98 protein-coding genes and 1 tRNA gene (2 of these 99 only partly in view) are annotated in these 115343 nt (G+C 56.5%); 52 read left to right on the forward strand and 47 right to left on the reverse strand.

Annotated features, from left to right (window positions below; genetic code table 11):
- Nucleotides 1-167, forward strand: the final stretch of a protein-coding gene (locus INF77_RS09865; RefSeq protein WP_028013913.1) for a YfaZ family outer membrane protein. The gene continues 373 nt to the left of window position 1, outside the view; only the last 167 of its 540 coding nucleotides appear in the window; its start codon lies beyond the left edge, outside the window; it ends in the stop codon at nucleotides 165-167.
- Nucleotides 168-260: 93 nt separating this feature from the next.
- Entirely contained in the window at nucleotides 261-1460 is a 1200-nt protein-coding gene (locus tag INF77_RS09870) for a nicotinamide mononucleotide deamidase-related protein YfaY (RefSeq protein WP_063943421.1), read from the forward strand.
- A gap of 33 nt (nucleotides 1461-1493) precedes the next feature.
- Here the strand turns inward: INF77_RS09870 and glpC are convergent, their stop codons facing one another.
- The 3 genes from glpC to glpA are packed head-to-tail and all read right to left on the reverse strand — an operon-like array spanning nucleotide 1494 to nucleotide 5516.
- A complete protein-coding gene (glpC, locus tag INF77_RS09875) occupies nucleotides 1494-2684 on the reverse strand; it encodes an anaerobic glycerol-3-phosphate dehydrogenase subunit GlpC (RefSeq protein ID WP_193532335.1) in 1191 nt (396 codons plus the stop codon).
- The gene (gene glpB, locus INF77_RS09880; protein ID WP_088204778.1) at nucleotides 2681-3898 is read right to left on the reverse strand and encodes a glycerol-3-phosphate dehydrogenase subunit GlpB; all 1218 of its coding nucleotides are present in this window, start codon (nucleotides 3896-3898) and stop codon (nucleotides 2681-2683) included. The genes glpC and glpB overlap by 4 nt, the downstream gene beginning before the upstream one ends.
- A complete protein-coding gene (gene glpA, locus INF77_RS09885) occupies nucleotides 3888-5516 on the reverse strand; it encodes an anaerobic glycerol-3-phosphate dehydrogenase subunit A (protein ID WP_028013909.1) in 1629 nt (542 codons plus the stop codon). Before glpA ends, glpB begins: the two co-directional genes overlap by 11 nt.
- A 250-nt stretch (nucleotides 5517-5766) precedes the next feature.
- Between glpA and glpT the strand changes: the two genes are divergently transcribed.
- Together glpT and glpQ are read left to right on the forward strand one after the other, a co-directional pair.
- Nucleotides 5767-7119: a glycerol-3-phosphate transporter gene (glpT, locus tag INF77_RS09890; protein WP_028013908.1), complete on the forward strand. Its 1353-nt coding sequence runs from the start codon at nucleotides 5767-5769 to the stop codon at nucleotides 7117-7119.
- Between the two features lie 11 nt (nucleotides 7120-7130).
- Nucleotides 7131-8183 (forward strand): glycerophosphodiester phosphodiesterase, encoded by a 1053-nt coding sequence (gene glpQ / locus INF77_RS09895; protein ID WP_041908960.1) that lies wholly within the window; start codon nucleotides 7131-7133, stop codon nucleotides 8181-8183.
- A 23-nt stretch (nucleotides 8184-8206) separates the two neighbouring features.
- Here the strand turns inward: glpQ and yfaE are convergent, their stop codons facing one another.
- The 4 genes from yfaE to ubiG all read right to left on the reverse strand — a co-directional run bounded on the left by yfaE (nucleotide 8207) and on the right by ubiG (nucleotide 13002).
- A complete protein-coding gene (gene yfaE, locus INF77_RS09900; RefSeq protein WP_010433414.1) occupies nucleotides 8207-8461 on the reverse strand; it encodes a class I ribonucleotide reductase maintenance protein YfaE in 255 nt (84 codons plus the stop codon).
- On the reverse strand, nucleotides 8461-9591 hold the full coding sequence (gene nrdB, locus INF77_RS09905) for a class Ia ribonucleoside-diphosphate reductase subunit beta (protein ID WP_041908962.1): 1131 nt from the start codon (nucleotides 9589-9591) through the stop codon (nucleotides 8461-8463). The genes yfaE and nrdB overlap by 1 nt, the downstream gene beginning before the upstream one ends.
- A 49-nt stretch (nucleotides 9592-9640) precedes the next feature.
- On the reverse strand, nucleotides 9641-11926 hold the full coding sequence (gene nrdA / locus INF77_RS09910) for a class 1a ribonucleoside-diphosphate reductase subunit alpha (RefSeq protein ID WP_028013905.1): 2286 nt from the start codon (nucleotides 11924-11926) through the stop codon (nucleotides 9641-9643).
- A gap of 347 nt (nucleotides 11927-12273) precedes the next feature.
- The gene (ubiG, locus tag INF77_RS09915; protein WP_193532336.1) at nucleotides 12274-13002 is read right to left on the reverse strand and encodes a bifunctional 2-polyprenyl-6-hydroxyphenol methylase/3-demethylubiquinol 3-O-methyltransferase UbiG; all 729 of its coding nucleotides are present in this window, start codon (nucleotides 13000-13002) and stop codon (nucleotides 12274-12276) included.
- A gap of 146 nt (nucleotides 13003-13148) precedes the next feature.
- On the opposite strand from ubiG, the gene gyrA reads away from it, so the two are divergent.
- Both gyrA and rcsC read left to right on the forward strand, forming a co-directional pair.
- Nucleotides 13149-15785, forward strand: a complete 2637-nt coding sequence (gene gyrA / locus INF77_RS09920) for a DNA topoisomerase (ATP-hydrolyzing) subunit A (RefSeq protein ID WP_028013903.1) — start codon at nucleotides 13149-13151, stop codon at nucleotides 15783-15785.
- Nucleotides 15786-15919: 134 nt separating this feature from the next.
- Complete coding sequence (gene rcsC, locus INF77_RS09925) at nucleotides 15920-18766, forward strand: two-component system sensor histidine kinase RcsC (protein ID WP_193532337.1); 2847 nt, start codon at nucleotides 15920-15922, stop codon at nucleotides 18764-18766.
- Between the two features lie 112 nt (nucleotides 18767-18878).
- Here rcsC and rcsB read toward each other — a convergent pair whose 3' ends face one another.
- Nucleotides 18879-19529 (reverse strand): response regulator transcription factor RcsB, encoded by a 651-nt coding sequence (gene rcsB / locus INF77_RS09930; RefSeq protein ID WP_006176468.1) that lies wholly within the window; start codon nucleotides 19527-19529, stop codon nucleotides 18879-18881.
- A gap of 16 nt (nucleotides 19530-19545) precedes the next feature.
- Nucleotides 19546-22218: a phosphotransferase RcsD gene (rcsD, locus tag INF77_RS09935; protein WP_028013900.1), complete on the reverse strand. Its 2673-nt coding sequence runs from the start codon at nucleotides 22216-22218 to the stop codon at nucleotides 19546-19548.
- A 743-nt stretch (nucleotides 22219-22961) separates the two neighbouring features.
- On the opposite strand from rcsD, the gene INF77_RS09940 reads away from it, so the two are divergent.
- The 6 genes from INF77_RS09940 to mgtE all read left to right on the forward strand — a co-directional run bounded on the left by INF77_RS09940 (nucleotide 22962) and on the right by mgtE (nucleotide 30328).
- Nucleotides 22962-24074: a porin OmpC gene (locus tag INF77_RS09940; protein ID WP_028013899.1), complete on the forward strand. Its 1113-nt coding sequence runs from the start codon at nucleotides 22962-22964 to the stop codon at nucleotides 24072-24074.
- 114 nt (nucleotides 24075-24188) lie between these two features.
- Complete coding sequence (gene apbE, locus INF77_RS09945) at nucleotides 24189-25244, forward strand: FAD:protein FMN transferase ApbE (RefSeq protein WP_045629880.1); 1056 nt, start codon at nucleotides 24189-24191, stop codon at nucleotides 25242-25244.
- A gap of 72 nt (nucleotides 25245-25316) precedes the next feature.
- The gene (gene ada, locus INF77_RS09950; protein ID WP_193532374.1) at nucleotides 25317-26375 is read left to right on the forward strand and encodes a bifunctional DNA-binding transcriptional regulator/O6-methylguanine-DNA methyltransferase Ada; all 1059 of its coding nucleotides are present in this window, start codon (nucleotides 25317-25319) and stop codon (nucleotides 26373-26375) included.
- Nucleotides 26375-27031, forward strand: a complete 657-nt coding sequence (gene alkB, locus INF77_RS09955) for a DNA oxidative demethylase AlkB (protein WP_193532339.1) — start codon at nucleotides 26375-26377, stop codon at nucleotides 27029-27031. The genes ada and alkB overlap by 1 nt, the downstream gene beginning before the upstream one ends.
- A 69-nt stretch (nucleotides 27032-27100) precedes the next feature.
- Complete coding sequence (locus tag INF77_RS09960; RefSeq protein ID WP_041911987.1) at nucleotides 27101-28744, forward strand: multidrug ABC transporter permease/ATP-binding protein; 1644 nt, start codon at nucleotides 27101-27103, stop codon at nucleotides 28742-28744.
- Between the two features lie 147 nt (nucleotides 28745-28891).
- A complete protein-coding gene (mgtE, locus tag INF77_RS09965) occupies nucleotides 28892-30328 on the forward strand; it encodes a magnesium transporter (RefSeq protein ID WP_028013894.1) in 1437 nt (478 codons plus the stop codon).
- Here the strand turns inward: mgtE and INF77_RS09970 are convergent.
- Nucleotides 30291-31580 carry a SulP family inorganic anion transporter gene (locus INF77_RS09970; protein WP_045259768.1) on the reverse strand — a complete coding sequence of 430 codons (1290 nt, stop codon included), beginning with the start codon at nucleotides 31578-31580 and terminating at the stop codon, nucleotides 30291-30293. The genes mgtE and INF77_RS09970 overlap by 38 nt on opposite strands.
- Nucleotides 31581-31768: 188 nt before the next feature.
- On the opposite strand from INF77_RS09970, the gene mqo reads away from it, so the two are divergent.
- The gene (gene mqo, locus INF77_RS09975) at nucleotides 31769-33418 is read left to right on the forward strand and encodes a malate dehydrogenase (quinone) (protein ID WP_028013892.1); all 1650 of its coding nucleotides are present in this window, start codon (nucleotides 31769-31771) and stop codon (nucleotides 33416-33418) included.
- A gap of 80 nt (nucleotides 33419-33498) precedes the next feature.
- Here mqo and eco read toward each other — a convergent pair whose 3' ends face one another.
- The gene (eco, locus tag INF77_RS09980) at nucleotides 33499-34002 is read right to left on the reverse strand and encodes a serine protease inhibitor ecotin (protein ID WP_028013891.1); all 504 of its coding nucleotides are present in this window, start codon (nucleotides 34000-34002) and stop codon (nucleotides 33499-33501) included.
- A 209-nt stretch (nucleotides 34003-34211) separates the two neighbouring features.
- Here eco and INF77_RS09985 point away from each other — a divergent pair, with 209 nt between their 5' ends.
- Complete coding sequence (locus tag INF77_RS09985; protein ID WP_008500962.1) at nucleotides 34212-34472, forward strand: DUF2534 family protein; 261 nt, start codon at nucleotides 34212-34214, stop codon at nucleotides 34470-34472.
- A gap of 123 nt (nucleotides 34473-34595) precedes the next feature.
- Nucleotides 34596-35783, forward strand: coding sequence for an MFS transporter (locus INF77_RS09990; RefSeq protein ID WP_028013889.1), 1188 nt, complete (start codon nucleotides 34596-34598; stop codon nucleotides 35781-35783).
- 37 nt (nucleotides 35784-35820) lie between these two features.
- Here INF77_RS09990 and INF77_RS09995 read toward each other — a convergent pair.
- The 3 genes from INF77_RS09995 to INF77_RS10005 form a co-directional block, all read right to left on the reverse strand.
- Nucleotides 35821-35897, reverse strand: a tRNA-Pro gene (locus INF77_RS09995).
- A 72-nt stretch (nucleotides 35898-35969) separates the two neighbouring features.
- Nucleotides 35970-37730 (reverse strand): LPS biosynthesis-modulating metalloenzyme YejM, encoded by a 1761-nt coding sequence (gene yejM / locus INF77_RS10000; RefSeq protein ID WP_028013888.1) that lies wholly within the window; start codon nucleotides 37728-37730, stop codon nucleotides 35970-35972.
- Between the two features lie 19 nt (nucleotides 37731-37749).
- Complete coding sequence (locus INF77_RS10005; protein ID WP_014884596.1) at nucleotides 37750-37977, reverse strand: YejL family protein; 228 nt, start codon at nucleotides 37975-37977, stop codon at nucleotides 37750-37752.
- Nucleotides 37978-38111: 134 nt separating this feature from the next.
- On the opposite strand from INF77_RS10005, the gene yejK reads away from it, so the two are divergent.
- Nucleotides 38112-39119 (forward strand): nucleoid-associated protein YejK, encoded by a 1008-nt coding sequence (gene yejK / locus INF77_RS10010; RefSeq protein WP_008500957.1) that lies wholly within the window; start codon nucleotides 38112-38114, stop codon nucleotides 39117-39119.
- A gap of 50 nt (nucleotides 39120-39169) precedes the next feature.
- On the opposite strand, the gene rplY is transcribed toward yejK, so the two are convergent.
- Nucleotides 39170-39454 carry a 50S ribosomal protein L25 gene (gene rplY, locus INF77_RS10015; RefSeq protein WP_028013887.1) on the reverse strand — a complete coding sequence of 95 codons (285 nt, stop codon included), beginning with the start codon at nucleotides 39452-39454 and terminating at the stop codon, nucleotides 39170-39172.
- Between the two features lie 125 nt (nucleotides 39455-39579).
- On the reverse strand, nucleotides 39580-41340 hold the full coding sequence (locus tag INF77_RS10020; protein WP_193532340.1) for a DEAD/DEAH box helicase: 1761 nt from the start codon (nucleotides 41338-41340) through the stop codon (nucleotides 39580-39582).
- Between the two features lie 152 nt (nucleotides 41341-41492).
- On the opposite strand from INF77_RS10020, the gene rsuA reads away from it, so the two are divergent.
- From rsuA to INF77_RS10035, 3 genes are all read left to right on the forward strand, one after another.
- On the forward strand, nucleotides 41493-42200 hold the full coding sequence (gene rsuA, locus INF77_RS10025) for a 16S rRNA pseudouridine(516) synthase RsuA (protein WP_028013885.1): 708 nt from the start codon (nucleotides 41493-41495) through the stop codon (nucleotides 42198-42200).
- A 15-nt stretch (nucleotides 42201-42215) separates the two neighbouring features.
- A complete protein-coding gene (locus tag INF77_RS10030; protein WP_041908984.1) occupies nucleotides 42216-43412 on the forward strand; it encodes a Bcr/CflA family multidrug efflux MFS transporter in 1197 nt (398 codons plus the stop codon).
- Between the two features lie 279 nt (nucleotides 43413-43691).
- Complete coding sequence (locus tag INF77_RS10035; RefSeq protein WP_028013883.1) at nucleotides 43692-44036, forward strand: YejG family protein; 345 nt, start codon at nucleotides 43692-43694, stop codon at nucleotides 44034-44036.
- A 3-nt stretch (nucleotides 44037-44039) separates the two neighbouring features.
- Here INF77_RS10035 and yejF read toward each other — a convergent pair whose 3' ends face one another.
- The 9 genes from yejF to INF77_RS10080 all read right to left on the reverse strand — a co-directional run bounded on the left by yejF (nucleotide 44040) and on the right by INF77_RS10080 (nucleotide 55632).
- Nucleotides 44040-45629 (reverse strand): microcin C ABC transporter ATP-binding protein YejF, encoded by a 1590-nt coding sequence (yejF, locus tag INF77_RS10040; RefSeq protein WP_193532341.1) that lies wholly within the window; start codon nucleotides 45627-45629, stop codon nucleotides 44040-44042.
- A gap of 1 nt (nucleotide 45630) precedes the next feature.
- Nucleotides 45631-46656, reverse strand: coding sequence for an ABC transporter permease (locus tag INF77_RS10045; RefSeq protein WP_028013881.1), 1026 nt, complete (start codon nucleotides 46654-46656; stop codon nucleotides 45631-45633).
- Nucleotides 46656-47750, reverse strand: coding sequence for a microcin C ABC transporter permease YejB (locus INF77_RS10050; RefSeq protein WP_028013880.1), 1095 nt, complete (start codon nucleotides 47748-47750; stop codon nucleotides 46656-46658). Before INF77_RS10050 ends, INF77_RS10045 begins: the two co-directional genes overlap by 1 nt.
- A gap of 9 nt (nucleotides 47751-47759) precedes the next feature.
- A complete protein-coding gene (locus INF77_RS10055) occupies nucleotides 47760-49565 on the reverse strand; it encodes an extracellular solute-binding protein (protein ID WP_028013879.1) in 1806 nt (601 codons plus the stop codon).
- 74 nt (nucleotides 49566-49639) lie between these two features.
- Nucleotides 49640-51196: a cyclic di-GMP phosphodiesterase gene (locus INF77_RS10060; protein WP_193532342.1), complete on the reverse strand. Its 1557-nt coding sequence runs from the start codon at nucleotides 51194-51196 to the stop codon at nucleotides 49640-49642.
- A 127-nt stretch (nucleotides 51197-51323) separates the two neighbouring features.
- Nucleotides 51324-51893 (reverse strand): bifunctional murein DD-endopeptidase/murein LD-carboxypeptidase, encoded by a 570-nt coding sequence (gene mepS, locus INF77_RS10065; RefSeq protein WP_028013877.1) that lies wholly within the window; start codon nucleotides 51891-51893, stop codon nucleotides 51324-51326.
- 415 nt (nucleotides 51894-52308) lie between these two features.
- Nucleotides 52309-53022: a phosphatase PAP2 family protein gene (locus tag INF77_RS10070; RefSeq protein ID WP_028013876.1), complete on the reverse strand. Its 714-nt coding sequence runs from the start codon at nucleotides 53020-53022 to the stop codon at nucleotides 52309-52311.
- Between the two features lie 33 nt (nucleotides 53023-53055).
- A complete protein-coding gene (locus tag INF77_RS10075) occupies nucleotides 53056-54042 on the reverse strand; it encodes a GTP-binding protein (protein WP_193532343.1) in 987 nt (328 codons plus the stop codon).
- 123 nt (nucleotides 54043-54165) lie between these two features.
- Nucleotides 54166-55632, reverse strand: a complete 1467-nt coding sequence (locus tag INF77_RS10080) for a mannitol dehydrogenase family protein (RefSeq protein ID WP_193532344.1) — start codon at nucleotides 55630-55632, stop codon at nucleotides 54166-54168.
- Between the two features lie 205 nt (nucleotides 55633-55837).
- On the opposite strand from INF77_RS10080, the gene uxuA reads away from it, so the two are divergent.
- Nucleotides 55838-57028 (forward strand): mannonate dehydratase, encoded by a 1191-nt coding sequence (gene uxuA / locus INF77_RS10085; protein WP_049000377.1) that lies wholly within the window; start codon nucleotides 55838-55840, stop codon nucleotides 57026-57028.
- 45 nt (nucleotides 57029-57073) lie between these two features.
- On the opposite strand, the gene yeiP is transcribed toward uxuA, so the two are convergent.
- Complete coding sequence (gene yeiP / locus INF77_RS10090; protein ID WP_008500940.1) at nucleotides 57074-57646, reverse strand: elongation factor P-like protein YeiP; 573 nt, start codon at nucleotides 57644-57646, stop codon at nucleotides 57074-57076.
- A 162-nt stretch (nucleotides 57647-57808) separates the two neighbouring features.
- Between yeiP and INF77_RS10095 the strand changes: the two genes are divergently transcribed.
- On the forward strand, nucleotides 57809-58063 hold the full coding sequence (locus INF77_RS10095) for a YkgJ family cysteine cluster protein (protein ID WP_028013872.1): 255 nt from the start codon (nucleotides 57809-57811) through the stop codon (nucleotides 58061-58063).
- Here the strand turns inward: INF77_RS10095 and setB are convergent.
- The gene (gene setB / locus INF77_RS10100) at nucleotides 58060-59241 is read right to left on the reverse strand and encodes a sugar efflux transporter SetB (RefSeq protein WP_193030466.1); all 1182 of its coding nucleotides are present in this window, start codon (nucleotides 59239-59241) and stop codon (nucleotides 58060-58062) included. The genes INF77_RS10095 and setB overlap by 4 nt on opposite strands.
- Nucleotides 59242-59602: 361 nt before the next feature.
- Between setB and fruB the strand changes: the two genes are divergently transcribed.
- From fruB to fruA, 3 genes are read left to right on the forward strand one after another with little or no spacing between them, the layout of a single operon-like run.
- A complete protein-coding gene (fruB, locus tag INF77_RS10105) occupies nucleotides 59603-60733 on the forward strand; it encodes a fused PTS fructose transporter subunit IIA/HPr protein (protein WP_028013870.1) in 1131 nt (376 codons plus the stop codon).
- Nucleotides 60733-61671: a 1-phosphofructokinase gene (gene fruK, locus INF77_RS10110; protein WP_010433510.1), complete on the forward strand. Its 939-nt coding sequence runs from the start codon at nucleotides 60733-60735 to the stop codon at nucleotides 61669-61671. Before fruB ends, fruK begins: the two co-directional genes overlap by 1 nt.
- A gap of 16 nt (nucleotides 61672-61687) precedes the next feature.
- Nucleotides 61688-63373, forward strand: coding sequence for a PTS fructose transporter subunit IIBC (gene fruA / locus INF77_RS10115; protein ID WP_028013869.1), 1686 nt, complete (start codon nucleotides 61688-61690; stop codon nucleotides 63371-63373).
- A 46-nt stretch (nucleotides 63374-63419) separates the two neighbouring features.
- On the opposite strand, the gene nfo is transcribed toward fruA, so the two are convergent.
- Nucleotides 63420-64277, reverse strand: a complete 858-nt coding sequence (nfo, locus tag INF77_RS10120; RefSeq protein ID WP_041909003.1) for a deoxyribonuclease IV — start codon at nucleotides 64275-64277, stop codon at nucleotides 63420-63422.
- A 64-nt stretch (nucleotides 64278-64341) separates the two neighbouring features.
- Nucleotides 64342-65388, reverse strand: coding sequence for a YeiH family protein (locus INF77_RS10125; RefSeq protein WP_193532345.1), 1047 nt, complete (start codon nucleotides 65386-65388; stop codon nucleotides 64342-64344).
- Nucleotides 65389-65485: 97 nt separating this feature from the next.
- Here INF77_RS10125 and yieE point away from each other — a divergent pair, with 97 nt between their 5' ends.
- Together yieE and INF77_RS10135 are read left to right on the forward strand one after the other, a co-directional pair.
- On the forward strand, nucleotides 65486-66352 hold the full coding sequence (gene yieE, locus INF77_RS10130) for a DNA-binding transcriptional regulator YeiE (protein ID WP_028013866.1): 867 nt from the start codon (nucleotides 65486-65488) through the stop codon (nucleotides 66350-66352).
- A gap of 158 nt (nucleotides 66353-66510) precedes the next feature.
- On the forward strand, nucleotides 66511-67980 hold the full coding sequence (locus INF77_RS10135) for an amino acid permease (protein ID WP_193532346.1): 1470 nt from the start codon (nucleotides 66511-66513) through the stop codon (nucleotides 67978-67980).
- A gap of 54 nt (nucleotides 67981-68034) precedes the next feature.
- Here INF77_RS10135 and INF77_RS10140 read toward each other — a convergent pair whose 3' ends face one another.
- Together INF77_RS10140 and fghA are read right to left on the reverse strand one after the other, a co-directional pair.
- Entirely contained in the window at nucleotides 68035-70020 is a 1986-nt protein-coding gene (locus INF77_RS10140; RefSeq protein ID WP_047367964.1) for a ligand-gated channel protein, read from the reverse strand.
- Between the two features lie 268 nt (nucleotides 70021-70288).
- The gene (fghA, locus tag INF77_RS10145) at nucleotides 70289-71116 is read right to left on the reverse strand and encodes an S-formylglutathione hydrolase (RefSeq protein WP_193532347.1); all 828 of its coding nucleotides are present in this window, start codon (nucleotides 71114-71116) and stop codon (nucleotides 70289-70291) included.
- 138 nt (nucleotides 71117-71254) lie between these two features.
- Between fghA and INF77_RS10150 the strand changes: the two genes are divergently transcribed.
- The 7 genes from INF77_RS10150 to mglC all read left to right on the forward strand — a co-directional run bounded on the left by INF77_RS10150 (nucleotide 71255) and on the right by mglC (nucleotide 79447).
- Complete coding sequence (locus INF77_RS10150; protein ID WP_063943449.1) at nucleotides 71255-72403, forward strand: YbfB/YjiJ family MFS transporter; 1149 nt, start codon at nucleotides 71255-71257, stop codon at nucleotides 72401-72403.
- A 102-nt stretch (nucleotides 72404-72505) separates the two neighbouring features.
- Entirely contained in the window at nucleotides 72506-73174 is a 669-nt protein-coding gene (folE, locus tag INF77_RS10155) for a GTP cyclohydrolase I FolE (RefSeq protein ID WP_023330924.1), read from the forward strand.
- Between the two features lie 18 nt (nucleotides 73175-73192).
- Entirely contained in the window at nucleotides 73193-74350 is a 1158-nt protein-coding gene (gene yeiB, locus INF77_RS10160) for a DUF418 domain-containing protein YeiB (protein WP_193532348.1), read from the forward strand.
- Nucleotides 74351-74505: 155 nt separating this feature from the next.
- On the forward strand, nucleotides 74506-75528 hold the full coding sequence (gene galS, locus INF77_RS10165; protein WP_048960194.1) for an HTH-type transcriptional regulator GalS: 1023 nt from the start codon (nucleotides 74506-74508) through the stop codon (nucleotides 75526-75528).
- Between the two features lie 294 nt (nucleotides 75529-75822).
- On the forward strand, nucleotides 75823-76821 hold the full coding sequence (gene mglB, locus INF77_RS10170) for a galactose/glucose ABC transporter substrate-binding protein MglB (RefSeq protein WP_014884564.1): 999 nt from the start codon (nucleotides 75823-75825) through the stop codon (nucleotides 76819-76821).
- Between the two features lie 79 nt (nucleotides 76822-76900).
- Nucleotides 76901-78421 (forward strand): galactose/methyl galactoside ABC transporter ATP-binding protein MglA, encoded by a 1521-nt coding sequence (mglA, locus tag INF77_RS10175; protein ID WP_028013859.1) that lies wholly within the window; start codon nucleotides 76901-76903, stop codon nucleotides 78419-78421.
- Nucleotides 78422-78436: 15 nt separating this feature from the next.
- The gene (gene mglC, locus INF77_RS10180) at nucleotides 78437-79447 is read left to right on the forward strand and encodes a galactose/methyl galactoside ABC transporter permease MglC (RefSeq protein WP_013097952.1); all 1011 of its coding nucleotides are present in this window, start codon (nucleotides 78437-78439) and stop codon (nucleotides 79445-79447) included.
- Between the two features lie 49 nt (nucleotides 79448-79496).
- Here the strand turns inward: mglC and INF77_RS10185 are convergent, their stop codons facing one another.
- The 6 genes from INF77_RS10185 to INF77_RS10210 form a co-directional block, all read right to left on the reverse strand.
- Nucleotides 79497-80885 carry a glutamine synthetase family protein gene (locus INF77_RS10185; protein ID WP_193532375.1) on the reverse strand — a complete coding sequence of 463 codons (1389 nt, stop codon included), beginning with the start codon at nucleotides 80883-80885 and terminating at the stop codon, nucleotides 79497-79499.
- Nucleotides 80886-81006: 121 nt separating this feature from the next.
- Nucleotides 81007-81726, reverse strand: coding sequence for an outer membrane permeability protein SanA (sanA, locus tag INF77_RS10190; RefSeq protein ID WP_193532349.1), 720 nt, complete (start codon nucleotides 81724-81726; stop codon nucleotides 81007-81009).
- Nucleotides 81727-81852: 126 nt separating this feature from the next.
- Entirely contained in the window at nucleotides 81853-82737 is an 885-nt protein-coding gene (gene cdd, locus INF77_RS10195) for a cytidine deaminase (protein WP_193532350.1), read from the reverse strand.
- A gap of 129 nt (nucleotides 82738-82866) precedes the next feature.
- The gene (locus INF77_RS10200) at nucleotides 82867-83562 is read right to left on the reverse strand and encodes a CidB/LrgB family autolysis modulator (protein ID WP_193532351.1); all 696 of its coding nucleotides are present in this window, start codon (nucleotides 83560-83562) and stop codon (nucleotides 82867-82869) included.
- Nucleotides 83559-83954 carry a CidA/LrgA family protein gene (locus INF77_RS10205; protein ID WP_063437087.1) on the reverse strand — a complete coding sequence of 132 codons (396 nt, stop codon included), beginning with the start codon at nucleotides 83952-83954 and terminating at the stop codon, nucleotides 83559-83561. The genes INF77_RS10200 and INF77_RS10205 overlap by 4 nt, the downstream gene beginning before the upstream one ends.
- A gap of 190 nt (nucleotides 83955-84144) precedes the next feature.
- A complete protein-coding gene (locus tag INF77_RS10210; RefSeq protein ID WP_193532352.1) occupies nucleotides 84145-84849 on the reverse strand; it encodes a type 1 glutamine amidotransferase in 705 nt (234 codons plus the stop codon).
- A gap of 59 nt (nucleotides 84850-84908) precedes the next feature.
- On the opposite strand from INF77_RS10210, the gene INF77_RS10215 reads away from it, so the two are divergent.
- From INF77_RS10215 to INF77_RS10230, 4 genes are all read left to right on the forward strand, one after another.
- Entirely contained in the window at nucleotides 84909-85706 is a 798-nt protein-coding gene (locus tag INF77_RS10215; protein ID WP_045259735.1) for a helix-turn-helix domain-containing protein, read from the forward strand.
- Between the two features lie 41 nt (nucleotides 85707-85747).
- Entirely contained in the window at nucleotides 85748-86680 is a 933-nt protein-coding gene (gene dusC, locus INF77_RS10220) for a tRNA dihydrouridine(16) synthase DusC (protein ID WP_028013851.1), read from the forward strand.
- Between the two features lie 152 nt (nucleotides 86681-86832).
- Nucleotides 86833-88251: a multidrug resistance outer membrane protein MdtQ gene (mdtQ, locus tag INF77_RS10225; protein ID WP_028013850.1), complete on the forward strand. Its 1419-nt coding sequence runs from the start codon at nucleotides 86833-86835 to the stop codon at nucleotides 88249-88251.
- A gap of 50 nt (nucleotides 88252-88301) precedes the next feature.
- The gene (locus INF77_RS10230; protein WP_126818211.1) at nucleotides 88302-89066 is read left to right on the forward strand and encodes an SDR family oxidoreductase; all 765 of its coding nucleotides are present in this window, start codon (nucleotides 88302-88304) and stop codon (nucleotides 89064-89066) included.
- Between the two features lie 44 nt (nucleotides 89067-89110).
- On the opposite strand, the gene INF77_RS10235 is transcribed toward INF77_RS10230, so the two are convergent.
- Nucleotides 89111-89683 (reverse strand): DedA family protein, encoded by a 573-nt coding sequence (locus tag INF77_RS10235; RefSeq protein WP_028013848.1) that lies wholly within the window; start codon nucleotides 89681-89683, stop codon nucleotides 89111-89113.
- A gap of 157 nt (nucleotides 89684-89840) precedes the next feature.
- Here INF77_RS10235 and INF77_RS10240 point away from each other — a divergent pair, with 157 nt between their 5' ends.
- Nucleotides 89841-90428 carry a Yip1 family protein gene (locus INF77_RS10240; RefSeq protein ID WP_028013847.1) on the forward strand — a complete coding sequence of 196 codons (588 nt, stop codon included), beginning with the start codon at nucleotides 89841-89843 and terminating at the stop codon, nucleotides 90426-90428.
- Nucleotides 90429-90595: 167 nt separating this feature from the next.
- Complete coding sequence (gene pbpG, locus INF77_RS10245) at nucleotides 90596-91519, forward strand: D-alanyl-D-alanine endopeptidase (protein ID WP_028013846.1); 924 nt, start codon at nucleotides 90596-90598, stop codon at nucleotides 91517-91519.
- 93 nt (nucleotides 91520-91612) lie between these two features.
- Here pbpG and INF77_RS10250 read toward each other — a convergent pair whose 3' ends face one another.
- Nucleotides 91613-92167 carry a GNAT family N-acetyltransferase gene (locus INF77_RS10250; protein WP_028013845.1) on the reverse strand — a complete coding sequence of 185 codons (555 nt, stop codon included), beginning with the start codon at nucleotides 92165-92167 and terminating at the stop codon, nucleotides 91613-91615.
- 112 nt (nucleotides 92168-92279) lie between these two features.
- Nucleotides 92280-94028, reverse strand: coding sequence for a D-lactate dehydrogenase (gene dld / locus INF77_RS10255; RefSeq protein ID WP_193532353.1), 1749 nt, complete (start codon nucleotides 94026-94028; stop codon nucleotides 92280-92282).
- Nucleotides 94029-94217: 189 nt separating this feature from the next.
- Between dld and bglX the strand changes: the two genes are divergently transcribed.
- From bglX to INF77_RS10280, 5 genes are all read left to right on the forward strand, one after another.
- Entirely contained in the window at nucleotides 94218-96515 is a 2298-nt protein-coding gene (gene bglX / locus INF77_RS10260) for a beta-glucosidase BglX (RefSeq protein ID WP_041909044.1), read from the forward strand.
- Nucleotides 96516-96661: 146 nt separating this feature from the next.
- Complete coding sequence (locus INF77_RS10265; protein ID WP_041909045.1) at nucleotides 96662-97579, forward strand: ABC transporter substrate-binding protein; 918 nt, start codon at nucleotides 96662-96664, stop codon at nucleotides 97577-97579.
- Nucleotides 97580-97591: 12 nt separating this feature from the next.
- Entirely contained in the window at nucleotides 97592-98749 is a 1158-nt protein-coding gene (locus INF77_RS10270) for an ABC transporter permease (RefSeq protein ID WP_192986594.1), read from the forward strand.
- Nucleotides 98742-99692 carry an ABC transporter ATP-binding protein gene (locus INF77_RS10275; protein ID WP_045259742.1) on the forward strand — a complete coding sequence of 317 codons (951 nt, stop codon included), beginning with the start codon at nucleotides 98742-98744 and terminating at the stop codon, nucleotides 99690-99692. Before INF77_RS10270 ends, INF77_RS10275 begins: the two co-directional genes overlap by 8 nt.
- Entirely contained in the window at nucleotides 99676-100413 is a 738-nt protein-coding gene (locus INF77_RS10280) for an ABC transporter permease (protein WP_193532354.1), read from the forward strand. The genes INF77_RS10275 and INF77_RS10280 overlap by 17 nt, the downstream gene beginning before the upstream one ends.
- Here the strand turns inward: INF77_RS10280 and INF77_RS10285 are convergent.
- On the reverse strand, nucleotides 100388-100501 hold the full coding sequence (locus tag INF77_RS10285; protein ID WP_008500895.1) for a protein YohO: 114 nt from the start codon (nucleotides 100499-100501) through the stop codon (nucleotides 100388-100390). The genes INF77_RS10280 and INF77_RS10285 overlap by 26 nt on opposite strands.
- Nucleotides 100502-100570: 69 nt before the next feature.
- The gene (gene mlrA / locus INF77_RS10290; RefSeq protein ID WP_028013838.1) at nucleotides 100571-101311 is read right to left on the reverse strand and encodes an HTH-type transcriptional regulator MlrA; all 741 of its coding nucleotides are present in this window, start codon (nucleotides 101309-101311) and stop codon (nucleotides 100571-100573) included.
- 218 nt (nucleotides 101312-101529) lie between these two features.
- Between mlrA and INF77_RS10295 the strand changes: the two genes are divergently transcribed.
- From INF77_RS10295 to INF77_RS10305, 3 genes are read left to right on the forward strand one after another with little or no spacing between them, the layout of a single operon-like run.
- On the forward strand, nucleotides 101530-103215 hold the full coding sequence (locus INF77_RS10295; RefSeq protein WP_041909056.1) for a sensor histidine kinase: 1686 nt from the start codon (nucleotides 101530-101532) through the stop codon (nucleotides 103213-103215).
- On the forward strand, nucleotides 103209-103928 hold the full coding sequence (btsR, locus tag INF77_RS10300) for a two-component system response regulator BtsR (RefSeq protein ID WP_193532355.1): 720 nt from the start codon (nucleotides 103209-103211) through the stop codon (nucleotides 103926-103928). Before INF77_RS10295 ends, btsR begins: the two co-directional genes overlap by 7 nt.
- 46 nt (nucleotides 103929-103974) lie before the next feature.
- On the forward strand, nucleotides 103975-104445 hold the full coding sequence (locus INF77_RS10305; protein ID WP_045259745.1) for a DUF1456 family protein: 471 nt from the start codon (nucleotides 103975-103977) through the stop codon (nucleotides 104443-104445).
- A 31-nt stretch (nucleotides 104446-104476) separates the two neighbouring features.
- Here INF77_RS10305 and metG read toward each other — a convergent pair whose 3' ends face one another.
- Nucleotides 104477-106510, reverse strand: a complete 2034-nt coding sequence (gene metG, locus INF77_RS10310) for a methionine--tRNA ligase (RefSeq protein WP_047363114.1) — start codon at nucleotides 106508-106510, stop codon at nucleotides 104477-104479.
- A gap of 137 nt (nucleotides 106511-106647) precedes the next feature.
- On the opposite strand from metG, the gene apbC reads away from it, so the two are divergent.
- Nucleotides 106648-107757, forward strand: a complete 1110-nt coding sequence (gene apbC / locus INF77_RS10315) for an iron-sulfur cluster carrier protein ApbC (protein ID WP_028013834.1) — start codon at nucleotides 106648-106650, stop codon at nucleotides 107755-107757.
- Nucleotides 107758-107850: 93 nt separating this feature from the next.
- On the opposite strand, the gene INF77_RS10320 is transcribed toward apbC, so the two are convergent.
- Together INF77_RS10320 and INF77_RS10325 are read right to left on the reverse strand one after the other, a co-directional pair.
- Nucleotides 107851-108330 (reverse strand): GNAT family N-acetyltransferase, encoded by a 480-nt coding sequence (locus INF77_RS10320; protein ID WP_045259769.1) that lies wholly within the window; start codon nucleotides 108328-108330, stop codon nucleotides 107851-107853.
- Nucleotides 108281-108613, reverse strand: coding sequence for an RcnB family protein (locus INF77_RS10325; protein ID WP_008500887.1), 333 nt, complete (start codon nucleotides 108611-108613; stop codon nucleotides 108281-108283). Before INF77_RS10325 ends, INF77_RS10320 begins: the two co-directional genes overlap by 50 nt.
- Nucleotides 108614-109088: 475 nt before the next feature.
- Here INF77_RS10325 and INF77_RS10330 point away from each other — a divergent pair, with 475 nt between their 5' ends.
- The 4 genes from INF77_RS10330 to INF77_RS10345 all read left to right on the forward strand — a co-directional run bounded on the left by INF77_RS10330 (nucleotide 109089) and on the right by INF77_RS10345 (nucleotide 113442).
- The gene (locus INF77_RS10330; protein ID WP_192986600.1) at nucleotides 109089-110228 is read left to right on the forward strand and encodes a polysaccharide export protein; all 1140 of its coding nucleotides are present in this window, start codon (nucleotides 109089-109091) and stop codon (nucleotides 110226-110228) included.
- On the forward strand, nucleotides 110228-110677 hold the full coding sequence (locus tag INF77_RS10335) for a protein-tyrosine-phosphatase (RefSeq protein WP_047367952.1): 450 nt from the start codon (nucleotides 110228-110230) through the stop codon (nucleotides 110675-110677). Before INF77_RS10330 ends, INF77_RS10335 begins: the two co-directional genes overlap by 1 nt.
- A complete protein-coding gene (locus INF77_RS10340) occupies nucleotides 110677-112851 on the forward strand; it encodes a polysaccharide biosynthesis tyrosine autokinase (protein WP_193532356.1) in 2175 nt (724 codons plus the stop codon). Before INF77_RS10335 ends, INF77_RS10340 begins: the two co-directional genes overlap by 1 nt.
- Nucleotides 112852-112926: 75 nt before the next feature.
- Nucleotides 112927-113442 carry a protein disulfide oxidoreductase gene (locus INF77_RS10345; RefSeq protein WP_193532357.1) on the forward strand — a complete coding sequence of 172 codons (516 nt, stop codon included), beginning with the start codon at nucleotides 112927-112929 and terminating at the stop codon, nucleotides 113440-113442.
- 37 nt (nucleotides 113443-113479) lie between these two features.
- Here the strand turns inward: INF77_RS10345 and INF77_RS10350 are convergent, their stop codons facing one another.
- Together INF77_RS10350 and INF77_RS10355 are read right to left on the reverse strand one after the other, a co-directional pair.
- Complete coding sequence (locus tag INF77_RS10350) at nucleotides 113480-114946, reverse strand: aspartate aminotransferase family protein (RefSeq protein WP_193359621.1); 1467 nt, start codon at nucleotides 114944-114946, stop codon at nucleotides 113480-113482.
- Between the two features lie 18 nt (nucleotides 114947-114964).
- Nucleotides 114965-115343 carry the 3' portion of a diaminobutyrate--2-oxoglutarate transaminase gene (locus tag INF77_RS10355; protein ID WP_014884533.1) on the reverse strand. The gene runs 998 nt beyond the window's last position, so the window shows 379 of its 1377 coding nt (coding positions 999-1377); the start codon falls outside the window, past its right edge — the gene reads right to left on this strand; it ends in the stop codon at nucleotides 114965-114967.

The raw sequence follows: 115343 nt of genomic DNA on the forward strand, positions 1-115343 counted from the left end.
GCGGCATCGACAGCTATGAAGAAGCCAACGCCGGCGCGCGCTGGACCATCATGCGTCCGATTACCATCGAAGCGGGCTACCGTTATCTGAACCTGGCCGGTAAAGACGGCAACCGCGATAACGCGCTGGCTGACGGCCCGTACGTGGGCGTGAGCGCAGGCTTCTAATCGTCCCGGCGCGGCGTTCCGTCGCGCCAGTTTCTCTCATCTCCACCCCGCGTTTGCGCTATAGTGTTTTGACCAAATAAGCGGGAGAACACAATGATTAACGTGGAGATGTTATCCACCGGCGACGAAGTGCTGCACGGACAGATTATTGATACCAATGCTGCCTGGCTTGCCGATCTTTTCTTTGAGCAAGGATTACCGTTAACGCGCCGCAATACCGTGGGCGACAATCTGGAGTCACTGGTCGCTGTTCTGCGCGAGCGCAGTGAACAGTGCGACGTGCTGATTGTGAACGGCGGGCTCGGCCCCACCGGTGACGATCTCAGCGCGCTGGCCGCCGCGACCGCAAAAGGCGAAGGGCTGATGCTGCACGAGGCGTGGCTTTCGCAGATGGAGCGCTTTTTCACCGAACGTGGCCGCGTCATGGCCCCCAGCAACCGTAAACAGGCTGAAATTCCCGCCAGCGCCGAGCTGGTTGATAACCCGGTCGGTACCGCATGCGGGTTTGCCATGCAGCTGAACCGCTGCCTAATGTTCTTCACGCCGGGCGTGCCCTCCGAATTTAAGGTAATGGTCGAGCAGCAAATCCTGCCGCGCCTTCGCCAGCGTTTTACCCTGCCTGAACCTCCGCTGTGCCTGCGCCTGACCACCTTTGGCCGCTCGGAAAGCGATCTGGCCCAGAGCCTTGACCACCTTCCGCTGCCGCCGGGCGTCTCCATGGGCTATCGCTCCTCTATGCCGATCATTGAACTCAAATTAACAGGACCGGCCACGCAGAAAGAGGCGATGCTGGCCCTGTGGCCTGAGGTGCAGCGCGTGGCGGGCGAAAGCCTGATTTTTGAAGGGACGGAAGGGTTGCCTGAGCAGATTGCAAAACATCTGCAGACTCGCCAGCTCAGCGTGACCTTAAGCGAGCAGTTCACCGGTGGCCTGCTGGCGCTGCAATTGTCGCGCGTCAACGCGCCGCTGCTCGCCAGCGAAGTGGTGCCGTTTCAGCAGGAGACCCTGGCGCAAACCGCCCGCTGGGCTTCCGAAAGAAGGGTGAAGCATTTTGCCGGTCTGGCGCTGTTTGTCGGCGGGCTGGATGAGGATTACCTCAACTTCGCGCTGGCGACGCCGGAAGGCACCTGGGCGCTGCGGGTAAAAATGAGCATCACCCGCCACAGCCTGGCAGTGCGTCAGGAGGTGTGCGCCATGATGGCGCTGAATATGCTGCGCCGCTGGCTCAACGGCAAAGAGGTCGCCAGCGAGCACGGCTGGATTAACGTTGTCGAGTCGCTGTTCGTTGAGTAATGCCTGTGCCGGGGCCTTTCGCCCCGGCAACGTTCAGCCCAGCGCTTTCGCCAGCAGGGTAATCGGATGTTCGCAGCGCTTGCTGGTGGACATCTCAATCTGCCATTTACAGGTTTCGCAGTCCGTCACCACGATATCCGCGCCGCTCTCTTCAATCTGGCGGAACAGCGGGGCACCAATTGCCTGCGAGGTTTCGTAGTTTTCACGCTTAAAGCCGTAGGTGCCTGCGATGCCGCAGCAGCGCGAATCCAGCACCGTCAGCTCCAGCCCCGGAATTAACCGCAGCAGCTCCAGCGTATAGAGCGACCAGCCCATTTTCTCCATATGACACGGGGTGTGGTAGACCACCTTCAGCCGCAATGTTCCCAGCGGCAATGTCTTTCCGCTGTCCAGCTTGCGCCAGAGGAAGCGCGTCGCCAGCTCGATGTGCTCGCGCAGTCCGGCGTTATCCACGTCCAGCAGGTGCGGATACTCATCGCGCAGGGTGAAGGTGCAGGTGGACGACGTCGCCAGCACCGGCATGCCTTTATCGACAATCGCTTCGCGCAGGGAGGTGACGTTGCTTTTGGCCTGCCTGCGCGCTTTATCGGTAAACCCGTTGGCAATCAGCGGCACGCCGCAGCACTTCTCTTTGCTAAGCAGCTGTACGCCGGTTCCCATGGCGTTCAGCACCTTCAGCAGGTCTTTTCCCAGCTGCGGGTGGTTGTAGTTCACATAGCAGCCGTGGAAAAAGGCTACCCGATCGTCGTACTGCGCCTGCTGCTCCGCGACGGTTTTATACCAGCGACGGAAGGTGCCGTGAGAATATTTTGGCAGGCTGCGGTGATGGTCTATTTTAAGCGTGGCATCCAGCAGCTGACGCACCGGCTTGAGTGAGGTTGCGGCATTCACCAGCGGGGCAAACGGCGTGGAGACGCTGCCCATCAGATCGGTATGGCTCAGGATCGCATCGCGCAGTGTCGGCTTTTGCGTGCTGTAGCGCGCCCGGGCGCGCTGGATGATGTCGCCGATTTTTACGTCCGACGGGCAGGCGACCTCGCAGCGCTTGCAGTTGATGCAGTATTTCAGCGCCTCGTCGTACAGCCTGCCGTCCTTCAGGCGCAGGCGCTCGCCGTCCGGCCCGGCCTGCTTTGGCCCAGGGTAGCGCGGGTTTACGCCGCTGACCGGGCAGACGGTGGTACAGACCGTGCATTTAATGCAGCTTTCGAAACGGGTGTCGTTCATTGTTCAGCCTCCACGCGCTGGATAATCTGCTCGGCTACATACAGCGCCGTGACGGCGCAAACCCCGCCGCCGCATCCCTGGGGGATCGGATCGTATCCGCCCAGCAGCGAGCCGATGGCAAAAAGATTACCGACGGGCATACCGGAAAGCTGCGGATGTAGCCGGTTATCGACAATTACGCCAAACTGCTGCCAGGGCTGCGGCGTGAAGAAATCACACTGATACCAGTCCGCGCGGGAAGCGGTTTGCCGCACATCCAGCCCCATAATCGCTTCCCGGATGCCCTCCCGGCTGCTCAGCAGCCCGTTGCTGAAGAAGCTCCCGCTCGCCAGCACCGTATAGCGGGCGCGAAGCGGAATATCCTCGTGGTTGCGCGTCCAGATTTCGCTCACCGCGCCGTCGGTCAGGGTGATTTTTTTCACCTCGTCACCCGCCATCCATACGCCGCCCTGCGCAACAAACTGGCGCTGAAGCTGGGTGTGCAGACGAATGCCGGGTACGGAAGGGGGAAGCGTCGGCAGTAAACCGAGCGTGCAGGGCAGACGATCCGAGAGCCAGCGCCAGAGCCGGTTGTCGTTTAAACCAAAGCAGGCGGGCATTAACAGGGCTTCGCAGGTTTCACCGAGCGGCCTGAGCGCGTCATACAGCAGCGGCCATTTGTCCTCGTTATCCAGAAAACGGGCGATATTCACCGCGCGAAACTCGCTCGGGTTATCGCGCAGGACATCCAGCTCGGGCAGCTCTATTTCTGCCGTGTCGGCGTTGATGCCCTGGCGACAGAGCGAGGCCGCCGCGAGATGGGGTTGAAAATCCAGAAAGCCGCTAATACCCACCACCCGCACTCGTCCCGCGCTGACGGGGGCCACGGGGACTTCCTCCGGGCTGAGCCACGCGGAGCGCAGGGTGCCGAGCGGCGTGATGCGCTGGTGATTTTGCCTGGCGCTTCCCTTCAGACGCGCGCCGCAGCCCGCCAGCAGCGCTTCGGCTTCCAGCGCAAAGCGGTCAATATGCTGCGCGCCAACCAGGTGATAGGGGTGCTCCGGCGGCAGCCTGTCGCGGTACGCTTCGTCCACCAGATCCAGCGATCCCGACGAGAAGTGCAGGGCGCTCTGGCCGCGGGTGATAATGGCGCAGCGAAGCCCCTGCTTCGTGAGTTTGATGCCGCAGAGCAAGCCTGCCAGCCCGCCGCCGACGATTACGGTATCAAATTTCATCGTGTTGCTCCTTCTCCAGGCCGCAAAGCCCCTGATAGACCCAGCGGGTAAATTCGCTTTCGCGCAGGGCATCGCCCCAGGCGACAGGCTGAATGCCTTTCCAGCGCTCGTTCAGAAACGCGCTGAGCTGATCGAGCGACTGGGTGGCGGTGGTGGTATGAAAACGCTGTAGCAGCCCGGCGGCACGACAGGCGCACAGTTCGCCCTGACAGGTCCCCATTCCGACGCGGGTGCGGCGGCGGAGATCCAACAGGCTGTTGACCGTCAGGTTCTCTACCGCGTACTGCACTTCGCCTGCGGTAACGGCTTCGCACTCGCACACCAGGCTGCGGCTCAGTCGTCCTTCACCGAGCCACTGCGGCGTTCTGTCGCCGTGGCGGTAGATGGCCGAACCGCGCAGCGGCGCGGGCAGGGAGATGATTTTTTGCAGCGTTTTTTCGGTAGACTGGCGCGATCCCGGCAGCGGCTGTTCTGCGGTAACGCACGGTTCGGTATTTCCGAGCTTGCGGCAGACGGCATCGGTCGCCCACTCGGCCATCAGCCGGTAGGTCATCAGCTTGCCGCCGGTAATGGTGATAAACCCGTCCATGCCGTCGCGCTCGGCGTGATCGAGCAGCACGATGCCCCGGCTGACGTTACGTCCGCTAGGATCGTTATCGCTGGCGACAAGGGGACGCACGCCCGCGTAGGCGCGCAGAATACGCGTCTGCGCCATCACCGGCGCCAGCTTTTCCCCTTCGCGCAGCAGAATATCCACTTCTTCGGCGGTGACCCGGTTGACGTCAATGTCGCTGTAGTCAACGTGCGTTGACGTCGTACCGATGAGCGAAATGGTGTCGCCCGGCACCAGAATGTCGGCGTCAGACGGTTTGCGGCAGCGGTTGATGACGTGGTTATTGATGCGGTGGTCAAGGATCAGCAGCGAACCTTTGGCCGGGAACATGCGGATGGATAAATCGGCGTATTCCGCGATGCGCTGGCCCCAGATCCCCGCCGCGTTGACCACCACGGCGGCGTGCAGCTCGCTGTGCTCGTTGTACTGCGTATCAAACACCCGCACGCCGCAGATGCGATGACCCTCGCGGATAAGCCCGGTCACTTCATGTCCGGTCAGAATGCGCGCGCCATGCTCGCGGGCGTCCAGCATGTTGGCGGCGGTCAGGCGGAACGGATCGACGGTGCCGTCAGGCACCTTCACCGCGCCGATCAGCGTCGGGTTCACCGACGGCTCCAGCCGCCGGGCCAGCGCCGGATCCATAGCCTCAGCCTGAATGCCCGCTGCAGTACAGGCGGTTATAAAGGTTGACTGAAAGGCGAGGTCATCTTCGGGAAGGGTAATAAAGAGGCCGTCGGTTGGCTCTATGCAGTGTCGGGCGATACGCTTGAGGATCTGGTTTTCAGCGATACATTCGCGCGCGGATTCACCGTCGGTGACCGCATACCGCGCGCCGCTGTGCAGCAGGCCGTGGTTACGCCCCGTCGCGCCGGTGGCGATATCGTGGCGCTCCAGAAGCGTGACGCTTAAGCCGCGAAGGGCGCAGTCGCGTGCGATGCCGGCGCCGGTTGCGCCACCGCCAATGATAATCACATCGCTGTAGCGTGGATCGTGAATTGTCATTGCCTTTCCTCTATGTTCGTTTTTTAGCATTTAGCCACATAGATCGTGTGGTTTGTTTGATTTCGAACATAAACGCGCGAAATTCGAAACTGAAACGTGATTTCATGCGCCTTTTTGCGCATTCTGTCATATTTCTGTAACAATTTGTGCGTTGATTCACAGTAACAAACCGCATGTTTTTTTAACATCCCCGCCTCTGTAACCGGGCGCGAGATGCCTGGTCATTTTTTGAAAGGCCACGGAGGCTGTTATGCTCAGTATCTTCAAACCTGCGCCGCATCGGGCGCGACTGCCAGAGGCAGAGATCGATCCTCTCTACCGCCGTCTGCGTTGGCAAATCTTCCTCGGGATCTTCTTCGGGTATGCGGCGTACTATCTTGTACGTAAAAACTTTGCGCTCGCCATGCCGTATCTGGTGGAGCAGGGCTTCTCACGCGGCGACCTGGGCTTCGCGCTGTCGGGGATCTCCATCGCCTACGGTTTTTCTAAATTCATCATGGGTTCTGTGTCGGACCGCTCGAATCCGCGTGTGTTCCTGCCCGCCGGTCTGATCCTCGCGGCAGCGGTCATGCTGTTCATGGGCTTTGTGCCGTGGGCGACGTCCAGCATTGCCATCATGTTCGTGCTGCTGTTCCTCTGCGGCTGGTTCCAGGGGATGGGGTGGCCGCCGTGCGGACGTACCATGGTGCACTGGTGGTCGCAGAAGGAGCGTGGCGGCATTGTGTCGGTGTGGAACTGCGCGCATAACGTCGGGGGCGGGCTTCCACCTCTGCTGTTCCTGCTGGGGATGGCCTGGTTCAACGACTGGCACGCGGCGCTCTACATGCCTGCCTTTGGTGCTATTCTGGTGGCGATTATTGCCTTCGCCCTGATGCGCGACACACCGCAGTCCTGCGGGCTGCCGCCAATCGAAGAGTACAAAAACGACTATCCGGATGACTACAGCGAGAAGCACGAAGAAGAGCTGACCGCGAAACAGATCTTCATGAAGTACGTGCTGCCGAACAAGCTGCTGTGGTACATCGCGGTGGCGAACGTGTTCGTATACCTGCTGCGCTACGGCATTCTCGACTGGTCCCCGACCTACCTGAAAGAGGTGAAGCACTTCGCGCTGGATAAATCCTCCTGGGCGTACTTCCTGTATGAATACGCCGGGATCCCGGGCACGCTGATTTGCGGCTGGATGTCGGACAAAGTGTTTAAAGGCAACCGCGGCGCAACGGGCGTGTTCTTTATGACCCTGGTGACCATCGCGACTGTCGTTTACTGGCTTAACCCGCCGGGTAACCCATCAGTAGACATGGCCTGTATGATCGTTATCGGCTTCCTGATTTACGGCCCGGTGATGCTGATCGGTCTGCACGCGCTTGAGCTGGCGCCGAAAAAAGCGGCGGGCACGGCGGCAGGCTTTACCGGTCTGTTTGGCTACCTCGGCGGTTCCGTCGCGGCGAGCGCTATCGTGGGCTACACCGTTGACTTCTTCGGCTGGGACGGCGGCTTTATGGTGATGATCGGCGGCAGCGTGCTGGCGGTTCTGCTGCTGGTTGTTGTGATGATCGGCGAGAAACGTCACCACGCGGAAGTGCTGGCGCGTCGTCAATAAGGAGCATTGCGATGAAATTAACTCCATTAACCACCGGCCTGCTGCTGGCAGGCCTGATGACAGGCTCTGCCCTGGCGGCGGATAAAATCGTTATCGCCCACCGCGGTGCCAGCGGCTATCTGCCGGAGCATACGCTGCCGGCGAAAGCGATGGCCTATGCCCAGGGCGCGGATTACCTGGAGCAGGATCTGGTGATGACGAAGGACGACCAGCTGGTCGTCCTGCATGACCACTATCTTGACCGCGTCACGGACGTGGCGGAGCGTTTCCCGGACCGCGCGCGCAAAGACGGTCGTTACTACGCCATCGACTTTACCCTGGATGAAATTCGCTCTCTGAAGTTTACCGAAGGCTTTGAGATTGAAAACGGCAAGAAGGTGCAGGTCTACCCGGGACGCTTCCCGATGGGCAAATCTGACTTCCGGATCCATACCTTCCAGGAAGAGATTGAGTTTGTTCAGGGGCTGAATCACTCGACCGGTAAAAATATCGGTATCTACCCGGAAATCAAAGCGCCGTGGTTCCACCATCAGGAAGGGAAGGACATTGCCGCGAAGACGCTGGAGGTGCTGAAACAGTACGGCTACACCAGCAAGAAGGACAAAGTTTACCTGCAGTGTTTTGACGCCGCCGAACTGAAGCGCATCAAAACCGAGCTGGAGCCGAAGATGGGGATGGATCTCAATCTGGTGCAGCTGATTGCCTACACCGACTGGAACGAAACCCAGGAGAAACAGCCGGACGGGAAGTGGGTGAACTACAGCTACGACTGGATGTTCAAGCCGGGCGCGATGAAGCAGATTGCGCAGTATGCTGACGGCATCGGGCCGGATTATCACATGCTGGTGGCGGAAGGCTCAACGCCTGGCCACGTGAAGCTGACGGCGATGGTGAAAGAGGCGCACGCCAGCAAGATGCAGGTGCATCCGTACACGGTGCGTGCCGACCAGCTGCCGCCATATGCCACCGATGTGAATCAGCTTTACGAGGTGTTGTATAAGCAGGCGGACGTGGACGGGCTGTTTACGGATTTCCCGGATAAAGCGGTGACGTTCTTAAAATAGAAAAAGGGCCGTAAGGCCCTTTTTTACATCTCGATCTCAATATCGCCTTTTGCCCGGCAGCAGCAGGGCAAAATTTCCCCTTCACTGATAAAGGCCAGCGGTTCGGTTAGCCAGTCCACCTGGCCTGCGACCAGACGGCAGCGGCAGGAGCCGCAATAGCCTTCACGACACTGGTACTCTACCTCCACCTGATGCGCTTCAAGCGCCACCAGCAGGGAAGGGTGCTCTTCCTGGCACAGCACTTCGGTGCCAGAAAGGCTCAGCGTTACGCGCGTCATCAGAGCTGGAAGTCGCTCAGGTCGTCGGTGTTGACTTCAGAATCAATCTGACCGACCAGATAAGAGCTCACTTCCACTTCCTGCGGCGCAACCTGCACGTTATCGGATACCAGCCAGGTGTTGATCCACGGAATCGGGTTAGAGCGCGTCTGGAACGGCAGGTCCAGACCAACCGCCTGCATGCGGATGTTGGTGATGTACTCCACGTACTGGCACAGAATATCTTTGTTCAGGCCAATCATGGAGCCGTCGCGGAACAGGTAATCAGCCCACTCTTTCTCCTGCTGAGCGGCCAGCACGAACAGGTCGTAGCACTCCTGCTTGCACTCTTCAGCGATTTCCGCCATCTCCGGGTCGTCCGTACCGCTGCGCAGCAGGTTCAGCATGTGCTGGGTGCCGGTCAGGTGCAGGGCTTCGTCACGAGCGATCAGACGGATGATTTTGGCGTTGCCTTCCATCAGCTTGCGCTCGGCAAAGGCGAAGGAGCAGGCGAAGCTCACGTAGAAGCGGATCGCTTCCAGGGCGTTAACGCTCATCAGGCAGAGGTACAGCTGCTTTTTCAGCGCGCGCAGGTTCACGGTAACGGTTTTGCCGTTCACGCTGTGGGTGCCTTCGCCCAGCAGATGCCAGTAGCTGGTCATCTCGATCAGCTCGTCGTAGTAGTGCGCAATGCCTTCCGCGCGCTTCTGGATCTGCTCGTTAGTGACGATATCGTCAAACACCACCGCCGGATCGTTCACGATGTTGCGGATGATGTGGGTGTAAGAGCGGGAGTGGATCGTCTCAGAGAACGCCCAGGTTTCCACCCAGGTTTCCAGCTCAGGAATCGAGATCAGCGGCAACAGCGCCACGTTCGGGCTACGGCCCTGAATGGAGTCCAGCAGCGTCTGGTACTTCAGATTGCTGATGAAAATATGCTTTTCGTGATCCGGCAGCGACTGGTAATCAATACGGTCGCGGGAAACGTCAACTTCTTCCGGACGCCAGAAGAAGGAGAGTTGCTTTTCAATCAGCTTTTCGAAGATGTCATATTTTTGCTGATCGTAGCGTGCCACGTTGACCGGCTGGCCGAAGAACATTGGCTCTTTGAGCTGGTCGTTTTTCGTCTGTGAAAAGGTGGTATATGCCATGAGTGTGTCCTGTCTTACGAAATAAAGGCGGGGATATCCCCGCCCTTCATTAGATCTTACATGCGCCGCTTTCGCAGCCATCGTCCTGAATTGACGGTACCAGGTCGTCCTGCGCGTCTTCTGCACCGTCACGGGTGTTGTGATAGTACAGCGTTTTCACGCCAAATTTGTAGGCGGTCAGCAGGTCTTTCAACAGCTGCTGCATTGGTACCTTGCCGGACGGGAAGCGCGTCGGGTCGTAGTTAGTATTGGCAGAGATCGACTGGTCGATAAACTTCTGCATGATACCCACCAGCTGCAGGTAGCCGTCGTTGTTTGGCATCTCCCACAGCAGCTCATAGTTGTTGCCCAGCGTTTCGTAATCCGGCACCACCTGACGCAGCACGCCGTCTTTCGACGCTTTAATGCTGACGTGGCCGCGCGGTGGCTCAATACCGTTGGTGGCGTTGGAGATCTGCGAAGAGGTCTCGGACGGCATCAGGGCAGAGAGCGTGGAGTTACGCAGGCCGTGCGTTTTGATGGACTCGCGCAGGCCTTCCCAGTCCAGGTGCAGCGGCTCGCTGACGATCGCATCCAGGTCTTTCTTATAGGTGTCGATCGGCAGAATGCCTTTTGCATAGGTGGTTTCGTTGAACCACGGGCACGCGCCTTGCTCTTTCGCCAGCTCGTTAGAGGCTTTCATCAGGTAGTACTGAATCGCTTCGAACGTCTGGTGCGTCAGGTTGTTAGCGCTGCCGTCGGAGTAACGCTTGCCGTTTTTCGCCAGCCAGTAGGCGAAGTTGATCACGCCGATACCCAGGGTACGACGGCCCATTGCGCCGCGTTTAGCGGCCGGGATTGGGTAATCCTGGTAGTCCAGCAGGGCATCCAGCGCACGTACCGCCAGCACGGCCAGCTCTTCCAGCTCGTCCAGGCTCTTAATCGCACCCAGGTTGAACGCGGAGAGCGTACACAGGGCAATTTCGCCGTTTTCGTCGTTCACGTCTTCCAGCGGTTTGGTTGGCAGGGCGATCTCCAGGCACAGGTTAGACTGGCGCACTGGCGCAACCGCCGGATCAAACGGGCTATGGGTGTTGCAGTGGTCAACGTTCTGGATGTAGATACGGCCGGTAGAGGCGCGCTCCTGCATCATCAGGGAGAACAGGTCTACCGCCTTCAGGCGCTGTTTACGGATGCTGTCGTCTTTTTCATATTTGGTGTACAGACGCTCGAACTCGTCCTGATCGGCGAAGAACGCGTCATACAGGCCCGGGACGTCGGACGGGCTGAACAGGGTGATGTCTTCCCCTTTCAGCAGACGGGTGTACATCAGCTTGTTGATCTGTACGCCGTAGTCCATGTGACGCACGCGGTTGCCTTCCACGCCGCGGTTGTTTTTCAGTACCAGCAGGCTTTCCACTTCCAGGTGCCACATTGGGTAGAACAGGGTCGCTGCGCCGCCGCGCACGCCGCCCTGAGAGCAGGATTTTACCGCCGTCTGGAAGTGCTTATAGAACGGGATACAGCCGGTGTGGAACGCTTCACCGCCGCGAATCGGGCTGCCCAGCGCGCGGATGCGACCGGCGTTGATGCCGATACCGGCACGCTGGGAGACGTATTTCACGATGGCGCTGGAGGTGGCGTTGATGGAATCCAGGCTGTCACCACACTCGATCAGTACGCAGGAGCTGAACTGACGGGTAGGAGTGCGCACGCCAGACATGATCGGCGTTGGCAGAGAAATTTTGAACGTCGATACCGCATCGTAGAAACGCTTCACGTAGTCCAGACGGGTGTCGCGCGGGTAGTTTGAGAACAGGCAGGCAGCCACCAGAATATAGAGGAACTGGGCGCTTTCGTAGATCTCACCGGTCACACGGTTCTGAACCAGGTATTTGCCTTCGAGCTGCTTCACCGCCGCGTAGGAGAAGTTCATGTCGCGCCAGTGATCGATAAACCCGTTCATCTGCTCGAACTCTTCTTCCGTATAGTCTTCCAGCAGATGCGTGTCGTATTTGCCCAGCTCAACCATTTTCACCACGTGATCGTAAAGCTTCGGCGGCTCGAACTGGCCGTAGGCTTTCTTACGCAGGTGGAAAATCGCCAGACGCGCAGCGAGGTACTGATAATCCGGTGCGTCGCGGGAGATCAGATCCGCCGCTGCTTTGATAATGGTTTCGTGGATATCAGACGTTTTGATGCCGTCGTAGAACTGAATGTGAGAACGCAGTTCAACCTGGGATATAGATACGTTATTCAGTCCTTCTGCTGCCCAGTCGAGAACTCGATGGATTTTGTCCAGATTGATACGCTCGGTAGTACCGTCGCGCTTTGTCACCAGCAGACTCTGATTCATGTGGGTTTTACCTGTCCGTGAAATAAAAAATATCCCCCGCTTATCCACAGATCCGTCTTGTGACTAACTCTGTGGATAAATACTACATATAGGGGGTTTGCGATAAGAAAAACGCTATATGGTGAGTATTCTAGTATCGAATCTTTTCAGCACAAGGGTTGATTTTGAGGTTAAATTGAGGTTGTGAAAGGGTAAAAAAGCGTAAGTCCTCGTACCGTAAGGCCTGGAAGAGATGTCAATAATTTAGAAAAAAAATTCAAAATTTGATCGAGTGCTGATTTCTTCAACGGGAGGTCAGAATTGCGCAACATGATGTCGCGCAATCATTATAAGAATAACGGATGACGTTAGTCGTTTTTGGCGGTTGTATGCAACATATAGTTAACATCCACGCCCGGGGCAAGTTTGAATTTATCCGTTAGCGGGTAGTAGTGCAGGCCCGTGATGTGCTGCTCCTTAAGCCACGTCTGGTCAACCCAGCCCAGCAGTTCGGCAGGCTTGATAAACTTCTTCACGTCGTGCGTCCCTTTCGGCACCATGCGCAGCACATATTCTGCGCCGACCACGGCCATCAGCCAGGCTTTACCGTTGCGGTTAATTGTCGAGAAGAAGACCTGGCCGCCCGGCTTCACCAGTTTTGCACAGGCGTTTACCACGGACTGCGGATCCGGAACGTGCTCCAGCATCTCCATGCAGGTCACCACATCGTACTGGTGAGCATGTTTTGCCGCGTGCTCTTCCACGGTTTCCTGCACATATTCCACCTGTATACCGGACTCCAGCGCATGAAGACGGGCAACCTGTAGAGGCTCGAAGCCCATATCCAGGCCGGTGACGGTGGCCCCTTCGCGCGCCATGCTCTCCGCCAGGATGCCGCCGCCGCAGCCGACGTCGAGCACTTTCTTACCGAACAGACCGCCGGAACGCTCCGCGATATAGCCCAGACGCAGCGGGTTAATGCGATGCAGCGGTTTGAACTCACCTTCGAGATCCCACCAGCGGGACGCCACCGCTTCAAATTTGGCAATCTCTTCGTGGTCAACGTTGTGTGCCACCGGGGATTTTTCGGCATTCATGGGCGCTTTTACTCCTTATTTAGCAAGACAAATGAGTATATCAGGCAATCCCTGTGAATAAAGCGTATAGGTTTACCTGTATCACCGCGGCTGTGTTATAATTTGCGACCTTTGAATCCGGGATACAGTAGAGGGATAGCGGTTAGATGAGCGACCTTGCGAGAGAAATTACACCGGTTAACATCGAGGAAGAGCTGAAAAGCTCCTATCTGGACTATGCGATGTCGGTCATTGTTGGCCGTGCGCTGCCGGATGTCCGCGATGGCCTGAAGCCGGTACACCGTCGCGTACTATACGCCATGAACGTATTGGGCAATGACTGGAATAAAGCCTACAAAAAATCTGCCCGTGTCGTTGGTGACGTAATCGGTAAATACCATCCCCATGGTGATTCCGCGGTGTACGACACCATTGTCCGTATGGCGCAGCCGTTCTCGCTGCGTTACATGCTGGTAGATGGTCAGGGTAACTTTGGTTCTATCGACGGCGACTCCGCCGCGGCAATGCGTTATACGGAAATCCGTCTGGCGAAGATTGCCCATGAGCTGATGGCCGACCTGGAAAAAGAGACGGTTGATTTCGTTGATAACTACGACGGCACGGAAAAAATTCCTGACGTTATGCCAACGAAGATCCCTAACCTGCTGGTGAACGGCTCGTCCGGTATCGCCGTGGGTATGGCGACCAACATTCCGCCGCACAACATCACAGAAGTGATCAACGGCTGCCTGGCCTATATCGACGATGAAGACATCAGCATTGAAGGGCTGATGGAACACATCCCGGGCCCGGACTTCCCGACGGCGGCGATCATCAACGGTCGTCGCGGCATTGAAGAAGCGTACCGAACCGGTCGCGGCAAGATTTACATCCGTGCCCGCGCCGAAGTAGAAGCGGACGCCAAAACCGGCCGTGAAACTATCATTGTTCACGAGATCCCGTATCAGGTGAACAAAGCGCGTCTGATTGAAAAAATCGCCGAGCTGGTAAAAGAGAAACGCGTTGAAGGCATCAGCGCGCTGCGTGACGAGTCTGACAAAGACGGTATGCGCATCGTGATTGAAATCAAGCGCGACGCGGTGGGTGAGGTTGTGCTGAACAACCTGTACTCCCAGACTCAGCTTCAGGTCTCCTTCGGTATCAACATGGTTGCGCTGCACCATGGTCAGCCGAAGATCATGAACCTGAAAGAGATCCTGAGTGCGTTCGTGCGTCACCGCCGCGAAGTGGTGACCCGTCGTACCATCTTCGAACTGCGCAAAGCGCGCGATCGCGCTCATATCCTTGAAGCGCTGGCCGTTGCGCTGGCGAACATCGACCCGATCATCGAGCTGATCCGCCGTGCGCCGACGCCGGCAGAAGCGAAAGCCTCGCTTGTTGCGCGTCCGTGGGATCTGGGCAACGTGGCGGCGATGCTGGAACGTGCGGGCGATGACGCCGCGCGTCCTGAGTGGCTCGAGCCTGAATTCGGCGTGCGTGACGGTCAGTACTACCTGACTGAACAGCAGGCCCAGGCGATTCTGGATCTGCGCCTGCAGAAGCTGACCGGCCTTGAGCATGAAAAACTGCTCGACGAGTACAAAGAGCTGCTGGAGCAAATTGCTGAGCTGCTGCACATCCTGGGTAGCGCCGAGCGCCTGATGGAAGTGATCCGCGAAGAGCTTGAGCTGGTCCGCGATCAGTTCGGCGACGAGCGCCGCACCGAAATCACCGCGAACAGCTCTGATATCAACATTGAAGATCTGATCAACCGCGAAGACGTGGTAGTGACCCTGTCTCACCAGGGCTACGTGAAGTATCAGCCGTTGACCGACTACGAAGCACAGCGTCGTGGCGGTAAAGGTAAATCTGCGGCACGTATTAAAGAAGAAGACTTCATTGACCGTCTGCTGGTGGCTAACACCCACGATACGATCCTCTGCTTCTCCAGCCGTGGCCGTCTGTACTGGATGAAGGTCTATCAGCTGCCGGAAGCGAGCCGCGGTGCGCGCGGTCGTCCAATCGTCAACCTGCTGCCGCTGGAAGCGAACGAACGTATCACCGCCATCCTGCCGGTACGCGAGTACGAAGAGGGCGTGAACGTCTTTATGGCGACCGCCAGCGGTACCGTGAAGAAAACCGCGCTGACCGAGTTCAGCCGTCCGCGTTCTGCCGGTATTATTGCGGTAAACCTGAACGAAGGCGACGAGCTGATCGGTGTGGATCTGACCTCTGGTTCTGATGAAGTGATGCTGTTCTCTGCGGCCGGTAAAGTGGTGCGCTTCAAAGAGAACGCCGTGCGCGCAATGGGTCGTACGGCGACCGGCGTGCGCGGTATCAAGCTGGCGGGTGAAGACTCCGTTGTTTCCCTGATCGTTCCACGTGGCGAAGGCGCAATCCTGACCGTCACCCAGAACGGCTACGGTAAACGTACGGCGGAAAGCGAATACCCGACCAAGTCACGCGGCACGCAGGGCGTTATCTCCATCAAGGTTACCGAGCGCAACGGGTCCGTTGTGGGCGCGGTGCAGGTGGACGATGCCGACCAGATCATGATGATCACCGATGCCGGTACGCTGGTGCGTACGCGCGTATCCGAGATCAGCGTGGTGGGCCGTAACACCCAGGGCGTTATCCTCATCCGTACGGCGGAAGATGAAAACGTGGTCGGTCTGCAGCGCGTTGCTGAGCCGGTGGACGACGAAGAGCTCGATTCCATCGACGGCAGCGTCGCGGAAGGTGATGATGAAATCGCACCGGAAGCAGAGAGCGACGACGACGCAGCGGATGACGCTGACGAGTAATCTCTTCTGACGCATAAAGGGCCGGATTCCGGCCCTTTTCTTTTGCAGATGCAGATACGTGAACGTTGCGACAAGCCGCGTTTACCGCTACCTTAACCACATTCTTTTGACCCCGACGGCGGAGCCTCGCCCCTTTGAAATACCTCGTCTCCTTTCGTACCACGCTGAAAGTTTCTCGCTATCTTTTCCGGGCGCTGGCGCTCCTGCTTTGGCTGCTGGTAGCCTTGCTATCGGTGTTTTACATCGTCAATGCGCTGAACCAGAAAGAAGCGGAGATCCGCCAGGAGTTTAATTTAAGCTCCGATCAGGCCCAGCGCTACATTCAGCGAACGTCTGACGTGATGAAGGAGCTGAAGTATATTGCCGAAAATCGGCTGACGGCAGAAAACGGTATCCTTGCCCTGCGCGGGCGCAATGACAAAACCGAAGTGCCGGACTTCCAGCCGCTGTTCCCGGACTCGGATTGCTCCACCATGAGCAGCACTTGGCGCGGGTCGCTGGAATCCCTCGCCTGGTTTATGCGCTACTGGCGCGACAACTTCTCCGCCGCCTACGACCTTAACCGCGTATTCCTGATTGGCAGTGAAAACCTCTGCATGGCTGACTTTGGCCTGCGCGATGTGCCCGTCGAGCGCGATGATGCGCTGAAAAGCCTGCACGAGCGTATTGTGAAATATCGCAATGCGCCGCAGGACGAGCGCGGGAACAACATTTTCTGGATTAGCCAGGGGCCGCGCATGGGCGTGGGCTATTTCTACGCGCTGACGCCGGTCTACCTGGGCAATCGTCTGCAGGCGCTGCTGGGGATTGAGCAGACCATCCGCATGGAAAACTTCTTCACGCCGGGCAGCCTGCCGATGGGCGTGACCATTCTGGATGAAAACGGGCATCAGCTGATCTCACTCGCCGGGCCGGATAAAAGTTTGAACGTCGATCCGCACTGGATGCAGGAACGCTCATGGTTTGGCTACACCTCCGGCTTCCGCGAGCTGGTGCTGAAAAAAAGCCTGCCGCCATCGTCGCTGAGCATTGTTTACTCGCTGCCGGTGGATATGGTCCTTGAGCGGATACGCATTCTTATTATGAATGCGATCCTGCTGAACCTGCTGGTGGGCGGGGCGCTGTTTACGCTGGCGCGCATGTATGAGCGGAGAATCTTTATTCCCGCCGAAAGTGACGCCCAGCGTCTGGAGGAGCACGAGCAGTTCAACCGCAAGATTGTCGCCTCGGCTCCGGTGGGGATCTGCATTCTTCGTACCCAGGACGGGACCAACATCCTGAGTAACGAGCTGGCGCACAACTACCTGAACATGCTGACGCACGAGGACCGGCAAAGGCTGACGCAAATCATCTGCGGCCAGCAGGTGAACTTTGTCGACGTACTCACCAGCACCCACACTAACCTGCAGATCAGCTTTGTTCATTCCCGCTATCGCAATGAAAACGTAGCGATTTGCGTGCTGGTGGATGTCTCCGCGCGCGTGAAGATGGAAGAGTCGCTGCAGGAGATGGCGCAGGCCGCGGAGCAGGCCAGCCAGTCGAAATCCATGTTCCTGGCTACCGTCAGTCACGAGCTACGTACGCCGCTGTACGGGATTATCGGTAACCTCGATCTGCTGCAGACGAAGGAATTGCCGAAAGGCGTCGACCGGCTGGTAACGGCGATGAACAACTCCTCCAGCCTGCTGCTGAAGATCATCAGCGATATTCTCGACTTCTCTAAAATTGAGTCTGAGCAGCTGAAAATCGAGCCGCGTGAGTTTTCGCCGCGTGAGGTCATGAACCACATCAGCGCCAACTATCTGCCGCTGGTGGTGCGTAAACAGCTGGGGCTCTACTGCTTCATCGAACCGGATGTGCCGCTGACGCTGCACGGCGACCCGATGCGCCTGCAGCAGGTCATCTCTAACCTGCTCAGCAATGCCATCAAATTCACCGATATCGGCTGCATTGTGCTACACGTCTGCCGGGCGGGAGATTACCTCAGCATCCGCGTGCGCGACACGGGGGTGGGCATACCGGCCAAAGAGGTGGTGCGTCTGTTCGATCCGTTCTTCCAGGTCGGCACCGGCGTGCAGCGTAACTTCCAGGGCACCGGTCTGGGGCTGGCGATTTGCGAGAAGCTCGTCAGCATGATGGACGGCGACATTTCCGTGGATACCGAGCCCGGCATGGGCAGCCAGTTCACCATCCGCATTCCGCTCTATTCCGCGCAGTATCCGGCAAAAGCCACGGTTGATGGGCTGAACGATAAGCGCTGCTGGCTGGCGGTCAATAATGCCTCGCTGAATGACTATCTGACGGCGCTGCTCGCCCATAGCGGCGTGAGGGTCTGCCGCTATGAAGGCCAAACGCCGGACGTGGACGATGTGCTCATCGCCGACGAGATGCCGGAACAGCCGTGGCAGGGGAGAGGAACGGCGCTCTTCTGCCGTCGCCACATTGGCATACCGGTTGAACGTGCGCCGGGGGAATGGGTGCACAGCGTCGCAACGCCGCATGAGCTGTTGAGCCTGCTGGCCCGTATCTATAAAGTCGAGCTGGAAGAGAACGACGGTGCAGTCGCGCTGCCGTCACCGGAAGGTCTGGCGTCAGTGAATGACGATATGATGATTCTGGTGGTGGATGACCATCCGATTAACCGCCGCCTGCTGGCTGACCAGCTTGGATCGCTGGGCTATCAGTGCAAAACCGCCAATGACGGCGTGGATGCGCTGAATGTGCTGAGTAAAAATCATATTGATATCGTGCTGAGCGACGTCAACATGCCTAACATGGACGGCTACCGGCTGACGCAGCGCATCCGACAGCTTGGCCTGACGCTGCCTGTCGTGGGCGTGACGGCGAACGCGCTGGCGGAAGAGAAACAGCGCTGTCTGGAGTCGGGCATGGACAGCTGCCTGTCGAAACCGGTGACGCTGGACGTGCTCAAACAAACGCTGTCTGTTTATGCGGATCGCGTGAGAAAAACCAGAATATAAAAAAGGCCCGTAAGGGCCTTTTTTATTTGCCCGGCGGCGCTGCGCTTGCGCGGGCCTACGGGTTCTGTAGGCCGGGTAAGCGTGAGCGCCATCCGGCATTTACAGTGGGGGATCAATCCTTATCCGATGCGCTCAGCGTAACGGAGGAGAGATAGTTCAGCAGGGCAATATCGTTGTCCACGCCCAGCTTCATCATTGCTGATTTTTTCTGGCTGCTGATGGTTTTAATGCTGCGGTTCAGCTTCTTGGCAATCTCGGTCACCAGGAAACCTTCGGCGAACAGGCGCAGAACTTCGCTCTCTTTCGGCGACAGGCGTTTGTCACCGTAGCCACCCGCGCTGATTTTTTCCAGCAGACGAGAGACGCTCTCAGGCGTGAACTTCTTGCCTTTCTGCAGCGCAGCCAGCGCTTTTGGCAGATCGGTCGGGGCGCCTTGCTTCAGCACAATCCCTTCGATATCCAGATCCAGCACGGCGCTCAGGATCGCCGGGTTGTTGTTCATGGTCAGAACAATAATCGAGATGTCAGGGAAGTGACGTTTAATATATTTGATGAGCGTGATCCCATCACCGTATTTGTCTCCAGGCATAGAGAGATCGGTAATGAGCACGTGCGCATCAAGCTTTGGGAGGTTATTGATCAGTGCTGTAGAGTCTTCAAATTCACCGACTACATTCACCCACTCGATCTGTTCAAGTGATTTGCGAATACCGAACAGTACAATCGGATGGTCATCGGCAATAATTACGTTCATATTGTTCATGTATAAGGCTACCTTGCTACAGCAAGCTTTTGACGTAGGCGTCAATGTCGCTGATGTATTTTTCAATGCCAGAGGCATCTTTCTCACGAATTAGATGTTCCAGCGTTTCACATAACTGCTTGCCGGGAACCAGATTAAGCATGGCAAACACCCCTTTAAGCCGGTGTGCTGTCTGTGCCAGCGCTGCAAAATCATTCGCAGCGGACTCAGTATACAACCGCTTCACATCATCTGGTACTGTATCAACAAAGAGGGAATAGTATCCGCTGGCGTGAAGCTCGGCATTTTCATTACCGCCTAACGGGGATTCCGTTATCTCTTCCTGCGCCAGCTGCTCTTCTATTAGTTGTAGTACAGCTTCCTGCATCGCATTGCTTATATTAAAGTTGACGCGCAGCTGGCCAGGGCCGATTTTCCGCACGCGTGACTCATCATCGCTTAAAAGCAAGCCCGAGGCAGTAAGATTAGACGGATTATCAGTTAAAAACAGATCAAATTCTTGACTTGCCAGCCTTTCATCCGGCGTGATGCAGGCCGCGCCCCAGTTTTCGAGCTGACGAACCACAATATTGCGGATCTCGTTTGAGGTCACATCCACCATCACCACGACGTCATCCAGCAGGCGTTCTTCATCTTCTTCCTGTGGATTGGCGGCCATTTTCACGTGCAGAGAGTAACGGGTGCCGAGCGATTCACGGGCCTTGATATTCAGATGGCCGCCGAGCTTACGCGCCAGCTGATCGCACAGCCAGAAGGTCAGGGCGTTAGCCTTGCCGTAATGATCGCTTTGCGTGTCATTCAGGAACGGGAAGTGCAGATTATCAATTTCACTCGCCGTCACGCCTTCCCCGGTGTCCAGAATGCGGAACGTCAGGCGATCTTCCGCCGACTCGTCGGTGCTCACTTCCAGGGTGATCTTGCCGATTTGCGTGGTGGTCACGGCGTACTGAATAATCATCAGCAGAATACGACGCAGCGCCTCGCGGTCGCCGTGACGTTCGTCATTGGCGGGTAAATGGTTGTTGATCAGCAGCTGCAGCCCTTTACGCTTAATTACGGGCAGGACTTCGGGAACCACTTCATCGATCAGATCCTGAATGGAGAAGAGAGAAGGGGTGCCTTTCCAGAAATCATTCTCCAGCATATTTGCCAGCTGGATCTCATCCACCATGCGGACCAGCGAGTCGGCCTGGCAGGCGAGCTGGTGGCTTTCAGACGTGTTTAACGCTGCCGCCTGGGTCGCCAGCGTTTTTAACGGCTGCTTGAAGGCATCGCCAATATTCTGCATGAATGCCGCGCGCCCCTGCTGGTTCTTCTCATACAGCCTTTGCGCCTGCTTGAGCTTTTTATTCACCAGCACTTCGCGATCCTGATCGCGAATGATGAAGATTTGCGTACGCGGTGCCACCTGGCTGCGGAACTGACGGATCTCGTACAGTTCATTGTTAATGGTGGCCTGAATAACCCCCTGGTGCTGATCCGCCATAGTGGTGATGTTCTGCAGGTTAAGGTGCGGCAGCAGATGGTCAGCAATTTTATTGCTCATCACCGTGCGATTCGATTCCTGATCGTGAACTAACACCCCTAGCGGCAGCACGGAGACAATCTCTTCATTGAGCGCGCGCAATACGCGCAGCTCGTTGGTGTTGCCTGCGGAGACCGCAGACGCGTCGCTCTGGCGTCCCGGCTGGAAGCGGAAGGTGCTGTAGCCAAACAGGGCCAGCGCCAGCAGACCAATATTCAGCAGCAGCGGCAGCAGAATATTTTGCAGGGTATCAAGCAGCAGCGTGCCGAACGGTACCTGCCACACCAGACGCATGCCGGTTGAGTTCAGCGACGAGGCAATTTCAATTTTCGAGCCGTTAAAGGAGATGGTGACGCTCTCTGCGGCCTCTTTGTCGGACGCCGCACGCATGTTCTGGGTGCTGCTGTCCGGCTCCAGACGGAAGCTGTCGAGCGGCATATCCGGCGGGATCAAATCATTAATGGGTAAATCGAAGGCCACGACCGTCGCCAGATGACCCGGCTGGTTAAAGGTGGTACGCAGGGTAAAATAGTGACCATTCTGCCAGGCCAGCCGGCGCAGCGATGAGAAGCTCTCACGTTCATCAAGGGCGTTGGCCTGCTGCAGCATTTCTGCCCGGCGGGAGTCGACAATGCTGCCGACCGTCGTCTCTTTAAATCCGGAAGAGAGATCTTTCAACGGCAGCGTCGAGATCAGGATCATGCTGTTGTCCTGACCGTTCAGATAGTACATCGACCACGGCACCGTTTCGGCGCCCCAGAGGGTATCCAGGTAGGTCGAAATACGCTGCGTCATCTCAAGGGTCGCGCTGTCGTGAGAGCCAAAGATAAGCGCTTCAGTCTTACGCTGCGGTTTTTCGAGATAGTAGACATCCTGTTTCAGCCGCGTCTCCTGAAGTCCATCTCCGGATGAGCTGGCAGGCGCTGCCGCAATGTTGTCATAAATCTGCCAGGTGGCGTAGCGCCAGGTATCAATGCGCTTGTGTACGGCGTGGGTAATATCCACCACCTGATAGCTCTTATCCTTCAGCCAGGCGTTAACCGCGCTCTGCACCATCACGCCCATTGTGACTAACAGCACCACGATCAAAAGAAGAAAGAAACGGGTGATGCTCCCGGGCAGAAGGGAGAATTTGCTTTGGGCGGTAGTTTCAGTCTGACTCATTGATATCTTTAACCCGTGATGGTCGTGCTCTGTGGCGATAGGGCAGTATAAAGGGTAATAACTGAATTTCCAGCGCCACTGTCCTTGAACAAGCGACTTTTTCGATGACCCGTGCGAGAGAGGAAGTACGTCTTAAATGTGTACAAGAGCATAATGCATGTACAAATAAAAAATGCATTTCGTCAGAAAATAGCACGAATTAACAAGAAATTAAGTTTTGAGCGAATTTTCCCGCTATGCACAGAGGCGAGCGTGAATTTAGTTAATAGTCGTTACAATTACGCGGCGGTAGCACAAAAAAGGAAAAGTTACGTAAAGAAGGGTAAAAAAAAACCGAATGCGACGCATCCGGTTGAATTAGGGATAAACAGACATTCAAAGCTGAATGACGGTAATAAATAAAGTTAATGATGATAGCGAGAGTTATTTTAGAGACTGGAGTCGATCTTGTTTTGTCATTCAGTGCGGTAACGTTTTTTATTTTAACTCTTTGATATGTATTGGGTCATTTTTCGTTTTGATTATAAGTGCTAAATTTCTAAGCTTTTTGTGCTTTGTAAAAGTTCCTTTTCATTTACATCTTGAAACATGTTGATGGATAAATGAAACATCTTCAAAGTTTTCGTATCATATTCGCATTGGATTATTCTGTAATTTTGCGGAGAATGAATTTGCCGACTGGTTAATGAGGGTTAACCAGTAAGCAGTGGCAATTATAAGGCATATAACAGAGGGTTAATAAAATGAAAGTTAAAGTACTGTCCCTCCTGGTACCAGCACTGCTGGTAGCAGGCGCAGCAAATGCGGCCGAAATTTATAATAAAGATGGCAACAAATTAGATCTGTACGGCAAAGTTGATGGTCTGCACTATTTCTCTGACGACAAGAGTGCTGACGGCGACCAGACCTACATGCGTCTTGGCTTCAAAGGCGAAACTCAGGTTAACGATCAGCTGACCGGTTACGGCCAGTGGGAATACCAGATCCAGGGCAACACGACTGAAAGCGATAACCAGTCCTGGACGCGTGTGGCGTTTGCTGGTCTGAAATTCGCTGAAGCGGGCTCTTTCGATTACGGTCGTAACTACGGCGTGATCTACGACGTAACTTCCTGGACTGACGTTCTGCCAGAATTTGGCGGCGATACCTACGGCTCAGACAACTTCCTGCAGTCTCGTGCTAACGGCGTGGCGACCTATCGTAACCAGGACTTCTTTGGTTTGGTGGATGGCCTGAACTTTGCGCTGCAGTATCAGGGTAAAAACGGTAGCGTAAGCGGCGAAAACGTCGGTGGACGCAGCCTGCTGAAACAGAACGGCGACGGCTACGGTGCATCCGTAACCTATAACCTGGGCGAAGGCTTCAGCGTGGGTGGTGCGATGTCCTCCTCCAAACGTACCGCTGACCAGAACGCACCGGGCGTTTACGGTAACGGCGATCACGCAGAAGTCTATTCTGGCGGCCTGAAATACGATGCCAACAACATCTACCTGGCTGCGCAGTACTCTCAGACCTACAACGCAACCCGCTTCGGTACCTCTAACGGCAGCAGCCCGACTACCGCTTACGGTTTTGCTAACAAAGCGCAGAACTTCGAAGTGGTTGCTCAATACCAGTTCGATTTCGGCCTGCGTCCATCCGTGGCTTACCTGCAGTCCAAAGGTAAAGACATCGAAGGTTACGGCGATCAGGATCTGCTGAAATATGTTGATGTGGGTGCGACTTACTACTTCAACAAAAACATGTCCACCTACGTGGATTACAAAATCAACCTGGTTGATGAAAATGAGTTCACCCGTCAGGCCGGTATCGGCACTGATGATATCGTCGCGCTGGGTCTGGTTTACCAGTTCTAATCGCGTCATCGTGTGACTAAGGGGCCTGAAGGCCCCTTTTTTGTGCTTTTTTTTGGCCTCACAACGCAACCGTTTTGGTGTACTCTTGCCGCCCTGGCATGAGGATAATAATGAATGGACATGACTTTTTTACGCGCCAGCTTTCTGGCTATGCTTTTTTTCCTGACCGCGTGTGACGATTCCGCGCCCGTGGCGAAAACCGATGCACCCGCCGCGACGGTGCTCGAAGGCAAAACGATGGGCACCTTCTGGCGCGTCAGCGTGATGGGCCTGGATAAAACGCGCGCTGATGAACTTCGCGGTAAAATCCAGTCTCAGCTGGACGCCGACGACCAGCTGCTCTCAACCTATAAAAATGACTCGGCGCTGATGCGCTTCAATCTTTCCACCAGTACCTCCCTGTGGCCGGTGAGCGAAGCGATGGCCGATATCGTCACCGAATCAATGCGCGTGGGATATAAAACCAACGGCGCGATGGATGTCACCGTCGGGCCTCTGGTCAATCTCTGGGGGTTTGGCCCGAACAAACAGCCGGATACCACACCCGATCAGGCGGCTATTGATGATGCCCGCGCCCGGACAGGGCTAAAGCATCTGACGGTGATCAACCAGTACGGCCAGCAGTATCTGCAGAAAGACATCCCCGATCTGTTTGTCGATCTGTCGACGGTAGGTGAAGGTTACGCGGCGGATCACCTTGCCGCGCTGATGACGCAGGAAGGGATATCGCGCTACCTGGTCTCCGTGGGCGGCGCGTTAGTCAGCCGGGGCATGAACGCCAGCGGTAAACCGTGGCGCGTGGCGATTCAAAAACCGACCGATCGGCAAAACGCCGTACAGGCCATTGTGGATATTAACGGGCACGGCATCAGCACTTCCGGGAGCTACCGTAACTATTACGAACTCGACGGGAAGCGAATTTCGCACGTGATCGATCCGCTGACCGGACGTCCCATCACGCATAACCTGGTCTCGGTGACCGTGATTGCGCCGACTGCGCTGGAAGCCGACGCCTGGGATACCGGATTAATGGTTCTCGGCCCGGAAAAAGCCAAAGAGGTGGTTCGTCAGGAAGGGCTGGCGGTTTATATGATCACTAAAGAGGGCGACGGGTTCAAAACCTGGAGCTCGCCGCAGTTCAACAGCTTCCTGGTGAGCGACAAAAATTAAAAAGCAAGGTTGCGGGTTTTTTATCACTGGCACTCGGGCACGCTAAAGGTATGCTTGTAAGAGGAGCTGATGATGAAAAATCCAACCTATATGAATGATGAGGATCGCTGGCAGGCCGTTCTGGCTCGCGATCCGCGCGCTGACGATCGGTTTGTCTTTGCCGTGAAGACGACGGGAATTTTCTGCCGCCCGTCATGCCGCGCCCGTCACGCGCTGCGTAAAAACGTCTGCTTTTATCCCGATGTCCAGCATGCCGTTCAGGCAGGGTTTCGCCCGTGCAAGCGCTGCATGCCGGACAAACGCGATCCGAATCAGCAAAAGCTGGCGAAAGTGGAGCACGCCTGTCGCCTTCTGGAGCAGGATCCCGCGCTGACGCTTGAAGGCCTGGCGCAGCAGGTCGCCATGAGTCCTTTCCATTTCCACCGGCTGTTTAAGTCCGTCACCGGGATGACGCCAAAAGCCTGGCAGCAGGCGGCGCGGGGGCAGCGTCTGCGCGCGGCGCTTGCGCAGGGAAATAAAATTACCGATGCCGTGCTGGCGGCAGGGTTTCCCGACAGCAGCAGCTATTACCGCAAAGCCAACGATGCGCTGGGCATGACGGCGAAGCAGTACCGCAAAGGCGAGGTGGCGGTGCATTACGCCATCGGCGACTGTTCGCTAGGACGCTGCCTGGTTGCGGAAAGCGAGCGGGGGATTTGCGCGATACTGCTGGGCGACAACGATACCAAACTGGCAGAAGAATTTGCGACGCTGTTTCCAAACGCGGAGCATGCCCCGCAGGAAGATGCCTTTGCCCAGCGTATCAGCCAGGTCATTGCCAGTATTGATAACCACACGGTGCCGCTGGCGCTGCCGCTGGATATACGCGGCACCGCGTTCCAGCAGCGGGTCTGGCAGGCCCTTCGTGACATCCCCTGCGGGGAAACGGCCAGCTATCAGCAGGTGGCGAAGGCGATTGGCCAGCCCAACGCGGTGCGTGCCGTCGCGGGTGCCTGTGCGGCAAACAGGCTGGCGATTGTGATCCCCTGTCACCGCGTGGTCCGCAACGACGGCGCGCTGTCGGGCTATCGCTGGGGGGCGGCGCGAAAAGCGCTATTACTGAAACGTGAGGCGAAACGCCGGGAGGGATAATGCTCGATCTTTTTGCGGATGCTGAACCGTGGCAGGAGCCGCTTGCGCCCGGGGCAGTGATCCTGCGCCGCTTTGCACTCTCCCGTGCGGCGGCATTGCTTGTCGGTATTGAAGAGGTCACGGCGGTTTCACCGTTTCGCCATATGGTGACGCCGGGCGGCTACACCATGTCGGTGGCCATGGCCAACTGCGGCGAACTGGGGTGGGCGACGAACGAACGTGGGTATGTGTATGCCCCGAACGATCCCACGACCGGCCGGCCGTGGCCTCCCATGCCTGCGGTGTTTCAGGCGCTTTGTCATGAGGCTGCCGTTGCAGCAGATTACCCTGACTTCCGGCCGGATGCCTGCCTGATTAACCGCTACGCCATCGGTGCGAAGCTCTCGCTGCATCAGGACAAAGATGAGCCCGATCTGCGCGCGCCTATCGTCTCGGTATCGTTGGGTCTGCCCGCCGTCTTCCAGTTTGGCGGATTGCGCCGCAACGATCCGCTCAGGCGCATTATGCTGGAGCACGGCGACGTGGTGGTGTGGGGCAGGGAGTCACGGTTGTACTATCACGGCATTCAGCCCCTGAAGCCCGGGGTTCATCCCCTTACTGGCGAATACCGATTTAACCTTACATTCCGTCAGGCGGGTTTGAGCAAACAAAAATAAGAATTATTCTTGATGTCCGCGCCGGGCAGTTTACACTGCTGGCTGATTTTTATTGTCCGGATTGCCTGCATGCAACTACTTCTTCTTGTCTGGCGTCAGTACCGCTGGCCCTTCATTGCCGTAATGGCCTTAAGCCTTGCCAGCGCGGCGCTGGGTATTGGCCTGATAGCGTTTATAAACGTGCGGCTGATCGAAATGGTCGATACCTCACTCTCGGTTCTGCCGGAGTTTCTCGGCCTGCTGCTGCTGTTGATGGCGGTTACGCTCGGCTCTCAGCTGGCGCTGACCGCGCTCGGCCACCATTTCGTTTTCCGCCTGCGCAGCGAGTTCATCAAGCGGATCCTCGACACGCAGGTTGAGCGCGTGGAGCAGCTCGGCAGCGCCTCCCTGCTGGCGGGGCTGACCAGCGACGTGCGCGCGATTACCATCGCGTTTGTCCGCCTGCCGGAGCTGGTGCAGGGGATCATCCTGACCTTTGGCTCGGCGGCCTATCTCGCCTGGCTTTCGACCAAAATGCTGGCGGTGACCGCGGTGTGGATTGCCATCACCATCTGGGGCGGTTTCGTGCTGGTGTCGCGCGTCTATAAACACATGGCGGTTCTGCGCGAAACGGAAGATAAGCTCTATAACGATTACCAGACGGTGCTGGAAGGGCGCAAAGAGCTGACCCTCAACCGCGAGCGTGCCGAGCATATCTTCAATAACCTCTATATCCCGGACGCGCGCGAATACCGGCACCACATTATTCGCGCCGATACCTTCCACCTGAGCGCGGTGAACTGGTCCAACATTATGATGCTGGGCGCCATTGGCCTGGTATTCTGGATGGCGAACAGCCTGGGCTGGGCGGATACCAACGTGGCGGCGACCTACTCGCTGACCCTGCTGTTTCTGCGTACGCCGCTGCTCTCGGCCGTCGGCGCATTGCCAACCTTGCTGAGCGCGCAGGTGGCGTTTAACAAGCTTAAGAAGTTCGACCTGGCGCCATTTAAGGCTGAATTCCCGCGCCCGCAGGCCTTCCCGAACTGGCAGACCCTGGAGCTGCGCGACGTGACGTTCCGCTATCAGGACAACGCCTTCTCCGTAGGACCGGTCAACCTGACGATTCACCGCGGCGAACTGCTGTTCCTCATCGGCGGCAACGGTAGCGGAAAATCCACGCTGGCGATGTTACTCACCGGACTTTACCAGCCGCAGTCGGGCGAGATCCTGCTGGACGGTAAGGCGCTGAGCGCGGAGAAACCCGAGGATTACCGCAAGCTTTTCTCAGCGGTATTCACCGATGTCTGGCTGTTTGACCAGCTGCTTGGGCCGGAAGGGCAGCAGGCCAATCCGGCGCTGGTTGAGAAATGGCTTGCGCAGCTGCAGATGTCGCACAAGCTGGAGCTCCAGGACGGCAAAATCCTGAACCTCAAGCTCTCTAAGGGTCAGAAGAAGCGCGTGGCGCTGCTGCTGGCGCTGGCGGAAGAGCGTGACATCATCCTGCTGGATGAATGGGCGGCGGATCAAGACCCGCACTTCCGCCGCGAGTTTTATCAGGTGCTGCTGCCGCTGATGCAGGAGATGGGCAAGACCATTTTCGCCATCAGCCACGACGATCATTACTTCATTCACGCCGACCGTCTGCTGGAGATGCGCGACGGCAGGCTGAGCGAGCTGACCGGCGACGAGCGCGATGCGGCGTCGCGTGATGCGGTGGCGCGCACGGCCTGATGCCCTCACTTTAACCCTCTCCCACGGGGAGAGGGGATAATCGTGGCCTTAATGCCGCTTTTTTCTCCATCCCGCCTCGCTGTTTATTCTTATTTACATATCCTCGCGCTATGCTTAGTCTCAACTCATTTAATGGATTTATGATTGATGTCGGTATTAAAGAAAAACAGCGCCAGGCAGCGTGACCAGGAACGTGCGCGACTCATCTGGCTTCTCACGACCGATAAAGCGGTCACGTCTACGCTATTAGGCAAACTGACCCTGGCTGAGCAATATGATGTCGGCACCTTAGCCGACGATATTGCTGAGGTAGGTGCGCTGGTTGCTCATTTACCGCCGCCGGATCTGGCGGATACCCTGGAAGCGCTTCCTTCGGAAGAGCGTCACGCCCTCTGGCGCCTGGTACAGGATCACGAGCGCGGCCAGGTTCTGCTTGAAGCCTCCGAAAACGTCTGGGATGACCTGATCGACGAGATGAGCGATCGGGATATCCTCGACGCCCTGCAAACCCTGGATATTGACGAGCAGATTTACCTTGTACAGCATCTGCCGCGTAACCTGACCGGCCGCCTGCTGGCCTCTCTGCCTGCCGATGAACGTGCGCGCGTGCGTCAGGTGATGCACTACGAGAAAAACAGCGTCGGCGCGATCATGGAGTTCGGCGTTATCACGGTACGTCCGGACGTCACGCTCGGTACCGTGCAGCGCTACCTGCGCCGCCTGGGCAAAATGCCGGACAACACCGATAAGCTGTTTGTCACCTCGCGGGATAAAACCCTGCTTGGCGAGCTGGAGCTGAAAACCATCCTGCTCAACAGCGCCCAGCAGCGGGTGAGCGAGGTGATGGAAAACGAGCCGATGGTCTTCTCCCCGGAAGACGATGCGGAAAAAGCGGCGCGTACCTTTGAACGTGATGACCTTGTGAGTGCGGCGGTCGTAGACTCCGTTGGCAAGCTGATGGGCCGTCTGACCATCGATGAAATCGTTGACGTGGTTTATGAAGAGACCGATAACGACCTGCGCGCGCTAGGCGGGATCAGCGCCGAAGATGACGTCCACGCCTCCGTCGGTAAGGCGGTGAAAACACGCTGGGCCTGGCTGGCTATTAACCTGTGTACCGCCTTCATCGCCTCCCGTGTGATTGACGGCTTTGAACACACCATCTCGCAGCTGGTGGCGCTGGCCTCGCTGATGCCGATTGTGGCCGGAATTGGCGGCAACACCGGAAACCAGACCATCACCATGATCGTCCGCGCGCTGGCTCTGGAAAATATTCAGCCCGGTAACTTCGCCTTTCTGATCTTCAGGGAAATGGGCGTGGCGCTGATTAACGGCCTGGTATGGGGCGGCATTATGGGCGGCATCACGTGGTGGCTGTATGACGATATGGCCTTAGGCGGCGTGATGATGCTGGCGATGGTGCTGAATTTGCTGGTGGCATCGATGATGGGCGTCATTATCCCGCTGACGATGACCAAACTGGGGCGCGACCCCGCGGTGGGGTCGAGCGTGATGATCACCGCCATCACCGATACCGGCGGTTTCTTTATTTTTCTTGGGCTGGCAACGATTTTTCTGCTTTAACCCGACGCTTAATGCGGGCGGGGATCAGTGCCATGACGATAATCCCGCCCAGCACGCCAACCGCCAGATTGCCGGTTGATACCGTGGCGGCTACCGTCACCAGCATCACCACCGTTTCGGCAACCGGGGCATTTTTTATCGTGGCGGGCTGAAGGCTGTGCCAGCTGAAGGTTTTGACGGCAACAATCGCCATAATCCCCGCCAGCACCGCCATCGGGATTTTGGCCATCACTTCGCTGAGCGCCGTTACCAGGAGCAGCAGCACGATGCCCGCCGCAATGGTTGAAATGCGGCTTCGTCCTTTTCCCATCTCCACGTTAACGATGGTTTGTCCGATCATCGCGCAGCCCGCAATGCCACCGTAGAGCCCGGCCATGATATTCCCCACGCCCAGCCCGATGCTCTCGCGACGCTTGCTGGAGGGCGTAACCGTCAGTTCGTCCACCAGTTTTGCCGTCAGCAGGGACTCCAGCAGACCGACGAAGGCAATACTCAACGCGCACGGCCAGATAATGTTCAGCGTCTGTAAATTAAGCGGCACCAGCAGCTCGGTAAATCCAGGCAGACCGCCAGTCATTGAGCCTTCATCACCGACAGTCGGCAGGATCTGACCGGTGGTGACGGTGAAAAGGGTTAACAGCACAATCGCAATCAGCGGGGAAGGGACGCTTTTAATATAGCGCGGCACCCACAGCACAATCAGCAGCGTCAGCACGAACAGGCCCACAATCAGCGGGCTTCGGCTCCAGAAATGCGGAACCTGAGCGAAGAAAATCAAAATGCCAAGGGCGTTAACAAATCCGGTCATTACCGACTGGGGAATAAAGCGCATCAGCCTTGCCATGCCCAGCACACCAAACAGAATCTGGATCACGCCAGCCATCAGCACGGCCGGAAGAATGTACTGTACCCCGTGCTGATGCACCATCGGGCCAATCACCAGCGCTACGGAACCCGCCGCAGCCGTGACCATCGCCGGACGACCGCCCAGCACGGAGAGAGCAAGACACAGCACCACGGAGGCGATCAGGCTGACCTTCGGGTCAACGCCCGCCACCACGGAAAATGAGATCACTTCGGGGATCAGCGCCAGAGCGGTAATCACGCCCGCCAGCGTTTCACGCGCCAGTTGTTTAGGGGAGTGCAGCACGCTGGCTACACTGTCTTCAGGGGATACGGCAGAATGAGGTAAGGACATAACAGTTCGCTGGTTAGGGCAGGCTTCCGTGCGCGCGATCACAAAGTGCAGCATAGTAGCCATAAATTCCTCCTTATACCAGTTGCGCGCCGCAATCCCCTACAAACAATCCATCATTAAATTTCACAATTACAATAATTTCGTAACCTTTAAACAATATTTAAAAGTTGTTACCGTGCCCACGCAGCTTTTTTCACCTGCAATTTCCACGCATCAAGCACTTTTACACTAAGGCATAAATTATGAAAAAAATGACTGCCATGCTCTTTTCTCTGGCCGTCGGGCTCAACGCCGTCTCAATGGCAGCGAAAGCAGACGCACCAAAAGAGCAGGAAACGGACGTCCTTTTAATTGGTGGCGGCATCATGAGCGCCACGCTGGGAACCTATCTGCAAGAACTGCAGCCGGACTGGTCCATGACCATGGTCGAGCGCCTCGATGGCGTGGCGCAGGAGAGTTCGAACGGCTGGAATAACGCTGGTACGGGCCATTCGGCACTCATGGAACTGAACTATACGCCGCAGAAAAAGGACGGTTCCATTAGTATCGAGAAGGCGGTAGAGATCAACGAAGCGTTTCAGATCTCGCGTCAGTTCTGGTCTCACCAGGTCAACAGCGGCGTGATGCACGACCCGCACTCCTTCATCAATACCGTGCCGCACATGAGCTTTGTGTGGGGCGAGCAAAACGTGAATTTCCTGCGCGCGCGCTACGCTGCACTGCAGCAGAGCACCCTGTTCCGCGGGATGAAATACTCCGAAGACCACGCGCAGATTAAAGAGTGGGCTCCGCTGGTCATGGAAGGCCGTGACCCGAACCAGAAAGTGGCGGCGACCCGTACCGAAATTGGCACCGACGTGAACTACGGCGAAATTACCCGTCAGCTGGTGGCGTCCCTGAAGAAGAAAGATAACTTCAATTTGCAGCTCAGCACCGAAGTGCGCGGCTTTAAGCGCAATGCGGACAACAGCTGGAGCGTGACGGTTGCCGATCTGAAAAACAATGAAGCCGAGCACGTCATTAAGGCGAAATTTGTCTTCATCGGTGCGGGCGGCGCGGCGCTGAAGCTACTGCAGGAGTCCGGTATTCCTGAAGCTGACGACTACGCGGGCTTCCCGGTCGGCGGCCAGTTCCTGGTGTCCGAGAACCCGGAAGTGGTGAACCGTCACCTGGCAAAAGTGTACGGTCAGGCTTCCGTCGGTGCGCCACCGATGTCCGTCCCGCATATCGATACCCGTATGCTTGACGGTAAACGCGTGGTGCTGTTCGGACCGTTCGCGACCTTCTCAACCAAGTTCCTGAAAAACGGCTCCCTCTGGGATCTGCTGAGCGCGACCACCACCTCTAACGTCAAACCGATGATGGACGTGGGCCTGGATAATTTCGACCTGGTGAAATACCTGATTAGCCAGGTGATGCTTTCTGATGAAGAACGCTTCGAGGCGCTGAAAGAGTACTATCCGCAGGCGAAGAAAGAAGACTGGCGTCTGTGGCAGGCGGGTCAGCGCGTGCAGATCATCAAGCGCGATCCGAAAGAGGGCGGCGTGCTGCGTCTGGGTACCGAAGTGGTGAGCGATAAGGATGGCACGATTGCCGCGCTGCTGGGTGCGTCACCGGGTGCATCTACCGCTGCGCCAATTATGCTGCACCTGATGGAAAAAGTGTTTAAAGACAAAGTTGCCAGCCCGGAATGGCAGGCGAAGCTGAAAACCATTATTCCATCCTACGGCACGAAGCTGAACGGTAACGTGGATGCGACGGAACAAGAGCTGGAGTACACCAGCCGCGTGCTGCAGCTGCAGTACGTGAAGCCGCAGGCTGCGGATGCTGCGCCGAAGGCGGAGCTGAAGCCTCAGCCGGAAAACAAGCCGGTTGCGGATATCGCGCTGTAAGGTAAAAGCAAAACGGTAACATCTGTTACCGTTTTTAGTTTAGCAGGTCGGGTAAGGCGAAGCCGCCACCCGACTTGTTTTTAACGTACTACCGCTTGTCCGACCGTCTCTTCTGCCTTCCACACGCGATATTTTACTTCCACGTTTTCAGGCGTATATACCACGATCGGCAACTTGCTGTTGTAGCGCAGCAGGCTGTTGTCGCCCAGATAGGCCGTTACAAATTTCTTCTCTTTCTTGCCGTCCGGGCAGGCCATCATGGTAGAGACCGGAGAGGTCACTTTATCAAAGACGTAATAGTCATAACCCCAGCCTTCCAGGGTTTTGCTTTCCAGCTGGCCGCCCAGACGATGCTGATTGCAGTCCACTTCCAGCGTCTTGCCAATTAACAGTTCGACTTTGTAATTCGCTTCGTCCTGCTGAACCGGCAGTTGAATCACCTGACGCTTCATGCCTTTTTCCGCTTGCGGATAGGGTGCAACTTTTTCCAGCGGCTGCGCTTTTTGGGCGTCGCTGGCGAAAGCGCTGGTGCTGACGCACGCGGCGGCGAGAAGCGCGATGGCAAATTTAGGTGCGTTTTTCATTGTCATTCCTTTATGTCAAAACGGTCCTGAACAGACTAACATAATGAGCATGAATGATTGGTGTGATTTACTTACATTTTCATTATATGCAGCGTAATAAACTTAGAATTAACCGTTTTGGCAGGTGTTTGTACTTGTGTGGAGTGTGACGGGCGTTCGTGTTATTTTAGTCCATCGATAATGTTATTCATCTGTGAAAGGGAAGAGAGATGGTTCGTGCAAAACTGAAAACACCTGAAGGCCGCAAGTTCCTCCTGGCGCTACTCGTCGTGTTTATGATTGCTGCCGCGTGCGTCGGGCGGGCCACCATTGTTGGCGTCATTGAACAGTACAACATCCCTCTCTCCGCCTGGACTACCAGCATGTATGTGCTGCAGTCGGCGATGATCTTCGTTTACAGCCTTGTCTTCACCGTTCTGCTGGCCATCCCGCTGGGCATTTTCTTCCTGGGCGGACGTGAAAAACACTGAGCATTCACCTGCTATATGAAGCCAGCCTGCGGGCTGGCTTTTTTATATGTGATGATATTTATTCGCATTTCCAAGGTATTCTGTGTCGAACAAGGTCGTTCGACATAAAGCAGGAGATGTTCAATGTTATCCCGGTTTGCAACGCTCAGCCGGATCCCGAAAGGCGTCTGGGTTGTGGGTGGGGTCAGTATGCTGATGGATATCTCCTCGGAGATCATTCACAGCCTGCTGCCGCTGTTTATGGTCACGACGCTGGGAGCCAGCGTGATTTTCATTGGCTTGATTGAAGGCCTGGCTGAAGCCACCGCGCTGTTTATCAAAGTTTTTTCCGGTGCCATCAGTGACTACCTGGGTAAACGTAAAGGACTGGCGGTGCTGGGCTACGGTCTTGGCGCGCTGAGTAAGCCGCTGTTCGCTATCGCCTCTTCGTCGGGCATGATTCTGGGGGCACGCTTAATCGACCGGGTAGGGAAGGGGATCCGGGGCGCGCCGCGCGATGCGCTGGTCGCTGACGTTACGCCGCCGGAACTTCGCGGCGCGGCCTTTGGGCTGCGTCAGTCGATGGATACCGTCGGCGCATTTCTCGGGCCGCTGCTGGCCGTAGGCTTAATGCTGCTGTGGAACGATGATTTCCGTACTATCTTCTGGATTGCGGTGATCCCCGGCGTCCTCGCCGTGGCGCTGCTTTTCTTCGGCCTGCATGAGCCGAAAACGCCCGTCGAACATAAACGCACGAACCCCATCAAAAAAGAGAACCTCAGGCGCCTCGGGAAAGGCTGCTGGTGGGTTATTGGCCTGGGCGCCATCTTCACGCTCGCACGTTTCAGTGAAGCCTTTCTTGTCCTGCGCGCACAGCAGTCGGGGGTGCCGCTGGCGCTGATCCCGCTGGTGATGGTGGCCATGAATTTGCTCTATTTCCTTTCAGCCTATCCGTTTGGCAAGTTATCGGACGGGATGAGCCACACCCGACTACTGCAGTGGGGCCTGGTGATGCTGATTGGGGCAGATATTGTGCTGGCGCTAAGCACCCACTGGGCTGGAATGCTTCTGGGCGTTGCGCTTTGGGGAGTGCATATGGGGATGACGCAGGGGCTGCTGGCGGCAATGATCGCAAAAACGGCACCTGCGGATCTGCGCGGTACCGCCTACGGCATTTTTAGTCTGGTTAGCGGCGTGGGATTATTAGTCGCCAGCCTGGGCGCCGGGGCCATCTGGGAAACGTTTGGCGCGGAATATACGTTTTATGCCGGAGCCGTGATTTGTCTGGTTACACTGATGTACCTGCGCAAAACACCGGACGAGGCAAAATAAAAAACCAGCCGTAAGAGGCTGGTTTTCAATGTGTTTTTGGTCGGCACGAGAGGATTTGAACCTCCGACCCCCGACACCCCATGACGGTGCGCTACCAGGCTGCGCTACGTGCCGACGCATAGAAAGAATACTACTCGATTCCGTTTCGAATGCAAGGGAATCCGTCGCTAACTGGTTTATTATTAATCAGTTAGCGATGAAGCGCTTCTCATCCGTCAGAACCTGTAACAGCAGGCTCAGCTGTGGTTTCTGGTCCTTCAGCCGTTCACCCTGCAGATTATAGGTCTGATAGTTCCCGTTGCTGTTCAGCACCAGCGTCAGCTTCGGCGTGGTCACCACCAGCGTGTTGCCGTCAGCTGCAGTCACCCAGTTATGGCGGCGCGTGGCGCTGAAGAGATCCTGCCCCTGCGAATACTCGTTTGCTGGCGTACTGACGTGCAGCAGGCGCTGCATCAGGGTCGTCATGACGTCTTTATGTTCTGTGAGCATATTGATGCGCTGCGCCGGCGTTCCCGGCCAGTGGATCACCAGCGGAACATGCAGGTTTGGACGTGACCAGCTCATGCTCTTCGTCTCGTCGCCTAACGGTACGCCATGCCCCGCGGTCACAATCACGACCGTGTTATCAAGCTTGCCTGATTCACGTAGCGCGTCCAGCACGCGGCCAATCTGTGCGTCAACATCGCTGGCCGCGCGGCCGTAGCGGCGCGCAAAGCCAGCCTGGTTGCTGTCGTTAAGCGTTGTGCCGTTAAAGGCCACCCACGAGAACCAGCGGTTATCTTCCTGCGCGTAGCGCTGCAGCCAGTTTATCCACTGGTTTGCGGTCTGGGCATCAGACTGGCTCTGCGCGGCAGGCAATGAGAAATCAGAGAGCAGCGCCTGGCGGTACAGTGAACTGTTGAAGCCGTCCGATGAGAACAGCCCTAACTGATAGCCCTGCTGATTAAGCCCGGTGATCAGCGCCGCAGGAATGCGCGCAGACAGCACGCCGTCCATGTATCCGGCAGAAATGCCATAGAACAGGCCAAAGATACCCGCATCGGTTGAGTTACCTGAACTCATATGCTGGGTAAACGACACGTTCTGACTCGCGAAATCGGCCAGCGCAGGCATCTGCTTCTCGTAACGAGAATAGTTGAGGCCATCGACGGTAATCAGCAGGACGTTTTGCCCGCGACCCATATCGCGATAGCGCAGATCGCTCAGTGGATACTGCACGCTAACCGCTTCCGGATTACCCTGTTCGACCAGACGGCGCTGGTACTCCTGGGCATCAAGCAGGCCGTGTTTCTCAAGGAAACGACGGGCCGTCATCGGATAAGAGAGCGGCAGGTTAGCGCGCTGCATGGTAATAGGGCGATAGAAGTTCGCATCCGCCCAGATATACATGAGGTGCGAACTGATAAATGAGACGAAAAAGAGCGCGGCGACGGGCTTCGCGTAATGGCGGCGTCGGGTCAGGCTGCGGAGCTTTTGCCAGCTCCAGGTGGCAAACAGCATCTCGATCAACAGGATCACCGGAACGCTGATGAACATCAGCTGCCAGTCGCGGGCCGTTTCGTTCTGGTCGGGGTTGATCACCAGTTCCCAGACGATAGGGTTGAGATGCAGGTGGAAGCGGGTGAACACTTCACTGTCGATAAGCAGCAGCGTCATCCCCACCGTCGCAAGGATTGCGGACAAGAACCGCATCAAACGCTGCGACATGACGATAAACGTCAGAGGAAACAGGATCAGCAGATAGGTGGCGAATACCAAAAAGCTAAAGTGACCAACAACGCTTATCCAGGAGTAGATACGCCCGGTTAGCGTTGTGGGCCAGTCTGCGACAAACAGATAACGACAGCCAATTACCGTCGCTAGCAGAATGTTGAACAGGGCAAACCAGTGTCCCCAGCTGACCATCTGGGAGACTTTTTCACGGTAGCGCTGACGATTCGTCACCATAAACTGTTGTTCGTTTCCCTTAATGGGCCTGGTCGTTGCTGACGGATGACTGTAACGCCTGGGCGAAAGATTTGGCGATCGCCTGACGCTGAGCCGGAGCAACGCTGGTGTTGATAAGGTTGGTGACCATATTTCCCAAAACCATCAGGGAGAGATCGGTCGGCGTTTTATGTTTTTCCAGTACGTTGACCAGCTCACTGAGCAGTTGTTCAACGTGTTCATCACTGTAGCGGGAATGTTGTGGCATAAATCAAAATCAGTTTGTTGATGAAAGGGCAACATATTACCGTAGCAACAGCTTTTTTTCCCCTTTTTTATCTGTTGTTGCACACATGTCCTGGTGGTGGTTGAATACCGCCCGGTCTAAAAGGAGAGTTTATCATGAGTCTGGAAATCAACCAGATTGCCTTGCACCAGCTTATCAAGCGTGATGAGCAAACCCTTGAAGTGGTGCTACGCGATTCGTTACTGGAACCCACGGCAACCGTTGTGGAAATGATGGCAGAGCTGCATCGCGTCTACAGCGCTAAAAATAAAGCCTATGGTCTGTTCAGCGAAGAGAGTGAGCTGGCCGATAGCCTGCGCCTGCAGCGTCAGGGCGAAGAGGATTTCCTGGCGTTTAGCCGCGCGGCAACCGGGCGTCTGCGCGACGAGCTGGCGAAATATCCGTTCGCCGACGGCGGTATTGTCCTGTTCTGCCACTATCGTTACCTGGCGGTCGAGTACCTGCTGGTTACCGTGCTGAATAACTTAAGCAGCATGCGCGTGAACGAGCAACTGGACATCAGCTCAACGCACTATCTGGATATCAACCATGCGGATATTGTGGCGCGTATTGATTTGACCGAGTGGGAAACTAACCCGGAGTCGACCCGCTACCTCACCTTCCTGAAGGGGCGGGTGGGCCGCAAAGTGGCGGATTTCTTTATGGACTTCCTCGGTGCCAGCGAAGGCCTGAACGCCAAAGCGCAGAACAAAGGGCTGCTGCAGGCCGTTGATGACTTCACGGCGGAAGCGCAGCTCGATAAATCTGAACGCCAGACCGTGCGTCAGCAGGTTTACAGCTACTGCAACGAACAGCTGCAGGCGGGGGAAGAGATTGAACTGGAGTCCCTGTCAAAAGAGCTGGCGGGCGTCAGCGAAGTGAGCTTCCAGGAATTCACCGCGGAGAAGGGCTATGAGCTTGAGGAGAGCTTCCCGGCGGATCGCAGCACGCTGCGTCAGTTAACCAAATTTGCCGGCAGCGGCGGTGGGTTAACCATCAACTTTGACGCCATGCTGTTGGGGGAACGCATCTTCTGGGATCCGGCCACCGATACCCTGACCATCAAAGGTACGCCGCCGAACCTGCGCGATCAGCTTCAGCGCCGCACGTCTGGCGGTAAATAGCAGCCATAAAAAAACCCCGCCGAAGCGGGGTTTTCTCGACAGGTTTGCGATTACGCGCGAACGAAGTCGATGTGAGTCAGTTTTGGCTTGAACGCGTGACGCTGAACAGCCTGAACCTTCACTTTTTCTTCTTTACCGCCAACAACGATGGTCAGAACTTCGCTGTAGAACTCAGCTTTGGTCTGCATGTTCCACACTTTGTCGTGATCCAGTTCGATAGCAACTGGAGCAGCTTCGCCACCGTAAACGATAGCCGGGAACTTGTTAGCGTTACGCAGGCGGCGGCTCGCACCCTTACCCTGCACGTTACGTACTTCTGCTTCGATAGTGAACATTGATTTCTCTCTGTATTTAAAACCCTACTACAGGCGACCCAGCAGCAGGTGAGTGTTCTGCCCCACGGATGTGAAGCGGGCGGCATTTTATACTCAAATGCCCCGCACATCAATGAAAAGTCCCGTTAACCGCGCAATTCATTTGCCCGACGGAAGCGACCTTCATAGTCAAAGACCTTCTCGCGAACCTGCCAGAACTGGCCTTTCTTACGGGCGACCACGAAGTCGGGGTGGCGCAGCAGCGCCTGCTGATGCACGATATCCGCCACGGTTATCCAGCGCAGCGGCACGCCAGGCGTGCGGGTATGCGGCCGGATAAACAGCTGCTCAAATGCCGTGCGCTGGGCAGGCGTCTGAACCCTGAACCGTTCGCTGACGTCAGCGCCATCCTCGTCGTAATAGGTGATTTTCAGCCATTCGCCTTTTTCATCCGCGCCGGGCTGCAGCGCCATGCCGGAGCAGCGCAGCACCAGCGCATCTTTCAGCTTCAGCGCCGCTTTCAGCATGTCGTCCGGGTCCACCAGCACCGTGTCGCACTCGCGGCAGCGGCGGGCGGCGATGTCATTTTCGGCGTTGCACTGCGGGCAGTTTTTGAAGCGGAAGCGGAAATCGCACTGCTCGCGATGTCCCTCATCATCCTCAAACCAGCCCTGACAGCGGCGGCCAAAGTGTTCAACCAGCGTGCCGTCGGCGGTGGTTTTTCCCCAGAAGGTGTTGGCAAAGCCGCAGGCCGGGCAAAACACCTGTACCGGCACGTTGTCGCTTTTGCCTTTTGGCGCGCCCACTTCCGGGGAGTACAGATCGTGCGGGTTGCCGGCGTAATCCAGTATCAGGCAGTCGGTTTTGCCCGGCGCCAGGCGCAGGCCACGGCCGACAATCTGCTGATACAGGCTGACGGATTCCGTCGGGCGCAGAATCGCAATCAGGTCGACGTGCGGGGCGTCAAACCCGGTGGTTAATACGGAGACATTCACCAGGTAGCGGAACTGCTGGGCTTTGAAAGCCTCAATCAGCCTGTCGCGCTCCGGGCCGGGCGTTTCGCCAGTGATCAGCGCTGCGTCGTCAGCGGGTAGCAGTCCCGTGATTTCGCGCGCGTGTTCGACGGTGGCAGCAAAAATCATCACCCCTTTACGCGTTTGCGCGAACTCTTCAATCTGGCTGATGATATGCGGCGTGATCCGCTTCTGTTTTTTCAGCTCATGGTTAAGATCCGCCTCGCTGAACAGCCCGTTGCTCTGCGCCTGTAAGCGGCTGAAATCGTACTGCACGACCGGCATATCCAGCCGCTCGGGCGGCGTCAGGTAGCCGTGCTTAATCATGTAGCGCAGCGGAAGTTCATAGATACAGTCGCTGAACAGCGCTTTCTCGTCGCCGCGCACCATGCCGTGATAATGAAAGCGGTAGATCCAGCCTTTGCCCAGACGAAACGGGGTTGCCGTCAGGCCGAGCAGGCGTAAGTGAGGGTTCACCTCTTTAAGGTGAGTGAGGATTTGCTGATACTGGCTGTCGTCGTCATCGCTGATGCGGTGACATTCGTCGACAATCAGCAGCGAAAACTCGCTGCGGAACAGATCCAGGTTACGGGCCACCGACTGTACGCTGCCGAAAACCACTTTGCCGTGGCTCTCTTTGCGCTTCAGCCCAGCGGCGAAAATGTCGGCTTCCAGCCCCAGCGCACAATATTTGGCATGGTTTTGCGCCACCAACTCTTTGACGTGGGCCAATACCAGCACGCGACCACGCGCCAGGCGCGCCAGTTCGGCAATGACCAGGCTCTTGCCTGCACCGGTCGGGAGGACAATGACCGCCGGTTCCCGGTGTTTACGGAACCAGGCGAGCGTCGCGTCAACGGCTTCCTGCTGATAGGGACGAAGTGTAAAAGTCATGGGGTCTCGGTTTCGTTAATCCGCATATAGTATGCCACGAAACTTTTTCCCTTGAGTGGCGCAACCAGACCATTATACTGAACCGTTCCTGACTGCTTCTTTTTTCGGACGCACGGTCCGACATCCAGCACCATTAAGGCTAAAAAGATTTCATGCGACTTGATAAGTTTATCGCTCAGCAACTCGGCGTAAGCCGCGCTATTGCCGGGCGCGAAATTCGCGCCAACCGCGTTACCGTGGATGGCGACATTGTGCGAGACAGCGCGTTCAAACTGCAGCCTGACCATCAGGTTGAGTACGACGGCAATCCGCTGACCCAGCAGCACGGTCCCCGCTATTTCATGCTCAATAAGCCGGAAGGCTATGTCTGCTCAACGGACGATCCGGATCACCCGACGGTGCTCTATTTCCTCGACGAGCCGGTGGCGCATAAGCTGCACGCCGCGGGCCGCCTCGACATCGACACTACCGGTCTGGTGCTGATGACCGACGACGGTCAGTGGTCGCATCGCATCACTTCCCCGCGCCACCACTGCGAGAAAACCTATCTGGTCACGCTGGAGTCACCGGTTGCGGATGACACGGCAGAGCAATTCGCGAAAGGCGTTCAGCTGCATAATGAAAAGGATCTGACCAAACCCGCCGTGCTTGAGGTCATCACCCCGACGGAGGTCCGTTTGACCATCAGCGAAGGACGCTACCATCAGGTGAAACGCATGTTTGCCGCCGTGGGTAACCACGTTGTGGGCCTGCACCGTGAACGCATCGGTGCGATTGCGCTCGATCCCGACCTGGCGCCTGGTGAATATCGTCCGCTGACGGAAGAAGAGATTGCCAGCGTCGGTCTGCCTTCGCACTAATTTCAGGAGAACCCTGTGACCACCAGGCCACACTCGTCGTTCAAAATTGTCTTCATTCTTGGCCTGCTGGCGATGCTGATGCCGCTGTCTATCGACATGTATCTGCCTGCGCTGCCGGTGATTTCCGCCCAGTTTGGCGTACCGGCAGGCAGCGCGCAGATGACGCTCAGCACCTATATTCTCGGTTTCGCGCTCGGACAGCTGCTGTATGGCCCAATGGCCGACAGCCTGGGGCGTAAGCCGGTTATTCTTGGCGGGACGCTGGTCTTTGCGGCCGCAGCGGTCGCCTGTGCGCTGGCGCAGAGTATCGATCAGCTGATTATCATGCGCTTCCTGCACGGGTTGGCCGCCGCTGCCGCGAGCGTGGTGATCAACGCCCTGATGCGTGATATCTACCCGAAAGAAGAGTTCTCCCGCATGATGTCGTTCGTCATGCTGGTGACGACGATTGCGCCGCTGGTGGCACCGATGGCCGGTGGTGCGGTGCTGGTGTGGTTTAGCTGGCACGCGATTTTCTGGATCCTGGCGCTGGCCGCGCTGCTGGCCTCGGCGATGATTTTCTTCTTTATTGATGAAACGCTGCCCGTCGAGCGCCGCCAGAAATTTCATATTCGAACCACGATAGGCAACTTTGCCTCGCTGTTTCGCCACAAGCGGGTGCTGAGCTACATGCTGGCGAGCGGGTTCAGCTTCGCCGGAATGTTCTCCTTCCTGAGTGCCGGGCCGTTTGTCTATATCGAGCTGAACCACGTTTCGCCGCAGCACTTTGGCTATTATTTTGCGCTCAATATCGTCTTCCTGTTTGTCCTGACCATCATTAACAGCCGCTTTGTCCGGCGGGTGGGCGCGCTGAACATGTTCCGCGCCGGGCTGTGGATCCAGTTTGTGATGGCGGTCTGGCTGGTGGTGAGCGCGTTTCTGGACGTGGGCTTCTGGGCGCTGGTGATCGGCGTGGCGGCCTTTGTCGGCTGCGTGTCGATGATCTCATCCAATGCGATGGCGGTGATCCTCGACGAATTCCCGCATATGGCGGGAACCGCATCGTCACTGGCGGGAACCTTCCGCTTCGGGATTGGTGCCATCGTCGGGGCGTTACTCTCTATGGCGACCTTTACTACGGCCTGGCCTATGCTGTGGGCGATGGCTTTTTGCGCAACCAGCTCTGTGCTTTTCTGTCTTTACGCCAGCCGGCCGCGAAAAGCGGCGCACTAACGCGCAGATAAGGCCCGAAAGGGCCTTTTTTGTTGACGCATATCAACCAAACTCGCGTTCGTTTATTCCGTGTTTGTTTATTTTATGTAAAATCTATTTATGTAAAAAGTCACATCATTGTATTCAAAAAGGTTGAGTTAGATCGCAGAAACGGGTACATATAGCGCCGACGCGAGCCTCGATACCGATAAAAAAGCGCTGAATAGTGCAGGTTGGCGATGATGTGTTACTATAAATGTAAATAAATTGTGAAGTAAATTTTGCTTCCGGGGAACGAACGTGAATACATTACAACTCTCCATTGTCCATCGCTTGCCCCAGAGCTATCGCTGGTCGGCGGGTTTTGCAGGTTCGAAAGTTGAACCGATTCCGCAAAGCGTCGCGGGCTGTGAGAATTGTCTGGTGGCGCTCAAGCTGCTGAGCCCGAGCGACGAAAATGCGTGGCGGGTGATGGAGCGTCTCAGCCAGGCCCTGACGGATATCGAAGTGGACAGCTCCGTACTGGAGTGCGAAGGGGAGCCGTGCCTGTTTGTCAAAAGCCAGGACGAATTCGCCGCGACCTGCCGCCTGAAAAACTTTGGCGTTGCGATTGCTGAACCTTTCTCCGGCCAGTATCCGTTTTAAGCGCTAGTCTGCCGCGAGCAGCTGGCGCGTGTAGCTCTGCGTTGGCGCAGTAAATACGCGCTGGCAATCACCCTGTTCGACCACCTCACCCTGTCGTAGCACAATCACCTGATGGCATAGCGCCCGAACCACCTGTAGATCATGGCTGATAAAGATATAGGCCAGCCGGTGCTTTTCCTGTAGCCCTTTGAGTAGCGCCAGGATCTGCGCCTGTACGGTTCTGTCCAGAGACGAGGTCGGTTCATCCAGAATAATCAGCTCCGGTTTCAGGATCAGCGCGCGGGCGATGGCGATACGCTGGCGCTGTCCGCCGGAAAATTCCGCAGGGTAGCGGTGGCGAGTGTCGGGATCTAAGCCCACTTCCGCCATCACCCGCATGACCTCCTGTTCCCGCTGTTGCGCACTCAGGCCAGGCTGGTGAACGCGCAGGCCCTCTTCGATAATCTGCAACACGCTGAGGCGCGGGTTAAGCGAGGAGTTGGGATCCTGAAATACCACCTGCATGCGGGGCCGCACGGGCAGCATCTGGCGGCGGTTCCAGCGGTGCAGCGGCATATCGTCAAACAGGATCTCGCCCTGAGAGGCAATTAAGCGCAGCAGCGCCAGACCGGTAGTGCTTTTCCCCGAACCGGATTCGCCCACCAGCCCCAGGGATTCACCCGGTCGCAGCGAGAAGCGGATATTTTTCAGCACCGGGTTCTGATCAACGATGCGCCGCAGAATGCCTTTGCGGATCGGGAACGAGACGGATAAATCATCGACGCGCAGCAGCGGTGTGCTGTCTGCCGTGAGAGGCACCGGGTCGCCGGAAGGTTCGCTGTCGAGCAGGCGCTGCGTATAGGGATGCTGCGGCGCGTTCAGCAGCGTGGACGCGGTATTCTGTTCAACGCAGCGCCCGTTTTGCATGACCGCGACGCTGTCGGCCAGCTTTTTCACGATGCTCAGGTTGTGCGTGATAAACAGCAGGCTCATGTCCAGCTCGTCACGCAGCTCCCTCAAGAGCGTCAGAATTTGCGCCTGCACCGTGACGTCCAGCGCTGTCGTCGGCTCGTCGGCAATCAACAGTTCGGGGCGCGTGAGCAGGGCCATGGCAATCATTACCCGCTGGCGTTCGCCGCCGGAGAGCTGATGCGGAAAATCATTCAGCCGTTTGGCCGCGTTGCGTATGCCTGTACGTTCCAGACAATCCAGAATTTCGCCCCGCGCGGCCTCTTTGCGCATCCCCCGATGAAGTGACAGCACTTCATAGAGCTGTTTTTCCAGCGTATGCAGTGGGTTGAGCGACACCATCGGCTCCTGGAAGATCATGGCAATCTTATTGCCGCGAATACCGCGCAGGGTATGTTCATCAGCGTGCAGCAGCGAACTGCCGTGGAACAGAATATCCCCTTGCGGATAGCTCACGGGCGGGGAGGGCAGCAGACGCAGGATGGAGAGCGCCGAGACGCTCTTGCCCGAACCGGATTCACCCACCAGCGCCAGCGTTTCACCGCGCTGGATCTGCAGCGACAGGTCGGTGACCACGGTACGGGTCTCGCCCTGCTTCGAGAAGGCAATCGACAGGCGATCAATACTGAGAAGAGGCTGCGTCATCTTATACCGCCTTGTTGGGATCGAAGGCATCGCGCACGGCTTCGCCAATAAAAATCAGCAGCGAAAGCAGCACGGCCACGGAAAGAAAGGCGGTGATGCCCAGCCACGGCGCCTGCAGGTTGTTCTTGCCCTGCAGCAGCAGTTCGCCGAGCGACGGCGACCCCAGCGGCAGGCCGAAGCCCAGAAAGTCCAGCGAGGTGAGGGTGGTGATGGAGCTGCACAGAATAAAGGGCAGGAAGGTGAGGGTCGCCACTACCGCATTGGGAAGCATATGGCGGAAGATGATTGCGCGATCGCTCACGCCTAACGCCTGCGCGGCGCGAATATAGTCGAAATTACGGGTGCGCAGAAACTCTGCCCGCACCACGCCCACCAGAGCCATCCAGCCAAACAGAACGGTGATGCCCAGCAGCCACCAGAAGCCCGGCTGTACCACGCTGGAAAGCAGAATGATCAGAAACAGCGTTGGCATACCGGACCAGACTTCGATGATACGCTGCCCCCACAGGTCAATTTTTCCGCCGTAGTAGCCCTGAACGGCGCCGGCCACTACGCCCATTACGCTGGAGAAGACGGTCAGCATCAATCCAAAGAGAATAGAAATCCGCGTACCGTAGAGGATGCGCGCCAGCACGTCGCCGCCGTTGGCGTCCGTCCCCAGCCAGTTTTGCGCAGAGGGCGGAGAAGGGAAGGGGGTTGTGGTCGCGAAGTTAATGCTGTTGGCGCCAAAGCGTACCGGAGCCCAGAGGGCCCAGCCGTGCTGTTCGATCTGCTGACGCAGCCACGGATCCTGGTACTCCGCCGGGGTGGCAAACGGGCCGCCGAAGTCGCTTTCACTGTAGTTAGCCAGTACCGGCACGTACCAGCGGTCGTTAAAGTGCACCAGCAACGGTTTGTCGTTGGCGATCAGCTCCGAACACATGCTCAGGACAAACAGGACAGCAAAAATCCACAGCGACCAGTAGCCGCGGCGGTTATGGCGAAAACGGGCCCAGCGGGCCTGGTTAACGGGGCTTAAACGCGGCATCAGCGGCCCTCAAAATCAATTCGGGGATCGACCAGCGTATAGCTGATATCGCTGATGATATTCAGCAGCAGGCCAATCAGGGTGAAAATATAGAGCGTGCCAAACATTACCGGATAATCGCGCGATACGGTGGCTTCGTAGCCCAGCAGGCCGAGACCGTTGAGCGAGAACATCACCTCAATCAGCAGCGAGCCGGTAAAAAACATGCTGATGAACGTGGCTGGAAATCCGGCAATCACCAGCAGCATGGCGTTGCGGAAAACGTGTTTCCACATAATCTGCTTCTCGCTGACCCCTTTGGCGCGGGCGGTCACGACATACTGCTTGCGGATTTCATCGAGAAAGGCGTTTTTCGTTAACATGGTCAGGGCGGCAAACCCGCCGATCACCGTCGCCAGCACCGGCAGCGTGATATGCCAGAGATAGTCGGTGATTTTCTGGTACCACGGCAGCGTGCTGAAATCGGCGGAGACCAGCCCCCGCAGCGGAAAGATGTCGAAATAGCTGCCTCCGGCAAAGAAGACAATCAGCAGAACGGCAAACAGAAACGCCGGAATAGCATAGCCGATGATGATGAAGGTGCTGCTCCAGATATCGAAGCGGCTGCCGTTATGCACCGCTTTTCGGATCCCGAGCGGTATAGAGACCAGATAGATAATCAGCGTCCCCCACAGCCCCAGCGTGACCGAAACCGGCAGGCTTTGCTTGATCAACGTTAATACGGACGCACTGCGGAACAGGCTATCGCCAAAATCAAAGCGGATATAATCCCAGAGCATCTTGAAATAGCGCTCGTGTATCGGCTTATCAAAGCCGTAGCGATGGGTGATCTCGGCGATCACTTCAGGATCCAGCCCGCGCCCGCCGCGGTAGTGGCTTTCACTGATATTCCCCACGCCGGTTCGCGCATGGCTGGCACCCATGCCTTCTCCGCCGCCGCCGGGCATGCCGCCGCTGTTGCCAAACTCAATGGCGGCAATGGCCTGGTCGACCGGCCCGCCCGGGGCAATTTGCACGATAAAAAAGTTAATGGTGATAATGGCCCACAGCGTGGGAATGACCAGCAGAAGTCGGCGTATTAAATAGGCACCCATGATAATTCCTTATCGCCGCTCGGCGGGCAGTCTGGCGGCTTTATTCACGTCATACCACCAGGTGTCAAAGCCCAGAGAATAGACAGGGCGCACGGCAGGCACGGAGAACTTGTCCCAGCGCGCAAGGCGGTCTTCGCCCATATACCACATGGGCAGCATGTAGTAGTTCCAGGTTAACACCCTGTCGAGGGCGCGACCAAGCGGCAAGAGCTTATCTTTATCGCCCTGCGCCGCCACAATTTTCGCAATCAGGGCATCAATCGCCGGGCTTTTTACGCCTGGCGCATTGTACGAGGAGTCGATGTAGCTGGAGGCCCAGGAGATTTGCAGATCCGAGCTGGGCCACGGCTGTGCGGGCCACAGGCGTTGCATCATGTCGTAATCGCGGCTGCGCATGCGGTTGGTAATCTGCGCGTTATCGACCTGGCGAATGTTCATGGTGATCCCCAGCCGCGCAAGGTTGTGCTTAAACGGCAGCACCCACTGATCGTTGCCGCCGGAGGAGAGCAGCAGTTCAAAGCTTAAAGGCTTGCCGGTTTTCGCATTGACGCGTTTCTGGTTCTTCAGCTGCCAGCCTGCCTCATCCAGCAGCTTGCTGGCCTTCAGCAGGTTGTCGCGGTCGTAGCCGTCACCCTTTGAAGCGGGCGGCTGAAACACCGTGGTAAACACCTCCGGCGGCACTTCCGCTTTCAGCGGCGCCAGCAGGAGCAGTTCGTCGGCTTTAGGGTAGTCGCGCGCGGCATATTCGGTGTTCTGGAAATAGCTGTTCGCGCGGCTGTACGCCCCGTAAAACAGGGCTTTGTTCATCCATTCAAAATCGAAGGCCAGGGAAATGGCTTCCCGAACGCGGCGGTCGGTAAATACCGGGCGCTGAATATTAAACGCCAGCCAGCGCGTGTCCTGGGCGGATTCGTTTTTGTGCTCGTCTTTGACGATGTAGCCTTTCGTGAAGTTTTTGCCGATATAGCGGGTCGCCCAGTTTTTGGCGCTGTTCTCCACGCGTAAATCGAAGGCGCCGGCCTTGAACGCTTCAAACGCCACGTTATCGTCGAGGTAGTAGTCATAGCGAAGGGTGTCGAAATTCCAGCGCCCGCGGTTTACCGGCAGGTTAGCCGCCCAGTAATCTTTCACGCGGGAATAGACCACGTACTGCCCCATGCGCCAGTCGGTAATGCGGTAAGGGCCACCGGCCAGCGGCGGCGTGGAGAGCGGGTCACTTAACTTATGGTTTTTCCAGAACGATTCAGGCATAACCGGCAGCGAGAACAGGCTAAGCATATTCTCTTTGTTCGGTTCGCTCAGCTCAATGCGTACGGTGAGGGGCGCAATGGCGCGCACCGTTGCGCCTTTATACACAATGCGGAACTGGGGAACGCCTTCGGTCATAAATTTATGAAACGTAAAAGCGACGTCGCTGGCCTTGACCGGCGTGCCGTCGTGAAAGCGGGCCCGGGGGTTTAGGGTAATTTCGGCCCAGGCGAAGTTATCCGCATAGCGCACGTTATCGGCAATCAGCGGGTAATAGCTGCCGGGTTCATCATCCGACGTGACAAAAAGCGTGTCATAGAGCGATTCCGTTCGCGCCGCGGCCACGCCGCGCAGGGCGAAGCGGTTAAAGTTGTCGAACGTTCCGGTAGCCGAGAGCGTGACCTTTCCACCCTTAGGGGCGGCAGGATTGACGTAATCGAAGTGCGTAAAATTGACCGCGTATTTTGGCTCGCCAATCACGGCGAACGCGATGTTCTCTTTGATGGTTTGCGCCTGGCTGGACAGGCTCACGACTGCCAACCAAAGCAACATAAAGCGCATAAACATCTCGCGGCGGCTCCCTCTTTTACAGACCGGCTCAGTTAAGCTGAATAATAAGTGACGCCACGGGCAATGTGAAATTATTCCCCGTCAGGCGACACTGTATTTTGCCACGTGCGGAACTGCTCCAGCGGCATCGGGCGGCTAATCCAGTAACCCTGCAGATAATTAACCCCATGCTCGCGCAGCCAGGCCGCCTGTTCCGGTGTTTCCACCCCTTCCGCAACGGTCGACATATTCAGTCGTCTTGCCAGCGTCAGTACGGCATCCAGCACCGGGGAGGTCACGGTTTCTGTGCCAATGGCGTTGACAAAGCCACGGTCGATTTTCAGGTAGTCCATGGTGAAATGTTCAAGATAAATCAGCGCGCTGTGGCCGGTGCCGAAATCGTCGATGGCAATTTCAAACCCTTCGTTATGCAGCCATTCGAAGAGGCTGTTAGCTTCCCGATGGTTCAGCATGTCGCGCTCGGTAATTTCCAGTACGATCTGGAAGTAATCAGGCGGCAGCAGGGCTTTGAAGGTGCGCATATCGTCTTTGAAACTTTCCGCATGCAGATGCCCCGGCGCGATATTAATGCCCACTTTGGCACCCGGCGGCAGCACGGTCTGTAGCACTGGCGCATCGTGAATAATCAGGTCAAAAAGATGCAGCGTGAGCGGAACAATCAGCTTCTGCGCTTCGGCAAAATTGATAAAGGCGTCCGGCGGGATCTCACCCATGGTCGGGTGCTTCCAGCGCATCAGCACTTCAAGCCCGGTCATCCTGAGCGATTTGGCGTCGACAACGGGCTGATAAACCACATAAAACTGGCCGCGCTTGATGGCGCTCAGAATCTCTTTGCCCGGATTGAGACGCGTCGTGAGGATGTAGAAGTTAAGCGACCCTGCCGCAATCCCGCACACCAGCCCGAAGAACAGAGCGTAAAGTATCTCATCGGTCGTCCACTCCTCGGCGTACAGGTTGATGGTCAGAGGAACGTCTTTGAGCGTCGCGGTGCGCGCCGGCGTTTCATGTAAATCCTTCGCTTTGACGAGGGCGCTTGAGGCAGTGGATAACGCATTGTCGCCGATGACGATCGCGATGCCTGCAAACTCGTCCTGGCGCGCGGTGTAAAGCAGGTAAGGCGTCAGGTTGAGATTCACCGAGGTGAATACGCCGCCGTCCTTCACAAGCGGATTACGATACCAGATGGCAATCGCGGGCTTATTGGGCAGCATGGGCGTGCCGGGGAGCAGTGCGATATCAACCTGCTTGTTGATGTGCAGCTCGGGTATCAGCTCCTCCATCGTGGCATTCATTGGGCCTGTGGCTGACGAGCAGAACGCCATTTTGTCTCTGACCAGCAGGAAGGCGCGTACGTTGAGGCTGAAGGCCGCGCGCGAGGTCAGCTCCGCGTTAACGTCCTGGCAATTATTGAGCGTCAGCGGCTGGAGCACGTCGATGGAGGCTTTCAGCTCGTCAAAATAGCTCTCCATGTAGATGCGCACATCCATGATCAACGTATCGAATCGGATTTCCCGCTTGTGGTAGCTCCAGAAAAATTGCAATGAACCCAGGAGCAGGGCGGCGATCAGGCCGGTAATGATACTGAGGAACAGTATCTTTCGATGACTGGAGAAGTAGCGGGTGAGCATAAACGTCGTGGTTCCTGAATTGCCGCTGATTGTATTCATTGTAACGGGCAAAAAAAAACACCGCCGAAGCAGTGCTTTTTTTTATTGTATCGCCAGCCAAGGGATAACCAACGATACAATTATCGTATTAACTGCGGGTCAGTACGCGGCGCGCTTCGTTGTAGCGCTTCTTCCAGTACGGTTCATTCATGCTGGAAATGGTCACACCGCTGCTGGTGGAGGCATGTACAAACTGGTCATTACCAATGTAGATGCCCACATGTCGACCGGTAGAACCTGCACGGAACAGCACTAAATCGCCGGTGCGCAGTTTGGTACGTGAAATCGACTTGCCCATCTCCTGCTGTTCGTAGGTCGAACGCGGAAGATCTAACCCAAATTGCTCGCGGAAGGTACGCTGTACAAAGCCGGAACAATCAATGCCTTTTTTAGTGCTGCCGCCAAGACGGTAACGCACGCCTTTCCAGTCAGCATACTGGTCCATAATGCGGGACTTCACGTCCAGATTACGTACCATATTTTCAAATTCATCCTGAGAGGCTTGCAGTGAAGAGGAATCTTCCATTCCCACAACACGCGTCTCAGGATGCATATTCTTTGCGGTGTTCGATGTACTACATGCAGATAACAGTACCGCGACTGCTATCGCCGGGATCCCCCGTAAGATATATCTCAGAAACGGTTGAGATTTGACCATTTTGTTTATTTTCCCTTGAAGTCCTTAACGACAAATATCGTTATAAAAATGCCAAACGTGACAAGACTAATTATCTGTTCACATTGAGACAATTGTTTCTGGTGACATTTGTGGTGCAGCGCACAAAATTATTCACCATCGAAATAATTATCTCCATGGGGCAAAACGAGTTCGAGATTAACCGATTGCCAGGGCTAATGCGAGTAAAAAGAGCCTTTTTTTTATAAGAAATTGTGATACAGAAAGTAAAAATTTGTCATTGCACAAAATAGCGGCAGATCCGCCGCGTAATCGTGCAATTGCTTCATTTTTATCACGAATGTGATGACAAGAATATGACAGCGCAGAAAGATCGCGGGAAGGGCATTATCAGGGATCGTGATGATCCCCGATAGTTTACGTTAAAAAACGGTAATTATTTGTTCAATTTTTGTTGCTTTCTACGCGGAAGATAGCGATCGAAAAGGGTAATTAGGCGATCGCTCAAAGGCGTCATCAGAACCCACGGCAGACCAATCAGCACCGCGGAAAGGGAACCCACGACAATATCCGTCAGCCAGTGCGCGCCAATCATCACGCGTGGGAAGGCAAATATCACCACAATAAGCAGGGCGATTGCGAACGCCTTCTTACCGAAATAGCGCAGCATAAACCCAGAAAAAATAAGCAGCATCATGCCGTGATCGCCCGGGAAACTGTCCTTCGAGGCATCTTTTGTTGGAATATGCAGCAGTTCACTCACGCGATAAATATTCGGGAAAGAGAGCGAAGGACTTGCACGTTTTACCGGCATCAGATGTTGCGCCAGCTGATTAATGATCACCGCAGCCAGAAGCATCACCAGTCCGATAATCAGGATGCGGCGACGCCCCGTGTCATCCTCTTTGAGCCAGAAAGAGAGCATCAGGCAGCCCATGGCCAGCAGGGAAAAGCCGTCAAAGGCGCGGTTATTGGTAATTGCCACCAGCCACAGAAAGGCGTCACTCTTCACCAGCCCCTGGTTGAAGAAATGAAACAGGGATGAATCCAGCGGGAACCAGAAACCGTGATTCACCGGGATATACCAGGAGAAAAAGAGCGCCAGACCGGCGACATTAAGCAGTAGTATCTGGGGAATTCGAGTCGTCATAACGTTCTGCATTGAGTGAAAACTGGGGCAACGTTAGCCGCCCGAACTTAAACGAAGCTTCAACAGGCTGGACTGCAGGGCATTCCAGTCGGCATTAACCGCACTAATTAACTCTATTCGGCTGTCAGGTGGCGCGACGTTTTGCGTTTCGATAAAGAAATCGTCGCCCTGGCGGTTGATCCGCACCAGTCCGTCTGGCGTGCGCATGATCCCTTTCACGCGGTCGACTGGCGCAAGCCTGGCCCACTCAAGGATGCCAATGGTATCGAAAACGGTATCGGCATCGAAAATCCATCCGCAGGCCTGATACCCCTGACCGCTGTTAAGGTTACGACGCCAGCGCTGGTGTTCCGGCAGGCTAAGCGCGGCCAGACCCTGCTTTGCAGAATGGTGATGCGCATGCTCTGCACTGGCCGGGAGTTGCGCCAGGTTCAGGCGGGGAAGATCCAGCAGGGCGCTATCAATATTCCCCTGCGTGGCCTGCACCCGCGTCCGATTGCCGCCGAAATGCTGCCACCACGCGTCCAGCGCGGCCCGGCTTTCCGCCGTGGCGCGATCTTCTTTATTGGCGACAATAACGTCTGCTGCGGCGAGCTGATCGCGAAAGTTCTCATTGGCCACCGCTTTTTCATCCAGAAGCTGACGCGGATCGAGCAGGCACAGCGTGGCGCGAAGATCGATCCACGGCTCGTAAACCGGGGCGGTCAGTAAATCGAGGATCTGCTTCGGGTGGCCCAGACCGGTAGGTTCAATCAGCAGGCGGTCCGGTTTGCCCTGACGCAGCAGCGTATTGAGGCCTACCTGCATCGGTAAGCCGTTTACGCAGCACATGCATCCGCCGGGGATCTCTTTAATCATTGCGCCGCTGGATGATAGCAACGCGCCATCAATGCCCACTTCGCCGAATTCATTGACCAGCACGGCCCATTTCTCGGCGGGATCTTTATTCGCCAGCTGATGAAGAATAGAGGTGGTTTTACCGCTGCCGAGAAAACCGGTGATGAGGTTGGTTTTGGTCACGTGCGCTCCGCAAGAGAATTGTGATGCTATAACACTATGCTCTTATCCTGGCGAAAAACGGGCGCAATGAGAAGGGGGAGGGCGAACGGAGGCAATGTCCGTTCGCATTAAGCGCAATAATCGCTAAAGATTTAACGTTTCAATAACAGCCTGGCGTGCGCCACGGCGGGTGATGCGCTGGTAGGCCTGGCTAACAGCCTCAGCGAAAACGCTATTTTGCGCGAGATCGTGACCGAAGACCTCGCTCAGCCCCAGCAGCGCATTGACGCGGTCGGCGTCGCTGCTGGCCTCGACAATCGTGCGGATTTTATCGCTGAGGGGATCGCGAACGTCAATCGCGTTGCCGCGTTCGTCGAACCCGCTGACGTAGCGTATCCAGCCAGCGACGCCCAGCGCCAGCAGCGGCCATTCTGTTTTACGCTCAAGGTGGACGCGGATGCCATCCAGCATTCGCTGCGGCAGCTTCTGGCTACCGTCCATCGCGATTTGCCAGGTACGGTGCTGCAGCGCCGGGTTAGCAAAGCGATCAATCAGCCTGTCGGCATAGGCAGTCAGGTCGACATCCTTTATACGCAGCGTAGGCGCCTGTTCATCCAGCATTAGCCGCCGGGCAGCTTCGCGGAAGGTGGCGTCCTCCATGCATTCATTAATATGCGCGTACCCAGCGAGATACCCCAGATACGCCAGGAAAGAGTGGCTGCCGTTAAGCATGCGTAATTTCATCTGCTCCCACGGCAGAACGTCCTGCACCATCTGAACGCCCGCCACTTCCCACTCCGGACGCCCGGCGACAAAATTATCTTCCACTACCCACTGAATAAACGGCTCGCAGCTTATGGCGCACGGATCGTCAACGCCGAGCGCGTCGGCGATTTCTGCAAGCGAGGCCTCCGTCGCGGCGGGAACAATTCTGTCGACCATCGTTCCCGGAAAACTCACGTGGCCCTCGATCCACTCCGCCAATGCCGGGGAGCGCTTATGCGCCATGCCAAGCACCGCATTTTTCACCACGTGGCCGTTGTCCGGAATGTTGTCGCAGGAAAGCACGGTAAACGCAGGCAAGCCGCGCTCGCGGCGGCGATTAAGGGCTTCGACCAGGATCCCCGGCGCGGAATGCGGCTCAGCGGGATTTTCCAGATCGTGGACGATCCGGGCGTTTTGTAAATCCAGCTTACCGGTCGCGGGATCGATGCAGTAGCCTTTCTCCGTAATGGTGAGCGACACAATCGCCACCTGCGGCTCGCAAAACTTCTCTATTATCGCGGGCAGAGAGTCCAGCTTTGCATTCAGGCATTCATGTACGGCCCCGACAATAATCGGCTGATTTCCTTCAGCTCCTTTCTCCAGCACGGTAAACAGGTGATCCTGCGCGCGCAGCTGGCTCATCAGCACGTCGCCGCTGAACAGGCTAATCTCACAAATTCCCCAGTCGCCGCCTTTTTCATTCAGCACCCGGTTTGTTAACAATGCCTGATGCGCGCGGTGAAACGCACCGAAGCCGAAATGGACGATGCGGGAGCGCAGTTGATGACGATCGTAGCGCGGTTGTTGAACCTGGGCTGGAAGGGCGGTTGAGGCAATTGTCTTCATGAAATACACACCTGATTAACCATTAATTAACAATGCCAGTCTAAAGTTATATGACAGCAAATAAAATTGGTAAGCCGTAAATATCCCCGTTCTGTGAGTTTGATCAATCAATGTGTGGCGGCGTGTTGACCCTTCACGGCAAACATGTATGGTAGTCGTCATTGCAGTAACCCATATTGGTATAACAACTTGAGAGGATGAGGCAATGGAACAAACCTGGCGTTGGTACGGGCCGAACGATCCGGTTTCTCTTGATGATGTGCGTCAGGCTGGCGCAACGGGTGTCGTCACGGCGCTGCATCACATTCCTAACGGCCAGGTATGGCCGGTTGAGGAGATTCAACAGCGTCAGGCGCTGCTGGCGGAGAAGGGGTTAACCTGGTCTGTGGTAGAAAGCATTCCGGTTCACGAAGATATCAAAACCCATTCCGGGGAATACCGGACCTGGATTGCAAACTATCAGCAGAGCATTCGCAACCTGGCGGCCTGCGGCATTGATACGGTCTGCTATAACTTCATGCCGATTCTGGACTGGACGCGTACCGACCTGGAATATCAGATGCCGGACGGCTCGAAAGCGCTGCGTTTTGACCAGATTGCCTTTGCGGCGTTTGAGCTGCACATTCTGAAACGCCCGGGCGCCGAAGCGGATTACACCGCTGAAGAGCAGCAGCAGGCCCTTGAATGGTTCAATGCCGCCAGTGAAGCGGACGTTGAGAAGCTGACCCGCAATATCATTGCTGGCCTGCCGGGTGCGGAAGAGGGGTACACGCTGGATCAGTTCCGCGCGCGTCTGGCGGAATACGGCAATATTGATAAGCAGCAGCTGCGTGAAAACATGGCGTATTTCCTGCGCGCTATCGTTCCGGTTGCGGAAGAAGCCGGCGTGCGTCTGGCGGTACACCCGGACGATCCGCCGCGTCCTATCCTTGGCCTGCCGCGTATCGTTTCCACGATTGAAGATATGCAATGGCTGAAAGAGACGGTCGACAGCATCCACAACGGCTTTACCATGTGTACCGGCTCCTACGGCGTGCGCGCTGATAATGACCTCGTGCGGATGATAGAAACCTTTGGCGATCGCATTCACTTTACGCATCTGCGTGCGACCTGCCGTGAAGAGAACCCAAAAACCTTCCACGAGGCGGCGCATCTGGGTGGCGACGTAAACATGGTGGCGGTGGTCGACGCTATTCTGGCTGAAGAGGCGCGTCGCAAGCAGGCGGGCGATGTGCGTCCTATTCCGTTCCGTCCGGATCACGGACACCAGATGCTGGACGATCTGCGTAAGAAAACCAACCCGGGCTATTCGGCGATTGGCCGCCTGAAGGGGATGGCGGAAGTGCGAGGGGTCGAGCTGGCGCTGAAGATGACGAAGTATCCGGAGCTTCTGTAACCGGAATTGTCGGGTGGCGAAGCCGCCACCCGACAAATGCCATAATCAGTCAGCACGACCCATATAGCGTTTTTCTTCAATATGGATGCGGATCTTCTCGCCAGCGGAGAGATATTCCGGCACCTGCACAACCAGCCCGGTGGTCAGGGTCGCTGGTTTGTTGCGCGCACTTGCTGACGCGCCTTTGATGCCCGGCGCGGTTTCAACGATTTCCAGATCCACGGTCTGCGGCAGTTCAAGCGCCAGCAGCACGCCGTCCCAGGTCAGCACCTGCATGTCTGGCATACCGCCTTCAGGAATGAACAGCAGCTCTTCTTCGATCTGATCTTTGGTGAAGATGTACGGGGTGTAATCTTCTTTATCCATGAACACGTATTCGTTGCCGTCGATGTAGGAGAAATCAACGTAGCGGCGGGTCAGGGTCACGGTATCAACGATATCGTCACCTTTAAAACGTTCTTCCACCTTCAGGCCGGTACGCACATCGGCGAAACGCATTTTGTACAGCGTCGCTGCACCACGGGCGCTTGGTGCCTGAATGTCGATGTCTTTCACAATCAGCAATTTGCCGTTGTAATTCAGTACCATACCTTTCTTAATTTCGTTCGCTCTTGGCATTGCAGTAATCCTGTCTACGGGAGGTAAAAAATATCGCGCCAAATTACTCGCGCGCGGCCTTTCAGGCAAGTGGAATTCGTGGCTTTTGCTATCAATACGCAAAAGGTGTTACTGTGCGCCCGATGCCCGACTGTACGGGTGTTCGCCACCGAGAGAGCATGTATGGATTGTCGTCCAGATTGCGGCGCGTGCTGTACCGCTCCGTCCATTTCAAGCCCCATTCCAGGCATGCCTGAAGGCAAGCCCGCCAATACCCGCTGCGTTCAGCTCTCTGAATCCAACCTGTGTATGATCTTTGAGTCTCCCCTGCGCCCGAAGGTGTGTTCCGGGCTTCAGCCATCAGCTGAAATGTGCGGCAGCACGCGCGCGCAGGCAATGACATGGCTGCTGGAGCTGGAAGCGCTCACTGCGCCTTAAACGTCTTTGATCCTCGCCAGACAGCCAATCGTCAGCGTACACATCACCAGCGCAATCCAGAACACCGTGTGGTAGTTCCAGATCTCGGCAACGATACCGGCCATCGAGCCCGCGATAATCCAGCCCACGCGGGTGGTATTAGTATAAAGGGTGGTGGCGGCACCTGCCTGCCCCGGCATCAAATCCTGGAAGTAGAGCATGCCAATCCCCGCCAGGATGCCGATATACACGGCGTTCAGCAGCTGTAAAGCAAGAAGCAGGGCTGGCGTATGGACCGTCAGCATGCCAACGTAGAATAGCAGCCCGGCGACGGCCGCGATGCGCATTAAAAAACGCTTTCCAAAACGCTTCGCATAATAGCCTGCAATCAGCATGGTCGGGATCTCAAGACCCGCGGCGGTGCCCATCATAATGCCGGCCAGCTTCTCCGGCAGGTGTAGCTCATCAATAATAAACAGCGGCATGTTAATGATATACAGGCTGTTGGTGCCCCACATCAGCGTGCAGATAACAAACAGGAGCAGGGCATCGCGGCGGTTACGACGCGGCGCTTCCAGTACGCCCGTTGCCACTTTGGGCTCTTTGCGCATTGACGGCAGAAAAAACCATACCATTGCGCCGCACGCCACAAACGCGACCGCCGCGCTCAGGTACATCACCGTAAAGCCAAACCCCATTGCCAGCGCGTAGGCCAGCGGCGGGCCAATTACCCATGCCAGCGACACCTGAGCGCGCAATATCGAGCTGAACATCACCGCTTCCCGCCCGGTATGGTCGGCATGTTCGCGGGCAAGGGCAAACAGCTGCGGGTTGGCGGTTGAGCCAAAGCTGCTCAGAAAAACGCCGATGAACAGCAGAATGAAATAGTTACGGTTCCAGGCAAACAGGATGCAGGCCAGCACCCCCAGCAGACAGCAGAAAACGATCAGGCTTTTACGATCGCCTTTGCGGTCGGAACGACCGGCGAGAAACTGGCTGACGAGAATGCCGATGATGGCGCTTCCGGTAAAAAAGAAGCCAACCATCGCCGGACGGGCGTGAACTTCGTTGGTCAGGAACAGGCTCAGCGTCGGGGTTTGCAACGCACCGGCGATGCCCGTAAAGAAGGCAACAATCAAGAACGCCGTTGACGTCAAATCAAAGGGCTTCGGCGCGGTGGCCGCAGGGGTGTTATGCATGTTTTATAATTAGCGAGTAACAGAGAGGGGCGGAGTTTACGCCGTCAGTTAAAAAATAAACAGTGGGTGAAGTCAATTACCCCACGAAAAATCAAAATGGCATTTCAATTTACTCCCCACCTGGCTGAACTTAGCTGAAACTGGTTTGCTGAAGTTCAGCAAAATTTAGCTGAACGCAGAAGAAATGTGCAGTATCTCTAAATTCTGATATCGGAAATACGACATTTCTTGCAAGCCATTGCAGAAAGCGCAAGACTTTTTGAAACGTTTCAGCGCTATCTTGTTTTAACAAACGGAGCAGGCTAGCGCATTTTTTCTCATGTAAGCTGAAACGATTCACTTTCAGCAGGAGAGGAGAACCATGTTCCAGTTATCTGTTCAGGATATTCACCCGGGCGCTCAGGCCGGGGATAAAGAAGAGGCTATTCGTCAGGTTGCCGCTGCCCTTGTGCAGGCGGGTAACGTCGCGGACGGCTACGTAAACGGTATGCTGGCGCGCGAGCAGCAGACCTCCACCTTCCTCGGCAATGGCATTGCTATTCCGCACGGCACAACCGACACCCGCGACCAGGTGCTGAAAACCGGCGTTAAGGTCTATCAGTTCCCGCAGGGCGTGCTCTGGGGCGACGGCCAGGTGGCTTATGTTGCTATCGGTATCGCGGCGAGCAGCGACGAACACTTAGGCCTGCTGCGTCAGTTGACGCATGTCCTGAGCGATGACTCCGTGGCGGAACAGCTGAAGTCTGCAACAACCGCTGAAGAGCTGCGGGCGTTGCTGATGGGCGAAAAACAGAGTGAAGCGCTGAAGCTGGATAACGACACGCTGACGCTGGATGTTGTGGCCTCCGACCTGGTCACGCTGCAGGCGTTGAACGCGGGTCGCCTGAAAGAAGCGGGTGCCGCTGATGCCACCTTTGTGACGCGCGTGATTAACGATAAACCGCTGAATCTCGGCCAGGGTATCTGGCTGAACGACAGCGCTGAAGGCAACCTGCGCAGCGCAATTGCAGTGAGCCGCGCCGCCACCGCGTTCGACGTTGAGGGCGAGACAGCAGCCATGCTGGTGACCGTGGCGATGAACGATGAGCAGCCGGTTTCGGTGCTGAAGCGTCTGGGCGATCTGCTGCTGAACAATAAAGCTGAAAAACTGCTGAACGCCGATGCGGCAACCGTGCTGGCGCTGCTGACCAGCGACGACGCGCTAACGGACGACGTGCTGAACGCCGAGTTCGTGGTGCGTAACGAACACGGCCTGCATGCCCGTCCGGGCACCATGCTGGTCAATACCATTAAACAATTTGAAAGCGAGATTACCGTGACCAACCTGGATGGTTCGGGCAAACCGGCCAACGGCCGTAGCCTGATGAAAGTCGTCGCGCTGGGCGTGAAGAAAGGCCATCGCCTGCGCTTCACCGCGCAGGGCGCAGATGCTGAACAGGCGCTGAAAGCAATTGGCGACGCCATCGCGGCAGGTCTGGGGGAGGGCGCATAATGAGCAGACGTGTTGCGACTATTACGCTGAACCCGGCTTATGACCTGGTGGGGTTTTGCCCGGAAATTGAGCGCGGCGAAGTTAACCTCGTGCGTACCACTGGCCTGCATGCTGCGGGCAAAGGGATTAACGTCGCGAAGGTGCTCAAGGATCTCGGTATCGACGTCACCGTGGGCGGATTCCTCGGTAAAGATAACCAGGATGGCTTCCAGCAGCTGTTCAGCGAGCTGGGCATTGCCAACCGTTTCCAGGTTGTGCAGGGCCGTACCCGCATCAACGTTAAGCTGACGGAAAAAGACGGCGAAGTGACCGATCTTAACTTCTCCGGTTTCGAAGTGACGCCAGCTGACTGGGAGCGCTTTGTGACCGACTCCCTGACCTGGCTGGGCCAGTTCGACATGGTGTGCGTCAGCGGCAGCCTGCCGTCCGGCGTCAGCCCGGAAGCGTTTACCGACTGGATGACGCGCCTGCGCAGCCAGTGCCCGTGCATTATCTTCGACAGCAGCCGCGATGCGCTGGTGGCGGGTCTGAAAGCCTCTCCGTGGCTGGTGAAGCCAAACCGCCGCGAGCTGGAGATCTGGGCAGGACGCAAGCTGCCGGAATTAAAAGATGTGATTGAGGCCGCCCATGCGCTGCGCGAGCAGGGTATTGCTCACGTGGTGATCTCGCTGGGTGCAGAAGGGGCGCTGTGGGTTAACGCTTCAGGTGAATGGATTGCCAAACCGCCGTCAATGGAAGTGGTGAGCACCGTTGGCGCAGGGGATTCTATGGTTGGCGGCCTGATTTACGGCCTGCTGATGCGTGAATCCAGTGAACATACGTTACGTCTTGCCACCGCCGTTGCAGCCCTGGCCGTGAGCCAGAGCAATGTCGGTATTACCGATCGTACCCAGTTAGCCGCGATGATGGCGCGCGTTGACTTAAAACCTTTTAACTAACAGCAGGAGAGGAATAATGAAAACGCTGCTGATCATTGACTCCGGTCTCGGACAGGCTCGCGCCTACATGGCGAAGACCCTGCTGGGCGCGGCGGCACAAAAAGCACACCTGGACATCATTGATAACCCAGGCGATGCCGAACTGGCGATTGTCCTGGGCGATAAAATTCCCGCTGACAGCGCGCTGAACGGCAAAAAAGTGTGGCTGGGCGATATTAATCGCGCGGTGGCACACCCGGAACTGTTCCTGAGCGAAGCGAAAGGTCACGCGACCGTCTACAGCGCGCCTGTCGCAGCGGCTCCGGCTGCGGCCTCGGGTCCGAAACGCGTTGTCGCGGTCACGGCCTGCCCGACGGGCGTGGCGCACACCTTTATGGCGGCTGAAGCCATTGAAACCGAAGCGAAAAAACGCGGCTGGTGGGTGAAGGTTGAAACCCGTGGCTCCGTGGGTGCGGGCAATGCCATTACGCCGGAAGAGGTCGCTGAGGCCGATCTGGTGATTGTGGCGGCAGATATCGAAGTGGATCTGGCGAAATTTGCCGGCAAACCAATGTACCGCACCTCTACCGGCCTGGCGCTGAAAAAGACCGCACAGGAGTTTGATAAGGCCCTGGCAGAAGCCAAACCGTATCAGGCCACCGGCGCAGCAAAAACGCCGACCGAAGGTAAAAAAGAGTCTGCGGGCGCATACCGTCACCTGCTGACCGGCGTGTCCTACATGCTGCCGATGGTGGTTGCGGGCGGCCTGTGTATCGCACTGTCGTTCGCGTTTGGTATTACGGCATTTAAAGAAGAAGGGACGCTTGCGGCTGCGCTGATGCAGATCGGCGGCGGTTCAGCGTTCGCGCTGATGGTGCCGGTGCTGGCGGGCTTTATCGCCTTCTCCATCGCTGACCGTCCGGGTCTGACCCCGGGTCTTATCGGCGGTATGCTGGCAGTGAGCACCGGCTCCGGCTTTATTGGCGGTATCATCGCCGGTTTCCTCGCGGGTTACGTTGCGAAGCTGATTAGCTCGAAGCTGAAGCTGCCGCAGAGTATGGAGGCGCTGAAGCCAATCCTGATCATTCCGCTCATCTCCAGCCTGGTGGTCGGTCTGGCGATGATCTACCTGATTGGTAAGCCGGTTGCGGGTATCCTGGCGGGCCTGACCCACTGGCTGCAAACCATGGGTACGGCGAACGCGGTGCTGCTGGGCGCAATCCTCGGCGGCATGATGTGTACCGACATGGGTGGCCCGGTGAACAAAGCGGCATACGCCTTTGGCGTTGGCCTCCTGAGTACCCAGACTTACGCGCCGATGGCGGCGATCATGGCGGCCGGTATGGTGCCACCGCTGGCGCTTGGCCTGGCGACGATTATTGCCCGTCGTAAGTTCGACAAAGCGCAGCAGGAAGGCGGTAAAGCGGCGCTGGTGCTGGGCCTGTGCTTCATCACCGAAGGTGCGATTCCGTTCGCGGCGCGTGACCCAATGCGTGTTCTGCCGTGCTGTATCGTCGGCGGCGCGGTAACGGGCGCCATCTCCATGGCGATTGGCGCGAAGCTGATGGCGCCGCACGGCGGTCTGTTCGTCCTGCTGATCCCTGGCGCCATCACCCCGGTACTGGGTTATCTGCTGGCGATTGTTGCCGGTACGCTGGTGGCAGGCCTGTCTTACGCGGTGTTGAAACGTCCGGAAGCGGAAGTTGTGGCAAAAGCAGCGTAAGCAGTAAGCAATAAAAAAGCCGGGTGCTAATGCAACCCGGCTTTTTTTATGCCGCCTGTTCTGCGGTTTGCTGCGCCTTCAGCCAGGCAATCTCCTCCGCCCAGATATCCGGATTGATGGTTTCCAGCACCATCGGAATACCGTCGAAGCGGGCGTCCTGCATAATAAAGCGGAAGGCATCGTGACCGATATTGCCTTCGCCCAGGCTGTGGTGGCGGTCAACGCGGCTGCCGAACGCGCTTTTCGCATCGTTCAGGTGCATACCGCGAAGATACTTAAAGCCAACAACGCGCTCGAACTCCTCGAAAGTATTTTTCGTGGCCTCGGTGGTGCGCAGGTCATACCCGGCGGCAAACGCGTGGCAGGTATCAATGCATACGCCCACGCGAGACTTATCTTCCACGCCGTCAATGATTGCCGCCAGATGTTCAAACCTAAAGCCGAGGTTGCTGCCCTGACCAGCCGTGTTTTCAATCACTGCGGTGACGCCTTTGGTCTTATCCAGCGTCATGTTGATGGATTCGGCAATGCGCGCCAGACAGGCATCTTCATCAATCTGCATCAGATGACTACCCGGATGGAAGTTCAGCAGCGTCAGCCCGAGCTGTTCGCAGCGCTGCACTTCATCAAGGAACGCCTCGCGGGACTTATCCAGCGCTTCCTGCACCGGATGCCCGAGGTTAATCAGATAGCTGTCGTGGGGAAGGATCTGGCCCGGCCCGTAATGGTATTTTTCACAGGCGGCTTTGAAATCGTCAATGACCTCAGCGGTGAGCGGCGCGGCGCGCCACTGGCGCTGGTTTTTGGTGAACAGGGCGAAAGCGGTCGCCTCGATTTCGGCGGCGCGAATGGCGGCATTCGCCAGGCCACCTGCAGCGCTGACGTGCGCTCCAACGTATTTCATAAAAAAACTCCTGTTAACCCGAAACGCTTATGATAGCGGGTTAACAGGAGAAGGACGAGATGGTTTATGCCATCAGGCTGTGCACGGCGAGGTTAATCGCTCCGCCGCCGACAATCAGCCAGATGAAGAGCACCAGCGCCATCAGCAGCGGCTTCGCACCGGCTTTTTTCAGCGCGCTGACGTGCGTGGTCACCCCCAGCGCCGCCATCGCCATCGCCAGCAGCACCGTATCCAGCGTCACCAGCATTTCCACTACCGCTTTTGGCAGCAGGTGGAAGGAGTTAAAGATAGCGACCACAATGAACAGGATCGCAAACCACGGAATGGTGATTTTGCTCTTCTCGCTGCCGCCAGCCGGTGCCAGCTGTTTAACACGGGCCGCGAGGAAAATCAGGAACGGGGCCAGCATCATCACGCGCAGCATTTTGGCAATGACCGCTGCGTTTTCCGCTTCCGGGTTAATGGCGTGACCTGCCGCCACCACCTGCGCCACTTCGTGCATGGTTGAGCCAATATAGATGCCGTAGGTTTCCGGGCTAAACCAGTGCGCCACCAGCGGGTACATGGCCGGATACAGGAAGATTGCCAGCGTACCGAAGATAACCACCGTCGCGACCGCCACCGTCACTTTACTGGCTTCGGCTTTAACGACGGGTTCTGTTGCAAGCACCGCGGCCGCGCCGCAGATGCTGCTGCCTGCGCCGATTAACCAGCTGGTTTGTTTATCCAGGCCAAACACTTTCTGACCAATAAAGCACGCCAGTAAAAAGGTGCTGGTCAACGTCAGGACGTCAATGGCAATCCCGCTGACGCCCACGTCGGCAATCTGCGAAAAGGTGAGACGGAAGCCGTAAAGGATAATCCCGAGACGTAATAAATGCTGCTTGGCGAAAATCACGCCGCCGTCGCAGGATTTCCAGATGTGGGGGTAAACGGTGTTCCCGACTACCATGCCGAGCAAAATGGCCAGCGTTAACGCGCTGAACCCTGCACCGGCCACTGCCGGAATACTGCCGCCCCATAAGGCCACGACGGTGACGACGGCGCTGAGCGCAAGGCCGGGCACGAAGTGCCACACTGTACGATGATGTTGTAAGGTGATTTCTGACATAACCTTCTCCTTTGTCTGGCTAAAGGTTACGGCGCGCTGGCTTAAAAATAAAATTGATTATATATTTATAATCAATCTTTATAAGTGGTAAGCAACCATGCACATTACATTGCGTCAGCTGGAAGTGTTTGCCGAGGTGCTGAAAAGCGGCTCGACGACCCAGGCGTCACAAATGCTGGCGCTCTCGCAGTCTGCCGTCAGCGCGGCGTTGACCGATCTCGAAGGCCAGCTGGGCGTCCAGCTGTTTGACAGGGTAGGGAAGCGACTGGTGGTCAACGAACATGGCCGCCTGCTTTACCCGCGCGCGCTGGCGCTGCTGGAGCAGGCTATTGAAATCGAGCAGCTGTTCCGCGAGGACAACGGCGCGATCCGCGTATTTGCCAGCAGCACCATCGGCAACTACATCCTGCCGGAAGTGATTGCCCGCTACCGCCGGGATTTCCCGACCCTGCCGCTGGAGTTGAGCGTGGGTAACAGCCAGGACGTGATCAACGCGGTGATTGATTTCCGCGTGGATATCGGACTTATCGAAGGTCCTTGCCACAACGTCGATATCATTGCCGAGCCCTGGCTGGAGGATGAGCTGGTGGTGTTTGCGTCTCCGGCCTCGTCGTTATTGCAGGGCGAGGTGACGCTGGAGCGGCTGGCGCAGGCGCAGTGGATCCTCCGCGAGCAGGGTTCCGGCACGCGTGAGATTGTCGACTACCTGCTGCTGTCGCATCTGCCGCATTTCCAGCTGGGAATGGAGCTGGGAAACTCAGAGGCGATTAAGCACGCGGTGCGTCATGGCCTGGGCATCAGCTGTCTTTCCCGGCGGGTGATTGCCGAACAGCTGGAGACCGGATCGCTGGTGGAAATCCCCGTTCCGCTGCCAAAACTGGTGCGCACGCTGTGGTGCATCCACCATCGTCAGAAACACCTGTCCAGTTCGCTGCAGCGTTTTCTGCGCTACTGCGAGATGTAAAAGCGCCCCTCACCCCAAAGGGGAGAGGGAAAAATAATGCGTTACTTATAATCCTGGACGCGTCATGAAGCTCTCTTATAACAGGGTATTTCTGCCGGAAGGAACGCAGATCGTCTGCTACAATCGCGCCTCATTTATTAAATGGACAGCATTTTCACATGGTTTCAGAAACTAAAACCACAGAAGCGCCCACGCTACGTCGTGAACTCAAGGCGCGTCACCTGACGATGATCGCCATTGGCGGCTCAATCGGTACAGGTCTTTTCGTTGCCTCTGGCGCAACGATTTCGGCAGCCGGCCCGGGTGGGGCATTATTCTCTTATATCCTGATTGGTCTGATGGTTTATTTCCTGATGACCAGCCTGGGCGAACTGGCGGCATACATGCCGGTGTCAGGTTCGTTTTCGACCTACGGACAAAAATACGTTGAGGAAGGCTTCGGCTTCGCGCTGGGCTGGAATTACTGGTACAACTGGGCCGTCACCATCGCCGTGGACCTCGTCGCCGCGCAGCTGGTGATGACCTGGTGGTTCCCGGACACGCCGGGCTGGATCTGGAGCGCCCTGTTCCTCGCCGTCATCTTCCTGCTGAACTACATCTCCGTGCGCGGCTTTGGCGAAGCGGAATACTGGTTCTCTTTGATCAAAGTAGCAACCGTCATCATCTTTATCGTCGTCGGCGTGGCGATGATCGTGGGTATTTTCAAAGGGGCTGAACCTGCGGGCTGGAGTAACTGGACCATCGGCGACGCGCCGTTTGCCGGGGGCTTCTCGGCGATGATTGGCGTGGCGATGATTGTCGGCTTCTCCTTCCAGGGAACGGAGCTGATTGGTATCGCGGCCGGTGAATCCGAAAACCCGGAGAAGAACATTCCGCGCGCGGTGCGTCAGGTGTTCTGGCGTATCCTGCTGTTCTACGTGTTCGCTATTTTGATTATCAGCCTGATCATTCCGTATACCGATCCAAGCCTGCTGCGTAACGATGTGAAAGACATCAGCGTCAGCCCGTTCACCCTGGTCTTCCAGCACGCGGGCCTGCTCTCAGCGGCGGCGGTAATGAATGCGGTGATCCTGACGGCGGTGCTGTCGGCGGGTAACTCCGGCATGTACGCCTCCACCCGTATGCTTTATACCCTGGCCTGCGACGGCAAAGCGCCACGCATTTTCTCGAAACTGTCCCGCGGCGGCGTACCGCGCAACGCGCTGTATGCCACCACGGTGATTGCCGGCCTGTGCTTCCTGACCTCCATGTTCGGCAACCAGACGGTGTACCTGTGGCTGCTTAACACCTCCGGGATGACGGGCTTTATCGCCTGGCTGGGCATTGCCATCAGCCACTACCGTTTCCGTCGCGGCTACGTCATGCAGGGTCATGACCTGAATAACCTGCCGTACCGTTCAGGGTTCTTCCCGCTGGGGCCGATTTTCGCCTTCGTTCTGTGCCTGATCATTACTCTGGGTCAGAACTATGAGGCCTTCCTTGCGGACACCATTGACTGGGGTGCCGTCACGGCGACCTACATTGGTATTCCGCTGTTCCTGATCATCTGGTTTGGCTACAAAGTGACGAAAGGAACCCGCTTCGTTCGCTACAGTGAAATGGATTTCCCGGAACGATTTAAACAATAACCGCGCTTCCTCTCTTTCAGCCCGCTCAACCGAGCGGGCTTTTTTATGGGCAGATCAGAAGCTGTACGTCATGCCAACCGTATAGCGACGCCCGTCCAGCACGGTGTCATACGTGTCGTAGTCAATCTGCTTATCCAGCACGTTATACACACCGGCCGTAACCAGCAGGTTTTTGTTCGCGTTGTAGCGCAGACCGACATCAACCTGAGTGTAGGACGGTGTGCCCTGGGACATTGACGTGCGGCTCAGGTACTCAGACGTTTTACCGCGAAGGTTCAGACGGCTCCAGAAACCTACGTCGGGCGTCGCCTGCCAGTCCAGGGTAGTGTTGAACATGTGCTTCGGCATCTTGTTCAGCGGCTTGCCTGAGAACTGACCGCTCTTCTGCTCAGATTCGGTATAGGTATAGTTTGCGGTCCAGTTTACATCGCGCGAGATTTTCCAGCCGAAGGAGGACTCCACGCCGCGCATGTTGGCTTTGTCCACGTTAACGCGGTCGCTCACGAAATCATAGCTGTGATCGCCAATCGTACAGGCGGGATCGGCGCTGCTGTTACAGCGGCGAACTTCCGTAATCTTGTCCTTGAAGTCGGTATTAAACAGCGTCACGCCGGCATTCAGGTTATCGTTGTTATCCCAGAGCAGGGCGAGCTCTTCGCTCAGGCTCTTCTCTGGTTTCAGATCCGGGTTGCCAACGATGATACCGTCAAGACGGCCGCCACCCGTTACCTGGCCCCAACTGGCAGACGACTGCCGCAGATCCGGCGCACGATAGCCAGCCGAAACCCCGCCTTTCAACGTCCAGTGATCGGCCAGGTGCCATACGCCGTAACCGCGCGGCGTCCAGTTCGTCCCGTAGTTTTGGTCTTTGTCCATACGCAGGCCGCCGGTCAATGTAAAGCTTTCCGTCATTGACCATTCATCTTCGGCAAACAGGGCCCAGCTCCAGCGCGTCAGTTTGTTCAGGCCGTCCGCAGCTTCCAGCTGATTGCCCTTGTCGCGCAGTTTCTCATACCGATACTGCCCGCCGAGGGTCAACGTATGATCGCCGAGGAAAATCTGGTTCTGGTTGTTGAAGGTGGTGTTATACGAGCGCATTTTGCGACCTGGATTATTGGTCTCTTCCTGCTGGATATAGCTGGTGGTATTGAAGTCGTCGTAATACCCGCTGTGGGTTAAGGAGTAAGTTGTGTGCTCATAGCGTGAGTCGCTTTTAGTATTTGGCTTACAGGTCGTTCCCCGGCAGGTTTCAGCCGCTTTCGACATCCCTGGCGTGCTGTTTCTGTCCTGAAGCTCGCGAGCAAAATCAAGATCGAAATCGTTCTTCTCATCCGGGGTGAAGTTCAGGGTAATGCCACCGTTACGCATTTTCTGCTCGTTATACCCGTTCACGATTTTATCTTCGGCGCGGCGTGACAACAGCCCCGTCACTTTTGCGCCAAGCAGACCGTCAATCAGGGGACCAGAAGCGTAGGCGTTGGTCTGGAAGATATCGCCGGAATCATGGTTTTCCTGGAAGGTTGCATCGCCGTGCAACGAACCGGTCCAGGCTTTAGTGTTTGAGACTTTTTTGGTAATGACGTTGATGACGCCACCCATCGCATCGGAGCCGTAAAGTGAGGACATCGGGCCGCGTATAACCTCAATGCGCTCAATGGACTCCAGCGGCGGCAGCCAGCCTTGTTCAATACCCGAGTTGTCGCTGTTTGGGCGGGTGCTTCGCGTACTGACGCGTTTGCCGTTCACGAGGAACAAGGTGTACTGAGATGCCATGCCGCGAATGCTGATATCACTGCTACTCCCGCCGCCGGTGACGACCACGCCCGGGACGTCTCTCAGGGCATCGGTAACATCACGGTAGGCTTTATCTTCAATCTGCTGTTTCGAAATAACAGAGATGGAGGCGGGGGCATTCTGGATCTTTTGTTCAAAACCCGTCGCGGTGACGACAACGGTGTCCTGATCGGCTGCGTGAACGAGAGGGGTGAATGTGGCAGCGCCAACGGCGACGGCCAGGAGCTTAATGCGGGGTATTGTCATTTGTACATTCCGTATAAAAATGAATAAAACTCCATCGGGATAACCCTGAGAACTGTATGTTTTTGTCTTTTAAGAACTCTTTAAGATGGAGAAGAGCCTGGAATTGTACAAAAGAATGAAGAATTGTAAACACAAATGATAATTGAAATCATTTGTGTTTGAGGGGAGTGAAAGGAAACCAGCCTGGATTCAAGCGGATAGAACTATGTAAATGAGGGGGAGGGGAAAGGCCCGGTATGCAGGAGGCTACCGGGCAAAAAGGCTGAACTTACCTGAACAGATGTTCCGCATGGAAGCGGAGATGATCTTCAATAAAGGACGCCATAAAGTAATAGCTGTGATCGTATCCCGCCTGAATGCGCAGCGTCAGCGGCCAGTCCTTCTGGCGCGCCGCTTCAGCCAGAACCGCAGGCTGTAACTGTCCGGCGAGGAACTGATCCGCATCACCCTGGTCGATAAGCATCGGAATCGCATCTTCCGTCCGGCTTGCCAGCATCAGCGCGCAGCTGTCCCATTCCTGCCATTTCTCTTCATCTTTACCCAGATAGTTTGTGAAAGCTTTTTGTCCCCACGGCACCTGCGTTGGGTTCACAATCGGCGCGAACGCAGAGACGCTGGTGTATTTCCCCGGGTTTTTCAGCGCCATGATTAACGCCCCGTGCCCGCCCATGGAGTGGCCGCTGATGGCGCAGCGGTCGCGCACCGTAAATTCGGCCTTAATCAGCGCTGGCAGCTCGTCGCGAATGTAGTCATACATGCGGTAATGGCTCGCCCACGGCTGCTCGGTGGCGTTGAGATAAAATCCGGCACCTTTGCCCAGATCGTACCCGGCATCGTCCGCCACATCATCGCCGCGCGGGCTGGTGTCGGACATCACCAGCGCAATGCCCAGCTCGGCCGCAATACGCTGCGCGCCCGCTTTGGTAGTGAAGTTTTCGTCATTACACGTCAGGCCTGAAAGCCAGAACAGAACCGGCGGATTTTCCGTCGGGGGCAGGAAAATGCTGAACGTCATGGCGCAGTTCAGCGTGGTGGAGTCGTGCCGCCAGCGCTGCTGTCGACCTTCAAAACAACGGTGCTCTTCGAGCAGTTCCATGCAGGGCTCCTTAATGAGAATAGCTATTCATTAGAGCCATAATACAGCGTTTTCATTTACCTGTGAGCAACTTTCACTTTCGCGGAACGGCGAGATGCTGCATCATAAATTTACTTTTTTTTAACAATTGGAGCTGTCATGGCGCTGCGTATTGCGCTTAGTGGGTTTGTCGTTCTGGTGGTGGCGATGGGGATAGGGCGCTTCGCCTTTACGCCTCAGGTGCCACTGATGATTGCCGCCGGGCAACTCACGCTCACCAGCGCAGGTCTGGTGGCGGCGATGAATTATCTGGGCTATCTGGTGGGCGCATGGGATGCCATGCGGGCGCACCGCTTTGTTGAAACGCGACTCTGGCTTGGCATCACCGGTGCGGTTGCATTGACCCTGCTCTCCGCCGCCGCGGATAACGCCGTTGTGCACGGCCTGCTGCGCTTTGTGATTGGCTGCATGAGCGGCTGGTCAATGGTGCTGATTGCCGCCTGGAGCAACGAGCGGCTGGGGCAGCTGGGTAAACCGGGGCTCAGCGCCGCCGTGTTTGCCGGTCCTGGCGCAGGCATCGCCCTGAGCGGCCTGCTCGCGGTCTATATTCAGGCGAAATCCCTTTCGGCCGGTGCGGCGTGGCAAATCTACGGCGTGCTGGCGCTGGTATTGGTCGCGCTGGTGGCGCGCTATTTGCCGCGTTCCGGACAGCTTCATCGACCCGGCAGCGCGCCAGAGCCGCTGTTGCTGACGACGGATCTCAAGCGCCTGGTCTGGAGCTACAGCCTGGCGGGATTTGGCTATATCCTTCCGGCGACCTTCCTTTCGCAAATGGCGGCGGTGCGTTTTCCCGGCAGCCTGTTTGCCCAGTTTGTCTGGCCGATTTTTGGTGCCGCGGCCGTGGTGGGGATTGCGCTCAGCATTCTTTTGCGCCACACCTCAACGGCTAACCGCAGGCTGGCGATAGTGCTGTGGTTACAGGGGGCGGGCGTGCTGGCGGCCTGGCTGCTGCCGGGCATTGGCGGCTTGCTGACGGGCGGGCTGCTGGTGGGCGGCGGGTTCCTCTGCGCGGTGCAGCTCTCTCTTTTATACGGCCGCGAGCTGGCACCACACCACACGCGCTATATGGCGGGGCTGCTCACCACCGGGTATGCCATCGGGCAATTGGTGGGGCCGGTGACCTCGGCGTTATCAACCTGGCTAACCCACCGGCTGGAGCCTGCGCTGGGGCTGGCTGGCGTTGCGCTGTTTGTCGCAGGTGCCCTGGTCTGGAATCGCCACGCTGAAAGGCAACAGCAATTGCAATAATTATCGTCGTGAATACTGGATTATGTGCGTCGCCTCACGCACAATGAGCGCATACTTTTGCCACAACGAGGGCGAAAGACGCCACACCTGCAGGAGAACAAAATGTCATCACTCAGTAAAGAAGCTGCCCTGGTCCACGAAGCCCTGCTCGCGCGCGGTCTTGAAACGCCACTGCGTCCGCCCGTTCAGGATATGGACAATGAAACCCGTAAAAGTCTGATTTCCGGGCATATGACCGAGATCATGCAACTGCTGAATCTCGATCTGAGCGATGACAGCCTGATGGAGACGCCCAAGCGTATCGCGAAAATGTACGTTGACGAAATTTTCTCCGGACTGGATTACGCCAACTTCCCGAAAATTACCGTCATCGAAAACAAGATGAAGGTGGATGAGATGGTGACGGTCCGTGATATTACGCTGACCAGCACCTGCGAGCACCATTTCGTGACCATCGACGGCAAAGCGACCGTGGCGTATATCCCGAAAGACACGGTGATTGGCCTGTCGAAGATCAACCGTATTGTGCAGTTCTTCGCGCAGCGCCCTCAGGTGCAGGAACGTCTGACGCAGCAGATCCTGATCGCGCTGCAAACGCTGCTGGGTACCAATAACGTGGCGGTCTCCATTGACGCGGTGCACTACTGCGTGAAAGCGCGCGGCGTGCGTGATGCGACCAGTGCGACCACCACCACCTCACTGGGCGGCCTGTTTAAATCGAGCCAGAACACCCGCCAGGAGTTCCTGCGCGCCGTGCGTCACCACAACTAATCAGACAGGGCAGGGACCATGGAGCGAAACGTCACGCTCGATTTTGTTCGCGGCGTCGCCATTCTGGGTATCCTGCTGCTGAATATCAGCGCCTTCGGTCTGCCGAAGGCCGCTTACCTCAATCCCGCCTGGTACGGCGACATCACCCGAAGCGATGCCTGGACGTGGGCGATCCTCGACCTGTTTGCTCAGGTTAAATTCCTCACGCTGTTTGCGCTGCTGTTCGGCGCGGGCCTGCAGCTTCTGCTCAAACGCGGCACGCGCTGGATCCAGTCGCGCTTAACGCTGCTGGCAATTCTCGGCTTTATCCACGGCCTGTTCTTCTGGGATGGTGATATTCTTCTCGCTTATGGGTTAGTCGGGCTAATCTGCTGGCGGCTGATTCGCGACGCGCACAGCGTGAAAAGCCTGTTTAACACCGGCGTGATGCTCTATCTCATGGGGCTCGGCGTCCTGCTTTTGCTGGGGCTGATCTCCGGTGACGCGACAAACCGTTCCTGGATCCCGGACGCCGCTAACCTCCAGTACGAGCAGTACTGGAAGCTGAAGGGCGGTACGGAAGCGATAAGCAACCGTGCGGATATGCTGGGCGACAATCTGCTTGCCCTGGGTGCGCAATACGGCTGGCAGCTGGCGGGTATGATGCTGATGGGCGCGTCACTGATGCGCACCGGCTGGCTGAAAGGGGAATTCAGCCTGCGTCACTACCGCCGCACCGGCGCGGGGCTGGTTCTGCTGGGCGTGCTGATTAACCTTCCGGCGGTGATGGCGCAGTGGCACCTTCACTGGGATTACCGCTGGTGCGCGTTCCTGCTGCAGGCGCCGCGTGAATTGAGCGCGCCGTTCCAGACCATCGGCTATGCGGGGCTGATCTATGGTTTCTGGCCGCAGCTTTCTCGCCTGTGGATCGTCAGCGCCGTAGCCTGCGTTGGGCGGATGGCGTTAAGCAATTACCTTCTGCAGACGCTGATCTGCACCACGCTTTTCTATCGCTTTGGCCTGTTTATGAAATTCGACCGCCTCGGACTACTGGCGTTTGTTATTCCGGTCTGGATAGTAAACCTGGCGTTTTCTGTCATCTGGCTGCGTTATTTCCGCCAGGGACCGCTGGAGTGGGTGTGGCGTCAGTTAACCGCACATGCTTCAGGGGTATCATTGAGTAATACATCCAGATAACGATCTGGATCACAATCATTAACAAAACGGATGTAAGCGTTTTCATGAGTGTGAGCTTCTTCACGTAGTCCCCTTTCTCTCGCTGCCAAAATAGCCACCTTGCTAAACACAGGGGGTGTCTGTGAGTTGCTGCAATTCTTTGAAGGATGGTGAATATGATCACCATTCGTGACGTCGCCCGTCTGGCGGGCGTTTCTGTGGCTACCGTCTCCCGCGTGCTGAACAACAGCGCGCTGGTCAGCCCTGAAACCCGTGAAACCGTAATGAAAGCCGTGACCCAGCTCGGGTACCGGCCAAATGCCAACGCCCAGGCGCTGGCAACACAGGTCAGCGATACCATCGGCGTGGTGGTAATGGATGTCTCGGACGCCTTTTTCGGTGCGCTGGTGAAAGCGGTCGATGTGGTCGCCCAGCAGCATCAGAAATACGTGCTGATTGGCAACAGCTATCACGAGGCGGAAAAGGAGCGTTATGCCATTGAAGTGCTGATCCGCCAGCGCTGCAACGCCCTGATTGTTCACTCAAAAGCCTTAAGCGATGAAGAGCTGGTCGGGTTTATGGAGCAGATCCCGGGCATGGTGTTAATCAACCGCATCGTCCCGGGCTATGCCCACCGCTGTGTCGGGCTGGATAACGTCAGCGGCGCCATGATGGCCACTAAAATGCTCATCAATAACGGCCATCAGCGGATCGGCTATCTGGCATCCAGCCATCACATTGAAGATGACGAGCTGCGGCGTGAGGGGTGGCAAAACGCCCTGAAAGAGCACGGTATTACGCCATCAGAAAGCTGGATTGGCACCGGCACGCCGGATATGCAGGGCGGTGAGGCGGCAATGGTGGAACTGCTGGGCCGTAATCTGCAGCTTTCTGCGGTGTTTGCCTATAACGACAGCATGGCGGCAGGCGCGCTGACTGCGCTGAAGGATAACGGCATTGCGGTGCCACAGCATTTGTCATTGATTGGTTTCGATGATATTCCGATTGCCCGTTACACCGACCCGCAGCTGACTACGGTGCGCTATCCCATTGCTTCTATGGCAAAACTGGCGACCGAGCTGGCGCTGCAGGGAGCGGCAGGGCTGCTGGATCCGGGGGCAACTCACTGCTTCATGCCGACGCTGGTGCGTCGTCATTCCGTCGCCGCCCGGCAAATTGTGGTTCCGATCACTAACTGATTACACCAGGTGATGTAACCGTTTTCAATCTGTGAGTAAATTCACAGTATCTTAACAAGGCGCTGACTATGATGTCAGCGTTTTAGGGGCTGAAACGCTATGTAACGGTGATTATTCGCTTTCACCATAGCCAATGTGCCGCAAACAACGAATAAAACGCATTTCTGGAGCGTTACCGACCACGGAAGATAGAAATTTTATAAGTGAACGTCGGCTGTCAGTAACGTTTTATTAACACCTGCCTGCCGATCGTTATTCACAAGAACTACCCTGCATAAAAAAACCGGAGATACCATGAATAAGAAGGTGTTGACCCTGTCTGCTGTAATGGCAAGCATGCTTTTTGGTGCAGCAGCGCACGCTGCGGATACCCGTATTGGTGTGACCATCTATAAATACGACGACAACTTCATGTCTGTTGTGCGTAAAGCAATTGAGAAAGATGCGAAAGCAGCGCCAGACGTACAGCTGCTGATGAATGACTCCCAGAACGACCAGTCCAAACAGAACGATCAGATCGACGTTCTGCTGGCTAAAGGCGTTAAGGCCCTGGCGATCAACCTGGTTGACCCGGCTGCAGCAGGCACGGTTATTGAGAAAGCGCGCGGCCAGAACGTGCCAATCGTCTTCTTCAACAAAGAACCTTCCCGTAAAGCGCTGGACAGCTATGACAAAGCGTATTACGTCGGTACTGACTCTAAAGAGTCCGGCATTATTCAGGGCGATCTGATCGCGAAGCACTGGGCGGCGAACCCGAACTGGGACCTGAACAAAGACGGTCAGATCCAGTTCGTGCTGCTGAAAGGCGAGCCTGGCCACCCGGATGCTGAAGCGCGTACCACCTATGTTATCAAAGAGCTGAACGACAAGGGCCTGAAAACCCAGCAGCTGGCGTTAGATACCGCGATGTGGGACACCGCTCAGGCGAAAGATAAGATGGACGCGTGGCTGTCTGGCCCGAACGCGAACAAAATCGAAGTGGTCATTGCCAACAACGATGCGATGGCAATGGGTGCGGTTGAAGCGCTGAAAGCCCACAATAAATCGTCCATCCCGGTATTTGGCGTGGATGCCCTGCCGGAAGCGCTGGCGCTGGTTAAATCTGGCGCAATGGCTGGTACCGTTCTGAACGATGCCAACAACCAGGCGAAAGCGACCTTCGATCTGGCGAAAAACCTCGCCGACGGTAAAGGCGCGGCGGATGGCACCAGCTGGAAAATTGACAACAAAATCGTTCGCGTGCCTTACGTGGGCGTAGACCAGTCCAACCTGGCTGAGTTTATCGGTAAATAAGATCTTTGTTTTGTCTTCACTGGGCGCAATTCGTTGCGCCCTTTTATAACGCGATATGCGAGGCCAACAAGGTATAATTATGGTCAGCACAACTACTCAGTCGTCCGGTGAATACTTGTTGGAAATGACAGGCGTCAACAAGTCCTTCCCCGGTGTTAAGGCACTTGATAATGTTAATTTAAAAGTCCGTCCTCACTCTATTCATGCATTAATGGGGGAGAACGGTGCGGGTAAATCAACGTTATTAAAATGTCTTTTTGGGATCTATCAAAAAGATTCTGGCAGCATTCTTTTTCAGGGGAAAGAGATCGATTTCCATTCAGCGAAAGAAGCGCTGGAAAACGGTATCTCGATGGTTCACCAGGAATTAAACCTGGTACTGCAACGCTCGGTAATGGATAACATGTGGTTGGGACGTTACCCAACTAAAGGTGTGTTTGTCGATCAGGATAAAATGTATCGCGACACCAAAGCGATTTTCGATGAGCTGGATATTGATATCGATCCTCGCGCCCGCGTGGGGACATTATCCGTTTCCCAGATGCAGATGATCGAAATTGCCAAAGCGTTCTCCTATGATGCGAAAATCGTCATCATGGATGAACCTACCTCGTCATTAACGGAAAAAGAGGTTAATCACCTTTTTACCATTATTCGTAAGCTGAAAGAACGCGGCTGCGGCATTGTGTATATCTCGCACAAAATGGAAGAGATCTTCCAGCTGTGCGATGAAATTACCATCCTGCGCGACGGCCAGTGGATTGCCACGCAGCCGCTTGAAGGGCTGGACATGGACAAGATCATCGCCATGATGGTCGGCCGTTCCCTGAACCAGCGCTTCCCGGACAAAGAGAACAAGCCAGGTGAAGTAATCCTCGAAGTGCGCAATCTGACCTCGCTGCGCCAGCCGTCCATCCGCGATGTTTCTTTCGACCTTCACAAAGGCGAAATTCTTGGCATTGCTGGCCTGGTAGGGGCAAAGCGTACCGACATCGTGGAAACCCTGTTTGGCATCCGCGAGAAGGCCGACGGCACCATCACGCTGCACGGGAAGAAAATTAACAACCATAATGCCAACGAAGCCATTAATAACGGTTTTGCGCTGGTGACGGAAGAACGTCGCTCGACCGGTATTTATGCTTATCTGGATATTAACTTTAACTCGTTAATCTCTAATATTCGCAATTACAAAAACAAAGTCGGGCTGCTGGATAACTCCCGCATGAAGAGCGATACCCAGTGGGTAATTGACTCCATGCGCGTGAAAACGCCTGGCCACCGTACCCAAATCGGTTCGCTTTCCGGTGGTAACCAGCAAAAAGTTATTATTGGCCGTTGGTTATTAACCCAGCCAGAAATTCTGATGCTGGATGAACCGACCCGCGGTATTGACGTCGGCGCGAAGTTTGAAATTTATCAGCTGATTGCCGAGCTGGCGAAAAAGAATAAAGGGATCATTATTATTTCTTCCGAAATGCCGGAACTGTTAGGGATCACGGACCGTATTCTGGTTATGAGCAATGGTCTCGTTGCCGGTATTGTTGACACCAAAACGACAACGCAAAACGAAATTTTGCGTCTTGCGTCTTTGCACCTTTAAGATCAGGGGCTCCTCATGAGTGCGTTAAATAAAAAAAGTTTTCTCACTTACCTGAAAGAAGGCGGTATTTACGTTGTTCTTTTAGTCCTGCTGGCCATAATTATTTTCCAGGACCCTACGTTCTTAAGCCTGCTGAACCTGAGTAATATTCTGACCCAGTCCTCCGTGCGTATCATCATTGCGCTGGGCGTGGCGGGCCTTATCGTCACCCAGGGGACGGACCTTTCTGCCGGTCGTCAGGTCGGCCTGGCGGCGGTTATTGCGGCAACCCTGCTGCAGTCGATGGAAAACGCCAACAAGGTGTTCCCGGAGATGGCGACCATGCCGATTTTCGTGGTGATCCTGATTGTCTGCGCCATCGGGGCGGTGATTGGCCTGATCAACGGTATTATCATCGCTTACCTGAACGTGACGCCATTTATCACTACGCTGGGTACGATGATCATCGTTTACGGTATCAACTCCCTGTACTACGACTTTGTGGGCGCGTCGCCGATTTCGGGCTTTGACAGCGGCTTCTCCACCTTCACGCAGGGGTTTATCGCGCTGGGCAGCTTCCGCCTGTCGTACATTACCTTCTATGCGCTGATTGCGGTGGCGTTCGTCTGGATCCTGTGGAACAAAACGCGCTTCGGTAAAAACATCTTCGCTATCGGTGGTAACCCGGAAGCGGCGAAAGTGTCCGGGGTAAACGTTGCCCTGAACCTGCTGATGATTTACGCGCTGTCCGGTGTGTTCTACGCCTTCGGCGGGATGCTGGAAGCAGGTCGTATCGGCTCCGCAACGAACAACCTTGGCTTCATGTACGAGCTGGATGCGATTGCGGCCTGCGTGGTCGGCGGCGTCTCCTTCAGCGGCGGGGTGGGTACCGTGCTCGGCGTGGTCACCGGTGTGATCATCTTTACCGTCATCAACTACGGGTTGACCTACATTGGCGTGAACCCGTACTGGCAGTACATCATCAAGGGCGCCATCATTATCTTCGCGGTGGCGCTGGATTCACTGAAGTACGCCCGTAAGAAGTAATCGTCACTCGCCATACCCGGCCCGCTCACCGAGCGGGCTTTTTTATGGCCTATGCCAGATGGGACTCTTCTTGCGTCACAATGCGCTCAAACCACTCGAGTTCAGAAAGCTTGCAGGCGACCCACTGTTCGGAAAAGGCGTCGCCCAGGCTGTCGGTGAGATACTGACAGCGGGCGAAGGCCTCAATTGCCTCCTGCTGGAACAGCGGGAGTTCCGGATGGTCCTGCTGCGGTTCCGGGAGTTCCCCCTCGTCGATATGTTCCAGCCCGTACAGCATGCCGGTCAGGATTGTGGCCGCCACCAGATACGGATTCGCATCGGCTCCGGCCAGCCGGTACTCGATACGACGGTTGCTCTCTTCCGAGCAGGGAATGCGCAAGGCAGCGGAGCGGGTGTTATAGCCCCACGAGTTAAAAACGGGTTCCGTCAGGTTTTTTCGCAGGCGACGAAACGCGTTGACCCCCGGCGCAAGAATGGCGACGGAGGCGGGCATCAGCGCCAGCTGGCCCGCGATGCACAAGCGCATCATGCTGCTCAGCGCGTTCACCGGCGAGGCAAAAACGTTCTCGCCACGGCTGTTGTTCAGGCTGAAATGGATGTGCAAACCGCTGCCGGAGAGCTGGCTGAAAGGCTTAGCCATAAAGTTAGCCTGAAGACCGTGCTTTTCAGCGACATAGCGGGTCAGGCGGCGCAGGGCCAGCACGTTATCACAGACCTCTACGACGCGCTGGCTGTGCTTCAGGTTTAATTCGTACTGTCCGGACTCGGCTTCCGCTACCACCCCTGACAGCGGGATGCGCTGAAGGTGCGCCAGCTGTTCCAGCTCGTCAAAAAGCGCCGCGTGCGCCGACGAGGTGTCCATGTGAAAACAGCCCTGATTTTGCGGATCGCGATCGCCCTGTCCCGTCAGGTAAAACTCGATTTCCGGGGCAATGACCGGAAAAAGGCCGTGCTGGTGGAAGCGGGCCACGACGTTCTGCAGTATCGCGCGTGGCTCAAGCGGGCAGGGGTTACCGTCGCTGTCCTTCATCGTCAGCAGGATCTGCGCGGTATGCTCCGGATCCTGCGGACAGGGACGCAGAGAACCGGCGACCGGGAGGCACAGCCGGTCGGGTTCATCATACAGCGGGGCGGCGATTTTTCCCTTCTGATCCATGGAGTAAACGGAAAGCGGAAAATAACAGCCTTTTTCCAGACTCAGCATGCTCTCCACCGTGAGGCGCTTGCCGCGCATCGTGCCGTTGATATCGTTCAGGTAAACGTCAACGTGTTTCGTCTGCGGGTAGCGTTCCAGATAGTCGGCAACTTCCACGGCAATATTGTGCTGCAGGGCGTCAATTTTTTCATCCAGCCAGAGACCAGAATTAAGTGCGCCGGGGAGTGATAAACCGGGAAAGTTAAAGTAAGGGCGGAGACTTTTGAGGAAAAACGCATTCATTATCGAGTTCATAGTCATTCTTCAATGAAGCCGTAGCGGCAGTGAACTCAGGTTAAAAGAGCTGGCGTAAAGGGGGGATAAAAAGCGTCAGTGCCGGCGTAAAGAAAGTATAAAGGCAGGCCTACTTTTTCTCTTTTCTCTGCATATCCAGCAGCTGCTCCGGCGTCACCGCCGGGTAACCCTGCGCGTCTTCCGGCACTTCATGCATCGCCGGAATGGGCACCAGAGGGCCTAAAAAGCGCGGTTCGCGTTTGAAGATATAGAGATCGGCCAGGGCACCAAAGCGGGCACCAAACTCGCGGACGCGCACGCTCAGCATATCTTTCGGCGACGGCACCGCGTAGCACTGGGCCTGAATGCCCATGTGCAGGGCGATAAACAGCGCGCGCTCGCAGTGGAAGCGCTGGGTGATGATGATGAAGTCGTTGGTATCGAAGACTTTGCGCGTGCGCACGATGGAGTCCAGGGTGCGGAACCCGGCGTAGTCGAGCACGATATCGGCCGGATCGACGCCCGCGGCAATCAAATCCTTCCGCATCGTCACCGGCTCGTTATAGCTTTGCAGCGCGTTATCGCCGCTCAGCAGCAGGTAGTTTACCTTGCCGCTGTTGTAGGCGTTCAGCGCGCCCTGAATGCGGTAGCGGTAATACTGGTTGATAACCCCGGTGCGGTAATACTTGGCGGTGCCGAGCACCACGCCCACCTGACGGTAGGGGAGATCCTGCAGGTCATCAAAGATGTAGGGGGCCGTTTTCCAGCTCATCCAGCGGTCGAGACCCAGCACGATAAACAGCAGTATGCCGACCAGGACAGACAGGCTGTAAAAAACGCGCTTTAACATGAAGATGGCTCGTTCGTGGATGAAATTTAACTCAGGCTACTTTACCCGCCTGGTTAGCGCAAGAAACAGCGACTCAACTGAGGGGTTTTTCAGCAACGTGGCGGACATTTCTGTCCGCCGGAAGGTTTACGCCAGCAGGACGCGGTCGATCGTCGTGCAGCCTAACGCCTTGAGCGTTGCGGCGGTGGCATCCCACTGAATCAGCGGCGCATCGGCCTTTTCGGCCAGAACGGCACGCTGAATGTCCGGATAATCGTAGCCGTTCAGGCTCAGCAGGTTGAGTGCGCCCTGCAGCGGCGGCAGCGTTGGGTTAAACGCGGCGTTTTCCGCATAGCTGCCGGTGAAGATACGGCCATCGCGGCACTGCAGTGCCACGCCGCTCGGGGAGTTGCTGTACGGAGTGTGGCTCTTGTTCGCCGCGCGTATGGCCGCCTGGTTCAGGTCATCGCCGGACAGGGCGAAACCGTGATCCTGCTCGTCCATCAGCAGGGTTTTGATCTCCAGATCTTTCGGGCCGAAGGCGTCAGGCAGGTAGTCCCCCAGCGTCTGCGGCGCGCGGCCCGGCAGGTTAATGCGCAGCTGCAGCCCGCTGTTCAGCTCGTTCATAAACTGGCGGCAGTGGCCGCATGGGGTGTAGTTTACGGTGATGGCGCTCAGGGCTTTCTCACCGCGCAGCCAGGCGTGGCTGATGGCGCTCTGCTCGGCGTGAACGGTCTGCTGCATGGTTGCGCCGAGGAACTCCATGTTCCCGCCGAAGTACCAGTTTCCGCTGACGCCGCGCGCGATGGCACCGACGTTGAAGTGGGAAAGATCGGCCCGGGCGCAGGCGGCAGCCAGGGGCAGCAGTGCGAAAGCCAGCGCGTCTTCATCCATCCCGGTTGCCTGTTTAAGCACCGTGACCTGCTCCGCCGTCAGCAGGGCGGGGAAATGTGCGTCTGCCAGAACGGGAGCCAGGGCTGACTGCAAATTCTCTGCAAGCTGAGCGAAGGCAGCTTGAAAACGTGGGTGCATGGCGTTTGCCTCATAAAGGTTAATGGATCGGTAGTTTACGGAGCCGCAAGGCCTTTATATGTGATCCACTTCTCATTATGTATGCAACTTATGAAATCAAAATGAAATTTGCGCGACGCATCGCAAATTTTAGCCCATCACCGCCAGAATCAGCGGGAAAATGAACGGGGCGAGCAGGGAGGTGATAATCCCGCAGATCACCAGCGCAAGCGAGCTAAACGCCCCTTCCTGATAGTCCAGCTCCGCGCAGCGGGCGGTACCCAGCGCGTGCGAGGCGGTGCCCATCGACAGCCCGCGCGCTGCTTTGGTGTGAATACGCATCCCGTTCAGCAGAGTGTGGCCAAACACCGCGCCGAGAATACCGACGAAAATCACGCACATCGCGCTGATGGCCGGAATACCGCCGAGGCTGCCGCCTACCGCCATCGCGATAGGCGTGGTCACTGATTTAGGCAGGATAGAGGCGGCAATTTGCGGGGAGGCCCCCATCAACAGCGCCACCGACGTGCCGGTGATCATCGCCACCAGGCTTCCCACAAAACAGATAGTAATGATGGACTTCCACCGTGCGCGGATCTGGTGCAGCTGCTCATATAAAGGAAAGGCAAGCGCGACAACGGCGGGCTGCAGGAGGTCGTTTAAAATTTTGCTGCCTGCAAAGTAACGCTCATAAGGAATGCCGGTGAGCAGCAGGAAGGGAATAATCACCACCATCGCCACCAGCAGGGGGTTCAGCAAGGGCATTTTAAATTGTGCGGCAAGCTTGCGCGCGGCGAAGAATACCAGCAGGGTTAACGGCAGTGACCACCAGATATTAGCCATCATTTTTTTGTTTTCTCCCCGACCACGTTGCGTTCGCCATGTACCAGATGAGAACTCCAGCTCACCACCAGGAAAACCACCAGCGTACTGACCGCGCAGGAAACGACAATCGGGCCGAACTGCGCCTTGAGCAAATCAAAATACTGCATGACGCCCACGCCGATAGGCACGAAAAGCAGCGCCATATAGCGAATGAGGACGAAGCAGCCTGGATTGACCCACTTTGCAGGCAGAATTTGCAGCGCCAGTAAAACGAAGAGGATCAGCATACCGATAATGCTGCCGGGAATGGTGATGGGCAGCAGCGACGCGATGAAAATGCCGGCATACAGGCAGGCGTAAATCAGGACGAATGCGCGCAGATATTGCCAGATAATGTTCAATGGTTTGCTCATGGTGATAGTCCTTGCTGAAACGCATTCATCATACAATTAAACCTAAAAATGTGCCACGGATCACATCATGAATTTTGAGCATACCAGACATTCCGGAATGGAACGTCCGGTATCACCTTACTGGTGCAGGCTACAGTTTAGAGGAAAGGGATTGCGCTGGCGAAGTCACGCGCCAGAGAAGGTATCAGCGTCAGGCGGTCAGTTTATCGAGAAAAGAAAACAGCACCTGGTTCATTTCGCGATAATCATGCGAGCGGAGTTCTTCCGCCGTTTCGACAAAACGGAATTCACCCGCACGGCGGAGGTCATTCTGCGAATGCTCAATCAGCAACTCTACCACCTCCGGCATCAGCTCCATATGGCACTGGAAACCGTAAACCCGTTCGCTGTATTGCACGATCTGGCGGGGACAACCCTCGCTGTAAGCCAGAACCTTAGCCTGCGGCGTCAACCCAGGCATATCGTTATGCCAGTGACCGACGTTCAGCACGCTGCCAAAGTCCTCAAACAGCGGGTTCGCCTTGCCTGCATCTGTGAGCCTGACGGGAAATTTGCCGATCTCTTTTTCCGGACTGTGGCAAAACGCTGCGCCCAGCGCTTCGCCGATAAGCTGTGAGCCCAGACAAACGCCTATCACCGTTTTACCTGCCTCTATCGCGCGGCTGATGAGTGCCTTTTCCGCCTGCGCATCAAACCAGGGGCATTCCTCAAGCGTGGTGGCGGGGGATTGCGGGCCTCCCATGATGATAAGCAGGTCTGTGCCCCCCAGTTCCTCAGGTAAAGGTTCGCCCTGATACACTCTGGTGTAGCTCAGACTGCAGCCGCGACTTTTCCCCCAGATTTCATAGGCGCCTGGCGCCTCGAAATGTTCATGAATAATAAAATGGATGTGCATTGCGTCTCTCTCTGGTTACGTGTACAAGCAGCATCATAAGAGGAAGGGGGGAATGTGAAATGCCAACCGTTATCGATAAAACGCCAATTCACGACGATGCTATCGGATGGTCAAGAGGGGCAATTCGCTATACGCGCGGCGAAGTCGATCCGCCTCACCAGCATTCGCAGGGACAACTTTTGTTTGCCATTAAGGGGGTTATGCTGGTTGAAACCGGCAGCAAACGCTGGGTCATACCGCCGCAGCGCGCGCTGTGGATCCCTCCCTTTCAGGAGCATACCTACAGCGTGTTATCCGCAACGGAGCTTCGCGCGGTCTGGTTTAGCCCGGCACTGATTTCGCAATGCGAACCTTTTAAGCGGAAAGACGAGGTTCACGTGATTATGGCCACAGCGTTGTTCAAAGAGCTGATTGCCGGGCTGTTCAGCGCGGAATACCGGCCGGCAAGCCAGCGCAGCATGGCCGTTTTGCTGCTCGACATCCTCAGCGAGACGCAGCAGATTTCTGCCGAACTGCCGATGCCCGTGGATGAGCGCTTACATCGCGTGGCCTGTGACATCATTGCCAACAATCTCTGGGATCTCTCTCTGGAAAGGCTGGCGGAACGGGCCGCGATGTCTGAACGCACATTTTCACGTGCGTTTATCAACGATACCGGCTTTAGCTTCCGGGCCTGGCGACAGCGCGCAAGGATTTGTGCCTCGCTGGATCTCCTCGCCAACGGATACCCGGTTAAGCAGGTGGCCTGGATGCTGGGGTTTTCCGGCCCGGCGGCATTTGCGGCGGCGTTTCGCGCTATTGTTGGGGCAACGCCGGGTGATTTTCTGCCTGAACAGAAGCGCTTCCCAGCGATATAGAGAGCGGCTACTATAGCGCGTCTTTTTTCACAGGTACTGCTATGCGTGTTTTACTGGCCCCAATGGAAGGCGTGCTCGACTCCCTCGTGCGCGAGCTTCTGACCGAGGTGAACGATTACGATCTCTGCGTAACGGAGTTTTTACGCGTGGTCGATATGTTGCTGCCAGAAAAGTCATTCTATCGTCTCTGCCCTGAACTGCATCGCCAGAGCCGGACCCCTTCCGGCACGCTGGTGCGTATTCAGTTGCTCGGCCAGTATCCTGAGTGGCTGGCGGAAAATGCCGCCCGCGCGGTAGCGCTTGGCTCTTACGGGGTGGATCTCAACTGCGGCTGCCCGTCGAAGCTGGTAAACGGCAGCGGCGGCGGGGCGACGTTGCTGAAAGATCCTGAGCTGATTTACCGCGGCGCGAAAGCCATGCGTGAGGCCGTGCCCTCGCATTTGCCGGTGACGGTTAAGGTGCGCCTGGGGTGGGACAGCGATGCCCGACAGTTTGAAATTGCCGATGCGGTGCAGCAGGCCGGGGCCACCGAGCTGGTGGTGCATGGCCGCACTAAAGAAGACGGCTACAAAGCCGAGCGCATTAACTGGCAGGCGATTGGTGAGATCCGCAAACGACTTACTATTCCGGTGATCGCCAACGGCGAAATCTGGGATTACGAGAGCGCGCAGGCGTGCCTGAAAGCCACCGGCTGCGATGCGGTGATGATTGGCCGCGGCGCGTTGAACGTGCCGAACCTCAGCCGGGTGGTGAAATATAACGAACCGCGGATGCCGTGGGCAGATGTCGTCACGCTGCTGCAAAAATACAGCCGTCTGGAGAAGCAGGGCGACACCGGTTTGTATCACGTCGCGCGAATTAAACAGTGGCTGAGTTATTTACGCAAAGAGTACAGCGAAGCGCTGGGATTATTTCAGGAGATCCGCACGCTGCAAACGTCGGCTGATATTGCGCGAGTTATACAGTCAAAATAAACGGCAATTATATTTAAAAATAAATAATTCACTCGGTGAATATTTTGCCGAGTATGTAAGTGTATGACAATTTGCGGATTGCCACGCGTTACTAAAAAATAGCGCGTCATCAAGCGTAAGTTGCGCCTTTATTTTTTTGAGTGCATGGCGTAATGAAACGTTTTCTTATTTTATCTCTGAGTGCTCCCCTTGTTTTTATGCTGGCTGCCTGCGCACCGGAACATTCCACGGTGTCGCCAATTCAAACGCAAACGACAGCCGCGTCCGTTAATACCCAACTTCGTCATGCGGACTGGCCGAAAAATGAATGGTGGAAAGAATATAACGACCCGCAGTTAAATTCGCTTATTGCCAAAGCCATAGCGGATGCGCCCGATATGCAAATTGCCCGGCAGCGCATTACGCTTGCCGAAGCGCAGGCCAGAGCCGCTATCGCAGCCGATGGCCCACAAATGGATTTTTCAGCGGATGTTGAACGGCAAAAAATGTCGGCAGAGGGGCTGATGGGGCCGTTTGCCCTAACCGACCCGGCGGCGGGCACCACCGGCCCATGGTATACCAACGGCACTTTTGGCCTGACGGCGGGCTGGGATCTCGATCTGTGGGGAAAAAACCGCGCCCGGATTGCAGCGCGTATCGGTAAAGTGAATGCGCAAAAAGCGGAGCTGGAGCAGACCCGTCAGCTGCTTTCAACCAGCGTTGCGCGCCTTTACTGGGCGTGGCAGACCCAGGCCGAAGCAGGGGAAGTTCTTACCCGGATTAAACAGGAGCAGGAAAATATTATCGACGCCGATCGCGAACTGTATCAGCACGGTATTACCTCCTCGGTGGAGGGCGTCGAAACCGATATACACGCCAGTAAGACTAATGAACAGCTGGCCGACGTAAAGGGCAAAATGAAGGCCATTGAAGCGCGTCTGGATGCGCTGACCGGCACCCCGGCGACACACCTTACGCGCCACCCGTTGCCTGCAGCAGAAGCCTCGCTACCGTCGACGCTGGGATATGAACTGCTGGCTCGCCGACCGGATCTGCAGGAGGCGCACTGGTATATCGAAGCCTCCATGAGCGAGGTGGAAGCCGCCAGAGCGGCGTTCTATCCTGACGTGAACCTGATGGCGTTCTTACAGCAGGATGCCCTGCACCTGAGCGATCTGTTCCGCTCTTCAGCCCAGCAGATGGGCGTGACTGCCGGACTGACGCTGCCGATCTTCGACAGCGGCAGGCTGAACGCTAATCTGGATATCGCCCAGGCGCAGAATAACCTCTCGGTCGCGAACTACAACAAAGCGGTGGTGGAGGCGGTCAATCAGGTGGCGCGTACGGCAAGTGAAGTTGAAACCCTGACGGCAAAAAATCGTCACCAGCAGCAGATCGAAAAAGACGCGGCGCGCGTGGTGGCGCTGGCGCAGGCGCGTTTTAGCGCAGGTATTATTGCCGGTTCGCGGGTCAGCGAAGCCAGAATCCCGGCACTGAAAGAGCATCTCGAAGGCGTCATGTTGAAAGGCCAGTATCTCGACGCCACGCTGCAGCTGACGTCAGCGCTGGGCGGCGGCTATCATCATGGCTAAACAGGGCCATTATCTATACTTACCTCTTTGCAGTTTTTCAGGAGGTGAGTATGAACAGAGTAGCGATTGTAACCGCATCGGATTCCGGGATCGGTAAAACCACGGCGCTGATGCTGGCAGAGCGCGGGTTTGATATTGGCGTCACCTGGCATTCGGATGAAAAAGGGGCGCTGGAAACCTGCCGTGAAGTTGAAGCGCGTGGGCAGCGTGCAGAGGCTATCCATCTTGATTTAAGCACGCTCCCGGACGGCGCTGAAGCCATTGAAACGCTCATTGCACGTTTCGGCCGGCTGGACGTGCTGGTTAACAATGCCGGAGCGATGACCAAAGCGCCATTTCTTGAGATGGCGTTTGACGACTGGCGGAACATTTTTACCGTCGACGTGGACGGCGCGTTTCTCTGCTCGCAGATTGCGGCACGGCAGATGGTGAAGCAGGGGGAAGGCGGGCGGATTGTGAACATCACCTCGGTGCATGAGCACACGCCGCTGCCTGATGCCAGCGCTTACACGGCTGCGAAACATGCGCTCGGCGGCTTAACCAAATCGATGGCGATGGAGCTGGTGAAGCACAAGATTCTGGTGAACGCCGTCGCGCCGGGGGCCATTGCCACGCCGATGAACGATATGGACGACAGCGAAGTGAAGGAAGGGGCAATGCCGGAAATCCCGCTGGCAAGGCCGGGCCACACCAAAGAAATCGCCAGCCTGGTGGCGTGGCTGTGTGACAGCGACGCCAGCTATACCACAGGGCAATCGTTTATCGTCGACGGGGGCTTTATGCTGGCGAACCCGCAGTTTAAGCCGGAAGGGTAACAGGTTTCCCCTCTCCCCAAAGGGGTGAGGGGCACCAGGCTGACTCACTCCTCATCCCGCTTCTTCTCTCTGTGCCGCATCCACAGCCTGACCCCAATCACCGCCACAACCACCAGAATCAACCACGCCCAGTGCTTCAGGTGTTGGTCAAGGTTGTGCAGCCACGGGCCAATCACCTCGCCACCCACGTAACCAAGCGTCGTGAAGATCAGCGCCCAGGCTATCGCGCCAACAATATTCAGCGGCAGGAAAATTTTTGGCGGCAGGCGGCTGGCACCAATCAGTATCGGCCCGATGATCCTGAAGCCGTACATAAAGCGGGTGCCTATGACGAACAGATAAGGGTGACGCTGGATCAGGCGCTGCGCGCGGTTGATTTTCTTTTTGTGTTTAACGAAACGCTTGAGCAGCGTCGGGCCAAAGCGCAGCCCCAGGAAGTAGAGCAGCTGATCGCCAATCATGCCGCCCAGCGCGACCGCAGCGACGACCAGCGGAAACTTCAGTAAGCCCTGATGCGCGGCGACGCCGCCCAGCAGCGTGATGGTTTCACCTTCCGCCACGCTGCCGATGACCAGCGCGGCATATCCATATTGTTCAATGAGTGCGTTAATATCCATTACGTAACGGTTATCTCCCTCTGCGTACCTCGTTTAATCATATACCTCATGAATCAACCGCGCGGCAATCAACGGAAATTTCCCACTGTACATAAAATAATCTAAAGCCTGCATTATACTTAAGGTATCGCTGACGGGCCGACAACAAGGGGGCGCTATGAACCATGTCTGGGGACTTTTCTCCCATCCCGATCGTGAAATGCATGTCATCAAAAGTGAGAACGAAACGGTCTCGCATCATTACACCCACCATGTGCTGCTGATGGCCGCGGTGCCGGTAATATGCGCGTTTATTGGCACAACACAAATCGGCTGGAACTTCGGTGACGGTACCGTGGTTCAGCTCTCCTGGTTTACCGGGCTTTATCTGGCCATTCTCTTTTATGGCCTGATGCTGGCAGGGGTGGCGGTCATGGGGCGCGTCATTCACTGGATGGCGCGTAACTACCCACAGCGCCCATCGCTGGCACACTGTATGGTCTTTGCCGGATACGTCGCGACCCCGCTGTTCTTAAGCGGTATTGTTGCGCTCTATCCACTGGTCTGGCTGTGCGCGCTGATCGGTACTGTTGCGCTCTTTTACACCGGTTATCTGCTGTATCTGGGCGTTCCAACCTTCCTGAATATCAATAAAGAAGAGGGCCTGAGCTTCTCCGGTTCCACGCTTGCCATCGGGGTGCTGGTACTGGAGGTGTTACTGGCACTGACGGTTATTCTCTGGGGTTATGGATACCGTCTCTTCTAAGCTCACTGCATTGCTGGCGTAAATGCCAGCAATGCAGCATCTGTTCACGATTATCCGCTGGCGACAAAGCACGGTGACCGCTATGATGCCGAAGCCAGCCTGTGTTTATCCGTCGACACAGGCGGTGTACGTCATTACGTGCGTGAATAATTATCAGAAGTCTCACCATGCTGAAATTTCGTGTCTCCTTACTTAGCCTGGCGCTGCTGCTGGGCGCGTCCGCTGCCGTGCCAGCTGTCGCCAAAACGCCCGCTGTGACCACCGCTGCTGCTCAGCCGCAAATTGCGTCCGGCAGCGCGATGATTGTTGATCTCAATACCAATAAGGTGATTTACGCCAGCCACCCGGACCTGGTGCGCCCAATCGCCTCAATAACCAAATTAATGACCGCGATGGTGGTGCTTGATGCTCGCCTGCCGCTGGACGAAAAGCTGAAAGTGGATATCAGCCACACGCCGGAGATGAAAGGGATCTACTCTCGCGTGCGCCTGAATAGTGAAATCAGCCGTAAAAATATGCTGCTGCTGGCGCTGATGTCGTCCGAAAACCGTGCGGCGGCAAGTCTGGCGCACCACTATCCTGGCGGTTACGATGCCTTTATCCGCGCGATGAACGCCAAAGCCAAAGCGCTGGGGATGAGCAATACTCATTTTGTTGAACCGACGGGTCTGTCGATTAACAACGTCTCCACGGCCCGCGATCTGACGAAACTGCTGATTGCCAGCAAGCAGTACCCGCTGCTCGGCCAGCTCAGCACCACGCGTGAGGACATGGCGACATTCTCGAATCCGTCTTACACGCTGCCGTTTCGCAACACGAACCATCTGGTGTACCGCGAGAACTGGAATATTCAGTTAACCAAAACCGGGTTTACTAATGCGGCAGGCCACTGCCTGGTGATGCGCACCGTGTTTAACGGTAAGCCGGTGGCGCTGGTGGTGATGGATGCCTTCGGGAAATATACCCACTTCGCGGATGCGAGCCGCCTGCGGACCTGGATTGAGACCGGGAAAGTGCAGCCCGTTCCGGCTGCGGCATTGACCTATAAAAAGCAGAAAGCGGAGCAGATGGCGACGGCGCAAAACGACTAATTCCCCTCTGCGCGTTGATGCCCTCACCCCGACCCTCTCCCACGGGAGAGGGAGAAAACACTAAAAACGGTAACCCAGGTTACCGTTTTATGTTTATTCCGGCAGCGTCCAGTCACCGTCGTTGAGCGGGCGCTGCATTATCACCGTATCCCGCCAGTCGCCTTTCTTATACCCCACGCTGCGAAGCTGACCGACAATCTCAAAGCCGTGTTTTTTATGCAGCCGTAACGAGCCGGAATTATTATTGCCATCTCCCACAACGGCAATCATCTGCCGCCACGGGCCCTGCTCGCAGCGCGCGATCAGCGCGTTCATTAATGCGGTGCCAAAACCGCGTCCGGTGATGCTGGCATCCACGTAAATCGACTCTTCCAGGGTATAGCGATAGGCCTGACGCGGTCGGTAAGGGGTGGCGTAACAATAGCCCACCACGATGCCGCGATAGAGCGCGATTAGCCACGGTAAACCGTTCTCGGCCACGCTTTTCATGCGCTGACGCATTTCGTCGATGGTGGGGGGGACTTCTTCGAATGACGCGCGTCCGTGAAGCACATGCCAGGCATAGATGGCGGCGATGGCATGCACATCATCGGGAAGGGCGTCGCGCACTTCCAGTTCGGTTTCGGATAAAACATCAACAGCCGACATGATGCGCCTGCTCCTCGTTATAGAATGACGGAGAAACATTTCTCCGGCGACAGACCGCTACTCTATTACGATTAAGGCGCGCGAAACAATCTCTCAAATTTGGCTGTAGGGTTTAATCAGACGCTTGCGTTATGCGCTGCTCCGCGTCTGCACTCTCTTTCCAGTATTTCTTCCGCGTTGTTTTCCCGATCCCGGGGTTCATGCTGTTTGTAGGGTCATTCTCGCGATAAAACTGCTTAAGGGCGTCAGGGGCTTTATAAAGATGCCCGACGTTGTGTTCCGCAGGATATTGTGCGCCACGCTCGCGCAGCAGGGCGAGCATCTGCTCCTTCAGTTCGTGTGCATCTAGCCCTTTTTTGACGATATAATCCTGATGGAAGACGTAGCACATAAAGTGGCCGTAATAGAGCTTATGCACCAGCTTGCTGTCGATTTCCGGCGGCAGATGCTCAAACCATTCGGTGTCGTTGCGTCGCAGGGCGATATCCAGCGCCAGAATATCTTCCACTTCTTCGGAATGCACCGCCTGGTAACGGATAGCGGCACCCGCCGCGGCGAAGCGGTGCAGGAAGGCTTTGCTGCCTTCTTCCGGCGTGCAGGCAAAGAAATCACCCTCAGCCGTCCTGAAGAACTCGGTCAGCCAGCTCTGCGCTTCGGCGATCCCGTCCCCGGCCATTTTCAGCAGCAGGTGATGTTCGTACTTATCACGCCAGGTTTTCATTCGCTCCGGCAGATGCGCAGGGAAAACGTTGCCCAGCTTCTGCATAAAGCGGTCGGTAAAGTGGGGCTTGAACAGCGGCACTTTCTCCAGCATCGCGTCGGTGCGGCCCTTCATGGTGAAGAAGAACGGCATTTTGTCGGTGCCAAGCTTATCGATCATCAAAAAGGTGTCTTTCCCGTAGCGCTCCGCGATGTCGTAAATATCCCGATGCATGTACTCGCCCGCCACCGGCAGGTGGGTGAATTCGCCCAGAATATGGCGACGAATTTCAGTCAGGACCTCAGGCTGATTGGTGCCGATGTAAAATACCTGCTGCTTTTTCTCTGCCGGGAAGGTGTCGAGACGCACCGCAAAAACCGCCAGCTTGCCCGCGCAGCCGGACGATTCAAACAGGCGATCCGGATCGGCGTTGTAGCGCGCCGGGGTATCGGCCTCGATATCGCGTACGCGGGTGATGTAATCGTGGTCGTGCGCGTGGCGACCATCGTGCTGCACGTCTTCGTCCCTCACGCGGTCGTCGTCGAGCTTGCTGAGGATCTGTTCCGGCGTTACGCCCAGATCGATGCCCAGGTGGTTCACCAGCGTCAGCTTGCCGTTTTCATCAATGCGGGCAAAAAGTGACATTTCGGTGTAGGCCGGGCCGCGCTGGACCAGCGAACCGCCGGAGTTATTGCAGATCCCACCGACCACCGAGGCGCCAATGCAGGAGGAGCCGATCACCGAGTGCGGCTCGCGGCCCAGCGGCTTAAGCGCTTTTTCCAGCGAGTAGAGCGTGGTGCCCGGGAACGCGAGCACCTGCTCGCCTTTGTCCAGCAGGTGCAGCTTGTCGAGGCGCAGGGTGCTGATAATCACGATATCGCGATCGTAATCGTTGCCGTTCGGCGTGGAACCTTCGGTCAGGCCGGTGTTGGCCGCCTGCATTAAAATAATTTTGTCCGCCGCAACGCAGGCGCTCAGCACGCGCCACAGCTCCAGCAGCGTGCCGGGGAAGACCACCGCCAGCGCGTCACCCTGGCCGGAGCGGAAACCCTTGCGGTAGCGGGCGGTTTTGGCCGGGTCGGTAAGCAGGTGAGAGGAGCCAACCAGGCGCGACAGTTCGTTAATAAATGTTTTGTTATCGTCAGTTCGAACAGAAGTCATCTTCCACTCCTTGTGGTGGGGCAAATTTCTCGCTGTAAAGCATAGCGCGATTAACTGTTCAGCGGTCGAGTATTCACGAGAAAAATCAGAGAATAACCCTGCAACGTTCAGAGGGTTTATGGCACACTGCGCTTTTCGCACGGTCTGGCCGGGTGCTTCCCGCGGTTATTGATGAGAGAGAATAACAACATGAAATGGCTATGTTCTGTAGGTGTCGCCGTCAGCCTGGCGCTGCAACCTGCGCTGGCAGAGGATTTGTTTGGTAATCACCCGCTCACGCCTGAAGCCCGCGACGCGTTTGTCACGGAGTTGCTTAAGAAGATGACGGTCGATGAAAAAATCGGCCAGCTGCGTCTGATCAGCGTTGGCCCGGATAACCCGAAAGAGGCCATCCGCGAGATGATCAAAGAGAACCAGGTGGGCGCGATTTTTAACACCGTCACCCGCCAGGATATCCGCGCCATGCAGGATCAGGTGATGCAGCTCAGCCGCCTGAAAATCCCGCTGTTCTTCGCCTACGACGTGGTGCACGGCCAGCGCACCGTCTTCCCGATCAGCCTCGGCTTAGCCTCCTCGTTTAACCTCGACGCGGTGAAAACCGTCGGGCGCGTGTCGGCCTATGAAGCGGCGGACGACGGCCTGAACATGACCTGGGCACCGATGGTGGACGTCTCGCGCGATCCGCGCTGGGGCCGCGCCTCGGAAGGCTTCGGTGAAGATACCTATTTAACGGCCACGATGGGCAAAACCATGGTGGAAGCGATGCAGGGCAAGAGCCCGGCGGACCGCTACTCGGTAATGACCAGCGTTAAACACTTCGCGGCCTACGGCGCCGTGGAAGGCGGTAAAGAGTACAACACCGTCGACATGAGCCCACAGCGCCTGTTTAACGACTACATGCCGCCGTACAAGGCAGGGCTGGATGCGGGCAGCGGCGCGGTGATGGTGGCGCTGAACTCGCTGAACGGCACGCCTGCGACCTCTGATTCCTGGCTGCTGAAAGACGTGCTGCGCGACCAGTGGGGCTTTAAGGGCATCACCGTTTCTGACCACGGCGCGATTAAAGAGCTGATCAAGCACGGCACGGCGTCCGATCCGGAAGACGCGGTGCGCGTTGCGCTCAAGTCCGGCATCAACATGAGCATGAGCGACGAGTACTACAGCAAATACCTGCCGGGGCTGGTAAAGAGCGGCAAGGTAACGATGGCGGAGCTGGACGATGCCGCGCGCCACGTGCTGAACGTGAAATATGACATGGGGCTGTTTAACGATCCGTACAGCCACCTGGGGCCGAAAGATTCTGACCCGGCGGATACCAACGCCGAAAGTCGCCTGCACCGTAAAGAGGCGCGTGAAGTGGCGCGCGAAAGCCTGGTGCTGCTGAAGAACCGCCTCGACACACTGCCGCTGAAAAAATCCGGCACTATTGCTGTGGTCGGCCCGCTGGCTGACAGCAAGCGCGACGTGATGGGCAGCTGGTCTGCCGCGGGCGTGGCCGATCAGTCCGTTACCGTCCTGACCGGCATCAAGAGCGCCGTCGGTGAAAACGCCAAAGTGGTGTACGCCAAAGGGGCGAACGTCACCGACGATAAAGACATCGTCACCTTCCTCAACCAGTACGAGGAAGCGGTGAAGGTCGATCCGCGCACACCGAAGGAGATGATCGACGAAGCGGTCAATGCGGCGAAGCAGTCTGACGTCGTTGTCGCGGTCGTGGGGGAAGCGCAGGGTATGGCGCACGAAGCCTCCAGCCGTACTGACATCACCATCCCGCAGAGCCAGCGCGATCTGATCGCCGCCCTGAAAGCGACCGGCAAGCCGCTGGTGCTGGTGCTGATGAACGGTCGTCCGCTGGCGCTGGTGAAAGAGGACCAGCAGGCTGACGCCATTCTGGAAACCTGGTTCGCCGGCACCGAAGGCGGTAACGCCATCGCCGACGTATTGTTTGGCGATTACAACCCGTCGGGCAAGCTGCCGATGTCCTTCCCGCGCTCCGTCGGGCAGATCCCGGTTTACTACAGCCACCTGAACACCGGCCGCCCGTACAACGCCGACAAGCCGAACAAATACACGTCTCGTTACTTTGACGAAGCTAACGGCCCGCTCTACCCGTTTGGTTATGGCCTGAGCTATACCACCTTCAAGGTCTCTGAGGTGAAAATGTCGGCGCCGAGCCTGAAGCGTGACGGCAAGGTCACCGCCAGCGTCGAGGTGACCAACACCGGCAAGCGTGAAGGGGCAACGGTGATTCAGATGTACGTGCAGGATGTCACCGCCTCGATGAGCCGTCCTGTGAAGCAGCTGCGCGGCTTTGAGAAGGTCAATCTCAAGCCTGGCGAAACCAAAACCATCAGCTTCCCGATTGACGTGGATGCCCTGAAGTTCTGGAACCAGCAGATGAAATATGATGCGGAACCGGGCAAGTTTAACGTCTTTATCGGGGTGGATTCCGCCCGCGTAAATAAAGGCGAGTTCGAGCTGCTGTAACCTTTCCCTCCTTTGCATCCCCCGTTCATCGGGGGATGCGTCTTACCTTATGCTAAAAAGGCATTTTGCCGGGTAAATCCGCCGTTTTAAGCTACGCTTTTCTCTCAAGCCTCTGAAAAAGGCAGCAAAAAAATGAGGATAGCGGAATGACGATTAAATCGGGGATGGTAGTTTCTGCGGCGCTACTCGCGGCGCTAAGCCTGCCGTTACAGGCGGCGGAGCCGGTAAAAGTGGGCTCAAAGATCGATACCGAGGGCGCGCTGCTCGGGAATATTATTCTCCAGGTGCTGGAAAGCCACGGCGTGAAAACCGTCAATAAAGTTCAGCTGGGCACCACGCCCGTCGTGCGCGGCGCGATTACCTCCGGCGAGCTGGATATCTATCCTGAATATACCGGCAACGGCGCGTTCTTCTTTAAAGAAGAGAACGATCCAGCATGGAAAAACGCCAAAGCTGGCTATGAAAAAGTCAAAAAACTCGACGCGGAACAGAACAAGCTGGTCTGGCTGACCCCAGCCCCGGCCAACAATACCTGGACTATCGCCGTGCGTAAGGACGTGGCGGAGAAAGGGAAGCTCACCTCGCTTGCGGATCTCAGCCGCTACCTGAAAGAGAAGGGCGACTTTAAGCTTGCGGCGTCCGCGGAGTTTATCGAGCGTCCTGACGCGCTGCCTGCATTCGAAAAAGCGTACGATTTCAAGCTCGACCAGGCGCAACTGCTCTCGCTGGCGGGCGGAGATACGGCGGTAACCATTAAGGCGGCGGCGCAGCAAACCTCCGGCGTTAACGCGGCGATGGCCTACGGCACCGACGGCCCGGTCGCGGCGCTGGGTCTGCAAACCCTGACCGATCCAAAAGGCGTTCAGCCGATCTACGCTCCAACCCCGGTTGTGCGTGAGGCGGTGCTGAAAGCCTACCCGGATATTGCTGAATGGCTCAAACCGGTCTTCGAAAAGCTGGATGAAAAAACGCTGCAACAGCTGAATGCCAGCATTGCCGTCGAGGGACTGGATGCCAAAAAAGTGGCCGCCGACTTCCTGAAACAACAAGGGCTTGTGAAGTAACGGGAAAGGGCTGTGCCAATAAAATGTCATAACCGCGTACTGCTGCTGTTGGCCTGCGTGGCCATCGCGGCGGTCGCGTTACCGTTTGTGAACGTCGCGCCTAACCGCCTGATGTCGGGGGAAGGGCGTGCTCTCTGGGACGTATGGTCGTTCACGCCGTGGTGGCTGGCGGCTGCGCTGGCCGCGTGGGTTGCACTGTCGCTCTGGCAAGGGCGAACGGCGCAGTGGCTGACGCTGCTGCTTTCGGAAGGTCTCTTTATCGCGCTGTTCTGGAGCGCGGGGCTGGCGGCAACGCATATGGCCTCGGCGGAAAGTCCGCTGGCGAGAACCACGCCAGGCAGCGGCCTGTGGCTCTGGCTGGCTTTGTGTTTACTGGCCAGCAGCGATGCGATTCGTCGTCTCATCGCCAGTTCTGTCTGGCGCTGGGTGCTTAATGCGCAGATATGGTCTATTCCGCTGCTGTTATTGTTCAGCGGTGAACTGAACAACCTCTCGCTGTTAAAAGAGTACGCCAACCGTCAGGAGGTGTTTGATGATGCCCTGGCGCAACATTTGACGATTCTTTTCGGCACGCTGATCCCGGCGCTGCTGATCGGGATACCGCTCGGCATGTGGTGTTATCGTCATCCCTCACGTCAGGGTAGCATCTTTGCTGTACTCAACGTCATCCAGACCATTCCCTCCGTTGCGCTGTTTGGCCTGCTGATTGCCCCTCTGGCCGGGCTGGTGAAGTCGTTTCCCGCGCTGGGCGCGGTGGGTATCGCCGGAACGGGGTTAACGCCCGCGCTGATTGCGCTGGTGCTGTACGCGCTGCTCCCGCTGGTGCGCGGCGTAGTCGCGGGCTTAAGCCAGGTTGCGCCGGATGTGCTGGAAAGCGCCCATGCGATGGGGATGAGCGCGCGACAGTGTTTCTGGAAGATACAGCTCCCGCTGGCGCTGCCCCTGCTGCTGCGCAGCCTGCGTGTGGTAGCGGTTCAGACCGTTGGCATGGCGGTGATTGCCGCGCTGATTGGAGCGGGCGGCTTTGGCGCGCTGGTGTTCCAGGGGCTGCTGAGCAGCGCCCTCGATCTGGTGTTGTTAGGCGTAGTCCCTACCATTGCGCTGGCGGTTGTCGTCGACGCCCTGTTTGCCTTATGGCTCGCGCTGCTCAGGAGAAGAGCCAATGATTGAATTTCATGATGTGAGTAAAACCTTTGCCGGCCGCCCGGCGGCAAGCCATCTGAACCTGAACTTTGCCGAGGGGGCATTTTCCGTGCTGATTGGCACTTCGGGCTCGGGAAAATCCACCACGCTGAAGATGATCAACCGGCTGGTGGAGCATGACAGCGGGTTAATTCGCTTTGCCGGGGAAGAGATCCGCAGCCTGCCGGTGCTGGAGCTGCGCCGCCGAATGGGCTATGCCATTCAGTCTATCGGCCTGTTTCCGCACTGGACGGTGGCACAGAACATCGCCACCGTGCTGCAGCTGGAGAAATGGTCGCGGGCTAAAATCGCTGACCGCGTTGATGAACTGATGTCTCTGCTGGGGCTGGAGCCCGCGTTGCGCGAGCGCTATCCTCACCAGCTCTCCGGTGGGCAACAGCAGCGCGTGGGCGTGGCGCGCGCGCTGGCGGCTAACCCGCAGGTGCTGCTGATGGATGAACCCTTTGGCGCGCTGGATCCCGTTACGCGCGGGGCGCTGCAAACGGAGATGACCCGCATTCACCGCATTCTTGGTCGAACCATCGTCCTCGTGACGCACGATATAGATGAAGCCCTGCGCCTGGCCGACCATCTGGTGCTGATGGACCACGGCGAGGTGGTGCAGCAGGGCGCGCCGCTTGCGCTGCTGACCAGCCCCAAGAATGACTTTGTACGCGAGTTTTTTGGCCGCAGCGAGCTGGGCGTCAGGCTGCTCTCCTTGCGGACGGTCGGAGACTATATGCGCCGGGAGAATGCACCGCCCGGCGGGGAACCGTTACAGGAGCAGATGAGCCTGCGGGATGCCCTCTCCGCGTTTGTCGCGCGCCGGTGCGAAGTCCTGCCCGTGGCGGATGTCCGGGGTGCGCCGTGCGGCAGCCTGCATTTTCGCGATCTGCTGGCCGGGGAGGTGACGCGTGAAGGCACTGCGTGATCCGCTCCTCTGGCTGGTAGCGCTCTTTGTCGCCTTACTGTTTCTGATGCCTCACAGCGCGGCGCTGTTTAACACTCTTTTTCCGGGGCTACCGCGGCCAGTGTATCAGCAGGAGAGCTTTATTAACCTTGCCCTGGCGCATCTCTGGCTGGTGGCGCTCTCAAGCGTCATCGCGGTGGTGCTGGGAGTAGGGGCGGGCATCGCGGTCACGCGACCTGCGGGCCGGGAGTTTCGTCCGCTGGTGGAGACGGTTGCGGCCATTGGACAGACGTTTCCGCCGGTGGCGGTGCTGGCGATAGCGGTGCCGGTGATGGGTTTTGGTCAGCAGCCCGCGATTATTGCGCTGATTCTGTACGGCGTGTTGCCCGTTCTGCAGGGCACGCTGGCGGGCGTTGCGGCGGTCCCGGCGTCTGTTTTAAGCGTGGCGGAAGGGATGGGGATGAGCCGCTGGCAGCGGCTGCGCAATGTAGAACTGCCGCTTGCGGCACCGGTTATTATTGCCGGGATCCGCACGTCGGTGATCATTAACATCGGGACGGCGACCATTGCGTCTACGGTCGGTGCCAATACGCTGGGAACGCCGATCATCATCGGCTTAAGCGGGTTTAATACGGCTTATATTGTGCAGGGGGCGGTACTGGTCGCGCTGGCGGCCATCGTTGTCGATCGCCTTTTTGAGCGGCTGGCGCTGTACCTCAGCCGACACCGCCACGAACGATAAACGAGTATCCTGCAAGCATCACCCCGCCGATACCGCTTACGGCCATCAGGACAAAAAGGGTAATAATGGCGAGTTTGGTTGCCTTCATCATGTGCTCCTGTTGTTAACGGAACAATTATACGGTGAAGCGCAGCTGTTAATGAACCATTAAATGCCGTTATGGCTCATCCGGGCCAAGGGAATAAACCGGATAACCATGCTCACGCCACTCCGTCAGCAGCTGTTGCTGCGTGGCGGACGGCACTTCGCCACACCAGACCAGCAGGGTCTGGCCGTCGAAAAACTCGGGTTTGAGCTGCCCCAGCGAGTGCGCAAGGACATCCACGCGCCAGCCCTTTTGGGTGGCGATCCACGCTTCCAGCCACAGACGGGTGGTATCGTGCACGTTCCAGCCGACCACCAGCGCATCTTTTCCTGCCTTATTCTTCGCCGAGGCAAGACAGACGGCAATATAGTTGATCAGCACCCCGTCAAGCATGCTGAGCAGCGCCTGCAGGGTAGACTGTTGGCACTGCAGGCGCCGACGGAGCGGAATGAAAAGATGGGTGATAAGCGTTTTCGCCGGATAATCGCGACCCTGCTCTTTGATCCAGGCGCGCAGTCGCTGCAGGTTACCCGCCTGAAGGAGCCGCAGCAGCGTTTCCTGCTGCTCGCGCCAGAGGCGTTGCGTGTCCGGGTCGTCGTGGCTCAGCAGGGACTTTACTTTCCCGACCTGCACCCCGTTGTCGATCCAGCTTTTGATTTCGCGGATCCGGTCGATATCGGCATCGTTGAAAAGGCGATGACCACCGTCCGTCCTCTGCGGTTTGAGCAATCCATACCGTCGCTGCCACGCCCGTAGGGTAACGGGATTGATATCACAAAGGAGTGCCACTTCACCGATTGTGTAAAGCGCCATATTTGCCCCCTGGCTTACGCGTCCCCAGCTTAACTGTAGACCCACTTTGCCGAACCAGGAAGAATTGATTAATTTTTAAACAAATAATGCGAACCATGCACGATGTGCAGAAAAAGATGTGATAACGGACACGATTTTGCGCTTTTTTGGGGCGCTTCAAAGAAAGTTCAGCCGCATCCGTGTATGTTACGCGTTTTTTAGCGTGTGCGGTTTTGAGTATGTACGAGTTTAACCTGGTGCTGCTGTTGCTTCAGCAGATGTGCGTGTTTCTGGTCATTGCCTGGCTGATGAGCAAAACGCGTCTTTTCATTCCGCTGATGCAGGTCACCGTACGCCTGCCGCACAAGCTGCTCTGCTACGTCACCTTCTCTATTTTTTGCATCATGGGGACCTACTTCGGCCTCCATATCGAAGACTCTATTGCTAATACGCGCGCCATCGGCGCGGTGATGGGCGGGCTGCTGGGCGGCCCGGTCGTCGGTGGCCTTGTCGGTTTAACCGGTGGGCTGCATCGCTATTCCATGGGCGGGATGACGGCGCTCAGCTGCATGATCTCGACGATCGTCGAAGGGCTGCTTGGTGGCCTGGTGCACAGCTATATGATTAAGCGCGGTCGCCCGGACAAGGTGTTTAGCCCGCTTACCGCCGGGGCCATCACATTTGTGGCTGAAATGGCGCAGATGGCGATCATTCTGCTGATTGCCCGCCCGTTCGAGGATGCGCTGCACCTGGTCAGCAGTATTGCCGCCCCGATGATGGTGACCAACACCGTCGGCGCGGCGCTGTTTATGCGTATTCTGCTCGACAAGCGCGCCATGTTTGAGAAGTACACCTCGGCCTTTTCCGCCACGGCGCTGAAGGTTGCCGCCTCGACCGAAGGGATCCTGCGTCAGGGGTTTAACGAAGAGAACAGCATGAAGGTTGCCCAGGTGCTCTATAAAGAGCTGGATATCGGTGCGGTGGCCATTACCGATCGCGAAAAGCTGCTGGCGTTTACCGGCACCGGAGACGATCACCACCTGCCGGGCAAACCGATCTCGTCGACCTATACGCTGCGCGCCATTGAAACCGGCGAAGTAGTGTATGCCGACGGTAACGAAGTGCCTTACCGCTGCTCGCTGCATCCGCAGTGCAAGCTGGGCTCCACGCTCGTCATTCCGCTGCGCGGGGAAAATCAGCGAGTGATGGGCACCATCAAGCTGTATGAGGCGAAAAACCGTCTGTTCAGCTCCATCAACCGCACGCTGGGGGAGGGTATCGCCCAGCTTCTTTCCGCGCAAATTCTGGCCGGGCAGTATGAACGGCAGAAAGCCCTGCTGACGCAGTCTGAAATTAAGCTGCTGCATGCCCAGGTCAATCCGCATTTCCTGTTTAATGCCCTCAATACGCTCAAAGCGGTGATTCGCCGCGACAGCGATCAGGCCGCGCAGCTGGTGCAGTTTTTGTCGACCTTTTTCCGTAAAAACCTGAAGCGCCCGTCAGAGATCGTGACCCTCGCCGACGAAATTGAGCACGTGAATGCCTATCTGCAAATTGAGCAGGCGCGGTTTCAGTCCCGCCTGCAGGTGTCGCTCTCCGTTCCGGACGAGCTGGCGTATCAGCATCTTCCGGCCTTTACCCTGCAGCCTATTGTGGAGAATGCCATCAAGCACGGTACCTCGCAGCTGCTGGGAAGAGGGGAGATAACCATTGCTGCCAGCCGTTTTAACCACCATCTGGTGCTGGATATTGAAGATAACGCCGGGCTGTACCAGCCTTCCGCTTCGGGCGGATTAGGGATGAGCCTGGTGGATAAACGTCTGCGCGCCCATTTTGGCGACGACTGTGGCATTACCGTCGCCTGCGAGCCTGACCGTTTTACCCGTATTACCGTTCGACTGCCGCTGGAGGAAAACGCATGTTAAGAGTGCTGATTGTGGATGACGAGCCGTTGGCACGGGAAAACCTGCGCGTTCTGCTGCAGGAGCAGCCAGACATTGAGATTGTGGGGGAGTGCGCCAACGCCATTGAGGCCATCGGTGCGGTGCACAAGCTGCGCCCGGACGTGCTGTTCCTCGACATTCAGATGCCGCGCATCAGCGGGCTGGAGATGGTCGGCATGCTCGACCCGGCGCATCGTCCCTACATCGTGTTTCTGACGGCGTTCGACGAATATGCCGTTAAGGCTTTTGAGGAGCACGCGTTCGATTATTTACTCAAGCCGATTGAAGAGAAGCGGCTGGAAAAAACGCTCACCCGTTTACGCCAGGAGCGAACCGCCCAGGACGTTACGCTGTTGCCGGAGAACCAGCAGCCGCTGAAATTTATCCCCTGCACCGGGCACAGCCGGATTTATCTGCTGCAAATGGATGATGTGGCCTTTGTCAGCAGCCGCCTGAGCGGGGTGTTTGTCACCAGCGCGGAAGGGAACGAAGGGTTTACCGAGCTGACCCTGCGCACGCTGGAGAGCCGCACGCCGCTGATTCGCTGTCACCGTCAGTATCTGGTGAACATGGCACACCTGAAGGAGATCCGTCTGGAAGATAACGGCCAGGCCGAGCTGGTGCTGCGCGCCGGGCAGACCGTCCCCGTCAGCCGCCGCTATCTGAAAAGTTTGAAAGAGGCGATTGGCCTGTAAAACTGGTACACTGCGCGCCATTGCATCATCGACATTCGAAGGCTCTATGCTAAGTAACGATATTCTTCGTAGCCTGCGCTACACCCTGAAAGCAAACAATAACGACATGGTGCGCATTCTTGCGCTGTCCGACATGGAATCCACGTCTGCAAATTTTGATACCTGGATGACCAAAGAGGACGAAGAGGGCTTCGTCCGCTGCCCGGACATCATTCTGTCGGGTTTTCTGAACGGGCTGATCTACGATAAGCGTGGAAAAGATGACTCCGCGCCCGAGCTGGCGCTGGAGCGTCGCGTGAACAACAACACGGTGCTGAAAAAGCTGCGTATCGCCTTCTCGCTGAAAACGGACGATATCCAGGCGATCATGACCGAGCAGAAATACCGCGTGTCGATGCCGGAAATCACTGCCATGATGCGCGCGCCGGACCACAAAAATTACCGCGAGTGCGGCGACCAGTTTCTGCGTAATTTCCTGCGCGGGCTGACCCATCGGGTGCATCACCCGAAACCATAAAAAAAGCCGGAGATTATCTCCGGCTTTTTTGTTATTTCACCTGCTGGCCCGGCTTCGCGCCTTCGTCTGGGCTTAACAGGAAGATATCCTTCCCGCCAGGGCCTGCTGCCATCACCATCCCCTCGGAAATGCCGAAGCGCATTTTGCGCGGCGCCAGGTTAGCGACCATCACGGTTTGACGGCCGATCAGCACCTGCGGGTCCGGGTAGGCAGAACGGATGCCGGAGAAGACGTTGCGCTTCTCGCCGCCGAGATCCAGCGTCAGGCGCAGCAGCTTGTCAGAGCCTTCCACGAATTCTGCGTTTTCAATCAGCGCCACGCGCAGATCGACTTTAGCGAAGTCATCAAAGGTGATGGTTTCCTGAATCGGATCGTCCGCCAGCGGGCCGGTTACCGGTGCTGCAGCCGCTTTCACCTCTTCTTTAGAGGCTTCGACCAGCGCTTCAACCTGCTTCATCTCAATGCGGTTATACAGCGCCTTAAAGGTGTTCACCTTGTGGCCGAGCAGCGGCTGCGCCATTGCATCCCAGGTCAGTTCGGTGTTCAGGAACGCTTCAGCGCGGGCTGCCAGCTGCGGCAGAACCGGCTTCAGGTACGTCATCAGCACGCGGAACAGGTTGATGCCCATGGAGCAGATGGCCTGCAGATCGGCATCGCGGCCTTCCTGTTTAGCGACAACCCACGGCGCCTGCTCGTCCACATAGCGGTTAGCCAGGTCAGCCAGCGCCATGATTTCACGCACTGCTTTACCGAACTCGCGCGTTTCCCAGGCTTCGCCAATGGTGGCTGCCGCGTCGGTGAAGGTTTGGTACAGGGCAGGGTCCGCAAGTTCAGCGGCCATTACGCCGTCAAAGCGCTTGGCGATAAAGCCCGCGTTACGGGACGCCAGGTTCACCACCTTGTTGACGATGTCTGCGTTCACGCGCTGCACGAAATCTTCCAGGTTCAGGTCGATATCGTCGATGCGGGAAGAGAGCTTCGCGGTGTAGTAGTAGCGCAGGCTGTCCGCGTCGAAGTGGTTCAGCCAGGTGCTGGCTTTGATGAACGTCCCGCGGGACTTGGACATTTTCGCGCCGTTCACCGTGACGTAGCCGTGTACGAACAGGTTGGTCGGCTTGCGGAAGTTGCTGCCTTCCAGCATGGCCGGCCAGAACAGGCTGTGGAAGTAAACGATGTCTTTGCCGATGAAGTGGTACAGCTCGGCGGTAGAGTCTTTCTTCCAGTATTCGTCGAAGCTGACGGCGTCGCCACGCTTGTCGCACAGGTTCTTGAAGGAGCCCATGTAGCCGATTGGCGCGTCCAGCCAGACGTAGAAATATTTGCCCGGCGCATTCGGGATTTCGAAGCCAAAGTACGGCGCATCGCGGGAGATATCCCACTGCTGCAGGCCGGATTCGAACCACTCCTGCATCTTGTTCGCCACCTGCTCCTGCAGCGCGCCACTGCGGGTCCACGCCTGCAGCATTTCGCTGAAGGACGGCAGGTCGAAGAAGAAGTGCTCGGAATCACGCATCACAGGTGTGGCGCCGGATACCACGGATTTGGGCTCAATCAGTTCGGTCGGGCTGTAGGTCGCGCCGCAGACTTCGCAGTTATCGCCGTACTGATCCGGGGATTTACATTTTGGACAGGTGCCTTTGACGAAACGGTCCGGCAGGAACATGCCTTTTTCCGGATCGTACAGCTGAGAGATAGTGCGGTTTTTGATGAAACCGTTCTCTTTCAGACGGGTGTAGATCAGCTCCGACAGCTCGCGGTTTTCGTCGCTGTGCGTGGAGTGATAGTTGTCATAGCTGATGTCAAAGCCAGCAAAATCGGTCTGATGCTCCTGACTCATTTCGGCAATCATCTGCTCCGGGGAAATCCCCAGCTGCTGCGCTTTCAGCATAATCGGCGTGCCGTGGGCATCGTCCGCACAGATGAAGTTAACCTCGTGGCCGCGCATTCGCTGGTAACGGACCCAGACATCAGCCTGGATATGCTCCAGCATGTGGCCGAGGTGGATTGAGCCGTTGGCGTACGGCAGGGCGCACGTTACCAGAATTTTTTTCGCGACTTGAGTCATAGTAGGCATTACTTCTTTTAACTGTGAAAAGGGTTTTCGATATTACCAAAAGGGGCATTATTAAGTAAGCACAAACCACGGCCTTTCAGGTAAACTTGTTTGTCTAAGGTCTTATTCACAAGAACAAAGGAGTCGGGATGAGTTCTCAATCCCAGGCCAAATCACCGGAAGCCTTACGAGCAATGGTCGCCGGGACGCTGGCTAACTTTCAGCATCCAACCCTGAAACATAACCTCACTACGCTGAAAGCGTTGCACCACGTCGCGTGGCTGGACGATACGCTGCACGTTGAAGTGCAGATGCCGTTCGTCTGGACCAGCGCCTTTGACGCGCTGAAAGAGCAGACCAGCGCCGAGCTGCTGCGCATTACCGGTGCGAAAGCGATTGACTGGAAGCTGAGCCACAGCATTGCCACGCTGAAGCGTGTGAAAAATCAGCCGGGCGTCAACGGGGTGAAAAACATCATCGCCGTGAGTTCAGGTAAGGGTGGGGTGGGTAAATCCTCTACCGCCGTCAACCTCGCGCTCGCGCTGGCGGCGGAAGGGGCAAAGGTCGGTATTCTGGATGCCGATATCTACGGTCCGTCTATTCCAAACATGCTGGGTGCGGAAAATCAACGTCCAACCTCGCCGGACGGCACGCATATGGCGCCGATCGTGGCGCACGGTCTGGCGACCAACTCCATCGGTTACCTGGTGACCGACGATAACGCCATGGTCTGGCGCGGCCCGATGGCCAGCAAAGCGCTGCTGCAGATGCTGCAGGAAACGATGTGGCCGGATCTGGATTATCTGGTGCTGGACATGCCGCCGGGCACCGGTGACATTCAGCTGACGCTGGCGCAGAACATCCCGGTAACGGGGGCCGTTGTGGTCACCACGCCGCAGGATATCGCGCTGATCGACGCCAAAAAAGGCATCGTGATGTTTGAGAAAGTGGAAGTGCCGGTGCTCGGCATCGTCGAGAACATGAGCATGCACATCTGCAGCAACTGCGGACACCATGAGCCTATCTTTGGTACGGGTGGGGCGGAAAAACTGGCTGCGCAGTATCACACCCAACTGCTGGGGCAGATGCCGCTACATATTTCCTTGCGTGAAGATCTGGACAGCGGGAAGCCGACGGTCGTCAGCCGTCCGGACAGCGAGTTCGCTGAGATGTATCGCCAGCTGGCGGGGCGCGTTGCGGCGCAGCTGTACTGGCAGGGTGAAGTGATCCCGGGTGAAATCGCCTTCCGCGCGGTGTAACCCCCCAGCGCTGGATTGCCGGGTGGCGGCTTCGCCTTACCCGGCCTACGAAATACGATTTTGTAGGTCAGGTAAGCGAAGCGCCACCTGACTTTACCCAAGCCGGTAATGCATAAGATAGTACTCTCCCTCAGGAGAATTCCCCGTCGCCTCAATGTGCCAGCCGTGCCGCTGGTAAAACGTAATAGCCCGCGCATTTTTCACCAGACACTTGAGTGAGCCCGTGCTGGTAAACGTCTTCTGTACGTGCTCAAGTAACACATGTCCGACGCCCAGGCTCTGATACTGCGGGTCGACAAACAGGTTGTGCAGAAAATTATCGTTCGTCCAGACTGAGGCAAAGCCAAGTCGGTGCCCATCCTGCTCCGCCACCCAAATCTCTTCGTCCAGGGTTGCCGCGTCAAAATCTTCAAGCTGCCACGCAGAACTGTCCAGCCACGGCCAGGCTTCACGCCGGGCGTGGAGGTAGAGCGTACGCAGGAAAGGGCGGTCGCTCTCCTGCCACGGACGGATTACGATCGTATCAGCGATGATAGAAAATATCTCCATTGTAGGCTTTGTAGATTTTGCCATCTGCATCGCCAATCAGGACGTAGTTTTCGCCCATGTAGGTCCAGTGGGTACCGGCATCCGGTGCCGGAAGGTTACGCAGCTGGTACTGTTTAATGGTGTACTCCGGCGTTTGATACTGCGCCGGTGCCGTATCGCCGATTTTAAACTTCGTGAAATCGGCGATGAACTCTTGTTCTTCATAGGCCTTGATGCCCGATGGCGCAGCGGCGGTTTGCGGGGCAGAAAACGCAGAGCCCGCCAGAGACAGTAATACACCCAGAAGCAGCAATTTACGCTTAGCCATTTTTTCTCCAGTGATAGTGTTTCAGAGACTTTCGTCTGCAGGGCACACAGCACAAGACAGACGGTCTATTTTAAGTATCAAAGCATGATGCGTTTGATAAAAAATGTAACAAAAGTGGAGGGGTTTGGGTAGTCGATAACGGTGATGCTCATCATTGCGGTGAATGTTGACTGTGCGGAATATTTGTTATTTTTATTATTTTATTAATCTATTCTGAAAATAAGTTTATACGTCAAAATAGCACCGTTAAGCGAATGCTTTCGTAAGGGATAACATTTAATATCGCGGCGCATAAAGTATTATTACTCTCCGTTTTCTTGCGCAATTGTGCGCTGTTTTTTAACTTTTTAAACAACAGCGAACGTGTGTTTTACAGTATCACGGGGAAATAATAAATAACGATATTTCAATGTCTTGCTTGCTTTTTTTTGCGAGTTAACTACCCAGCGCAACGATAAATCAACATTTTATATAAATGAAAAATACAACTGCTCTTTTACTGTCCTTTCTGACGCTTAGCCAGCTAACAGGATGTGTATTTTCACCAGGCCAGAACTTAAGTCTTTCCGGGAAAAAAGTCACTACCGATGAGGAAATTAACGATCCGCTGGACAAACGCGTGGAAGTTTTTCCTTTAACCCCTGGATTGATTGAAAAACTGCGCCCACCCGTTTCTAAATCTCAGGCAAATCCTACTCTGGATGAGCAGCTCAAAAACTGGGAATACCGCATTGGCTCAGGGGACATTTTGACGGTCACCGTCTGGGATCACCCTGAACTCACGACGCCCGCAGGGCAGTACCGTAGCGCGAGCGACGCGGGTAACTGGGTTAACGCCGATGGTACGCTTTTCTACCCCTACGTTGGCAAGCTGAAAGTGGCGGGCAAAACGGTTTCGCAGGTACGTGAGGAGATCACCGCGCGGCTGGATGAGGTCATTGAGAGCCCTCAGGTGGACGTCAGCGTTGCCTCCTTCCGTTCTCAAAAAGCCTATATCACCGGAGAGGTTGAGAAATCGGGCCAGCAGCCAATAACCAATATTCCATTGACGGTAATGGATGCGGTGAACGCCGCGGGCGGTCTCTCTGCGGATGCCGACTGGCGTAACGTCGTGCTCACGCATGATGGCCAGGACTCACGCCTTTCCCTCTATGCTCTGATGCAACATGGCGATTTAACCCAAAATAAGCTGCTTTATCCGGGCGATATCCTGTTTGTTCCCCGGAACGACGCGCTGAAAGTGTTTGTGATGGGCGAGGTGGTTAAACAGAGCACCCTTAAGATGGATCGTAGCGGCATGACGCTGGCCGAAGCCCTGGGGAATGCAGGCGGGCTGAACCAGAATATGGCCGATGCAACCGGGATTTTTGTTATTCGCCCGGTTTCACGAAAAGGCGAGAAAGATAAAATCGCCAACATCTATCAACTCAATGCGGAAGATGCCTCAGCCATGGTGCTGAGCACAGAATTCGAGCTGGAACCGTACGACATTGTCTATGTCACGACGGCACCGCTTTCACGCTGGAATCGTGTGATCGCCCAGCTGGTACCCACCATCAGTGGCGTACATGACCTGACCGAAACCGTCCGTTACATCAGGTCGTGGCCGCAATAATGTTCAATTCAATTCTCGTGGTTTGCACCGGCAATATTTGCCGTTCACCGATTGGTGAGCGGCTGTTGCGCCAGCAGCTACCCGACGCGCAGGTGACCTCGGCAGGTATTTTCGGGCTTGAAGGACGCCCGGCGGATGCGACTGCAAAGGCAGTCGCCTTACGTCATGGCGTTTCGCTGGAAGGTCACGTGGCGCGTAAGGTCACACGTTATCTGTTACAAAAATCCGATTTGATTCTGGTGATGGAGCCAGAGCATCTCCGTTTTATTGCCTCAGTGGCGCCGGAGAATCGGGGGAAATCGCTGTTGTTTGGTCAGTGGCTGGAAACAAAGGACATTCCCGACCCGTATCGCAAAAGCCGGGAAGCCTTCGAATATGTTTTCGAGCAGTTAGGAAAAGCCAGTCAGGAATGGGCTCGTCGTTTGCGTCAACAAGGAATGAAGCAGTAATGTCGTCTCATAAATCAGACAAATTTGGTGCTGCGACACCGCATGATAATGAAATTGATCTCATTCAGCTGTTAGCTGAGATGTTTGATCATCGGGTAATGATAGCGTGCATCACGCTCCTGTTCACCGTATGCGCCGGGATCTATGCGTATAGCGTCACACCGATCTATCAGGCTGATGCCCTTGTGCAGATAGAAGCGAAGCAGGACAACTCGTTGCTCAAAAGCTTAAGCCAGTTTGGTACTGATCTTTCACCTGATGTTGCGCCCGAACTCTTGCTGCTCAAGTCGCGGATGATTCTGGGAGAGACCGTTGATAAGCTGGGGCTAACGTACAGCGTCAAACGGCGCGTGCTGCCCGTCATTGGGCCGCTGCTGGAACGAGGGCGTAAAGCCGGTGAACTGACAATTGGCGCGCTTACTCTTCCTCTTCTGGAAGACAAGCCACAGGAACTTTTACTGACCGTTCAGGAACAGGGCCGGTATCACCTCGAAGGAAAAACGCTTGAGGCTGATGGCGTTGTTGGGAAAACGCTGGTTAAAGACGGAGTAACGCTGCTTGTCACCTCGCTCAGTGCGGCACCAGGCACCCGGTTTGCCCTCAAAACCGTCACAAAGCTTGAAGCAATTAACGCCCTTCAGCGCCGACTCATTGTTTCTGAGTCGGCGAAGCAGAGCGGAATTATCACCTTAACGCTGACGGGCGAGGACCCTGACAAGATCGCCGTGGTGCTCAACACCATTGCTGAAAATTATCTCAGCCAGAATATTGCGCGCCAGGAAGCTAAAGATACCCGCAGCCTGACGTTTTTACAGGACCAATTACCTAAAATCAGGCGCGAACTGGATGAAGCAGAAGCACGACTGAACGCCTACAGAGAGCAGCGCGATTCTGTCGATCTATCCCTTGAGGCGAAGACGGTTCTCGATCAGGTTGTTAATGTGGAAAATCAGCTTAACGAGCTGACGTTCCGCGAAGCAGAAGTTTCTCAGCTTTTCAAAAAGGATCACCCAACCTACCGCGCCTTACGGGAAAAAAAACAGACCCTGGAGCAGGAACGTACGCGCCTGAATAACCGCGTCTCATCCATGCCTTCTACGCAGCAGGAAATTTTGCGTTTAAGCCGTGACGTTGAGTCCGGGCGCACCATCTACCTGCAGCTGCTGACGCGTCAGCAGGAGCTGAATATCTCGCGCTCCAGCGCCATCGGAAACGTGCGGATCATTGACCCGGCAGTAACGCAGCCTGGACCCGTCAAACCGCACAAAGTGATTATCATTGTGTTCGGTATGCTGGTGGGATTGATGCTCTCTGCAGGAACGGTGTTGGTGCGCTCTGCGTTTAAACGGGGCATCACTTCGTCTGAACAGCTGGAAGCGCAGGGAATGCCTCTTCTGGCTACGCTCCCGCGTTCAGTGTGGCTATGGAAAAAAACGCATTTGCGCAGAAGGACGCTGTTTGCTTCCCACTGGAAGCACAGGACGTCAAACGTACCTTTCCTGCCCGTTGACCGACCGGCGGATATATTTGTCGAGGCGGTGCGCGGGTTACGCACCAGTCTGCATTTTACCATGATGAATGCCGTTAATCGGATAGTGGTGATTTCAGGCCCTTCGCAGGACTGCGGAAAGACTTTGGTTAGCACCTCGCTGGCGTCGATTGCCGCTCAGGCAGGTCAACGGGTACTGTTTATTGATGCGGATATGCGCAAGGGATATGTTCACAATATTTTCAAACTGAACAACCAGCATGGGTTGTCCGGCGTGCTGGGGGGAAGCGTAGAGTGGCAGGATGCGATTCAACGCTTCGAGAAAGGTGGCTTTGATGTCTTGACCTGTGGGCCTCAGCCTTCGCATCCTGTCGAGCTGCTTATGAATGAGCGCTTCCAGACGGTAATGTCACGAATAGGCAAAGAGTACGACATCGTGATTGTCGACACGCCACCGGTGCTGGCCGTGACGGATGCGCTACTCGTCGCCAGAGCCGCGGCAACCACGTTGCTGGTTGCCCGTTTCGGTAAAACCAGCGTCAAAGAGATCGAAAACTGTCGGAAGCGTCTGCAGCAGATGGGCGTCCAGGTTGAAGGCGCGATTCTTAATGATATTGTGAAATCCGCTGCGTTCTATTACCACTCGGGTTATAGCCATTACAACTACGGCTATACCCCGGAATAAAGTGACGCGACATTTCTTTACAGCATGACGCCGAATAGCCCGCTAAGATGACCTCCGTTAAATTGAGAGGTCATAATGGATAACCGTAAATTGAGTCGCCTGCACCGCTGGGCGCGGGAAGGGATCATACTCATTCTGCTTACGCTGGCGATTATGTGGGGCGTGGATCAATACCGAAAGCCGTCATTACCCGCCAGCTTTAGCGCAACGCCTATGCAGAGCATCGACGGTAACATTCACGATATCGCGGCGCTCAGCAAGGAGCGCCCCCTGCTGATTTACGTCTGGGCAACCTGGTGCAGCATCTGTCGTTATACGACACCTGCGGTCGATAAGCTGGCAAAAGAGGGCGGTAACGTCGTAAGCATTGCCATGCGCTCCGGTGACGATGCAAAGCTCGCTCGCTGGGCTGAAAAGAAAAACCTGAGTATGCCGGTGATTAACGATGCAAACGGTGCCGTGTCGCAGCAGTGGCAGGTGAGCGTAACGCCGACGCTGGTGATTGTGTCAAAGGGGAAAGTAGTCAGTACCACAACGGGCTGGACGAGCTACTGGGGATTGAAAATCAGAATGTGGTGGGCAGGCGTATAAAGATAACCCCTCTTCCGACGGAAGAGGGGTTTTTGTATTACTTCGCGAGAACTTCCTGCGCGGTGCGCTCAACCAGCGACAGCAGGATTATGATATCCTCCAGCGTCACGGTTGGGTTCAGCAGAGTCAGCTTCAGGCAGGTGATGCCGTTATGCTCGGTCACACCGACGTTTGCACGGCCGGATTCCAGCAGCGCATCACCAATTTTCTGGTTCAGCAGGGCGATGCCCGCGTCGTCCATCTGCACCTGGCCACGGAAGCGGAACAGCACGCTTGCCAGCTGTGGCTGCATAACCAGTTCCAGAGCAGGCTGCTCTTTCACGTAGGCCGCAACCTGCTGCGCCAGCGTTACGCCGTGATCGATGATCGCCGCGTATTGCTCCTGACCCAGCGCTTCCAGGCTCATCCACAGCTTCAGCGCGTCGAAACGACGGGTGGTCTGCAGAGATTTGGACACCAGATTAGGCACGCCCGCTTCTTCGTCGAACTCAGAGTTCAGGTAGGCCGCCTGATAGCGCATCAGCTCATAGTGACGCGCTTCTTTCAGCAGGAACGCGCCGCAGCTGATGGTCTGGAAGAACTGCTTGTGGAAGTCCAGGGTGACGGAATCCACCAGCTCGATGCCGTCCAGGTAGTGACGATACTGATCAGACATCAGCAGCGCGCCGCCCCAGGCCGCGTCAACGTGTACCCAGATGTTCTGCTTCGCCGCCAGTTCAGCAATGGCACGCAGCGGATCGATAGCACCGGCATCGGTAGTACCTGCCGTCGCGACGATGGCCAGAATCTGCTCCCCGTTCGCGTTGCACTGCTCGATTTTCGCCGCCAGATCGGTCAGATCCATGCGGGAGAACTCGTCGGTTTTCACCTGCACTACGGACTGATAGCCCAGGCCCATCAGCGCCATGTTTTTCTGCACGGAGAAGTGTGCGTTTTCGGAGCACAGCACGCGAATTTTGCGCAGATCGCCCACCAGACCGTCCTGCTGAACGGAGTGGCCCTGACGCGCGAAGAATGCGTCACGCGCCAGCATCAGACCCATCAGGTTGCTCTGGGTACCGCCGCTGGTGAAGACACCCGCGTCGCCAGCCTGATAACCCACGCGGGTACGCAGCCACTCGATCAGTTTGATCTCAATAATGGTTGCGGACGGGCTTTGATCCCAGGAGTCCATACTCTGGTTAGTGGCGTTGATCAGCACTTCCGCCGCCTGGCTTACCACCAGGCTTGGGCAGTGCAGGTGCGCCACACACTGCGGGTGATGAACGGACAAGCTGTCTTTCAGGAAGAACTCCACGGCGCGTTCAATCGCCGCTTCGTTGCCCAGCCCTTTCGGGTTGAAATCCAGCTTAATACGGTCGCGCAGCTCCGCGACCGTTTTGCCCTGGTACATCTCAGGCTGCTTCAGCCACTGCATCACAGCCTGAGTGCTTTGTTCAATCGCCTGCTGGTAAGCTTCAATGCTCTGCGCAGAGGAGAACAAAATTGGGTTTGAATCTGACATCGTAATCAACTACTCCGGTTACGCCGGGCGAACGCCCGCAGCAAGCAGTGCCTGCTCGAATTTATCCAGGAAGATTTTCAGCTCTTCGTCGCTGATCAGCAGGGAAGGCAGCAGGCGCAGAACGATGCCGTTACGACCACCACGCTCCAGAATCAGACCGGCTTCAAAGCACTTCTTCTGAATCAGCGCAGACAGCTCGCCGTCGCCAGGGAAGCAGCCCATATGGTCAGCAGCTTCGTGTGGCTTAACGATCTCGATACCGATCATCATGCCCAGACCGCGCACGTGACCGATGACCGGATAACGTTTTGCCATCTCTTTCAGCTGGCCTTTCAGCCATTCGCCCTGTGCAGCCACTTTGCCCGCGATGTTCTGGTCTTTCAGGATTTTCAGCGTC

The sequence above is a fragment of the Enterobacter cloacae complex sp. P1B genome (genome assembly GCF_014982345.1).
Taxonomy (GTDB): Bacteria; Pseudomonadota; Gammaproteobacteria; order Enterobacterales; family Enterobacteriaceae; genus Enterobacter; species Enterobacter bugandensis.

Coding starts and splice junctions, on each gene's coding strand:
- INF77_RS09870 (WP_063943421.1), top strand. CDS start 261: ATGATTAACGTGGAGATGTTATCCACCGGCGACGAAGTGCTGCACGGA.
- glpC (WP_193532335.1), bottom strand. CDS start 2,684: ATGAACGACACCCGTTTCGAAAGCTGCATTAAATGCACGGTCTGTACC.
- glpB (WP_088204778.1), bottom strand. CDS start 3,898: ATGAAATTTGATACCGTAATCGTCGGCGGCGGGCTGGCAGGCTTGCTC.
- glpA (WP_028013909.1), bottom strand. CDS start 5,516: ATGACAATTCACGATCCACGCTACAGCGATGTGATTATCATTGGCGGT.
- glpT (WP_028013908.1), top strand. CDS start 5,767: ATGCTCAGTATCTTCAAACCTGCGCCGCATCGGGCGCGACTGCCAGAG.
- glpQ (WP_041908960.1), top strand. CDS start 7,131: ATGAAATTAACTCCATTAACCACCGGCCTGCTGCTGGCAGGCCTGATG.
- yfaE (WP_010433414.1), bottom strand. CDS start 8,461: ATGACGCGCGTAACGCTGAGCCTTTCTGGCACCGAAGTGCTGTGCCAG.
- nrdB (WP_041908962.1), bottom strand. CDS start 9,591: ATGGCATATACCACCTTTTCACAGACGAAAAACGACCAGCTCAAAGAG.
- nrdA (WP_028013905.1), bottom strand. CDS start 11,926: ATGAATCAGAGTCTGCTGGTGACAAAGCGCGACGGTACTACCGAGCGT.
- ubiG (WP_193532336.1), bottom strand. CDS start 13,002: ATGAATGCCGAAAAATCCCCGGTGGCACACAACGTTGACCACGAAGAG.
- gyrA (WP_028013903.1), top strand. CDS start 13,149: ATGAGCGACCTTGCGAGAGAAATTACACCGGTTAACATCGAGGAAGAG.
- rcsB (WP_006176468.1), bottom strand. CDS start 19,529: ATGAACAATATGAACGTAATTATTGCCGATGACCATCCGATTGTACTG.
- rcsD (WP_028013900.1), bottom strand. CDS start 22,218: ATGAGTCAGACTGAAACTACCGCCCAAAGCAAATTCTCCCTTCTGCCC.
- INF77_RS09940 (WP_028013899.1), top strand. CDS start 22,962: ATGAAAGTTAAAGTACTGTCCCTCCTGGTACCAGCACTGCTGGTAGCA.
- apbE (WP_045629880.1), top strand. CDS start 24,189: ATGGACATGACTTTTTTACGCGCCAGCTTTCTGGCTATGCTTTTTTTC.
- ada (WP_193532374.1), top strand. CDS start 25,317: ATGAAAAATCCAACCTATATGAATGATGAGGATCGCTGGCAGGCCGTT.
- alkB (WP_193532339.1), top strand. CDS start 26,375: ATGCTCGATCTTTTTGCGGATGCTGAACCGTGGCAGGAGCCGCTTGCG.
- INF77_RS09960 (WP_041911987.1), top strand. CDS start 27,101: ATGCAACTACTTCTTCTTGTCTGGCGTCAGTACCGCTGGCCCTTCATT.
- mgtE (WP_028013894.1), top strand. CDS start 28,892: ATGTCGGTATTAAAGAAAAACAGCGCCAGGCAGCGTGACCAGGAACGT.
- INF77_RS09970 (WP_045259768.1), bottom strand. CDS start 31,580: ATGCTGCACTTTGTGATCGCGCGCACGGAAGCCTGCCCTAACCAGCGA.
- mqo (WP_028013892.1), top strand. CDS start 31,769: ATGAAAAAAATGACTGCCATGCTCTTTTCTCTGGCCGTCGGGCTCAAC.
- eco (WP_028013891.1), bottom strand. CDS start 34,002: ATGAAAAACGCACCTAAATTTGCCATCGCGCTTCTCGCCGCCGCGTGC.
- INF77_RS09985 (WP_008500962.1), top strand. CDS start 34,212: ATGGTTCGTGCAAAACTGAAAACACCTGAAGGCCGCAAGTTCCTCCTG.
- INF77_RS09990 (WP_028013889.1), top strand. CDS start 34,596: ATGTTATCCCGGTTTGCAACGCTCAGCCGGATCCCGAAAGGCGTCTGG.
- yejM (WP_028013888.1), bottom strand. CDS start 37,730: ATGGTGACGAATCGTCAGCGCTACCGTGAAAAAGTCTCCCAGATGGTC.
- INF77_RS10005 (WP_014884596.1), bottom strand. CDS start 37,977: ATGCCACAACATTCCCGCTACAGTGATGAACACGTTGAACAACTGCTC.
- yejK (WP_008500957.1), top strand. CDS start 38,112: ATGAGTCTGGAAATCAACCAGATTGCCTTGCACCAGCTTATCAAGCGT.
- rplY (WP_028013887.1), bottom strand. CDS start 39,454: ATGTTCACTATCGAAGCAGAAGTACGTAACGTGCAGGGTAAGGGTGCG.
- INF77_RS10020 (WP_193532340.1), bottom strand. CDS start 41,340: ATGACTTTTACACTTCGTCCCTATCAGCAGGAAGCCGTTGACGCGACG.
- rsuA (WP_028013885.1), top strand. CDS start 41,493: ATGCGACTTGATAAGTTTATCGCTCAGCAACTCGGCGTAAGCCGCGCT.
- yejF (WP_193532341.1), bottom strand. CDS start 45,629: ATGACGCAGCCTCTTCTCAGTATTGATCGCCTGTCGATTGCCTTCTCG.
- INF77_RS10045 (WP_028013881.1), bottom strand. CDS start 46,656: ATGCCGCGTTTAAGCCCCGTTAACCAGGCCCGCTGGGCCCGTTTTCGC.
- INF77_RS10050 (WP_028013880.1), bottom strand. CDS start 47,750: ATGGGTGCCTATTTAATACGCCGACTTCTGCTGGTCATTCCCACGCTG.
- INF77_RS10055 (WP_028013879.1), bottom strand. CDS start 49,565: ATGTTTATGCGCTTTATGTTGCTTTGGTTGGCAGTCGTGAGCCTGTCC.
- INF77_RS10060 (WP_193532342.1), bottom strand. CDS start 51,196: ATGCTCACCCGCTACTTCTCCAGTCATCGAAAGATACTGTTCCTCAGT.
- mepS (WP_028013877.1), bottom strand. CDS start 51,893: ATGGTCAAATCTCAACCGTTTCTGAGATATATCTTACGGGGGATCCCG.
- INF77_RS10070 (WP_028013876.1), bottom strand. CDS start 53,022: ATGACGACTCGAATTCCCCAGATACTACTGCTTAATGTCGCCGGTCTG.
- INF77_RS10080 (WP_193532344.1), bottom strand. CDS start 55,632: ATGAAGACAATTGCCTCAACCGCCCTTCCAGCCCAGGTTCAACAACCG.
- uxuA (WP_049000377.1), top strand. CDS start 55,838: ATGGAACAAACCTGGCGTTGGTACGGGCCGAACGATCCGGTTTCTCTT.
- yeiP (WP_008500940.1), bottom strand. CDS start 57,646: ATGCCAAGAGCGAACGAAATTAAGAAAGGTATGGTACTGAATTACAAC.
- INF77_RS10095 (WP_028013872.1), top strand. CDS start 57,809: ATGGATTGTCGTCCAGATTGCGGCGCGTGCTGTACCGCTCCGTCCATT.
- setB (WP_193030466.1), bottom strand. CDS start 59,241: ATGCATAACACCCCTGCGGCCACCGCGCCGAAGCCCTTTGATTTGACG.
- fruB (WP_028013870.1), top strand. CDS start 59,603: ATGTTCCAGTTATCTGTTCAGGATATTCACCCGGGCGCTCAGGCCGGG.
- fruK (WP_010433510.1), top strand. CDS start 60,733: ATGAGCAGACGTGTTGCGACTATTACGCTGAACCCGGCTTATGACCTG.
- fruA (WP_028013869.1), top strand. CDS start 61,688: ATGAAAACGCTGCTGATCATTGACTCCGGTCTCGGACAGGCTCGCGCC.
- nfo (WP_041909003.1), bottom strand. CDS start 64,277: ATGAAATACGTTGGAGCGCACGTCAGCGCTGCAGGTGGCCTGGCGAAT.
- INF77_RS10125 (WP_193532345.1), bottom strand. CDS start 65,388: ATGTCAGAAATCACCTTACAACATCATCGTACAGTGTGGCACTTCGTG.
- yieE (WP_028013866.1), top strand. CDS start 65,486: ATGCACATTACATTGCGTCAGCTGGAAGTGTTTGCCGAGGTGCTGAAA.
- INF77_RS10135 (WP_193532346.1), top strand. CDS start 66,511: ATGGTTTCAGAAACTAAAACCACAGAAGCGCCCACGCTACGTCGTGAA.
- INF77_RS10140 (WP_047367964.1), bottom strand. CDS start 70,020: ATGACAATACCCCGCATTAAGCTCCTGGCCGTCGCCGTTGGCGCTGCC.
- fghA (WP_193532347.1), bottom strand. CDS start 71,116: ATGGAACTGCTCGAAGAGCACCGTTGTTTTGAAGGTCGACAGCAGCGC.
- INF77_RS10150 (WP_063943449.1), top strand. CDS start 71,255: ATGGCGCTGCGTATTGCGCTTAGTGGGTTTGTCGTTCTGGTGGTGGCG.
- folE (WP_023330924.1), top strand. CDS start 72,506: ATGTCATCACTCAGTAAAGAAGCTGCCCTGGTCCACGAAGCCCTGCTC.
- yeiB (WP_193532348.1), top strand. CDS start 73,193: ATGGAGCGAAACGTCACGCTCGATTTTGTTCGCGGCGTCGCCATTCTG.
- galS (WP_048960194.1), top strand. CDS start 74,506: ATGATCACCATTCGTGACGTCGCCCGTCTGGCGGGCGTTTCTGTGGCT.
- mglB (WP_014884564.1), top strand. CDS start 75,823: ATGAATAAGAAGGTGTTGACCCTGTCTGCTGTAATGGCAAGCATGCTT.
- mglA (WP_028013859.1), top strand. CDS start 76,901: ATGGTCAGCACAACTACTCAGTCGTCCGGTGAATACTTGTTGGAAATG.
- mglC (WP_013097952.1), top strand. CDS start 78,437: ATGAGTGCGTTAAATAAAAAAAGTTTTCTCACTTACCTGAAAGAAGGC.
- INF77_RS10185 (WP_193532375.1), bottom strand. CDS start 80,885: ATGAATGCGTTTTTCCTCAAAAGTCTCCGCCCTTACTTTAACTTTCCC.
- sanA (WP_193532349.1), bottom strand. CDS start 81,726: ATGTTAAAGCGCGTTTTTTACAGCCTGTCTGTCCTGGTCGGCATACTG.
- cdd (WP_193532350.1), bottom strand. CDS start 82,737: ATGCACCCACGTTTTCAAGCTGCCTTCGCTCAGCTTGCAGAGAATTTG.
- INF77_RS10200 (WP_193532351.1), bottom strand. CDS start 83,562: ATGATGGCTAATATCTGGTGGTCACTGCCGTTAACCCTGCTGGTATTC.
- INF77_RS10205 (WP_063437087.1), bottom strand. CDS start 83,954: ATGAGCAAACCATTGAACATTATCTGGCAATATCTGCGCGCATTCGTC.
- INF77_RS10210 (WP_193532352.1), bottom strand. CDS start 84,849: ATGCACATCCATTTTATTATTCATGAACATTTCGAGGCGCCAGGCGCC.
- INF77_RS10215 (WP_045259735.1), top strand. CDS start 84,909: ATGCCAACCGTTATCGATAAAACGCCAATTCACGACGATGCTATCGGA.
- dusC (WP_028013851.1), top strand. CDS start 85,748: ATGCGTGTTTTACTGGCCCCAATGGAAGGCGTGCTCGACTCCCTCGTG.
- mdtQ (WP_028013850.1), top strand. CDS start 86,833: ATGAAACGTTTTCTTATTTTATCTCTGAGTGCTCCCCTTGTTTTTATG.
- INF77_RS10230 (WP_126818211.1), top strand. CDS start 88,302: ATGAACAGAGTAGCGATTGTAACCGCATCGGATTCCGGGATCGGTAAA.
- INF77_RS10235 (WP_028013848.1), bottom strand. CDS start 89,683: ATGGATATTAACGCACTCATTGAACAATATGGATATGCCGCGCTGGTC.
- INF77_RS10240 (WP_028013847.1), top strand. CDS start 89,841: ATGAACCATGTCTGGGGACTTTTCTCCCATCCCGATCGTGAAATGCAT.
- pbpG (WP_028013846.1), top strand. CDS start 90,596: ATGCTGAAATTTCGTGTCTCCTTACTTAGCCTGGCGCTGCTGCTGGGC.
- INF77_RS10250 (WP_028013845.1), bottom strand. CDS start 92,167: ATGTCGGCTGTTGATGTTTTATCCGAAACCGAACTGGAAGTGCGCGAC.
- dld (WP_193532353.1), bottom strand. CDS start 94,028: ATGACTTCTGTTCGAACTGACGATAACAAAACATTTATTAACGAACTG.
- bglX (WP_041909044.1), top strand. CDS start 94,218: ATGAAATGGCTATGTTCTGTAGGTGTCGCCGTCAGCCTGGCGCTGCAA.
- INF77_RS10265 (WP_041909045.1), top strand. CDS start 96,662: ATGACGATTAAATCGGGGATGGTAGTTTCTGCGGCGCTACTCGCGGCG.
- INF77_RS10275 (WP_045259742.1), top strand. CDS start 98,742: ATGATTGAATTTCATGATGTGAGTAAAACCTTTGCCGGCCGCCCGGCG.
- INF77_RS10285 (WP_008500895.1), bottom strand. CDS start 100,501: ATGAAGGCAACCAAACTCGCCATTATTACCCTTTTTGTCCTGATGGCC.
- mlrA (WP_028013838.1), bottom strand. CDS start 101,311: ATGGCGCTTTACACAATCGGTGAAGTGGCACTCCTTTGTGATATCAAT.
- INF77_RS10295 (WP_041909056.1), top strand. CDS start 101,530: ATGTACGAGTTTAACCTGGTGCTGCTGTTGCTTCAGCAGATGTGCGTG.
- btsR (WP_193532355.1), top strand. CDS start 103,209: ATGTTAAGAGTGCTGATTGTGGATGACGAGCCGTTGGCACGGGAAAAC.
- INF77_RS10305 (WP_045259745.1), top strand. CDS start 103,975: ATGCTAAGTAACGATATTCTTCGTAGCCTGCGCTACACCCTGAAAGCA.
- metG (WP_047363114.1), bottom strand. CDS start 106,510: ATGACTCAAGTCGCGAAAAAAATTCTGGTAACGTGCGCCCTGCCGTAC.
- apbC (WP_028013834.1), top strand. CDS start 106,648: ATGAGTTCTCAATCCCAGGCCAAATCACCGGAAGCCTTACGAGCAATG.
- INF77_RS10320 (WP_045259769.1), bottom strand. CDS start 108,330: ATGGCAAAATCTACAAAGCCTACAATGGAGATATTTTCTATCATCGCT.
- INF77_RS10325 (WP_008500887.1), bottom strand. CDS start 108,613: ATGGCTAAGCGTAAATTGCTGCTTCTGGGTGTATTACTGTCTCTGGCG.
- INF77_RS10330 (WP_192986600.1), top strand. CDS start 109,089: ATGAAAAATACAACTGCTCTTTTACTGTCCTTTCTGACGCTTAGCCAG.
- INF77_RS10335 (WP_047367952.1), top strand. CDS start 110,228: ATGTTCAATTCAATTCTCGTGGTTTGCACCGGCAATATTTGCCGTTCA.
- INF77_RS10340 (WP_193532356.1), top strand. CDS start 110,677: ATGTCGTCTCATAAATCAGACAAATTTGGTGCTGCGACACCGCATGAT.
- INF77_RS10345 (WP_193532357.1), top strand. CDS start 112,927: ATGGATAACCGTAAATTGAGTCGCCTGCACCGCTGGGCGCGGGAAGGG.
- INF77_RS10350 (WP_193359621.1), bottom strand. CDS start 114,946: ATGTCAGATTCAAACCCAATTTTGTTCTCCTCTGCGCAGAGCATTGAA.